Below are 115,343 nucleotides of genomic sequence, written 5' to 3' on the forward strand. Positions count from 1 at the left end.
TGTCCTCCTTGATTTGATGTTGCGGTTGGCAGACCGGCTATCATCTTATCATAAAGGTCAAGGGATTTTTACTCATAGCTATAAGCTTTCCTGAACCCCCAGTCGAACTGGGGGTTTTCTTAGACAAAAAGGAATCTTCCGCGGTTTTAGCCTACCGCATGAAGATTCCTTTTTTTCTTGCCGTCCTGACGGCTCCTGCATCTTTTACCCAAGGCCGTATCGTTCCTGAAGCACGCTGCGATGATGCAGCTCATGACCGGCAATAATACAAGCCAGCGCCCGCACGGACAGCACGCTGTTATTGGCCACGCCTTGCCGCGACCAGGCTTCCTCGGTCAAACCGCGAAGCAGCGTTAACGTCGCTTGGCGAACCGCCGTCAGATCTTCCAGAAGATCGGTCAAAGAACGCCGGTCGAAGAACGATTCGCGAACGAACGGTTCCTGGTCGTACCCAGCCAAAGTTCCCGTGTCTCCCCGGGCAATGCGGAGCAGGCGGTAAGCCATAATGCGCTCGTTATCGGAGATGTGGCCGATGACTTCCTTAATGCTCCATTTGTCCGATTCGTACCGATAGCCTGCCTGCTCCTCCGTGAGCGGCTGCAGCAGCGCCAATGTCGTCTGCAGTTGCTCCTTCAAAATATCGCTCAAGCCGCCCTCCGGCACCAAACGGATATAGGTGTCGTAATAAGGTGCGTACTCCCTGCTGTCAGGACGCTGCTTCATCTCTTATCCCCGCCTTTATCGTTATCGGTTGCACGCTGTGTTCTACTCCCAAGGAAACTTCGTCGTCAAATGGCCGGAAAATTGCAGGCTCTCTTCCCTGCGGTTTCTCCGCATTTCCGCGCGGCGAGTGGCCGTTTCGTTCAACCTGCGCTCCTCTTCGGTCTCGGGAACAACTCTCGGTACCGTAACAGGGCGCTTATTCTCGTCCAAGGCTACGAACGTCAGAAACGAAGTCGCCGCAATCGTTCTCTCCCCGCTCTTCAAGTCTTCGGTAATCACCTTCACGAACACTTCCATGGAGCTTTTGCCCGTCCATGTCACGAACGATTCCAAGCAGACGGAATCGGTGGGACGGATCGGCGACAGAAAGTCGACAGAGTCCGTGGACGCCGTGACGACGGATCTGCGGCAGTGCTTGGAGGCCGAGATGGAAGCGATATCATCGATATAAGCCATTAATTTGCCGCCGAATAACGTATTGTGATTGTTCACATCTGTCGGGAACACTCTCGACGTTTTATAAGTTCTCGATTCTTTCACGTACCGCTGTTCCATCGCAAAGTTCCCCCTATGTGCTAGTTCCCTACTTATTGCTTGGTTCGGCTCTTCGTTCGGCGATCGCATAAGCCATAGCCGCCGTGTCCGTATGAGTAATGCTGAGATGAATGACCGCAGCTCCCGCTTCCATGCCGAGCCGGAGCCAAGCTTCCTCCGACAGACGGCACAGCGGCTTGCCGGCATCGTCAGGCAGCACCTCTATGTCCTGCAGCGATACCAGCTTGCCAATGCCGCAGCCGAGCGCCTTGCTGACGGCCTCCTTGGCCGCGAACCGGCCGGCGACGAATTCGGCGAGGCGCCCTTTGCGGGCATCGGCCAAATCCCGTTCCGCCGGCGTCAGCACGCGTTCGATAAACCGTTGTCCGGAAGAGCCGTCCACTATGTTTTTTACCCGGCCAATGTCCAGGAGATCCGTTCCGATTCCGATGATCATGAGAAACGTCCTTTTCTTCAAAACGTAAATTTAAATGCCGGGGATCGGCGCGCGCTTGTGCTCCGTCTTCAAATACTGCTTCTCGAGCTTTTCCTTGGCGGCCGGATCGATTTCCTTGCCTTCCAGGTAAGCGCTGTTCGCTTCGTAAGTAATGCCGAGCTCGTTCTCGTCGGTCTGCCCTTCCCACAAGCCAGCGGTAGGAGCCTTATCGAGCACGCTTTGCGGAACGCCCAGCTTGGCGGCAAGCTGTCTTACTTGACGCTTGTTGAGCGAGCTCATCGGCGTAATATCGACGGCTCCGTCACCGTACTTCGTGTAGAAGCCGGTTATCGCCTCCGAGGCGTGGTCGGTGCCGACAACAAGCAGGTTCAGCTCGAACGCGAGCGCATACTGCATGACCATGCGCGTTCTGGCTTTCACATTGCCTTTGCCGCCGCGGCTCAAATGACGATGCTCGCCGATCGATTTCAATCCGTGCTCGGCCTCCAGCGCGATCTCGTTGACCGCTTCCTCGATGTTCGTTTCAATCCGGTATTTAAGCTGGAACGCTTCGGCTACGGCATAGCTGTCGGAAATATCGCTCTGCTCGCCGTAAGGCTGAAATACGCCTACCGTCTTGTACTCTTTGCCAGTTTCCTGAGTCAATTCATCCGTCGCACGGACGCATAGACCGGTGACGACCGCGCTGTCGATGCCTCCGCTGATCGCGATCAAAAGTCCTCTCGCTCCCGCGCCCAGTACGTATTGCTTCAGAAAATCGACCCGCTTGCGAATTTCTTCATCCACATGAATTTCCGGCTTCACGCCGAGCTTGGCGATAATATCCTGTTGCAGGCTCATCGTCTACATACACCTCTTCTACTCTCTTTTGACTATAGAAAACTCCCGATCGGCGCATAGATGCCGTCAGGAGCTTTAATGTACATAATATTACTTGCAGAACTCTTCGAAAGCGCCGACCAGGTCGCCTGCGATCATTTCCGCCGAGCGATCTTCGATCTGATGGCGTTGAATGAAATGGACGAGCTCGCCGTCTTTGAACAATGCGATGGAAGGCGAAGAAGGCGGATACGGCGCCAAGTACTCGCGGGCTTTGGCCGTCGCTTCCTTATCTTGGCCTGCGAAGACGGTGAACAGATGGTCCGGCTTTACTTCGTGCTGAAGCGCTTTGGCCACGCCCGGACGGCATTGTCCGGCGGCACAGCCGCACACGGAGTTAATAACGAGCAGCGCGGTGCCTTTAGCGCTTTCCAGCTTCTCGACGACCTCTTCCGGCGTACGCAGCTCCGTAATCCCGATGCGGGTCAAATCATCTCTCATCGGTTGAACCATATCTCTCATGTATGACTCAAATGACATGGACATGTACAATTCACTCCTTTTACCTACATAAGGATTTACAAACTTTCGTTTGTCTTATTATACATCGGCCGTCAAGGAAAGCAAAGCATCTGTTTACTCCCCGCGCCAAATAGGCCGTCTCACGCGTCAGAGCCATGAGACAGCCTAAGCATTGCCGATGCGGCTATTTACTGCCGGAAAAACCGTTCTCCGTGCCGCGCTCGTTCGCCGGTTCCTCGCCTTCATTATCGCTGTACGCCTGATAAGCGACGTTTTTGTCCGCGTGCATAAAGCCGCCGGTTTGAGGGACGATGCCCTTCTCGAAGTAATCCTTATTTTCGGGAGAATGAAAACCTACGTCTTTGAACGGATGCACCCATTCGTCTCCCGACATCACCGCCGGATCAACGTCTTCGGACCAATTTTCCAACGGAGACTGCTCCGATTCGTACTCATGATCGCCGATCACGACGCCATGGGAGTTCACGAACGGTTCTCGAGGCCCTCTCCCCTCCAAAAATTGAGGCAGAAAGTTAATTTCAAACGGATCGAGCTCGCTCTGCTCCTTGGCCTGCTTAGAAGTCTGACGCAGCGATTGACCGCCGCTTTCCTTACGCTCCATATGTCTCCCTCCTTCATGCGTTATCCGCTCCTGCGGCTTGAGCGCTCGAGGCTTCCGCCGCAGATAACCTTCTTCCGCCTGCCTATTCGTGTGATGCCGCAGCCCGTTCTATACGGAAGGACGGTTCGGGCCGTCCAGCTTTTTATCGTGCACAGCTTTTCCTGCGGATGTTTGTTTATTTTGAAGAGCCTGTTTTTCTTGTTCCTTGGAATTTTGCGTGTTAGCCATATTCGTTTGCCACTCCCTTCACCGTTATTATGCGTAGCCTAAGGAAAATCACTCAAAGCTTCAAAAATTGGCACGGCTTAATGTGTAAGAACCGCTCGGTTTGCATTAAGGAAGAAAAAGCGTACAATTATCGTATCTATTTATACCTTGAGGAGCTTCTACATTTATGTCATACGATGTCATTGTCATCGGAGGCGGTCCTTCCGGCCTTATGGCCTGTATAGCGGCGGCTTCCCATGGAGCCAAAGTGCTGCTCGTCGACAAAGGAGACAAGCTCGGGCGCAAGCTCGGCATTTCCGGGGGTGGACGCTGCAACGTTACCAATGCGAAAGAGCTGGACGAGCTGATCCGGCATATTCCCGGCAACGGGCGATTTCTGCACAGCGCCTTGGCGCAATTCAGCAATAAAGATATTGTCGCGTTCTTCGAAGGCTTGGGCATACGGCTGAAAGAAGAAGACCGGGGGCGGATGTTCCCCGTATCGGACAAAGCAAAGACGGTAGTCGACGCGCTGGTCGGCAAGGTGCGCGAACTCGGCGTCGACATCCGCGTCAACAGCCCTGTCCGCCGCGTGCTGTATCGTTCGGAGAGAGTCGCAGGCGTGGAACTGCAGGGCGGCAAGCGGATCGAAGCCGCGGGCGTCATTATCGCCGCCGGCGGCAAGTCGGTGCCGCATACCGGCTCTACAGGCGACGGCTACGCTTGGGCCGAGGAAGCGGGGCATACGATCACGGAGCTGTACCCGACGGAAGTGCCTATAACCTCCGGGGAGCCGTTCATCCGCAGCAAGGAGCTGCAAGGGCTGTCGCTGCGCGATATTACTCTGTCGGTATGGAATCCGAAGGGCAAGAAGCTGATCGAGCATGAGGGCGACATGATCTTCACCCATTTCGGCATATCCGGTCCCGCGGCGCTGCGCTGCAGCCAGTTTGTCGTGAAGGCTCTTAAGCAGTCCGGCGTATCCCGGATTCGGATGACGATCGACCTGTTCCCCGAACGGAGTGTCGATGAAGTGTATAACTACACGCTGTCCTTAGCCAAGGCCGATCCGAAGAAGCAAATCAAGAACGTGCTGAAGAGCGCAATTTCCGAACGGCTGCTCCCACTCGTACTGGACAAAGCCGGACTCTCCGGCGAGATTACGTACGATAATATTCCGAAGCAGCCGTGGATGGAGCTGGCCAAGCTGCTGAAGGCGTTCCCGGTAGATGTGAACGGCACGCTTTCGATAGAAGAAGCTTTTGTCACCGGCGGCGGCATCCACCTGAAACAAATCGACCCGAAGACAATGCAGTCGAAGCGGATGCCAGGCTTATTCTTCTGCGGCGAAATTCTCGACATTCACGGCTACACCGGCGGCTACAATATTACCGCAGCGTTTACGACCGGCTATACGGCCGGGAAAAGCGCGGCGGAAACCGTATAAAAGCGGTCGAAGAAGCACTGGCGACCCGCGCCTTGAGCCGCAAAACGATAATACTGCCGTCGGCATTGTTTAATAGAGAAAGGCCTTGATCCTCTACATCCGTAGAATATCAAGGCTTTCTTATGTTTATATTATCCCTGCTTCGGCATCCGATTCGCCGCTGCAAAATATTCCGGGCTCGTCCCGTCGGCGAAGCGAACCGCGGTCTTCGCCTGCGCGAAGTCGTTGCCTGCCACGAATAATTCCTCGGCGTCAACGTTCTCCAGCGAGAGGAACGCCTCCGTGCCGCGCTCGGCTTTGCAGCCTTCTACGGATATGCCGGACACGCTCTTCAGCGCGACGGCATTCTCCCCTTCCTTGGCGGCACGGCCGCGGAAGCCGCGCAGCGACAGCCGCTCGATATGCTCGCCGTACATAGCATTGGACCAGTTCGTATTCGGTTCTCCCTGCCATACGACCTCCACATCGTCCAGCGACACGTTTTTGGCATGACGGCAAAATACCGCCGGGACATGATGCGGGAACACGCCTCGAGCAGACGGCTGCGTATCGAACAGTCCGCCGGGATAGCCGCTTTTGACCCGCATGGCGAGCTTCAGGCCGCGGACGGAAATATTTTCGATCACGCTGTCCTCGGAGCCTTCCAAGTAAACCCCGCCTTCAGCCTCCACCGAAATATGATCGAAGCGGATGTTGCGGATGATGCCGGGAGCCTGCGCCGAATCTTTGCGCCGCTCCGCCGTAATGAAGATCGGCTCGCCTTTCCCCCACCAGCGCAGCTCTCTGCTCGTCTCCTCGGCATCGCTGAACAGCCGCGTCTCGATAATAATATTCGAGAACAAAATATTTTCAACCGTGGCGCCGTCCCGCACCCACAGGCCGAGACCGCGGTTGGAGTTGCGGATGACGCAGTTGGATACGACGATATTGCGGATGTCCGCGTGCGTTTCCGTTCCGATCTTCACCGCCGAGTCATGCGTCACCAGCGTGCAGTTCGTTACGGTAATATTTTCGCAGGAGCCGTAGCGCTCGGCGCCGGTTTTCGTCGTTTTGACCACGATGCAGTCATCGCCGGTTTCAATGTGGCAATCCGAAATATGGACGTCCTTGCAGCAATCCGGATCGATCCCGTCGTTGTTCGGCCCGCGCTGCTGCCCCAATATTTTGATTCCGTGAATGTTGACGCGGCTGCAACCCGTCATATGAAGCCCCCAAGACGAAGCCCGGTATAGCGTCACATCGCGGAACAGCACGTCCGTGCAGCCCTCGAAGTCGATCAGCTTCGGACGGAAGCCGCCGAGCGGCAGCAGCACATAGTCGCTTACGCCATCCTCCGGTTCGAGAAAATGTTCCCCTCTGCCGTCGATTGTTCCCGGCCCGGTAATCGACACCCGTTCGGCATGCCGGGCGCAAATCAGCGCATTCTTCCCTTGGCCTTCGCTGTAAAACAGCTGCTCACTTCCCGACGACTGCGGGGCTGCGAAGTCTTGTTCTTCCATGCTGCTGACGATCCGCGCAGCCGCCTCGAGATGCAGGTTCACATTCGATTGGATCAGCAGCGTGCCGGACAAGTATTGTCCCTGCGGCACGACGACGGTGCCTCCTCCTTGACGATGGCAATCGTCGATCGCCGCTTGAATGGCGGCCGTGTCTTTTACTCTCCCGTCTCCTACTGCTCCGTAATCGCGTACGTTCACTCTCATATCGATTCTATCTCCTTTATATGCGCTCATTATGTTCATCCCCGCAGTACATCGCAAAAATCGGCTCTATATGCTTGAAATACAGATGCCCGTCCTCCCATGCCTGGAAGTGCAGATCCATTCGCGAATCGTTCCAGTTTTCCGGCGTGCCGTTAGTCGCCAGTTTCCGCGGAAGCACCGGCTCTTCGACAACCTTCGGAAACTCCTGATAGCCGAACAGCAGGTTTTCGTGCATCGCAATAATCTCGTACTTATCCCCGAGAAAAGCCCGTTCCTCCTGCAGCTGATAATGATAATAGATGTAGCTGGCCATCATCTCGGGTTTCAGATGAGCTACGCGCCCCGCCCTGCGCTCGACGGGCTGCTTGCGAATCCAGTGCTCATAACTCGCCGGCTCGTTGAAATGAAACACGTCGATCATCGGAATCCACTGCCGCACGGCGGCCTGGCCTGGCCAATCTTCAAGCATAGGCGCAGCCGTTTCGAACAGCTCGTCCGGATGAATATCCCGATCTATGCATTCATAGTAGGCAAACACATGCTGCTGCCAGCGGAAGCCCGCAATCGTCATGATACCGCCCTCATCCACCCATCGGCGCGCAACCGGAGAGCCCGCCAGCTGCCGCAGCGCCGCTTCTTCCTGTCCTTCTCTCATTTGCGCGCGATAAATCATTCTTTTCACCGTTCATCGGCCCCATTCGTCTTCGTCGTTATTCGTCCCTGCTTTATTGATACTACGTTTGGTTCTTTCCTTCAAGAGGACTTTTATGCAGAAGCCGCTTCGGGAGGTTATCTTTTTTTGCTCTATTGTTCTTATTTTGCAAACAAAAGAAAGCCGCAAGCTTCTTCGCGAAGCCTGCAGCTTGGTCCTTCGAATCGCCGTACGGCGCAAGCCGTCCCGACCCGATATCTCTTTTAACGATTAACGGCATACGGCTCCACATGAACATGCACATTATCGATGTGATGTTTGGTATGCATACGTCTTTCGATTTCGTCGCTAATATGATGGCTCTGCTCAACGCTGAGCTCCGCGCTGACTTCCACGACGACATCCAACAGCACGCTGCTGCCGTGAATGCGGGCGCGAATATCTTTAATCCGCTTGACGCCCGGAGTGTCTCCCACCGTCTGCCGGAATACCATCAGCTTCTCCTCATCGAAACCGTCGGTGAGCGCATGAGTCGCTTCGGCAAAAATATCCCATGCCGTCTTGCAAATAACGATGCCTACGGCGAACGCGGCAACCGCGTCCAGAATCGGAAACCCGAGGCGCGATCCGATGATGCCGATTGCCGCGCCAATACTCACCAAGGCGTCCGAACGATTATCGTAGGCGGCGGCCATCAGCGATTGGTTATTAATTTTGCGAGCCAGCCGGCTGTTGTATAAGTACACGCCCCACATGCAGGCGGCGCAGATTAGAGCGACCCAAGCGGCCAGCATATCCGGCGCCTGCCCGTCGTCATGAAGCAAACCTTTCCCCGCTTGCACGAGCACCTGAAGACCCGCCGCGAACATAATGAAAGAAGCGACCATGGATGCGATCGTTTCCGCTCGCATATGACCGTACGGGTGGTCCTGATCGGGCGGCTTGCGCGAAATTCGGAGCCCTATCAATACGGCAAGCGATACGATAATATCGGTCGTATTGTTGATTCCGTCCGCCGTCAACGCCTCCGAAGAGGTGATATATCCCATGCCGATTTTGAAAACAGATAAAATCACGTAAGCGGCAATGCTGACCCATGCGCCTCTTTCGCCCTGTTTTAAATTATCGTACGTGTCCACCCTAGCTCTCCCCCAACTCCATGCTACCATACATGCTTGATTTTAAACCGAACCTCATCATAACAAACGAAACTTGTGTGGGTCTAGAGAAACAGTTTTTTCCCGGCAACGAAAAATAGGGGAGCTGCAACTTTGTTTTCCGGGGCAAATCTTTTTCACCGGGGGAATCAAAGCGCAGAAAAAAGAAACAGCGGCCCGCATGCTACGGAACACCGCTGCTTCCTGGTCTGCCTGGCTACGGGACGTCTTCACAGCCTGACGCCGGCATCAAAATAGTTATAATCGTCGTCGGAAGGATCGAACACCTCGGCTCCGTTGCCGGAGTCCGATTCGCCCGCTCCCAGACTTTGGGACATACCGATTTCATCCTTTGCGTCCAAATCTTCGTTCACCAGATGAGCGGGAATCGGGATATAATCCGTTTCATTATAGGCCGCCGCATAAGCGTCGCTCTCCGCTAAGGCCCCGTATGTATCCTTCAACAGCCCTCCATGCGCCTGCGCGATTTCGAGCGCCGAGGTCAAATCATTCCTCTCTACATGAATGTGCAGCGTCGGGTGCTGCATTTCGTTATGCCATCCTGTCCGGTAACCGAGCTCCTCCAGCGTTTCTCTGGCAAGGGCAGCGGACTGTTCGTTTTCGAATTCGAAAAAAATCGGTACGCCTGTCAAAATATATCATTCCTTTCGTCAAGAACCTTCTTATAACTAGATTGCCCTTGACGACGCCAGATTATTCCTTCCCCCCGCTGCCAAAGCAGACATACGCGGGTCAAGCGCCGCATAAATTGGTTACAAGTCAAGAACCGCCGCTATTTTTCAAGAAAGGGGTGAATCCCGTGTCTTATCATAACGATGAGCAAGACCCTTCCTTCTCTCCGGGAAAGGATGCGCTGACGGCGGAGCCGGCCGACATTCAACAAAATAAATGGATCGCCGCCGCCGCATATATTCTCTTCTTTCTGCCCTTGCTGGCCGCAAGACAATCCCGCTTCGCTATGTATCACGGCAATCAAGGGCTGGTGCTCCTGCTGCTGAACATCGTCTGCAACATCGTGCTTGGATGGATTCCGTTCATCGGCTTGTTTCTTGTGCCGCTGGCCAATCTCGCCACGCTGGTACTCGCCGTCATCGGCATCGTCCAGGCTACCGGCGGGCAGCTGAAGCCGCTGCCGATCATCGGTACGATTTCCATCCTGAAAGTGCCTTAGTATGCCGTATGCGGCACGTCGGCAAGCCGGAGCTAACTGAACCTGTCAGAAGCTCCGGCTCCGCACGCGCCCATCTGTCTTATGGCCGCGCAAAAGTTATTTCGCCCCCGCCGCAGCATTCCGGGCAGATTCCTCCTGCAGCGGCATCGTCAAGCAAGCCTGCAGTTTGCCTTCCTTGAATATGCAGCGATACTCGCTTGGCTCCGCTCCTGCCAGCATCGGAGGCAGAAAATGCCGGACATGCCCGGCGATTCCCTGATTGTCCGGCTGAACGACCCAATCGACCGCCTTCCAAGCAAGAATGCCTTCTTCCGACTCTGCCGGTGAAGCAAACGCATCCTTATATTCCTCCGGCAAGTCCGCTGTATACACATACATTCCCCCGGCAAACCGGCCATCGGTCTCCCAAGTCACGATCCCGCCGAACCGGGCTGACCGCAGCCCTATGCCCGTTTCCTCCCAAGCCTCTCGGATCACACTGTCGTAGGGAGTCTCTCCGGGTTCCAGCTTGCCCCCTACGCCATTCCACATCCCCTTGAGCGGAGCATGATGCCGATTGATCATCAGCACCCGGTCCTCTTTTCGAATAAAGCATAAATTATAGTTTAACATGACGCAATCTTCTCCCCCTGATCACCGTTTTTATAAATTCATGTACACTCATGATAACAAATTGCGGATTTTCAAAAAAACATTAAAAAAGCCCCGTTCCAGCGGAACGGAGCTTCGTTAGTTGCACAAATTCGTCAGTATAGGCCCGGTGGGGGTCGAACCCACAACCTACCGGTTAAGAGCCGGTTGCTCTGCCATTGAGCTACGGACCTGCGAACAAGCATCATTATAGCATAAGCTCATATCGAGATCAACTCATTGTTTGCTGCCCTCGCCATCCTCCTTTTTCTGCTGCAATACGCTGACATGCTGGCGAACAAGCTCAGAGGAATGAAAGCAGCGAAATTTTAACATATTATGTTTGTCAATCGGAATTTGTTTTGGTATGATGATTGACAAAGTACTTAATGATGTGTAATGATAGGGTTAGTGAAAATTACTTTACCGCTTAAAAGCCATAAAGCTTAAAAGCTGCAAAGTGCAATCGGACAACGTAACGCCCGCTGTACGCTTTCTTTGCCGGGCTGCACGCCGCACAATGGGAAAAGGAGCAACGATTATGACAAGAAATACAAATCACAAAATTTTGGATTGCACGATTCGTGACGGAGGTCTCGTCAACAACTGGGATTTTAGCGTTAAAATGGTACAAGACATGTATGCGGGCTTGAGCGAAGCCGGCGTGGAATATATGGAAATCGGTTATAAAAACTCAGCCAAGCTTTTGAAGGGTGCCGATGCGGGCCCGTGGCGTTTTTTGAACGAAGATTTTTTGAAGGAAGTCATTCATACCAAAACCGACACGAAGCTGTCCGCTCTCGTAGATATCGGCCGTGTGGACGAGAACGACATTTTGCCGCGCGAGCAAAGCCAGCTTGACCTGATCCGTGTAGCGACCTACATCAAGGATGTAGACAAAGCGCTGGAGCTTGTCCGCAAGTTCAATAGCTACGGCTACGAAACAAGCGTCAACATTATGGCGCTGTCCCATGTTATGGAAAACGAGCTGACCGAAGCTTTCGAGGAGATCAACAAATCTCCGGTCGACGTCGTCTACATCGTTGACTCCTACGGCAGCATGGATTACAGCGACATCGATTATTTGGCTGCGAAATTCCAGCGCTTGCTTCCTGAAAAGAAGCTTGGCTTGCATATGCATAACAATATGCAGTTGGCCTTCTCCAATACGATCATGGGCGCTAGCAAAGGTGTCGAATTTCTCGACGCATCCGTATTCGGCATGGGCCGCGCGGCCGGCAACTGCCCTACTGAGCTGCTCGTAAGCCATTTGAAAAACCCTAGATATGAAGTGCGTCCTGTTCTCGACCTGATCGAGAAGCATATGATTCCTATGCGCGAGAAAGTGGAATGGGGCTACATCGTTCCTTACATGATCGCAGGCGTGTTGAACGAGCATCCTCGTGCGGCTATGGCGCTTCGCGCAAGCAGCGATAAAGATAAATACGTTGAATTTTACGACAAGCTGACTTCCCCGGAAGCGATGCCTACCAATCATCATTCCGACTAATCCCGGAAGTACAAAAAAGACGGTTGCCCTTGCGGCGCATCCGTCTTTTTTTTGAATGTTACTTGATAACCCGGCGAGCCGTTTGATAGTGGTTGTTCCACCAGCCCGAATTCAGATTGGAAATCTTGACTCCGCCTTCGCCGTACGTATGCAAAATTTTGCCGTTGCCGATATAAATCGCCACGTGATGCACCGGGGAGTAGAAGAATACCAGATCTCCCGCTTTCAAGTTTTTACGCGCAACGAAGGTGCCGGCTTTCGACTGTTCTTTCGAAGTGCGCGGCAGCGAAATGCCGATCTTCTTGTACACATATTGAGTGAAAGAAGAGCAATCGAACGATTTCGTGCTGCCCGCCGTAGCGCCATATTTGTATGGAACTCCTAAATACTTTTTCCCGATCGAGATGACGCTTTGCGCTTTGGATGATGCCGTTGCCGATGCGGCCTCTACGGAATGCGTAGGCAGTACGGCCGCGGTAGTTGCGAACATGGTAAGGCTAAGGCCGATACACAGCAACGATTTGCTGAGATTTTTTTTCATGGATGTCATGACTTATTCCCCCTGGATCGTGTTATTAGGCGTATCACCTGTAACTACCATATCACATCAAAAAATGGGGTTATTTACTAGAAACCTCGCAAAACCTTGCCGCTCTTGGCCCGAAACGCTATTATGAGAAATCCATGAGAATTTTTTAAAGAAATCTTTCTTGACAAAGAAAGGGGTTTCGCTTTCATTGGCTTCCTGCTTTTCCACAGCTCTGCTCTTGACTTATCCGTTCATCATTGCCCGCTAATGCCTGATTTCCCCCCGCAAACGTAAGCTCTCAAACCGGAATCCTGTTTTTTCCTTGGCCAAATTGCCGTTTTCCCCGTTTGCTCCCAAATTTTGTGGATATGCTAAAACTAGCAAGATAAACAATTCCATGAAGCAGGAGGCATTCAAGATGAAACATCTCGCATGGTTAGCCGCTTTTATTCTGCTGGTCGTCGAAGGGGTTATGATCGGCCCTATTCAAACGTCGGCCCAATCCGCGGCAAACGGTTTGGCGGCTTCGGCTTGGCAGCAAACCCCGGAAGCGGACGAGCTGAGCGCATATGAAGAAGAGCAGGCGGAGCTGCAAAAGCAGGCCAAAATCTCCAAGGATCAAAGCATCGCGATCGCCAAGCAAAAGGTTGCGGGCACCGTGCAGGAAGTCGAGCTTGACACCGAGGACGGCACGGTTATTTACAACGTCGTGATCGAGGACAACAAGGATCAGGTCATGGAAGTCAAGGTCGATGCCGCAACCGGAAATATTATTACCGTGGAAGCGTCCGACGACGAGATCGAAGCGGCCGAGGATATGGAATAATCGCCAAGCGCCGCTGCCGCAGGCCTTTCCAGCCTTCTGTCGCATAGGACAGAGGGCTCTTCTTTCTGCAGCGGAACTCGGATGCACAATTAAGCCCTTCGCTCGTGCGGGGGCCAGCCGTGGTGGTGAATATGCGCATGAAGCTAGTCCGGTTTCGCTGGGCCCAGCTGCCGATTCTGTGGAGATTGACGCTCTGGTCGTCTCTTCTGCTGTGCTGCCTTTTTATCGCCTATACGGTGGTACAGTACATCGTGATCAACCAATGGATGATGAGCCAGGAAGAGAAAGCAATCCGCAAAAATATGGATGAAATCATCGGTTATTTTCAAGAAAAAAACGCCGCCGGCACGGAGCAGATTCAAGCCGGTTCCAGCTTTTTGCGCAAAATTATTCAAACGAACCAGCTCATTCGGGTATTGGACGGCGACGGAACGATTGTGGTCAGCTTGTCGAATAAATTGCCGGAGGATTGGGTCGTTCCCTTTCCCGTCAAGCAGCCGCAGCTCACGAGCATTTGGCATGTGGAGAATCATCTGCTCATTATGCGCCAGCCTCTATCGACCCAGGGCTTCTCCGGAAGCGTGGAAATCGCCAATAATCTGGAGCATTTCGATATGCTGAACAATATGATCCTGCTCGTAATGGTAGCCGGCGGTTTCGGAGCCGTACTGCTCAGCGGGATCGGCGGCATGCTGATTGCCAGGCAGCTGCTGAAGCCGGTGCAATCGGTGACGGAAACGATGCGCAGAATAAAGCAAAAGGGGATTCACGAGCGAGTCGCCTCGCCCAACAATCATGATGAAATATCGATGCTGGCCAAGCTGTTCAACGACATGATGGACCAGGTAGAGACCTCGTTTCAGAAGCAAAAGCAGTTCGTGGAGGATGCTTCTCATGAGCTTAGAACGCCGATTGCGATTATCGAAGGCCATCTGTCGCTCCTGGACCGTTGGGGCAAGAACGATCCCGCTCTGGTCGACGAATCGCTGACGGCGTCTCTTCAGGAGCTTCAGCGGTTAAAAGGGATCGTCAGAGAGCTGCTGGAGCTGACCCGAGCGGATTCGCAGCATCAGGCGGGTCAAACGGAGCAAGTGAAGCTCGCCAAAAAAGTATTGCACACGGTGAAAAATGTATCCGTTCTTCACCCGCAATTTACGTTTCATTCCGACCTGCATGCCCTCTCCGGGGCTGTTATCCGCATCGCTCCCCAGCATCTGGAGCAAATACTGCTCATCCTGCTGGATAATGCCGTAAAATATTCGCGGGACCGGCGCGAGATCCGGATCACCGGGGCTCTGCGGGACCGGATGGTCTGTCTCGACATCGCCGATTACGGCATCGGCATTCCCGAAGCCGATCTGCCTTATGTATTCGACCGCTTCTATCGGGTGGACAAAGCCCGAAGCCGGGAAAGAGGCGGGACCGGGCTGGGGCTGGCCATTTGCAAGAAGCTCGTGGAGCGCTATGGCGGCGAAATCGGCCTCACGAGCAAGGAAAACGCTGGCACTCGCGTCACCCTCCGTTTCCCGGCCGAGCCCTCGCCGTAAAACAAGCCTCATTCCTAAGCGATTGCGACGCGCGGCGCTTCCCCTCCTCCCTCTCATCTATGGTACTATTAGTTTAAGTTCTTACTATTCGGCATCGTATGTGGCCGACAGGAGGTGAATGACGGGATGCAGCCGAACCTTACCCGCAAAACGCCCAAGCAGCTGCTCAATCCGGCCAGCGGCTATTTGACCGGGTACAGTCACACATTGAATCCGTATGCAGGCTGTGCCTTCGCCTGCTCGTACTGCTATGTCCGCGAGATGCCCGTAGCCAAGTTCCGGCGGGAGCCGTGGGGCTCGTGGATCGACGTCAAGGAGGGCGCCGCTGCCATCCTGCTCAAGGAACTGGCGAAAGCGAAGCGCAAAGGGCCGGTGACAATCTTCATGTCGTCGAGCACCGACCCGTATCAGCCGGCCGAGCACCGCGAGCGGCTTACCCGCTCCCTGCTGGAGGCGATGACTGACGAGCCGCCGGATTTCGTGCTCGTACAGACGCGCAGCCCGCTGGTGACGCGGGATATCGACCTGCTGCAGCAGCTCGGCGGGCGCGTCCGCGTCAGTATGACCGTCGAGACCGACCTTGAGCCGGTCCGCCGGGCGTTCACTCCGGCCGCTCCGCCGATAGCGGCGCGCCTCTCGGCCTTGAAGCGGCTAGCCGCCGCAGGGATCGACGCGCAGGCGGCGGTCTCGCCGGTGCTGCCCTCCTCGGAGCGGTTCGCCGAACGGCTGGCCGAAGCCGTCGGCCGCGTATGCATCGACGACTTCTTCATGGGCGACGGCAGCGGCGGCAAGCGCACCGAGCGGCTCGGCATCCGCCGCATCTACGAGGAGCTGGAGCTAACCGATTGGTACGACCGGACGGCTTACCTGGAGGTGCTCTCCGCATTGTACGGCGTCTTCGGCGAAGAGCGCGTCTATGTGAGCCAGGCCGGATTTTTGCCCTGACGGTAAGATGGGACGGCGTGCGAATCGTTTGTCCCAGGCTGATAACGCAATAAACGCCTCTGCAAGGCTGCCGGCACGGCGCCGGCTTACAGGGGCGTTTTTCGTCTTCACTTTTTTCCATTGCAGCGCGGGCATTATCCTTTCACGGAACCGACCAACGCGCCTTTGGCGAAATATTTTTGCAGGAAAGGATACACGATGAGAATCGGGAGGGTCGACACCACGATAACGGCCATCTTGATCGTCTGCTCGGGCGGCTTGATGAAATCGCTGTTCGTATCCGCAGCCATACCGCTCGCCGCGATAACGATTTGCCGCAGCAATACCTGAACCGGCCATTTCGACGCATCGTTAATATACATAATGGCGCTGAAGTAGGAATTCCAATAGTTTACCGCGTAGAACAAGGAAATCGTCGCCAAGGAAGGCAGAGACAGCGGCAACACGATTTTGAACAAAATCCCGAAATCGCCGCAGCCGTCGATCTTCGCGGATTCCTCCAGCCCGTCCGGAAGCCCCTGGAAGAAGCTGCGCAGAATGATCAGGTTGAACGCGCTGATCGCGCTCGGCAAAATCATCGCGAAATAGCTGTCCACCAGGCCCATGCTTTTCACTACGAGGAAGGAAGGAATTAAACCGCCGCTGAACAGCATGGTGAATACGATCATCAGATTCACCGTCTTGCGTCCGTCGAGATCCCGTCTTGTCAGCCCGTAAGCCATCAGCGACGTCAAAAACATACTGATCAGCGTGCCGCCGACCGTCACCCCTATGGATACCGCCAACGCTTTAAACAACGTTCCCGTCGACAAAATGTATTCGTACGCATTCAAAGTAAATACCGTCGGAATCAGGACGAACGGCTTGCGCGCCATCTCTTCGGCCGTCGTGAACGATCCCATGACCACGTGAAGGAACGGCAGCAGCATCAGCAGCGCTACGATAGTCAGAAGCAAAATATTGAAAAAATCGAATATACGGCTGGCGATTGTTTTATCTTGAACCATGTTTGGATGCCTCCTTTGAAGTAAATGGCTTGGGCCTAGTAGATGCCTTCCTCGCCGAATTTCTTGGCCAGCCAGTTGGAGAACAACACCAGGATCAGGCCGATGACCGATTTGAACAAACCTACGGCTGTACTAAAGCTGAACTGCCCTTGTTTCAAACCTGCCGTGTAGACGAATGTATCGAGAATTTCCGCCACGTTTTTGTTCATGGAGTTAAGCAGCAAATAAATATGCTCGAAGCTGGTATCCAGCACGCTGCCCACCTTCAGGATCAGCAGAACGATGACGACGCTGCGGATGCTTGGCAGTGTAATATGCCAGATTTGCCGGAAACGCCCGGCTCCGTCCATCCGCGCCGCTTCGTACAAGCCCGGATCGATAGCAGCCATGGCCGCCAAGTAAACGATCGTTCCCCAGCCCGCTTCCCGCCAAATTACTTGCAGAACGTAAATCGGATTGAACCATTCCTCACTCATAAGGAAGTTGACCGGCTGTCCGCCGAAAAATGTAATCAGTTCGTTAATAAGCCCGCCGTCCATCGTCAAAAGCACGAAGGAGATGGATACGACGATAACCCAGGACAAAAAGTGAGGAACGTACACGATCGTCTGTACGACGCGTTTGAAATACGAGTTCGTCACCTCGTTGAGCATAAGCGACAGTACAATCGGCACCGGAAAATAAAACACGATATTGACGAGAAACACGACCAGCGTGTTTTTGAATATGTTCCAAAACTCCGAATCGGTAAACAGTCTTTGGAAATGCTCCAGCCCTACCCATTCGCTGCCCATGATCCCTTTGTACGGCTGGTAATCTTGAAACGAGATGATAAGCCCGAACATCGGAACGTATTTGAATATAAGGAAATACAGAAATCCCGGTAAAATCATCAAGTAAATATAACGGTTGCGGACAACCCGTTTCAAAAGACTGCTTTTGGGCTTGGGCACTATTACTGCGGAAGACTGTGCAGCCGTATTATTCATCACGTTCATTCCTTTCTATCGTTAAACAATCCTAAGATGCGAACCGATATCGGATAAGACAAGGCTGCCGATCTGCTCAGCAGCCTTTGCCCTTGAATCACCTCTTATGGAGACCGCTTATTTGCCGCCGTTGCTTTTATATTGCTCGTTAAATTCGTCGATGATTTTTTGTCCGCCGTCATTTTGCCATTTCTTCACGGCAGCTTGATATCCCGCTTCGTCAATCTTGCCCATAATGAATTGATACGTAGCGTCTTTAATTTGATCCTGCAGTCTTGCGCCCTTCTCGTTGTACGTTTTGGAGTCGAGGGAAACCGACGGATCGGTCACCATGAATTTCACTGCCGCATTGGATAAATTGTTCGCTTTCTCGGCAACCGGCAGCGTGTAGAAGGAAGGCGTTACGTTAGTCGTTTCGTATAGAGCCATGTTCAGGTACGGTCTGACTTCCTTCTCAACCAGCTTGCTGTCTGTCGAAGGCAGCACCTTGCCGTCTTTCTTCGTGTAATGCTCGCCTTCTACGCCGTATTTCAGCAGATCGGCGATTTCCGGAGAGTAGAACTTATCCATCACGTTCAAAATCGCTTTCAGGTCTTTCTCCGTCTTCACGGAAGATTTAGGGAACAGAACGACGGTGCCGTAGCCGGAAAGACCCCAAGTCACGTTTTTGCCGCTGCCGTCTTTAATATCGTTAAGCACATCGTATTTCGCTTCCGGCAAGTTCTTTTCCGTCTTTTCCTGCATCGTTTTGACATCGCCCATCGTACCGATGTAAACACCCGCTCTGCCTGTATACATCAGGTTTTGCTGGTCCGTTTTGCTCGTAACCGGGAAGTCCTGGTTGATCAAGCCTTCGTCGCGCAGCTTCTTGTAAAATTTAAGCGTATCCATATATCCGTTGGTCATGAAGTCCGGTATTAGCTTGCCGTCTTGAACGCCCCAGCCGTTCGGCGTGCCGAAATACATCGAAATCGTTTTGAAGGAGCCGTATATCAAGTCGTTGCGGTCTGCAAGCGGAATCGTTTTATTGCCGCCGGCCAAGTCAGCTTCTTTAAATTTCTTCAGCATGTTGTAAATATCGTCCACTGTCTGCGGAGCCGGGATGCCGAGCTTGTCCGCCCAGTCCTTGCGGTAGATCAGACCGGAACGGGCCGGCTGTCTTTCCTGATACAACGTATAAATTTTGCCGCCGACTTCCGTGTTTTTCAGTACATTTTGATCCAAGCCCTTCAGGTTCGGGTAGTCTTTCAAATAAGGCCCGATTTCCCAGAACTGCCCGTTCTTGATGGCATCCCGCATTAAGACGAAGGACGCCTGATTTTTCAAATAAACGACTTGAGGCAGCGAGCCCGTTGCGAAGGCGGCTTGGAACTTCTCATCGTAAGAGCCGTCCGGAACCCATTGAATCTCAAGCTCGGAGTTCGTTTTTTGCTCCAATATTTTCTCGATTTTATCCGACGGCACCTCTGTGGTCTGCAAATCGGCCATAATCGTAATTTTCACCGGCTGTTGACTGGTCTCGGCGGAATCTGCCGCAGCGCCGCCCGTATCCGTCGCTTTGCTGCCGCTGCTGCATCCGGCCATCACGGAACCGGCAAGAGCGAGTGTGCAAATAGCGCTGATCCATTTCAAATCTTTTGAAGATTTTCTCATTTTCTCTTCCTCCCAATTTCATAACTGTATTCATAAAAGGAACTTGCTCTGCTTCTAGTAGCTGTGTCTTTCATCTGTCGAGTACTAATGTACCCGCTCAGAAAGATTTCGTACATTATCCCTGACTCACATCTTAGAAACCCAGTAATGACGCGGGTTTGAGCATTTCCTATATGCAGAAATTAACCTGCTGAAGCGCCTGCACACCGCTTTTGTAACGGCGCTGAACGCCCTGATCGGGCTTATGGATAGCTCCGGCAATCGGACCAAAAGAACAAATCCCCCAAAAGCCATCCATGCCGCCGACGCGGCACCACAGACAATGGAAATGGGGTACCAAGAGTAATTTCCAGGGTAGTGACGTGATGCTCTGAAGCTTATTCCAATTACTTTCGGGGGAGCCCCCGGATATCCACAGGAAATGGCTGCGCATCATTTCCTAAACAACGAAAAAACCGCCAAGCGATTCTTAGCGGTTGTGCTATCGGATTATGCATTTATTACGGAGAAGCCGAGCGGCTTTTGCTGTACGCTTCTTCGTACTCTTTGACGATTTGGGAGCCGCCCTTATTTTTCCAGGACTCGATTTCGCTGCGGAAGCCCGCGGCATCGATTTTGCCCAAAATATAATTATAGGTCGCATTGGTCATAATCGAGGCCAATTCCGTACCGTGGGCATCAAAAGTCAGTGAGGACAACCCTACGGTCGGATCGTGAATCAGCATGCCCTCATTATCCGCAACAAGCCGGTTCACCTGCTGCAGGATCGGCTCCTGCCCTTGCTCGCTCTGCTTGAATAGATTGGGATTGCTTATATTTGCGATCATAAGAGACAGCAGCGGACGGACTTCCGCATTCATGCGCTGAAACATATCGGCAGGAACCGCCACTTCCCCGTTCTGAAGCACATAATGTTTGCCTTCCTGCCCGTACAGCATCAGATTGCTAACGTCTTTATTCATTGATTTATCAAAAAATGTCAATATCGCCTTCAACTCTTCTTGCGTTTTGATCGCCTTCTTGGAGAAAAGAAACAGCCCGCTGTAATCGGGAATCGACCATACTCCGTAGCCCTTCGGCCCCTGAATGCGGTTGACGAGCGTCAAATCGGCGGCGGCGTTCACCTGCTTCATTTCCTCCAGCATCCGAGGGGCGTCGGACAGACTGCCGACATAGACTCCCGCCTTGCCGCTGATCAGCATGTAACGCTGCAGCTGCTTGCTGGCTACGGGAAAATCTTTGTTCATAATATTCTCGTTGTACAGCTTTTTCATAAAATTCATCGTGTCCATATATTCCGGCGTCTCGAAGTCGGGAATAAACGCGCCGTTCGACAGCAGCCAATTGTTCGGCGTGCCGAAATAGGAGCTTAGCGTCTTGAATGCGCCGTAGACCAGATCATTGCGGTCAGTCAAGCCGATCGTATCCTGTTTGCCGTTACCGTCCGGATCGTTCAGAGTAAACGCTTTGATAACCTGATACAGCTCGTCGATCGTCTCCGGCGCCTTCATATTTAGCCGCTCAAGCCAATCTTTGCGGATCAGGATGCCCTGCCGGGAGGCCGGGCGTTCATTGTACAAACCGTAATATTTGCCGTCCAGCTTCGTTTCGTCCAGCGTATGTTTGCTTAGCGTTTTCAAATTCGGGTAATAGTCCAAGTAAGGGCCGATGTCCCAGAACATGCCGGAACGGATAGCGTTTTTTACCAAATTGTAGTCAATTTGCCTTACATAGGTAACCTGCTTTAATGTATTCGTTTCCAGCGCATTCATCATTTTATTCGTATAAATATCGTCGGGAATCCACTGTACGTTCAATACGGCCCCGGTTTTGGCGTTCAGTTCGTTCATAAGCTCGTCCGAAGGAGGTTGAGGCTGAAACAACGGCACCATCATACTGATCGGCGTCGGCGCTTCCTCCGGCTTCGCATCGTCCGTCCGGGCATCCCGTTTTCCATAAGAACAAGAGCTCAGGATCAGGATAGCCGCGGCGGTAAGCGCAATCAACCGGACCCGTCGCACGTCATAACTGCGTTTCATCTGCATTCCTCCTTCCTTCTGCTTTCCCCTTCATTCTAACATGACATTGTACACGAAAAAAGTCGAAAAAAACTGGCTTATCGTGACGAAAGTTTGTTATATTTGTCATGAATGCGATTGATCTAACAACTTTGAACTTGATACAATGAAGTGACGAGCTTCTGCAGACCAGCGCCTAAGGGAGGGGATACCGATGAGAAAATACAGCTTTTTGACCAAAATGACGCTTTTCGGCTGTATTTTGTGTACGCTTCCCGTGATCTTTATAGGCTTTTTCTCCTATATGAAATTTTCCAAGGAAATTCAGAAGCAGGTCAACTCGGAGCAGCTGCAAATATTGACTCAAATGAACTCCAACGTCGAGCAGACGCTGCAGACGGTGAATCACGCTCTGGATCAGCTGAACAATTCGACCGTCATGTCCGAGGTGCTGCGACGGCCTTTTACCGAACAAGATTTCATTTTATATAAAGATTTGCGCAAGGAAATCAGCAATACCCAGTCATTTTACACGAATCTGGAAGATGTCGTCATCGTCAATCTGAAGCAGAACTGGATGCTGAAAAATTCCGGCTTTTACCGCTTGGACGAATATCTTCATCATTCGCAAATTTCTAACCAGATGATGCTCCCGAACGCCACGTCGTGGGTTTTGAATCCAAGCTTGTGGTTTTACAGCGAGGAGAAAGCCAATGCCAGCACCTGCCCCTATACGATCAGTCTCGTTCAGAAGCTCCCTACCCAGGATTTGGACAAGTACGGGCTCGCCATCGCCAACATCTCTTCATGCAATATGCCCGGCATTCTCGATTATACGCCGCGGGAGTCGGAAACCGTGATGATTTTGGACGATCAGGACCGGGTCATCTACCATAATGATCCTTCCATGATCGGCAGATACGCTATCAATACGGGTTTTATTAAAAATCCGGCCATATTCGACAAGCCCTCCGACCAGTTCCAGACGGAAGTGGACGGAAAGAAATATACGGCCACTTATTTGCGTTCTTCCTACAACAATTGGATTTATATGTCGATCATTTCGATCGACAGCCTAACCAAGGAATCGGTTAAAATCCGCAATTCGACCATCCTTGTCAGCATCATTATTGTGCTGCTGTTCATGACTGTCGCCTGGATCTCATCCAGACGGATGTACACGCCGATCCGCCGGATGATCAAGCAAATTCCCGTCAAGGATGATAGCTTCGGCGGGGCCCGGCAGAACGAATTCGATCTGATCGGCAGCATCATGCAGGACTTGTCGTTATCCAAAAGCAGGCTGGAACAGGAGACCCACCGCCATTTCCAGCAAGCGCGCGACTTCTTCCTCATGAAGCTCTTCCAGGGAACGATGCGGCGCAAGGACTTGACGGAGAAAACGGAGCAGCTCGGCTTCAGCGACAAACTGGACGGCTGGAAGGTCATGTCGGTCATTACCGTGCAAATCGATACGCTCGAAGACACGTCTTACGAAAAGGACGATCTGGACCTGCTGCTCTTCGCCATCAGCAATATCGCCGAAGAAACGATTCCTGCCGGCTTCCGTCTGCCTCCGGTATCGATCGATCAGACGCTCGTCATTCTGGTCGGTCAAGAGGAGCGGCATTCGGAGGAATATACCCGCTGGATCTACTCGCTTACGGAATCTTTGCAGCAGATGATTCAGAACATTTTGAAGCTGAAGATCAGCATCGGCATCAGCCTGCCGTTCAACGACTTGAAGCATACGTCCATCGCTTACCGCGAAGGGCTGGAGGCGCTCAAGCATCGCATTCATCTGGGCGTCGGCGTCATTATCCATTACGCCAATATGAACGCGGGCAAGCATCAGCTCAATCTGGATTATCCGTGGCTGACGGAGAGCGAGATGTTCGACGCCATCCGGCTGGCCGACGAAGCGAAGGCGGTCGAGTCGTTCGAGCATTTGATGCAGACGATTTTCAAGCATGAAATGTCGCCGCAGGAATATCAGGTGCCTATGATGAGGCTGCTTAACAATCTGCTCATTATGATCCAGGAGGCCGGCATTCGCCTCAATCAGCTTAATCCGGGCGGCGAGTCGTACTATGAGGAGCTGAACAAGCTTCATCTTGGCAAAGAGATCGAGGAATGGTTCCTTTCCCGGCTGATCCTGCCTCTGCTGCAAATTTTCCGCGAGCGGCTCGACTCGCAGTATCAGAGCATTTCCGAGACGGTGCTCGACCGCATTCACAAGGAGTTCGACACCGAGCTGACCATCGAGCAATGCGCGGCGGATTTGCATTATAACGCCAATTATTTAAGCAGCGTGTTCCGCAAGGAAACCGGCCAAACGTTCAGCGATTATTTGACCTCCTTCCGCATGACGATGGCTAAAAAATGGCTGATCGAGACGGATATGCCGATCAAAGATATCGCTCAGCGGCTGCAGTATCAGCCGCAAAACTTCAACCGCTTTTTCCGCAAGCATGTCAGCATGACTCCGGGCCAGTACCGCGAGAGCTTCCGGAAAAATCAATCCTGACCGGCGGCGTGCGCGAAATTGGCGGGCCGAAGGTGCGGCAAACCAAAGCAGGCTTCCCGGGTGGGAGGCCGCTTTGGTTTTTTTCGTTGTACCGGACTCCTGCTAAGAGCCCGAGATCAAGCAGGCTTCGCTATGCGGGAATAGTCTGAAGAAGCCGATGGCGCTCGCGTTCGGGAGATGGCACTCGCAACGGCACAGCGGCCGTTATATCAACCCAATCGGCCATTTTCGATTTCTAACGGACGCAGATGCAGCTATTGGTCGCCATAGCCGCCTTAGAAAGCCATTCGGAGCTATTTAAGCGCGCTGATGACCGTTTACGTTTAAAAAACGTCTGTTTGCGACGAATTTAGCTCGCTGGCGTCCGTTAACCTTTGAAACGGTTCGATGCCCGGCTCAGGGGCTGCCCCGCTGCAGTTCCCTTCTAGGCCGTTCGAGCGCTTGCCCGTTCCTGAGAAATAGGCTTTGGCGAGCGGTGTTGCAGCCAAGCCATTGTCTAAACGGATACGTTGGACGCCGCGGCTTGTTGTTCACCACGCTTCTAGGGCTCGATCCGCAAAAAATAGACGGGATCGCCTGTTTTGCCGATTCGGTATTCGCTGGGCGTCGTTCCGACAAAGGAGCGGAATACTTTGATAAAGTAATTCGTATATTCGAATCCCGTTTCCCTGCCGACCGATTCCACCGTCATATCCGTATGCCTGAGCAGCCAAGCCGCCTGTTCAATGCGGATTTTGCGCAAATACTGGTTCGGCGTAAGGCCGGTTTTCTTCGAAAACTGGCGGCAGAAATGATATTTGCTCAGCCCCGCCGCTGCCGCCATATCCTCCACGGACAAATCGGCGGCAAACCGCGACTTCATCAGCTTGATCGCGGCGCGAACGGAATCCGGCATCTCTTCGGGCGTGCGCACGATATCCCTGCCTTCGGCCAGCCGGTGCAGCGACATGAGCAGCTCGTACAAGCGCGCGGAAATCGTATACTTGTCCAGCTCGGGGTCCCGGTACACCTCCGCATACAGGCGGCTCAACACCGCCAGCGGCTCCCGATGCTCCCGGAACGAGACAACCGGGCCGAGCTTCTTGATCAGCGTCGTGAAGTGGCTGAGCGCATCCGCCCCGTTCACGACGATATAGAGAAACTCCCACTCCTCGCCCCCCTCCGGAAAATAGTACTCCTGATCGCCCGGCACGACGGTCATAAAACCGGTATCCTTAGGCAACGCGTATAACCGCTCCCCGTCCCGCAGCATCCCCTTGCCGGCCAGCGTATACTGGAACACGATCAAACCTCCTCCGCGCTCCATGCCGTTCCAGCGGTATGACGCCGCGGCGACCCGGTCCCATCCGATATTGATCAGACGAATCGGCAGCTCTGCCGGGCTGATATATTTGAAGCCGAAGCTCGTACGTGCGCATGCCTCATGAGGGATGAGCAATATAGTATCATCCTTTCGAAAATATGTTATCATTGTAAGCCTTTTCCTTATCGCTTATTATGAAACTGTCCGATTCGGAAGTCAACGGTCGCGTGCTTACTGATTATATATTTTTCGAGCGAAAGGGGAATTGGTTCGATGTTGAACATTGCAATGATCGGTGCGGGGAGTATCGGCTTCACCCGCAGGCTGGTTATGGACATCCTGGCGGTGGAGGAATTCCGCGATGCGCAATTCCGTTTCATGGATATTAACGAGGAAAGTCTCGACATGGCAGCGAGCCTGTGCCGGCATATGATCGAGAAGAACGGGCTTCCGGCCGTCATCCATGCGACGACTGATCAGAGGGAAGCTGTCGCCGGTGCCGACTATGTGTTCTGCACCGCCAGAGTCGGCGGGCTGGAAGCGTTCCGCCACGATATCGAAATCCCGCTGAAGTACGGCGTCGATCAATGCGTCGGCGATACGCTCGGACCGGGAGGCGTGTTCTTCGCGCTCCGCACGATTCCGGTGCTGCTCGATCTGGCCCGCGACATGCGCGAGCTCGCTCCGGGCGCCCTGCTGCTCAACTATTCCAACCCGATGGCGATGAATACTTGGGCGGTCCGCCGGGCCGGCGGCGTCCCGGTGATCGGGTTGTGCCACGGCGTGCAGCACAGCCACTCGCTCATCGCCAAGGCGCTCGGCCTGCCGAAGGAAGAGGTCGATTATACGGCGGCCGGCATCAATCACCAAACTTGGTTTATCGAGGTGTCCCACCAGGGCAGCAGCAGACTCGGGGATATTCTCCCGGCGATGGAGAAGCATTCCCAAATCGCCGCTCAGGAGCCGTGCCGCATTGATGTGCTCCGCCGCTTCGGGTATTTCTCCACCGAGTCGAACGGGCATTTAAGCGAGTACTTGCCTTGGTACCGCAAACGCCCGGAAGAAGTCTCCCGCTGGATTTATCCGGATACATGGATCGGCGGTCAAACCGGCGGTTATTTGAACCATTGCCTGAGCCGGGGAGACGAGTATAAAGAAAACTATCCGAAGTGGCTTAGCGGCGAATTGGAATCGATACGTCTGGGCGACCGCTCCGAAGAACACGGCTCCTATATTCTCGAAGCGCTCGAAACCGGGCGCGTCTACCGTGGTCATTTCAATATCGAAAACCGCGGCCTCATTACGAACTTGCCGGACGGCAGTACGATCGAGATTCCTTGCTACGTAGACCGCAACGGCATTCAGCCGACCTATATCGGCGCGCTGCCGCTGGCCTGCGCCGCCACCTGCCGCGTCAGCATCGGCGTCCAAGAGATGGCCGTCGAGGCCGCGCTGACAGGCGACCGCGAGCTTGTGAAGCAGGCGGTGCTGCATGATCCGCTGACCGCCGCGGTGTGCACCCCGGACGAAGTATGGCGCATGTGCGACGACATGTTCGAGGCGCTGGCCCCGTGGCTGCCGCAGTTCAACGGCGAGCGGCGCACATGGAAGGACATCCCTCAGCCCGGCGGAGGAAAGCTGTCCTTTATCCGCTAACCGACGTTCTCAAGCTCCAGCCGCTTCACCCCAAATAGGGCCCGGCAGTAAGCGCGCGCCGCCGATTTCTCGGCAGCCCGCTTCTCGCCGGGCCCAACTGATTACATCCTATGGATTAGCGTGTCCTCCTCCGCCTGCTTAAGGCCTAAGACAGACGCTGCGGCGTAAAACCGCCTCTCAGCGCAGCCAATGCGTCAAGCCGATCATCGTCAGCAAACCGACGATGAATGCGAACGTAGCCGGCCGCTCGTGCCCGTCTCCATGGCTTTCGGGAATCAGCTCCTTGTACACGACAAAGAGCATTGCCCCGGCCGCAAAGGCCAGTCCATAGGGTACAATATTATGAATTCGCGAAGTAAAATGATAGCCCGCAAAGCAGGCGCCCAGTTCGATCAGCGAGGTCCCGGCGGAATAAACCATCGTTCGCAGCTTGCCTACCTGCTGGGAGATGAGAAACAATGCAATCAGGAATCCTTCCGGCACGTTCTGCAATCCGATCGCAAACGAAACGAGCGGTCCCAAATCTTGATGCTCGCTCGCAAAACTGACGCCGACCGATAAACCTTCCGGTAAATTATGCAGCCCCATAGCAATAAGAAAAAACAGCGATTTGCCGTTCACCGCTTCTCTCTTAAATGAATGCTTCGGTTCGGTATGGGGAATCCACTTCTCCATCAAAGTCAGCGCCAGCGTCCCTCCGAGGATTCCGACGGTCAGCACCAGCATATTGGATAGCTTCAAAGCGGACGGGATCAAGCTGTATGTCGAAGCAGCCACCATAATTCCGGCCGTATACGCCAGCAGGCTGTCTCTGCCGCGATGAGACACGTGCTGGAGCAGCAATGCCGGAATTGCGCCGAGCACCGTGCACAAGGAAGCTATCGTCCCGCTAAGCGCCATCTCATCCATACCAAACCTCCGCATCTTATTTTGACATCTCCGCCTTTATCATGATATGTACAAGCACGAAAAAAAGAACAAGGAACTCGTCCCTTGTTCTTCGCGATGATTCGTTGGTCGCGGCTTTCGCCCGCTTCGGGGCAGCACCGTCTCTTAGCGGAAATCCGGCGGAATCCGGCGGGCGACTCCCGTGCTGATAGCCGCTTCAATAACAGCATGGCGCACATTCGCTACGACATGCTCGTTGAAAATACTCGGAATGATATACAGCTCATTGACTTCCGCGTCGCTGACGACCGAGGCGATAGCGCGGGCGGCGGCAAGCTTCATCTCCTCGTTGATGCGGCGGGCGCGGCAATCGAGCGCTCCGCGGAAAATACCCGGGAAGCAGAGCACATTGTTGATCTGGTTCGGATAATCGCTTCGGCCGGTCGCCATAACCCGCACATACGGCTGCGCCACTTCAGGCTCGATCTCCGGATGCGGGTTGGCCATAGCGAATACGATAGGGTCTTTGGCCATCGATTGCAGGTGATGGACCTTCAGCAAACCTGCGCGCGATACGCCGATGAACACATCCGCTCCTTGGATGACGTCATCCAGACTGCCTGGCTCCGCCTCCACCTGCGGCTGCTCGGCAAGCCATTGCCACATCGGCTGCTCATACGACCCGCCGCGTACGATAGCGCCGTCGCGATCGACCGGCACGAGGTGGTTCAATCCTGCGGCGAGCAGCATCTTGCACACGGATACGCCCGCTGCGCCGATGCCGTTGACGACAACGCGGATCGATTCGATCGGCTTGCCGACCACTTTAAGGGAATTGAGCAGCCCGGCCATCACGACGACCGCAGTACCGTGCTGATCGTCGTGGAATACCGGAATGTCCAGCTCCTGCTCAAGCCGCGACTCGATCTCGAAGCAGCGGGGAGAGCTGATATCCTCCAGATTGATTCCCCCGAAAATCGGGCTCATCGCCTTCACCGTACGAATAATTTCTTCCGTATCCTTCGTATCGAGGCAGATCGGGAACGCATCGACGCCGGCCAGCTGCTTGAACAGCATCGCTTTTCCTTCCATGACGGGAGCCGCAGCTGCGGGGCCAATGTCGCCGAGGCCCAGTACGGCCGTGCCGTCCGTCACGACGGCAACCGTGTTGCGTTTGATCGTCAGCGAGTACGCTTTATTGGGATTCTCATGAATCGCCGTGCAGACGCGGGCTACTCCCGGCGTATACACGCGCGACAAGTCATCGCGGTTTTTGATCGGCATGTTCGGGCTCATCGATATTTTACCGCCCAGATGCGCTAGAAACGTCCTGTCCGATACGTTAATCAGCGTAATTCCGGATAATTCCTTAATGGCGCTAACAACCTGCGCTTCCGCCGAATCCTGTACGTCCACCGTAATATCCCGTACGGAAGATTCCTTGCCGATGCGGATTACGTCAATAGAGGTGACATCGCCTCCGGCATGGCTGATCGCAGCCGCCACATCGCCAAAAGTGACCTGACCGTGAGTCAATTCTACCCGAAGAATAATACTTGTATTAGCCATTGACTAAAGCCCTCCTCGAAAAGTTCATCATTATGAACAATATTCATAATGATGAACTATAATGTATATCACATCATATCACGCTTGCCCTTGAATGCGCAATATGATTTTGTTTCGCTTTCATAGCAGGGGCATTATGCCGTTCGGCATTTACCGGACTGCTTTTTTAAGCATATCCTCGTCCATCGCTCCTTGATGCTTTTTGCGAATGATTCCCTGTTCATCTAACACATAAGTGGCCGGATACGCGGATATTTGATAGGTTTTCCCTACTTGGCCTTCCACATCCAACACCAGCGGAAAAGTCAGCCCCCAGTGGCTCTTGAACGCCTCGACGGGAGCCTGGCTTACTTCGGTATGTCTGGCATCCACAGACAAGATGACGACGTCGCGGTCTTTGTACTCGCTATAAAACTTCTGCATAACGGGCATCTCGATCCGGCACGGCGGACACCAGGTCGCCCAAAAGTTGATCAGCACTTTTTTTCCCCGGAAATCGGACAGCTTTACGGCTTGACCTTCCAACGTAAAAAGCTCAAAGTCCGGCGCCCGCTGACCGATGCCGAGCCCTTCCGCCGCATCCTCCGCAGCCTGAACGCCGAACCCTCCCGACTTCTCCCAAGTATTCGCAGCGACTGTGCTGATCAGCGCATGGAGTATGACGAAAGAAACGAACAGCGTCGATACGCCCCTGCTCCCCGCCTGCGGCCGTACTTTCCGCCAAGCTGCCAGCAAAGCGATGCCGAGAACCGCTATGACGGCATTAGTGGAAGCATTTCCCTCTAAAAATATGACCGCCAAAATCCGATACAAAGTGTACCCCACCAAAATGGAGACAAGCCACGAATCTATATAAATGGTTCTGTTAGGGGATTTATGGTCCCGAAACCACACATAGCCTAACGTTATAAACGTTGCCAGCCAAATGCCTCGCATGCCGCCGCTGCTGTACAGCAGGTCCGCGGGATTATCCAGCAAGCTTATCGGCTGAAACAGCAGCGCGCTCAACTTCCATAAGAGGAGCCAAAGCAAAGCCGCGTCCCAGGCCCTGTCATAGCGGGCTTCTGGGGGCAGTAGACGGCGCAGCCGCGCTCGCATCGTTACATACCCTGCCACCGCCGCAGCGGCCGCAATCGCAATTTGGCTAGATAAGACCAACGGGCCAAGCGTCCACACGTTCAAATCCGGTACCTCCTGCTCCTAGTCCTTGATTCCAAACGGATTGTTGTCAGCGATATCGCGTTCTTATTTTTATTGTGTATCGGATGCTTGGTCATGTCAAACTCAAGTATTTTTGCACTCCAATAGAACAATCTTATAGGCCCCTATACGAGGCAAACCTTTGCCTGCCGCTTTGATGAAAAGCGCCGGCAATTTACATAAAAAGGTTTGGCAACTACATCTTAGAACAACTGGAGGTAATTCAAAACATGAAGAAACAACTTGCCGCTCTACTGCTAGCCACTACTCTCACAGCCGGAATTGGCCTGGTCGCCCCTCATGAAGCTCACGCCGCATCGGCGCAAATCGTCAGCGGAGTCAACTTTAGAGACGCGCCCAGCACTTCGTCCAAGGTGATCCGTATGCTTAAGAAGGGCGAATCCGTCAATATTGTTTCCAAGGTGAACAATTACTGGTACCAGGTTCGCGATGCCAATGGCAAAGTCGGCTACGTGTCGACAGACAGCAAATATATTAAATCATCCTCTTCCGGAAACAGCAGCTCCGGCAATAGCGGAAACAGCGGCAGCGGCTCTTCCAACAACAACACCAGCACCAATACCAGCGCTACGGTCACTAAAATTATTAACGCCGGTAAAAAATATCTCGGTACCCCGTACGAGTTCGGCTCCAGCCGTTCGAATACCAAGACGTTCGACTGCTCCGATTTCGTCCGCCAAGCGTTTAAAGACGGCGCAGGCATCACTCTGCCGAGCGATTCCCGTCAGCAAGCCGATTATGTGAAAAAGCTCGGTAACACGACGACGGATTGGCATAATCTGAAGCCGGGCGATCTGATGTTTTTCATGGATTACAAAGGGACAAGCAAGTCCGCTTATCCGACGAATAAATCCAATCAGCGCATTTCCCATGTAGCGATCTATTTGGGCAACGGACAAGTTCTTCATACGTATTCCAAAGAATCCGGCGGCGTTCGCATCGACAGCATCGAAGGCAAGCATTGGGAATACCGCTTTGTGTTCGGCGGAAGCGCACTGAAGTAACTTCGGCGCTTTTATGGCGGCGATGCCCCGCTAACCGTTAAACCGGCAGCCTGCGACCATCTGCGTCGCGCTGCCGGTTTTTTGGCTTGCCCGCTAACCCCGCAGCTGCTGCAAATCCATACTTATCTTATGCAGTGTGCCGCTGTTTTCCTTGGACGCTCCCTGCCAAAAGCACCGGACAACCGCTGATCCTTTCATACAAATCATCTCCCGTTCTTCAAAAGGCAAGTCATGAAGCTGTCACGGCAGCTCGGAATATCCTATACCCATGTATGGTATAATGAATACTAAGCATTAGGAAACAATACATTTTGTGGAGGTTTATAACTAATGAACCTGCGGCTAGTTCCATTATCGGGGATGGTAGCGCTATCGATCTTGCTGAGCGCTTGCGGCTCTTCTGCCGGCAAGTCTGCCGACGCCGTAGCATCGCATGCTCCCCACCAGCAGCACGCTGCAAACGGCGACTTGCAAGAAACGACCTCAAGTCTGGCGAAACTGCCGACCTTTCTTGACAAGCAGCGCCCGGAAATCAAACAAGCTTATCAGATTGCGGCAAGCACGCTGGATGTGCTGAAGTGGATTCCCTGCTACTGCGGATGCGGCGAAAGCGCCGGACACACGAGCAATCAGAACTGCTTCGTCAAAGAAGTAAAGCCGGACGGCAGCGTCGTCTGGGACGATCACGGCACGCGCTGCGGCGTCTGTCTCGAAATCGCGGTAACGGCCGCCAGAATGAAGCAGGATGGTCGCACGGTTAAGGAAATCCGCACCTTCATCGATCAAAAATATGAAAAGGGCTACGCCAAGCCTACGGCTACTCAGATGCCGGCTTAAACGCAAGAGGTCTTGAGCGGGCTGATACGCAGAGCTGCAGCGGGACAGGGCGCGCTTAAGAACAAGGCAGCGTTCCTCAACTGATGCTCGGCAGTATGACCGTCATGGTAGTCCCTTCCCCTTCTTTACTCTCCACCTGAATAGCTCCTTTATGGAGAGACACGATGTTGTGGACGATGGCCAGACCAAGGCCGCTGCCCCCGGTAGTCCCTGTGCGGGAGCGATCGGCTTTGTAAAATTGCTGAAATATTTTATTCCGCTCCCCTTCGGGGATACCGATTCCCGTATCGGCAAAGCTTACCTTCACCCGGCTGACTTCGGATTCGGAGCGAATCCGGATGCTGCCTCCTTCCGGCGTAAACTTGATGCTGTTGCCGAGCAAATTCATCCACACCTGATTAAGCAGGTCCGCATCGCCGGCAATCATCGTCTTCGGCAGAGTCAGCTCCAGCCGTATATGCTTGGCGCTCCACAGCGGCTCGCAAACGACCGCTACGTGGCGAAGCTGCTCGTCCAGCCGGAATGTCGTTCTCCGAAACGGATGATGCTTCGATTCCAGCGAAGCGAGCTTCAGCAGATTATCGCTCAGGCGCGACAATCGCTCGCTTTCCGATTGAATGATATCCAAATAATTGATCCTCTCCGCCTCCGGGATCGTGCTGCTGCGCAGCGCCTTCGCAAATCCGATGATCGACGTCAGCGGCGATTGAATTTCGTGAGATACATTGGATACGAAATCCTGCCGCATTTGCTCCAATTGCCCCAGCTCGAGCGCCATTTCATTGAAGCTCTGGGTCAGCACTCCGATTTCGTCGTTGCGCGTATAATCCAGCCGGACATTGAAATTGCCCTTCGCCAGCTTGCGCGTCGCTCTGGTCAGCATATTGAGCGGCTTGACCAAATAGCGGGCCGCCACGGCCATCACCGCCCCGCCGACAACCAGTACGATCAGCAAATTCAACTGGATCGTTCTGCGGATACCGACGCTGAAGACCGAATAGTCGGGCTGTACGAACAGGGCGAAGCTTGTTCCGCCAAGCTGTATCGGAAACCCCATCAGCCAGGCCGGAAGGCCGTCGTTATGCGGTTCGATGAATTGCTGGTAACGCTCGCCGCCAATAACCCGCAATATATCGCCGGACACCACCTTCGGCGAATCGGCCGAGCCCGCTACCCGTCCGCCTGCCGCATCGTATAACCCGATGTAAGACGATTTCATCTCCGCAAGCTGCGGCAGAATCGTGCTCCACTTCCCGGGATCGCTTTCCTTCAGCAGCGCCGCGATATGCTCGCCGGATTGCTCCGTATCCGTCTTCATCCATTCCTGCAGCTGTTGATCGAACAAGTGATTGGATACGATCAGCGAGACGACCAGGCCGACGATGACCGCCGCGACGAATACGGCCACGAGGCGAATATACAGCGACTTGATCATTCCAATACCTCCAGCCGGTATCCTAACCCTCGTACCGTGCTGATTCGGAACCTTGCCGTCTCCTCCCTGAAGCGTTCTCTCAGCCTTTTCACATGGACGTCAACCGTTCTTTCGTCGCCTTCATAATCGATGCCCCATATTTGCTGGATGAGCTGGTCTCTCGTGAAGATTTGCCCCGGATAGCTGGCCAGCTTGAACAACAGCTCAAATTCCTTGAGCGGCAGCGTACTCTCTTCTTCATCGGCTATCCGCACTCGATGCGACGATTGGTCCAGCATGCAGCTGCCGACCTGCACAAGATGCGAAGTAGCGATTTTGTAACGTTTAAGCAAAGCGCGTACCCTTGCGACAAGCTCCAGCGGATCGAACGGCTTGACCAAATAATCGTCGGTACCGAGCTCGAAGCCTTTAATTTTTTGCCCCGTCTCTCCTTGAGCCGTTACCATCAGCACCGGAATATCGTAATGTTCTTTAATTTGCCGGCATAAATCCCATCCGTCCATCTCCGGCATCATAATATCGAGAATGACCAGATCAACCTTGCCTGCCTCAAGCTGCTGCAATGCCTCGCGGCCATGATAGGCCTCCAGCGTAATAAACCCTTCCCGCTGCAAAAATAACGTGATCAAGCGTACGATATGCCTATCGTCGTCCACTACCAACACATTGGCCATACGGCATAATCCCCCTGAATTGGCTGTTCTGTTCCTTAGTATAACCATGACACTAAGAAACCATTGTTGCCGCAAAAAGACTCAAAGAGCTGCCGATTTTATAAAAGCTTCGTTAAAAAGTGTAGTGAAAAACAAACGGCCTGCGGTCGATAGAAGTTTCCACTCGCGGTTGTAGCCGGATTTTTTAATTTTTCACCTCCGGAAAGGAGAAAATCCGGGAGCAAAGGCGAACGCTTCGCTTCTACAGATTCAGGGCTGTCAAAGCTAAGAACAAAACCCCCAAAAGCCATCCATGCCGCCGACGCGGCACCACAGACAATGGAAATGGGGTACCAAGAGTAATTTCCAGGGTAGTGACGTGACAACAAAAAAAACAGACTCCGTAACGGAATCTGTTTCTGAAGGATATAGCTCACTCTATAGTCCCAATATGGCGTCAATCATCGGCTTCGTATCCCCGCCCGGGTACATGACGTACAGCAGAACGTAGACGACGACGCCGGTCGGAGCGGTAAGCAGCCAAATAACGGCCGTCCAGCGGCCGATTTTCTTATGCTTCGCAAACCGTTTGTTGAACGCATGCAGTAAGGTAATAACGCCGAATACGGCCGCAACCGTAGCTAAGGTAATATGAAAAAATAAAAATAGATGATACGGCAGCTTCAAAGATTCCGGTCCGCCGAAGGTTGTATTTCCTACGAAGATGGTCCGTGAGACGTAGATGATGAAAAAGGCGAGGGCAAAGCCGGCTCCCCACAGCATCAATTTCTGGTGAGTGTCCCGATTCCCCTTCACAATCTGCGCCCATCCGAAGGCTACAAAAATAGCACTGATCACGATGAAGCTGGTGCTAATCGTAGGCAATATATGCATTGTTGCTTCCACCTCATTATCGATAGTCAGGCCCGGTTAGCATTGACCGGAGAATGGACGAACGACTCATTCTGCAAATCTTCTTCCTCTTCCTGCCGACGCTCTCTCCGATACCAGCGGAAGAACGTATATGCAAGCGCAATGCCGTAGACGATTTCTTGAATGATTTTCATAATGACGCCGCCTAGCTGCTGATCGTTCAGAACGGACATAAATAAATACTGCTCGGAGACGTTTTTAAAATTCGCATACATCGGCTCGCTCGCAAAGATGATCAAAGCGCAGGCCGGCGTCAATAAAATGCCGTTGACAAAAATATACGCCATCTTCCACAATTCCGACATCTTGTTATATTCGGGCAGCGGGCAAAACACAGGGAACCACATTTGGAACGCCGCCAGAAGGAATACCGTATTGTACACGTCATGGAGCACCGAATTGGCCATAAGCGCGTCCATAATCATCGGGATATGGTAAAAGGAGAACACCATGTTAAACACGAATAACGACCCGAGCGGCGCGGTTAACAATTGCATAGCACGCTGTGCTCCCCTGCTTTTGAGCAGCGGCCGCAGCATCCATCCCGGAAGGCCGAGCAAAATAAATGGAGGCATAATCAGATACAATATCGATTGCTGCAGCATATGCGCGCTGAAGCTGTAATGATGCCCGTAAAAGCTTAGAGGGCTCCCCTCCGCCAAATAATATAACAACAGCCCGATATAGAAAAATACTTGATGTTTGACCGCCACCGGCTCCGACTCTGCGAACCGATGACGCCACCGATTGACAGCCATTCCATATAACCAGCCGATGATAATCACGACAAGCAGCACACCAGGCCCCCACAGCGTCGCAAAGCCGGAGATCGCGCCTGCGCCTTCATGACCGCTATGACTCAAAAGACTCGCATTCATGTCCAACTCTCTCCTTTCCGGATTCCTAGGCATAACAAGAAAAAAAGAGGGGCTTTCATCTTCTAAAAGCCACCCCTTACGCTAATTACCACCAAGTCCAGAAAACGCCCGCAGCTACGGCCGTCAAAGCAACGATAGCTCCAAAAATCAAACCCACGATCGGGAAGAGATGGCCTCTATCCTTCATGTGCATCCAATACGCCAACTGGAATAAAACTTGAACGACGCCAAGGCCGCTTAAAAACCAGAGCAGAAACGCCCGGTCCAGACCGCCGTACAGCACGGCTGCAAAAGCGATCATGGTTAACAGTATCGATACGATATAGGACAAGTAATGATTCTTAGGGCCTTCCAACTTATGCCGGTTTCCGGCAGATGAAGTATGCTGTTGGCTGCTCATTTACGGTCCCACCTTCCCCATCAAATACACTACGGTGAAGATAAATACCCATACTACGTCGATAAAGTGCCAGTACAAGCCGGCAACATAAAACTTAGGCGCCGTAACAACGGTAAGTCCCTTTTTCAAGGAAGACAAGATGAGAAGCGTAATCCACAATACGCCGAACGCTACGTGGGCTCCATGGAAGCCGACCAGCGTGTAGAACGATGTGGCGAAGGCGCTCTTGGAGAACACATGGCCTTCATGCACATATTCGGTAAACTCATATACTTCAAGGCCTAAGAAGCAGAGGCCCAACAATACGGTAATACCCATCCACAACAAAAGCTTGCTTAATTGATTGCGGTGTAAAGCCATCGTTGCAAATACGCTGGTAAGGGAGCTCGTCAACAAGATGAATGTCGATAAAGCTACCGTACCTAATTGGAAAATCTCTTGTCCCGTAGGACCGTCAGGAACCTGGTTTCGCAGAGCGATGAACGAAGCGAACAACGTACCGAACAATACGCATTCTCCGCCAAGGAAGAGCCAGAATCCCATTACTTTATTTTTTCCTTCCAGTGTTGCCGTTTCCGCGTGAGGTGGCAGGGCACCGCCTACTCCATGATGCGCACTCATGCCTTAACCCCCTTATCGTTGAGCTCTTCCGGTTCAATATGATACCCGTGATCGTCGTAAACCGATCTTAACAACATACAGAGCAGCATAATGGCGATACCGATAACGGATACCACGTAAGTATGGTACATAAAGCCGAAACCGGCAATAAAGAATCCGATCGAGAAAATCAACGGCAAAATCGACGGAGACGGCATATGAATCGAACCGATAGGCTCTGCCGGAGTCATCTCTTTGTTGCCGGCCATCTTCTCTTTCCACAATGGGTCCAATCCGCGCACAAGCGGAGTTTGCTTGAAGTTATACTCTGGCGGAGGCGAAGGAATCGCCCACTCCAATGTACGGCCGTCCCATGGGTCCGCAGGAGCGTTCTTCGGCAGACGAGCCGTCGAAATCGTATTGATCAAGAACACAATCGTACCGATACCCATCAAGAAGGCGCCGATCGTACTGATAAAGTTACCTTCTTCCAAACCAACGCCGGGCTGATATGTAAATACGCGGCGAGGCATCCCCATGAGCCCTAAGAAGTGCTGAGGGAAGAAAGTCATATGGAAACCGATAAAGAAGGTCCAGAAATGAATTTTACCAAGCGTTTCGTTCAGCATACGGCCGAACATTTTTGGCCACCAGTAGTAAGCACCGGCGAACAAACCAAGAACCAAACCGCCGACGATAACGTAGTGGAAGTGAGCTACGACGAAGTATGTATCGTGATACTGGAAGTCAGCGGCAGGAACCGCAAGCATAACCCCTGTCGTACCGCCCATAACGAACGTCGGAATAAACGCAGTGGCAAAGATGTTCGCTGTCGTGAAACGGATTTGTCCGCCCCACAGCGTGAACAGCCAGTTAAAGATCTTAACCCCGGTAGGAACGGCGATAGCCATCGTTGCGATGGAGAAGATCGCGTTACCGACAGGTCCGATACCGGTTGTAAACATGTGGTGAACCCAAACCATGAAGCCCAGGAACCCGATCAGCGCTGTAGCGAATACCATCGAGCTGTAACCGAACAAACGCTTTTTGGAGAACGTACTGACGATTTCGGAAATGATACCGAATGCCGGGAGAATCAGGATATATACTTCGGGGTGACCGAAGATCCAGAACAAATGCTCCCAGAGTACTGCATTACCGCCTTTGGCAACATCGAAGAACGCGCCGCCGAACAAGCGGTCGAACATCAGTTCAACCAAACCTACGGTAATCGCAGGGAAAGCGAACAAGATCAAAGCGGAAGTGATGAATGCTGTCCAAGTAAAGAGCGGCATTCTCATATAAGTCATACCGGGAGCGCGCATGTTGATAATCGTTACAAGGAAGTTAATCCCCCCGATTAACGTACCCAAACCGGCAATCTGTAAGCCGAGCACATAGAAGTCAACGCCATGGTAGCTGATGGTAGGATCGACAATGCTTGCAAGCGGCGAATAAGCCGTCCAGCCTGCCGCAGGCGCTCCGCCCAAGAACCAGCTGGTATTGAGCATGACTCCACCGAAGAAGAAAAGCCAGAAGCCCAGCGCATTCACAAATGGGAATGCTACGTCGCGAGCTCCGATTTGAAGCGGTACAACCGCATTCATAAAAGCAAAGATAATCGGCATCGCCGCAAAGAAGATCATCGTCGTACCGTGCATCGTCGTAAGTGCGTTGAACGTGTCGCCGATAAAAATCTTTTGGTCAGGATACAACAGCTGAATCCGAATCAGAATCGCTTCCACACCGCCCATGAGGAAGAACAATCCTCCAGCAATCAAGTACAAAATACCGATCTTTTTATGGTCAACGGTTGTAAGCCAATCCATTAATCCGGTGTAATGTTTTGCCTTGTGAGAATGAGCCAACGTATTTACCTCCTTTTTTCCAAGATGTTCATCATTTCAATGAATCTAAGTATTTGACCAAATCGTTGATTTGGTTGTCCTGCAATGGGATTTGAGGCATTTTGTTGCCCGGTTTCACCGATTGAGGATCTTTAATCCATTTCTTAATGCTCTCGTCGTCGTGAGGCAGAATACCTGCAACCATTTCACGAGAAGCGAATCCGTTCAAGTTAGGTCCAAAGCCAAGGCCTTGTGCATTGACCGCGTGACAGGACAAGCAATTGTCTTTAAATATTTGCTCCCCGTTCTTAGCGTCGGCTGGGATTGTTGCCGGGGTTTTCATTTTCTCTACCCATTTGTTGAAATCGGCTTCCGTTTTGGAAACGACCTTAAAGTCCATCAAGGCATGGGACGCACCACAGAGTTCCGCACATTTACCCATAAAGGTATCGGCGTCGTCCGCTTCAAGATAGAATACGTTGGTCATCCCTACGTTCGTGTCCTGTTTGCCGCCCAAGGAAGGAATCCAGAAGGCGTGAAGCACGTCCGCGGATGTAATTTCAAACGCAATTTTTTTGCCTGCAGGAATAACCAGATCTTGCGCGGTAGCAATACCAAGCTCCGGATATTCAAACTGCCACCAGAATTGATGCGCTGTCACTTTGACATGAACCGCATCCTTGTCGTTGATATGGTTTTCCGACAACTTGACCGTATAGCTCACCGTAGGCACAGCCAGAATGAGCAGCAGAAGAATCGGAACGACCGTCCAAATAATTTCCAGTGTGTGGCTGCCTTCCACTTGCTTCGGAATGATGTCTTTATCGCCCTTTTTCTTCCGAAAGCGAATGAGAACGTAAACATAGATAGCGAATACAACCACGACAACCAAGATCATGATGCCAAGGCTCAGCTTCATTAGAAACAGCTGGTCTCTGGCGACAGGACCCCTAGGCTTCAAGGCTGAAATCGTATCGTGTCCACACCCTGTCAGAAGCATCATCATCAACCCGAAAAGAGGGATGAAGCGCCACAGATTTTGCCATCGATTCATCTTATCAATCCCACCTCTAAAGCTAATATTTTTCAAACAAAAGGTCATATATTGTCAATGAACCTAATCACCATATTAACTATAAATTCGTACCACTTTTTTGTCAATGAATCTGAAGAAGTTCACAAATTGTTCTCAAACGGGCATTTTCATAGTATTTTCATTCGGTTTTCTCCTTTGCCTCTCTTGTTTTATTTCCAAAATCCAGGGCTTTTATGCACGAAATGTCGAATAATCGCAGCGCATAATAATCCCGATTTGTTGGATTCTAATATTGAAGAGCTTATCCCTTATTTAGAATCAGTTTTCTCAAAAGCACCCGAAAGTTATGCCTGCCGAACTGTTTTTTCTTCACCGAGGGCCGGCCGGGATTAACGACATTGTGAGGAGGTAATAAGCTATGCACGGTTTACGGCTTTCTTGGGCAGCGTTGTGCGCAGGCATCTTTGTAACGCTCGCCGGATGCTACCCGACGTACGATTACAACAGCGCCAACAATTACGGCAGCAGGCGGGATGCACCCAATCAAGATACGACAAGAGCCTATCAGACGCAGCAGCAGTACGCGATCGTATCGCATAAGCATTCGAATCTGGAGATGAACCAATTTCTATCCGATCAAGTCGCCGCTATGGACGGGGTAAACAGCGCCATCGTCATGCTCGCCGACAATACCGCTTATGTGGCCATTACGATCGACAAGACGGCGACGGGAACGCGCAGCGGAATCGGGCCGCAGGAGACGAATAACGCCGGCACGGTCCGCGGTCTCTATAATACGTACACCCCGTTCAACGACTATGCCCACCCGGACAAGCTCGCCACCGGAACCAACTCGTACGAAACGGTGTGGGACCATAATTATTTATCCCATCTGTTTAAGCAGAAAATTGCCGAAAAAATTCGTTCCTTGCAGCCTACTGTGGTCGACGTTTATATTTCGGCCAACCGTACCTATATTAATGAATTAAACCGGATAGCCCAGGAGGCTTGGCACGGGCGCGATCTGAAGCCTTATTTGCCTCATTTCGACGCTCTGTCGGAGCAAATCTTCGGCACCCAGCCGACCCAGCCTACAAGCACGGAACGGTAAGTCTTTATCCCCCCGAGTATCGCTTCATATTATATATGAAGAAACTCGGTTTTTTTTATGCCGCGATCCGGTTTCTTTTTGCCTTCGCTTCCTGTAGAATGCATGTATACGCCGGACAGCCGAACAAGCTGTTATTATCGGAAGATGAATGAACCGGAAGATAAGGAGACAATCTATAATGAAATCAAATTTTGCCACATTAGGCATTAGCGAACAAATAGCGGAAGCCTTGAAAAACCAAGGGTATACGGAGCCCACCCCCGTTCAGCAGGAAGCGATTCCCGTCGTGCTCGCCGGGGACGATGTCATTGCCCAGGCGCAAACCGGCACAGGGAAAACGTTAGCTTTCGTTCTGCCGATTCTCGAGCGCATCGATCCGCGCAAAAACTACACGCAAGCGCTCATCGTCACGCCTACCCGCGAGCTTGCGATCCAGATCGCCGGAGAAGTTCAGAAATGGGCGCCGATCAAGGGCGTCCGCGTTCTCGCCGCCTACGGCGGGCAAGATGTCGAGCGCCAATTAAAAAAACTCGAAGGCACCGTACATATGATCATTGCGACGCCTGGCCGCTTGCTCGACCATCTGCGGAGAGAGACGGTTCAACTGCAGCGCTTGTCTACCCTGGTGTTGGATGAAGCCGATCAGATGCTGCATATGGGCTTTTTGAACGAAGTGGAAGAAATTATTGTGCAAACGTCGCCCAAACGGCAGACGCTGCTGTTCTCCGCCACCATGCCCGGGCCTATACGCAATCTGGCTAAAAGCTATATGAGAACGCCTCAGGAAATTAAGGTCAAATCCAAGCAGATTACGTTGACGGAAATCGAGCAAATCGCCGTCAAAACGACCGACCGCGGCAAGCAGGACGCCTTATGCCGGCTTATCGACGAATATCGTCCCTATTTGGCGATGATCTTCTGCCGTACTAAGCTTCGCGCCGGCAAACTGAACGAAGCGCTGCAGGATCTCGGGTATGCATCGGACGAGCTGCACGGCGATTTGACGCAGGCGAAACGCGAGCAGGTCATGAAGCGGTTCAGAGAAGCGAAGATCCAATTGCTCGTGGCAACGGATATCGCCGCAAGAGGGCTCGATGTCGAGGGCATTACGCATGTGTTCAATTACGACATCCCCCATGACGTGGAGAGCTACATTCACCGCATCGGCCGGACCGGCCGGGCAGGACAGCGCGGGATGGCGGTGACGATGGTCGCGCAGCGGGATCAAGGCGCGCTGGAAGCGATCGAACGCGGCATTCATATGGAGCTGCCGCGGCGCACAGTGAAGGCGGACGGCGAGCTTAGCGAAGCGCGGACGAGCGGGCGCGGTGGACGCAGCGGCGAACGCGGCGACTACGCCGACAAGGAGCTTGTGCGGACGCCGGGAGGACGGCGCGGAGCCGGGCAGCAAGCGCGCGGGCGCGCAGGCGCTGCCGCCGACTCCGGCGGACGCGGATGGCAAGACCGCTCGGCAGCTCGCTCCAGCGAGCGCGGCGGGATGCAGCAAGCTCGCGGGCGGGCAGGCGCTGCCGCCGACTCCGGCGGACGCGGATGGCAAGACCGCTCGGCGGCTCGCTCCAGCGAGCGCGGCGGGATGCAGCAAGCTCGCGGGCGCGCGGGCGCTGCCGCCGACTCCGGCGGACGCGGATGGCAAGACCGCTCGGCGGCTCGCTCCGGCGAGCGCGGCGGGATGCAGCAAGCTCGCGGACGGGCGGGCGCTGCCGCTGACTCCGGCGGACGCGGATGGCAAGACCGCTCGACAGCTCGCTCCAGCGAGCGCGGCGGGATGCAGCAAGCTCGCGGGCGCGCGGGCGCTGCCGCCGACTCCGGCGGGCGCGGATGGCAAGACCGCTCGGCAGCTCGCTCCAGCGAGCGCGGCGGGATGCAGCAAGCTCGCGGGCGGGCAGGGCAGCCGGACGCTAAGCGCGGCAAACGCGGCGACGCGGGAAGCCGCGGACGGCGCGGGCGATAAACCCGCGGCACAGCGGGCTTCGCCGCCTCAAGGGGCGGCTGCAGCGGGGGGCTCCTCTCCGATTTCCCCCTGGCTTCGATACGTAAGCCTTTACCTGAGCGCGGAAAACAGGTAAAATAAGGTATACGCAATCGGCAAGGAACTTCTAAAACCAAGGAGGGGTTTCCATGTACGAACTAAGGGATAAAGACTTCATCTTCATTTTTACCGGACCAAACGGTGCCGGACGTAAAACCGTCGCCCAAATGTCCGGTGAAACACTCGGAATGAAACAAGTGATATCGTACACGACGCGAGCACCCCGGTCTGCGGAATTCAACGGCCAAGATTACCATTTTGTCTCCAGAGACGTATTTACGGAAGCCGAGCGTAATAACGAATTTATTGAAGTTATCGAAATCGACGGCAACCGCTACGGGGTAAAGGAACGAGACGTAGCTCAAATGATTGAGAAGCACGGAGCTATTTATTTGGTTCTGAACCGTTTCGGCGCCGAAGCGCTCAAAAAGCTGTACGGCAATAAAGCCGTGCGAATATTCATCTATGCGGACCTGAAGACAATTGTTAAACGCGAAGAAGACCGTGGAGACACTCCGGAATTAATTCAGCGTTACACTTCCCATTACGATGAAGAAATGGCTTACAAGGATCAATGCGAGCACATCTTCGAAAACCTGGATCTGGCACACACCGTCTTCGACTTGACCAAAACGTTGGACGACAACTATTTGCACCGCAATTTGGTGGATAAAGACTAAGGGCGGTGCATTTCAGCTAATGAGTGCGTCCTATATTATAACAAACCCCTGTATGAACAAGCCCGGCTGCGTCCTAGCCGGGCTTGTTTGTTCAGAATGCGAAAGGCGCCCGATAAACTGCAGCTCCCCGGACGGATCGCGGCCGGCGGGCTCCCTTCTCCGATCGTCAGCCTCTGTCGCATCATCGTTCGAAATAAGGTAAACTGAACATAGTACGATAAAAAAGTAACTTCGGAGGGAATCCTTATGAAGCTTATTTCTATAGAACCTACGCCCAGTCCTAACTCCATGAAACTCAATGTGGATGAATCGCTGCCGAGAGGCATCCGCCAAACGTTCAAAGCGGATCAGGCTGCCCAAGCTCCCGAACCGCTGAAAAGTCTTCTTGCGATCCAGGGAGTGCGCAGCTTGTTCCGAACGGCCGACTTTATCGCGCTGGACCGCGTTCCCGGGGCGGATTGGGCAGCCGTGCTTGCCGCCGCCCGCGAGCTGATGCAAGCAGAAGCCGGAGCCGGAGAGGCCCGGGATACGGGCCCTGCCGCAAGCTACGGAGAAGCTCAAGTGTTAGTCCAAATGTACCGCGGCATTCCAATGCAAGTACGGGTACGCTCGGGAGACCGAGAGGTGCGCTCGGCGCTGCCGCCTCTGTTCGGCAAAGCGGTACAGAAAGCCGCCGGATCGTCCATGATCCGGGAGCGCAAGCTGGAGGAGTTCGGTGTCCGTTACGGAGAACTGGAAGAAATCGCCGAAGAAATTGTAAGCGAGCTGGAGGCGTCCTATCCCGAAGAGCGGCTCCATGAGCTGATCCGGCTCGCGCAGGAGCAGGGAACTCCGGAGACCGGGGAAGCGCCGCCGCAAAGCGTCAGACCGAGCCCGTTATCGCTGGCGGAAGTAGAGGAACAGTTCCAATCCGACGATTGGAAGCTGCGTTACGCGGCGCTCGAACGGTTCGAGCCTTCGATCGAGGCGTTGCCTCTATTGGCCAAAGCGATCACCGATGAAAATACCTCGATCCGCCGTCTGGCCGTCGTCTATCTCGGCGACCTGCGACGCGCCGAAGCGCTGCCTTATTTATTCCAGGCGCTCAAGGATTCTACCGCCGCCGTGCGTCGCACTGCCGGGGATACGCTGTCCGATCTCGGCGATCCGGCCGCTGTCGGCCCAATGATTGAAGCGATTCGCGATAAAAACAAGCTCGTTCGCTGGCGCGCCGCCCGCTTCCTGTACGAAGCCGGCGACGAAACCGCCGTCGAAGCGCTTCGCGAAGCTTCGAACGACCCCGAGTTCGAGGTACAGCTGCAAGCGAAGATCGCGCTGGAGCGCATCGAACGCGGCGAAGAAGCCGCCGGATCGGTCTGGCAGCAAATGACCGAAAGCCGCAAGGACGGCAAAGCGTAAGCCTGCTCCGGCAAAGCCGCTTGCCTGCAAGAAAAGCGGCGCGGAACCAATCCCCCAAAAGTGACGTGATGCTCTGAAGCTTATTCCGTCCGCATCCGGCCTAAGCTGGATCGGCGTCTAACCATTCCTCTGGGATCGTTCTATGGGTAGACATTACTTTCGGGAGAGCCCCCGGATCTCCTCAGAATATGGCTGCGCATCATTTCCTAAACAACAAAAAATCCCCTGGCGCGGCTAAGCCAATGTCCGCCAGGGGATTTGCTATGCAATCGTTAGCCTCTCGCCGGTGGCCGAGGCTATACGAGCGTTTCGCCGAGCTGCAGAACCCGCAGCGCCTGTTCGGGCAGCTGCCGCCTCCGCCAATCGGCGAGCAGCCGGTCGAGCGCTTCGCGCGGCGTATCGTCGGCCAGGCGGAACGCGCCGTAGTGCATCGGGATGAACACATCCCCCTGCACGTCCAGAAACGCTTGTACCGCCTCCTCCGGGGTAACATGCTGCGCGGACATAAACCACTCCGGCTCGTACGCGCCGATCGGCATCAAAGCATACCGGATCGCGAACCGTTCGCCGATCCGCCGGAAGCCGGGGAAATAGCCGCTATCCCCGGCAAAATACACCGCCCCGCGCGCCTCGCCAAGCTGCGCGGGCTGGAAGACCCAACCGCCCCAGTGGGAGCGGTTGGTGTCCAAGAGCGTCCGGCGCGTCCAATGCTGCGCCGGGACAAAATGCAGCTCGAGCCCGCCGAGCTGCGCATGCTCCCACCAGCTGAGCTCGGCGACGCTGGTGAAGCCTTTGGCCCGCAGCTTGGGCCCGAGCCCTGCGGGCACGTACAGCTGCGCGGACTTCCATGCGCGCAGCGTGCGCATGTCCATATGGTCGTAATGGCTGTGGGAGAGCAGCACCGCATCGATCGGCGGCAGCTCATCCATGCTCAGCCCGGGCGGGGACAAGCGCCGGGCAAAGCCCATCCGTTCGGCCCAGACCGGATCGGTCAGCAGGTTCACACCGCCCATCTGAATCAGGAAGGAAGAATGGCCGATCCATGTAATCGATGTCTGCTCCCGGTTGCTCCGCAAAAAATCCACGGCTTTCCGTTCGCAGGTCGGCACTGTGAAGGATAGATCCTTAATCTTCGTCCGGCGCTCCTTCTGCCATTGCCGAAGTTCTTTAAAGCTTTTTAGCGTGTTGACCCCATCCATATTCTCAAATCGTTTGCCCGCCAACACCATGCCCTCCTCCCGCCTCAGAAGACGTTTTTCTATATTTTAACTATACCTTCTTCATCGACATCGTGCAAAACAGGTCCGGGAGGCTGCTGTTCGCAGGCCTTATACCCCGCTCCCCGCAATATGCCGGAATAGGTTGAGCGTCATATGCATAAACCCTTCGTCATTCGGATGCAAATAAGCATCTCCGAACATAGCAGGCATCTGCGGGATGAGCCTCTGTCCGTCAATAACGCGAATATCGGGATAGTCGGCGCATATTTCGCGGATCGTATCGGCCAAAGCTTCGATCGTCCCGATGCTCCTCGGTTGATCTTGGTCCGCACGCCACAGCGGCGTCACGACGAAGATCGGGATTCCCTCATACAACCGGGCCGCCTTGGCGAAAAAAGCGGCGCATTGCTGCCTGAATTCCTCCATCGCACCATATCGCCCCCAGTCGTTCGTCCCGTAGGCGACCGTGATCAGATCGGGCCGGTACGGCAGTTCCTCATCGAGGCTGCCCGCATCGAATATATATCCGCCGACTCCTTGATTGAGCACATTCATGCCGAGCGCCCGCGAAAGCTGCACCGGATACGTCGATGAAGGCTTCTGCGCATCCATTCCTTGCGTAATCGAATCGCCAAGACAGAGCAAATTCCGCTTATACGGAACGGCCGGCTCGGCAGACGCTCCGTCGGACAGTGTTAAAGACAGGACCGTCAGTACGACGCTGTGCGGGAAATAAATCGTCCATCTTCGTTTCTGTCCAGTTTTCTCCGCAGCATCGAGTGTATAGGTCAGCCTTCCCAGGTCTTCGCCTACGGTTGGAGAACCGATGCTGCCCTTCATCACCCCGTCTAGCCAAATATCGAAATAAAGCCAGTTGCGCACCGAGCCTTCCACCAGATAAGCCAGCTCCACCGACTCGGTATCCGACATAAAATCCAAACACACGCCGGCAGGGCAGCCGCTGCGGATGCGGTAGTTGTCCTGCTTCGCATACAGCTGCATTTGGCGTTCGGTAAAACGCAGCGGCTTTACGCCTGCCGCCGTCCGCTCGATGCGCAGCGCATTGGCAAACAAGCTGCCGTCAATAACGGAATTTTCTTCTTCTCTCATCATGAAAAGCTCCTCCGGATAAGATGAATTGCACACGTTAAACTTATCATAGGAACCGAAGCTCTGTATACAGTTGTTCATGCCGGATTTATCCGGATGTATATGCTACAATATAGGCTGCGAAATGAAACAGGGAAAGGGATGTCTAGCGAATGACTCGTGTTGTTATTTTTTCTGGGGGAAGCCTCGGCCCTTGGGCGCTGCGGCTAATTCAGCCCGGCGATCTGCTCGTCGGGGCCGACAAAGGAGCATTGTTCTTATTGCGTCACGGCCGGCGGCCGGATGTAGCGCTCGGCGATTTCGATTCGGTCAACGCGGAGGAGAAAGCGTATATTGCGGAAAACAGCGGCCGGTTTATCAGCTGCGATCCGGTGATGAAGGATTTGACCGATACGGAAATGGCCTTCAACTGGGCTCTGGAGAAGCAGCCGGACGAAATTGTGCTGTGCGGAGCGCTCGGCACTCGTTGGGACCACGCTTTAGCCAACGTGCATTTGCTGCGCAAAGGACTCGAAGCCGGTCTTCGCTGCCGGATCATCGATGCTTATAACGAGATCGCCGTCATGGACCAGCATCTTCCGTTGACGCTTCAGCGCAGCCGCTTTTCCCATGTCTCGCTGCTCCCGCTCAGCCTCGACGTGGAAGGCATCGAACTGCAAGGCTTCCAATACCCTCTGCATAACGCCAAACTGACGATCGGACAATCCCTCGGAATCAGCAACTGTCTTGCGGAGCCGGAAGGAACGATTGCGATTACGGCGGGCATGCTGCTGGTTATTCAAAGCAGCGATCAGGCGGCGGAGTAACGCTTGCCGTCGACAGGCGGCGGCTCCGCAACCTTCTCATCCGTTCCCACTAGCCGCCGCCGTTACTAACGTCTTGCTCTCCGGTTCGCTCATCCTCCTGTCCACCAGAGAGTGACGGCATGTATCACAGGCACCGCCAAGGCAGCAATCAGCAAAGACGGCAGCAGGTTAGCGACATTGATTTTGCGCAGCTCAAGCAAATTGATGCCGATTCCCATAATTAACACCCCGCCGACCGCCGTAATTTGGGTAATGATCTCATTTAACATACCTTCGCGGATCAGCGAAGCGATACCGGAGGCAGCCAGCGCGATAGCTCCTTGATAGATAAAAACCGCCAGCGCCGAGAATAAGACGCCGACGCCCATGGTAGAGGCAAAAATAATCGCCGTAAATCCGTCCAGCATCGCTTTGGTATACAATATATCGTGCTGACCGCGCAGCCCGCCGTCCAATGCGCCCAGTATCGCCATCGCTCCTACGCAATAGATCAGCGTCGTATTGACGAACCCGAACGCAATTCCCTGCTTGCCGCCTTTTCCCGGCACGGAGCTGTCTTCGGCGGAATTGTCTTTGGTCCGGCCTCTGCGCTTTAATTCGGATAAAGCTCCTACTCCCCGTTCCAGCCATTGTCCCAAGCGTTCCAGCCCGCGCTCCACCTGAAGCAGCTCGCCGGCGATTCCTCCCAGCATCAAGCTCGCCACGATCAGCAAAAAGTTGCTCGATTTCAGCGTCATCGACAAACCTAGCGCGACCAGCGCCATACCGATGCCCTGCATCACCGTGCTGCGAATGCCTTGACTCATTTTGTGCAGCACAAGTCCCAGCAGCCCTCCTATGACGATAGCTGCCGCATTGACGATTGTTCCCCATAAAGCCATATCCCAACGAACCTCTCATTTCCCTATGCAGTTTCTAGTTGCTTGGATGTGTGTTTCTTCTATTAATTAGGCATCTATGATCATATCATATAAAAGTGTGGTGAAAAAGTCCGCTGCGATGCCCATTTGGTCTTCCAATCGCTGATGAAAACGGATTTTGGTTTTTTTCCTTTTATCTATGGAGAAAATCCGCTTTCAAAGGCAACCGCTTACGCTTTTCCAGATTCAAACGGCCCCTCCGCTCTTTTTTCGCCATGCTTATAAAACCAGAAAGAAAAACAGGACCCGTCCATACAGCGGACAGATCCTGTTACCGTACTCGAACTGCTCAATACATCCGCTTATTTACGGAGTATATCCATAGGAGCCCGGCGCAAAGGTAGACGGATCATACCATTTGTACCCCGCGGCTGGAGCGGACCACGGCTCGGGCTGCGGCTCTACGCTTTGCTGCGGAATTTCGTTCTCCGGCCCGGTTGTAACGATAGGCGTCACCGGATCAAGCTGAAGCTGCTGCACTTGCCCCAAGTTTTTATAGGACTCGGACTTAGCCAGCCAATTGATAATGTTGACCAAAAGCACCCCGTCGTCGCCTTCTTTGAAGCCGTCGTAGGTTGTCTTGGCCTTGCCTGTATCCTCGCGCATATATTTCGGCATAGCGTCTTCCACCGGAGACGAGTCGCCGATGAAAGCGGCCTTGCCTAGGCCCGCCTTCGAAATCGCTACGAACGGCCCCTCGGCGGCTCCTCCTCCGGCATATACCCCTTTATCGACCGCATTGGCCCATTTGACCGTCGTTTGCGGCATGAATACGATCCCCTTGGCTTTCAAAGGATCGGTGATCAGAAGAGTTCCTCCGGCATGCATTTCCACTTGACTCACGCCGCTTGTAATACCGAACGATTGTACCGGGCTTACAATATCCGTGTTAGTCGCTTCAATATCGCCGAGCGCATTATAGCGGAATTTAACCCCGAAATTTTGACTGAGCCACTCGGAGCTTACGACACCCTGCATCGCAGTAGACATCCGCTCGTCCGCATTCATTCCTTTGGCCGGATCGTTCCAGGCGCCGCGGCGGTATCCGTTCATAACCTCCGAGGCATCCCAGCGGTTCACGTTCCGGTCTGCGTTATAATGGTCGGCGATGAAGAAGATACTCCCGCCCTTCTGCACATATTCCGTCATCGCAGCCTGTTCGGATACTTTATAAGGAATATTGGCTTCGCCGATGACGAGTACGGCATAGTCTTTCAAATCTTCATAGGTGATCGGAGTCGTTTTCCGCAGTTCCTGCACGTAGTAACCTTCCTTGGCTATCGCGTCGGCAAAATCCGAGAAGCCTCCGTCGATAACCCAGTCCGCCGCGCCGGCCGTCTGTCCGTGAGTATTGTCGAACAGCACCTTTTTTCCGTTGGGCGTGCCTGTCGGCTGGATATACGGAGCGGGATCGTTAGCCCCTTCCGCCCATACGGAAGGCAATGCGGCTATATTCAGCGCCACGACTCCCGCCATCACGGCAGGGAGCGTACGGCGCATAAGTTGACGCCAAGTTTTCAAAAAGAGTTCCTCCTATTCAATTATGGATTCGTTGAAATAGTCACATCATCGATAATGGCCTCAGACTTGCTGCTATCCCCTGCGGCAAGAACCGAGAAAATAATGACATAATCTCCGCTGGATTTGGCAATGAAATCATAATCATAGAGAGCCCACGCCGATGACAACTCTTTATAGTCCCCATATGTATCATAGGCTAGGGAAGACCCTACCAGCGCGTTGCTATTTCTTAATTTAGCCGATCCTTTGGCCCAATACTTTATATAATAATGCTGATCTTTGACCAATGATACGGTCTGAGTTGTAAAACGCACATGGTTTTTGCTATCCTCGTTAATTAACTGAACTGCATAAGAGCCCGTATGCGCATCCGTCGTTTGCGATACTTTATTCGGTTTGATATTCGTACCGCTGCCCATCCACGCATCCGGCATTCCGTCCGTCCCCCATACCTCGAAGCCTCCGTTCGCGATGGTTACCGGACCGGCAGTCTCGCTCACCGTCACATTTGCGCTTGGGGATGCCGTGACGCCCGCGATCTGTGCGGTCAGCTTATGCGGGCCGGCTTGGTCCAACGTCAGCGACACCGAAGCGGAACCGTTGGCGAACGTAACCGGACCGGAATACACCTTGCCGTATACGCTGCTGGTTACGCTGATCTCAATGCTTCCGTTCAGAGCTTTGCCGTCCTGGCCCTTAGCGTTCAAAATATCCAGCGCGAAGGATTGACCGGAAGCCGGTTTGTTCGTAGACACCGAAAGCGATGCTCCGGACAGGTCCGTGCCGAGCTGCTCGGTCACAAGCATATAGACAGGATCGGTGCCGGTTGCGGAAATCTCCAGCAAAGCGCCTGCGGCCTGCGGAGCGATCTCCACGGAGAAATCTCCTGTTGATGCGTCCGCCGCCGCACTGCCGAGGGTTGCGCCCGCTGCGCTTACGGTTACGGTCGCTCCCGCTTTGGCGGTTCCCGTTACGGTGGTATCTCGAACAGTAACCGGGTTGACCGTAGGCTGTTCTTTCATCGCTTCAACGGTAATGGTGAACGGCTTAAGCGCCGACTGATCGCCGCGCGAGATGATAGCTTTTAGCGTCACCTGCGTATCGGCAGCCAAAGCCGCTCGGGTTACCGCGCCTGTGGCGACATTCACGATAGAAGACTGCGAAGCGTCCGCCAGCTGCCAAGCTACTTTCGTGCCGTCCACTCCGCGATCGGTAAGAACGACACCCGCTTCAACGCCGTCGTAGAACACGTACAGCACGGCCGCTTCATTCGCTACCGCTTGAGCGTCGGATACCGCTTGAGCTTTGATTGTAATCTCGAATGATCTGGTTGCCAAATTTCCGTTCAAGTTCAGATTGGCCGTCAACGTCACCTGCCGATCCGGCTGCCCGAAGGCAGGCTGATTCACCTGACCTGCCGCAGACACGATACCGGCATCGCTCGTAGTCCATGTGATGACGGAACCGTTGCTGCCTGCCGCCGGCAAATCGAGATCGGCGTACACGGCCGATATGTCGCCCAAGTCCAATGCGTTCTTATCAAGCTGAACCTTATCTGCATCGGATACTTTCCCCTGCTTCGCCACATCGTCGGCGCTGCGGGGATAGATCTCGACCGTAGTATTGAACATGACGGAAATTCCCGTTACATCGACGATATCGCCGTTGGCGATGGCTCCGCCGTAATTGACCGCATATTTTTGGCCGTAAACTTTGATAACATTTCCATCCAGATCCGTTGCGTCAAAATTACTGCCGGACAAATTCGAAACGATCAAATGCTTCACCGCTACCAATTGTCCTCCTTTGGACGGAACATCCGCTGCAGGAATCACCTGCGCCGCAGGTACATCGGTCTGACCGGTGACAGTAAATACCGCGCCCGTCAGCTCGATTTCGCCGTTATACGTCGTTTTCACGCCGGAAGATATCGATACCTGATCTCCTGGATTCACCGCCGTTTTGGTCGCAGGCGAGTAGACGAGAATACCGCCCGTTGCATCCTGCATATAGAACGTATTCACCTTATCGCTTTTGGTTGTGACTACACCCGAGGTCGCAACGGTCGCGCTGTCCGCCTGCCCTCTAACTTCGGCGAGAGTCAAACCGGACGCCGACTGAGCTTTGACGGTGACGTCAAACGTACGGCTGGCAGAAACCGCATTGCTTGTGACCGTAGCGGTCAAAACCGCCTTGGCGTCCGGTTGCCCGATCGCAGGACGCGTCACTGCGCCTGCTGCCGTAACCACTGATGCATCGCTGGTTGCCCAAGTAATGGCAGAACCGTTAACTCCGGTCTCTGGCAAGGTCAGATTCGCCGTAACGGCGGACAGATCGCCCAGGTTCAGCGCTTCCTTGTCGGCTTGCGCTTTTTGTTCATCGGTCATGCCGGTTTGCCCGGGCAAGCCTTTGATCGTAAAGGTAAAGCTGATTTCCCGGACCGCTTGGCCTACGGTGATTTTGACTGCAAGCGTCACAGTCGTGTCTTCGGTACCGCGCGTCACTTTGACATGAACGCCGTCGACGATGCTCAAGGCATCCGAGCCGCTCATCCACTGCAGCGCCGCTTCCGTTCCGGACAGGGCGGGAAGATCGAAGTCGCCGGTCAGCTCCGCAGACGATAGCTTGTTTTGGAGCTCGCCAGCCGCTTGCGCCGCGCCGTTCAAATCGGAGAGCAGCTTGACCAGCGTTTCTTGGGCCGAGGCATCGGTTGTGGTGATCGATACTCCGCTGTCATCAGACACGAGAACTTGACTGAAGTCGCCGTTCAGGATCACGTCGCCCGACAGGTTCAACACCCCCACGCCGCTTCCCGTCCCCAATTGCAAAGTGGTGCCGGCCGCCGGCCGGTTCACGGTGACGCTGCCGATCGTGCCGGTGCTAAACAAATCCAATATAGCCGGAGTGAGAATATTCAAGGCTCCGATAGAGGAACCGCCTTCGGTTACCACATGGACCGGATTGGCCTGTTCCGCCGTATCGATACGGAGAACATGGGGGACGATAACGTTCATCAGATGAATCGAATTCGCCGCGCCGGATTTAATCTCGATATTCTCAGCCGTTATATTTCTCAGGGTGATTTCACCCTCAGGACCCGGGTCTAACGTCAGCGTGCCGTTAATCACAGTCTCTCCGTCTGCCGGTCCGTATGTACCGCTGGAAGTAAGGGTATAATCGGAATTATAAGTTCCTGCAACCGCGAACGGATCGGAAGGCTTGGAAGAGCCGATCGAGCCTCTTGAGGTTCTGGTGGTTACTCCTGTCGCTTGCAGCCCGGTTGCTTTGCCTTTGTAGGTCAGGCGATATACTTGCCCGCTCGTTTGGGCGCTTGTCGTCAGTTGAACGACGTTCGGCATGCTTGTTTTGACCGCAGCCCCCGAAACGGTAAGACCGTTATCGAATTGAAAATCCGCAGCAGCCGCGGCTTCCACCTTATCTTGGAATACGACTTCCATGCTCGTATTCGTCGTAGCAATCAGATCCTTAACGGCAGAGACTGTATCCTCTGCGGCGTTCTGTCCGTCCGTCGAACCGGTCGAACCCGTTGAGCCTCCGCCGGCGGCAGATTTCAGCAGCTCATCCGCTTTGTTCAAATACTTTGTTTTATTGAATTTAAACTCGTAGCCTAAGCGAGCCAGTGCTTGGCGCTCAGCCGTATCCTTCGGCTGAAACTTCACACCGCCTTTGCCATCCTCCAAGCCTCCGATGAAGCCGATGTTAAAAGCAAACGCTACATCGCCCTTAGCCCAGTCCGACACCGAGCCGAAGTCGCTGAGCTTCGCCTCCTTACCATTTTTAGCCGCTTGCGGCTCCAAGCCGAACGACCGGATGAAGAAGGCCGCAAGCTCTTCACGGGTAACCGTTTGGTCGGGCGAGAACTTATCTGCGGCAGTGCCTTCGGTTACTCCGGATTCGACCAGAGCCCCTACGAAGCCGCGGTACCATGCGTCATCCGGCACGTCCTTGAAGACGGCGGCAGCGGATACCTTCTCCTGAAGTCCCATCGACATGACCAAAATTTTGGCCATCTGAGCACGGGTCACCGCGTCATGCGGCTTGAACAATCCCCCGTCAAAGCCGGACAAAATACCGGCGTCGGACAAAGCCTGAATCTCTTTGACCGCATAAGAATCTCCAAGATCCTTGTATCCGCTCGCCGCGGCATTCGAGTCCTGGGCCATCGCAGCCGTTCCCCAGCCGAAAAACGACGAACATAGCATACATGCCGTAATGCTCCGGGCCGTCCATTTTTTCATTTTGTTTTTAATCAAAAATAATCTCCTCTCTGATGTGGGATACGAGCATTATACAGCATTTTTTCCGACCATCGTATAAATAAAATGTAAATTTGAAAATTAATGCTGGAAAGGGACCCGGCCTTGTCATTTGTAAACAATATCCATTTATTTTTGCACAAGGAGAGCAAGTGGGGAACGGGAACGGAGTCGCCTCTTGATCTGCGAAAAGAACAACGCCTGCCCCGAAGCATAGCGCTTCGGCGACAGGCGTTGTTCTCATCATTCTTTCTCATTATATGACGCGGAAGCTCAATGCGGCGAACCGCCGGAGAGACCGACTCGCTCGATCATACTCCGGCTTTCCGGATTGAGACCCGTGAGGGTCACTTTTTTCCCGAGTCCGGCGTATTTCTGAGTCGCTTTGGAAATGGCGGTCACCGCGGAGATGTCCCAAACATGGGAAGCGCTCAGATCGATGACGACATGATCGGGGTCCGACGAGTAATCGAACAATTCGACAAAATGCATCATCGTCCCGAAAAACAGCTGCCCCGAAACTTCGTACACTTTATGCCCCTCGTCGTTCAGACGCGTTTCGCAGCGCAGCCGGGCCATCTTCCAGCCGAAGTTCAACGCGCTCAGCACGACGCCGGCGACAACGCCGATCGCCAGATCGGAAGTCGCTACGACGATCGCGACCGTCAGCACCATGACGATGGCGTCGCCGCGCGGAATTTTGCCGATCGTCCGCACGGAATTCCAGTCGAAGGTACCGATCGATACCATGAACATAACGCCGACCAGGGCGGCCATCGGAATTTGCTTCACGACGTCTCCGAGCACGATAATCAGGAACAGCAGGAACACCCCGGCCACCAGCGTAGACAAGCGGGTGCGACCGCCCGATTTGACGTTGATCACCGTCTGTCCGATCATGGCGCAGCCGGCCATCCCGCCGAAAAATCCGGTAATGATGTTCGCAATGCCTTGGCCGCGGATTTCCCGGTTTTTATTGCTCTTCGTTTCGGTCATTTCATCGACGATCGTCGAAGTCAGCAGCGTCTCCGTCATGCCTACGACCGCCAAAGCAAGCGAATAAGGCAGCAAGGCGAACAAGGTGCCCCAAGACAAGCTGATCTCGGGAATATGGAAAAACGGAAGCGCCTGGCGAATTTCGCCCATGTCGCCGACCGTGCGCACATCGGCTCCCGTCGCTACCGAGACGATCGTCATAATAATGATCGCCGCAAGCGCCGACGGGAACGCCTTCGTCAAACGCGGCAGCAAATAAATAATCGCCAGCGTTCCCGCCACCATAGCGTACATGACCCAGGTCGCCCCTGCGAAGTTGGGCAGCTGCGCCATAAAAATAATAATCGCCAAGGCGTTCACAAAGCCGGTAATGACCGACTGCGGGACGAACGTTATAAATCTGCCGACCTTCAAAGCTCCGAGAATCCACTGCAGTATCCCCGTCAGTACCGTTACCGCAAACAAATAATCCAAGCCGTACTTGGCGATGATCGGCCCCATCAGCGAAGCCATCGCTCCCGTCGCCGCCGAGATCATGCCGGGACGACCCCCAAAAAACGAGATGCTCACGGCGATCGTAAACGATGCGTACAGGCCGACCATCGGGTCCACGCCCGCCATAATCGAGAAGGCGATCGCCTCGGGAATGAGCGCGAAGGCCACCGTCAAACCGGATAAAAAGTCGTTGCGGACATTGCCAAAGAAACCTTGTTTCAGCCATTCAAAAAACAAGAAAAATCCTCTCCTATTCCGTTGTTTATCTAGTTGGCGCTCCACTCTCAGGATTGCCGGGGCCGATATTCACTGCCCTAGATTATAAACGGTAAGAGAAGATCTTTCACGCCATTAGACAAGCAGGAGAGGCGGAAATCGGGCGTTTCTCTTAGCAAACTTTCCATTTTCGCCTCATTCCGCATTATTTCTTGCACAGGCGACTCAGTATTGCGCTTTATGCATTCCGTCTGCCTCAACGCCCTGCAGCCCCGTAGACTATTTCCGCCCGTAATCGGCCTTAATTTCCCCCCATGCCTTCGTATCCCACTTGACGATCTTGTTCGTGTACGTATTGCCGCGCAGCCACTCCAAGGCCCGATCTACGAGCGTCCATATTTCTTCCGTCGACGCGTCCCGCGGCAAATTCGTCGCCACTTCCTTCTTGCGCACCCAGCTCATCGCCGTTACCGAATCGCTGTAGATGGTCATTGAGCTGCCCCTCTGCTTCAAATAGGCCAAGGCATGAACGATTGCCAGAAATTCGCCGAGATTGTTCGTTCCCTTCGCAATCGGCGGATGCTGAAACACAACTTCCCCGGTCTTCGTATAGACGCCCTTGTATTCGACAATTCCGGGGTTGCCCCGGCTGCCGACATCGACGGACAGGCTGTCGAGATCCGCCTCCCCGGCGGCCTTCCCGCCGCCTGCGGAGGACTTGCGCCCCGAGCCGGAGGAAGCGGCCGAACCGCTCTTCACGCCCGCCATCGCGAACGAGGCTTTCCAGCCGCGGGCCAAGGCGGCCTTGGCCTCCGCTTCGCTCTCATAAGCTTTAAAGCGCGCCTGCGGGTAGCCGTTTGTCTGCGTCTGGCATTCCGCCCACGTTTTATAGATCCCGGGCACTTTTCCTTCCCACACGACGTAATACTTTTGTTTGGCCACTACGCTACGCACCTTCTATTCGTTAAGATTTTTGAAAAATTCGATGAAATAGGCCCCGTATTTGAAAAATTTCGCTTCCCCGACGCCTTTGATCTTCAGCATCGCCGCCGGGTTCGTCGGCTTGACGCCGCACATCTCCCTGAGGGTGCTGTCCGGAAAGACGATGTACGGCGGAATCCCTTCGCGCCGGGCAATCTCCAGCCGCAGGCCGCGCAGCTGGTCGAACAGCTCGGATTCGACGTCGCGGACGGCCGGTTCGGTACGAATGCGCATTTTCTGCACGACCCGCTCTTCCCCGGACAGCACCGACTGGGCTTTCGGCGCAAGCCGCAGCACCGGGTATTTCCCCTCGGTGATGATCAAGTATCCTTCGGCTACGAGCAGCTGGATGAGATCGACGATCTCCTTTTCCGTCCGGTCCTTGAGCAGCCCGTAGGTGCTCAGCTCATGGAATCCCAGCTCGATCACCTTTTTGCTGCGCGAGCCTTTGAGCACCGCGGCAACGGTCGTCGCCCCGAAACGCTCTCTCATCCGGCGCACGCAGGAGAAAATTTTTTGCGACTCGACGGTAATATCCGTCAGCTGCCGTTCGGTGCTGCAGCTGCTGCAGCGGCCGCAATCTTCGCAGTCGTCGCCGAAATAGCGGACGATATAGCGCTGCAGGCATTGCGACGTATGGCAATAATCCGCCATCTGCTGCACCCTGCGGTATTCCTGTGCTTGCCGCGCCGGATCGGCGATCGACTGCTCGATCAGAAACTTCTGGATATGAATGTCCTGCGGGCTGAACAGCAGCATGCACTCGCTGGGCTCTCCGTCGCGGCCCGCCCGGCCCGCTTCCTGATAATAAGCTTCCATGTTTTTCGGCATATTATAATGAATGACATAGCGGACGTTCGATTTATCGATCCCCATGCCGAAGGCGTTGCTCGCTACGATCACCCGCACCTCGTCGTACAGAAACTGCTCCTGCGCCTCGGCACGCTCTTTATCGCTTAAGCCCGCATGATACTTGCCCACAGGCACTTTATTTTTGCGCAGCAGCTCATACAGGTTGTCCACTTCCTTGCGCGTGGCCGCGTATACGATGCCGACTTCCTCCGAATGCTCGCGGATATAATCGAGCATGACATCGCGCTTATTCTCCCCTTTGATAACGGAGAAGGCGAGGTTCTCGCGCGCGAAGCCGGTCACATGCATATCCGGCTCCTGCAGCTGCAGATGCTTGACGATATCTTCGCGCACCTGATCCGTCGCCGTCGCCGTGAAGGCGGCTACGATCGGCCGCTGCGGCAGGCGCTCCACGAGCCGGCTGATCGCCAGATAGCTGGGGCGGAAGTCATGACCCCACTGCGATACGCAGTGGGCCTCGTCCACCGCTACCATCGGCACCTCGACCTCGCTCATCAAATCGATGAACCGCTCCGATTCGAGCCGCTCGGGCGCCACGTAGAGCAGCTTGTACTCGCCGCGGGCCGCCTTGTTGATTCTGAGCTCCACCTGTGCATAAGTCAATGAGCTGTTAATATAGGCGGCGGGAATGCCGATGCTGTCCAGCCCGTCCACCTGATCCTTCATGAGAGAAATCAGCGGCGAAATGACGATCGTCGTCCCCTGCATCAGCATGGCCGGCACCTGATAGCAGATCGATTTGCCGCCGCCTGTCGGCATAATGCCGAGCGTATCCTTTTTATCGAGAACACTTCGAATCACTTTCTTCTGTCCGTCCCGAAACGTCGCGTAGCCGTAATATGATTTGAGCACTCTTTCGGCTCGCTCCATCATGCCTGCCAAACGATGTCTCCCCCTTCCTATGTGAACACTTGCTCCATCTGCTTTCTCACCAGATTTTTCTCCGGCCGCCGTTACGCCGGGCTTTTAAAGCTTGGCTCGTCTGGAGACGAACGGTTCCCCGTCCCACAGCACCTCCGTAGCCGCCCGCCGCGACTGCATCTCCGGTTCTTCCAGCAGCAGGAAGAAATTTTTGGTCGGCAGCTCGCCGAGCCCGTGCTTGGCGGACAATCGATCCAGATAAGGGCGCATATCCTCATGCACGCCCGACAGATTGCCTCCTTGCTGCGAGAAAGCGTACAAGGCGCTTGCTACCGGCACCCGCTTCACCTTCCCATGCGCGGATGCGCGCAGGAAGAAATCCCAATCCCAATAATGGTACATCTGCTCGTCGAACCATCCGATCCGGTCGTGGAGATCCTTACGGTACAAACAGCCCGAAGAGACGAAGGTCGAGAACCGCCGCATGGCCGCTTCGTCGTGCTCATAGGCGAATACGAACCGCCTTGTCGCCCTGCGAGTCCGTCCGACCCATTCATAATCGAATATTTCCACATCCGAATATACCAAATCCGCATCGGCCGCTTCCTTGAGCATCCGCTCCACATGAGTCGGCAGCAGCAGATCGTCGTCATCACATAGCATAACATACTCGCCGCGCGCATGCTCCAGACCGCAGTTTCTCGCTCGCACATGCCTGACGTTGCTTTCCAAATCGACGACGGTCATATCCAGCTCCGGATACAGCCTGCGTATTTCGTCAACCGGCTCACCCGCATCATTGACGATGATGATTTGCAAATGACGATACGTTTGTCTCCACAGAGACTCAACCAGCTCACTCACGCTATCCGGACGATTGTACGTCGGAACGATAACCGATACCAAAGGCTGTTTCATAGGCCGTGTCCCCCCGCATGTTCACCAAGTTCCTCATGTCCTGTTCTCAAAAGCCGCTATTGTCAAGATACCAAAAAAAAGCCCGAAGGGAAACAACTGCAAGCAACCTTTTATCTGTCCGAACGTACTAAACTTATAGGGATGTGCGATTTTGGACGCTTTTGGCAAGAGGAATTCCGGCTCTTTTGTTGAACAAGTATTAGATGAGCGTGCGTATGCCTGCCGGTACGGAGGCCGCGCGGCATGGTTTCTTGGCCTGCCGAAGACGCTCGTTACAGCAGGGCCGGCGCCTATTTTCCTAACAATTCGCCGCAAAGCGATCCCGCCGCCCGAAACCATATAGAAGCTTTTACCTCACACCCTAGAGTCAGGAGGAATGTTCCGCATGCCGTGGTTAAGAAAAATTCGCTTGCCGCAGCTCGCCTTATTCGTTTCCATGCTTCTCCCGTTCGATCTTCCGGTGCATGCCAGCGCTCAGGATGCCGTGCAAATATATCTGTTTCAGGAAAAAGTGCAGTGGGAGCAACAGCCGTATATCGAGCAGGGCAATACGATGGTGCCTATGCGCAGTCTCTTCGAGAAGCTGGGCTTTACCGTAGAATGGGACCCGGGCACTCAGACCGCGACGGCGGTCAAAGGAGATTTGACGCTTTCTTTAACCGTCAGCAAAGCAACGGCAGCGGTCAACCAGACCCAATATAATCTGGAGGTTGCGCCGCAGATCAAGGACGGAAGCACCTTCATTCCCCTTCGCTTTGTCAGCGAAGCATCCGGATCAGTCGTAAGCTGGGACGAAGCGGCCCGAACCGTGCATATCGATACGCCGGCCGACGACCCGCAGCAAAAGATTCATAATCTGATCGATAATATTACCCAGAGCAGCAGCTTCACGCAGATGGTTCTGGCTATTACGGATGGCGACGGCATCAAGAAAAATGAAGTGAATATAACCGATGTCGCGCTCGGCAGCGACGGTCTTACAGCCAAAGCCAAGTTCCAGGTCGGCTTTACCGTCTCCAAAGCGGTGAAGAAAGGCAACGGGGTGACGATTTCCCCATCGGAAACCGCCTTGTACGAATTTACCTGCGACGTCTACAAGGACAAGGCCGGCCAATGGCTGCTCAGCTCGCCTCCCGCTTCCATGAAATATGAGCTGGTTGAGAAAAAACCGTTTATGGACGCATCCTAACAGTCAATCGCTATGCACAAAAGTTACTCCGCCGGACAGACTCCTAACCGAATACAAACCGGCAGCAAGCCCCTTGCGGTTAAGCAGGGGGCTTGTTTTATTTGCAGAAAACTTTTCCTTTGGCTGCGCCTCTTGTTTTACAACAAAACCGTTACAACATCGGTAATAACAGCCTATAAGCAGGAGATAATATAGTTAAAGGGGCGCTCCTTTCGGAGCCGCCCCTCTTAGTTCGATCTTATTTTACAGCGGCAGCAGCCGCACTTGATCGCGCTGCTTTAATTGCGCCACCATATCGTACCAAGCCTGCGGCTTGTTCGGCAGCACGGCGTAATACCGCTCCAGGAAAGCGCTGATCAGCGAGGCGGGAATCGCCCCCAGGCTGTCCGCATCGTCTCCGAACGGCATGAAGCCGAGGTCCAGCTCCTGCACCGCGGCGCCGTCGTTATGCCACGACGGATGGACGTAGCCGAGATCGAGCTTGCGGTAGCCGATATGGGCCAGCACCTCGCGGCGGACGAACGGGTCCATCGGCTTGACGCCGCCGAAGCTGTGATCCTGCGCCAAGTAGGGGTTGTAAATCTCGGCGAACATACCAAGCAGCTTACCGCCGGCGGCGCCTACCAGCGACAGAAGGTCGCTTGTCCGCTGCTTGACCAGGAACGGCCCGATGCCGAGCCCTTCGCGTCCGATAATCGTAAAATCGGTCATAGCGACCTGCATATCTTCGTAGTAGCGGTACTCGGTGGCGCCTACTACCTGCCCTTCATGAACGGCTACGAACACGCGAATGCCCGGGTCCTGCAGCGGCTCGGCCCACAGCTCGTACTCCAGCACTTCCTCCGGCGGGAAGACGGTTTGCATCAGCTCATGCATTTGTTTAAAATACGGATCGGCAATATTCGTAATGCGATGGTAATCCATGTTCTCCCACTCTCCTATCCTTAACATAAAGCTAGTATAGCAAGGGTTCGGCTCCAATCCAAATCGGAACCTGCCGCATGTAAAAAAGGCCTTCCGTACCCATGCATCCGGCGGAAGGCCCTTCTAATATTCCTATTCCTTGTCCATCAACAACGGCACCACTTGACCGCGATTCACGTCGATCAAGCCGAAGTCGGTAATCTTCAGCGCAGGGCTGACCGGCAAAGAATGGGTGCTGATCGACATGATCGGATTGTAATGATGATATCCGAGCGCTTCCATCGCCTCGCGCAGCCGCTGCACTTCGGCGGCGGTCCGCTCCAGCGGTTCCTCCGTCAGGATGCCGCCTACCGGAAGCCGCAGGCTCGCCAGCACCCGGCCGTCTTCCACGACGCAGAAGCCGCCCTGGCCGGCGATCACCTCATTGGCCGCCAGCATCATATCGGCGGCGCTATGGCCGACAACCAGCAGATTGTGGTTGTCGTGGGAATACGTCGTGGCGATCGCGCCGCGTCGGATCGTATCGCCGCCGATCAGGCCGTACGCGCGGCTGCCGGTTTTGCCGTAGCGCTCGAACGTCGCTATCAGGCCGTACGGGCTCTCCTGCCAGCGGACTTCCCCGCCGCGAACTTCCACCTCGCCGTGCACTTCCTCGGTGAAGGTCGAGCCGTTCTTCACCGTCATCACGCGGCCGAGATATTGCCCGTCCTGCTTCTCCGTACGGATCGCAAAATCCTGCTCGGTCAATAACGGAAGCTGGACGCTATGGTAGAAATAGGAAGGAAATGCGTAGCGGCGCTCCGCACATTTGTAATCCTCCCGCGCATCATACACTTTGCTTCCCCGCTTGTACACTTGTCCGATGGTCAATTTTTCCAGGTCGTTAAGCAGCGAGAAGTCGGCAATCTTGCCGGGGGCAATCGCGCCGCGGTCCAGCAGCTTCATCCGCCGCGCAGGCGTGAACGTCGCCGCATAGATCGCTTTCTCCGGCGTCATCCCCATGCCGATCGCCTTGCGCACAATATGGTTCAAATGCCCGCGGCGCTGGAGGGAATCCGGCATCACATCGTCGGTGACGAAGCAAAAATGCTCGGACACCTCATGCTCGATCAAGTAGCCCATCACTTCGTCCGTCATCGATTTCTCCTGGATTTCGATGAACATGCCTGCGGCAATCCGCTCCTTCATCCCTTCGATCGATTGATGCGTGTGATCCGAATCAATGCCGGCGTATATGATTCGCTGCAGGTCCAGATCGAGCAGCTTCGGCACATGGCCCTCGATAATCAGGCTCGGGTAGTTGGCGCGAATATGCTGCAGAATCCGGTTCGTCTTGCAGTCCGGATCGTTGATCACATCGACGTAGTTCATAATCTCGCCGAGACAAGCGATCGTCTCCGACTGCAGCAGCGCGTCCATATGCTCAATCTCGATCGATCCCCCCGACGTCTCCATCGAAGTCGCAGGCACCGAGCTCGGGATCGCATAGAACATATCGGCGACGCAATGCTCGCTGGCCCGGATCATCTCGGTCACGCCGGGCAGCCCGAAGACGTTGGCCATTTCATGAGGCTCCGGAACGATCGTCGTAACGCCGTTGCGGATCAGCCCGTAGGAGAACGTTTCCGGCGTCACCATCGTGCTCTCGATGTGCAGATGGATGTCGACGAGGCCCGGAATCATCCAGCGCCCCTCCGCGTCGACCACCTTGTCCGCCTCGAAGCCGTCCTCTCCCCTCGGACCGATATACAGAAATCTTCCGTCCAGCACAGCAGCGTTGCCCTGCGTGAACGTTTTGAAATAACTGTTATAAATCATTGCATTCTTGATGAATAAATCGACTCGCATGCCCGTACCTCCCACGTACCGCACTACTCCACCAAAACCAATTTTTCACCGGGGAACTGCAATCTGACCTCCCGGCCGTTCAAATAAGGCAATTCCATCTCTTTATTGACCGTAAAATCGCCGAGCGCCGTTTCTACGACATATTGGTAGCTTCTGCCGAGGAAGGTGCTTACCTTCACGCGGCCCGGCAAACTGTTGCCGCCGGCCGGCAGCTCCTCCGGCGTCCCCATCACTACGTCGTCGGGACGGATGGCGCCTTTCTTGCTTCCGTTCGCATTCGCCGGATTTTTGACCACGCGAAATACGATGTCCCCGGTCTTCAGCTCGATGTCATCGCCCGCCTCGCGGCGATCATCGAAATGGATGAAGTTGTTAAAGCCGATAAAGCGGGCCACGAACTCCGTCTTCGGATATTTAAAAATCGTGGACGGACTGTCGAGCTGCTCGATAATCCCTTTATTCATAATCGCCACTTGATCGGAGATGGAGAAGCATTCCTCCTGATCATGGGATACGTACACCGTCGTAATGCCGAGCTCCTGCTGGATACGGCGGATTTCCACCCGCATGTTCACCCGCAAATTCGCATCCAGATTGCTCAGCGGCTCGTCGAAGAGCAGCAGATCCGGCTCGATCACGAGCGCCCTGGCGATGGCGACGCGCTGCTTTTGCCCGCCGGACAACGCTTTGGGAAACCGCTTCTCGAAGCCGGCCAAGCTGACGACATCCAAAATGTGATGCACCCGCTTGCTGATCTCGGCTTCGTTGACTTTTCTCAGGCGCAATCCGAACGCCACGTTGTCATACACGGACAAATGAGGGAACAGCGCATAGCTCTGAAATACAAAGCCGAAATTGCGCTTGTTGACCGGCACCCGCGTATAATCTTTGCCGTTCAGCATAAACTTGCCGTCCCGCGCCTCCAGAAACCCGGCGATCAGCCGCAGCGTCGTCGTCTTGCCGCAGCCGCTCGGTCCGAGCAGCGAGATGAGCTTGCCCTTTTCAATGTTCAGGTTAAAGTCTTTCAGTATATAGTTTTGCTCGTAAGCAACCGATACGTTTTCCAGGGATAGCAATGCCATGGACGAATCCTCCGTTATCGTTTTGTAAAGTAGGACAATCCCATAATTTTTTCAATAATGAACATCAGCACCGCGGTAAAAATCATCAGCAGCACCGAGATCGCGGCGATCGTCGCGTCGAAATGATTCTCCACATACGTCAGCATCTGGATCGGCAGCGTGCTGATCCCGGGTCCGGTCATAAAGACGGAAATGTCCACGTTGTTGAACGACTCCAGGAAGGCGATAAGCACCGCCGCGATAATCCCGGACTTGATGTTCGGCAGCACGACCTTGAAGAACGTCTGCAGATGGCCCGCTCCCAAGCTCAGCGCCGCTTCCTCGATGGAGAAGTCGAAATTCGACAAGCTGGAGGCGATAACGCGGATGATGAACGGCAGCATAATGACCGTATGGCCGAACAGCAGCGACAAATAGATCGGCAGATGATACGTAATGATCAAATATTTGAGCATCGTAAAGCCGAGCACGATCCCCGGGATCAGCACCGGCGAAATGAATACGGCGTTCAGCGCGTCCTTGCCTTTGAATTGAAACCGGCTCAGCGCATACGCGGCGGGCACCCCGAGAATCAAGGCGAACACATTGCCCAGCAGCGAGACGACGATGGACGTCTGGAACGTTTCCATAAACATTTTGACTTTAAAAATATTGGCGTACCATTTCAGCGAAAAGCCTTGCGGCGGAAATTTGAGAACCGTCCCCGGATCGAACGAGGCGGCGGCGATAATGATGAGAGGCCCCAGCAAAAAGATATAGACCAGAAGCGTAAACAGGCTTAAGCCTCGATTTTTTTCCTGCATACGGTTCTACTCCTTCGGGTTGAATTTGTTGGCCAGTTTGTTCATAATACCGATAATAATGAAGGTAATGGCAATCATAATCGTCGCTATGACCGACGCCAAATACCAGTCGTTGAGCGTAATCGCATTTTGATACAGGAAGGTCGAAATAACCCTCTGCTTGCCACCTAGCAGCGCGGGCGTCGTATAGGCGGTCAAGCTGCCGACGAACACGAGAATGCTGCCGATGATCAGCCCCGGAATACTGAGCGGCACGATCACCTTGCGGAAGGCGGTAAACCGCGGCGCCCCGAGGCTTTCCGCCGCTTTGATCAAATCGGGATCGATATTTTCCATCACGCCGACCAGCGTAATGATGATGAGCGGCAGAAACAGATGAATCAGACCGATCATCATCGCCGCAGGCGTGTACAAAATATCGAGCGGCTCCTTAATGAGCCCGATCGCCACCAGCGTATTGTTGAGCAGACCCTTCTTCCCGAGAATGATCATCCAGCTGAACGAGCGCACGACCGAGCTCGTCAGCAGCGGGAAGATGGCCAGCGCCAGCAGCACGCCCTTCTTCTTCATGCTTTGCTTGGAAATATAGTAGGCTACGGGAAATCCGAGCACGATACAGAGCAGTGTCGTTACGATGCTGACTTCCAGCGTCGTCCCCAATATTTTCAGAAAGTACGGATCTTTGAAAAAGTGAAGATATCCTTCGAACGTAAAGCGGCCTTCCTGAAAAAAGGTGGAGCCTATCGTCAGCACGATCGGGATCAGCATAAATACGCACAAAAACAGAAATCCCGGCAGCAATAATAGATAGTAATAGGTTTTCTTCATCCAGCTATAGCTCCTGTTCTCGTATGGCTAAGTTTGCAGCGTGCGTACGAACAGATCGAGAAACGCATCCGTATCGACATCTGTGCAAACGCGAATATTCGGCTGCTTCGACAAACGGTTCTGGAAATCGCAGACGGTTTGGCCGTCGCACAGCTCGCTGCGTGTTTCCACATCGACATAGTAATGCTTCGTCGTCACGATATCGCTCCGAATCGCTACGCCGACGGCCAGCAGATCGTGAAGCACACAGGCATAGACGCCGTTGCGCTCGTAATACCGCTGCATATAATCGGCCGTGCTCTCTCTGACGTAGCGCCCGATCGGCGTGTCTCCGAGCGTATCCATCCGCTCCTTCGTCAGCAGCGCCTTGCGGGTCACATCAAGGCCGACCAGCGTCAGCGACGGGAATCCGGCGTGGAACACGATCTTGGCCGCTTCGGGATCGACGTAGATGTTGTACTCGGCTGTCGGCGTCACATTGCCGTAGCTGCCGACGACGCCTCCCATCACGATGACTTCCTTGACGAGCTGCGTCAGCTCCGGCGCTGTGCGCAGCGCCAAGGCCAAGTTCGTCAGCGGCGCGGTCATAATCAGCGTCACTTCGCCCGGATAGCGCTTCGCCTGCTCGATGATCACATCGGCGGCGAACCCGTCCGAAGCCGCCTTATGCAGCGGCATATCGGCCAGCGCTCCGCCGATGCCGTCCTTGCCGTGCACGCGATGCTCGAAGTACGACTCCCGCATCAGCGGGCGGTCCGCCCCTTGATAGACGGGGATCGCCTCCTCCGCCTCAAGCAGCTGCAGCAGCTTGCAGGTGTTATCCGTCGCCTGCCGCATCGATACGTTGCCGTTCACGGTCGTTATGGCGAGCACCTCGAACGCGCCGCTGCGTACGGCGAGCAAAATGCCCAGCGCATCATCCACCCCCGTATCCACATCTAGGATGACTTTCTTCCCCATCATGGCAAGCCTCCTGCCCGATATGCTTTTCTTGAGAAAAAGGAGGGTACATGCCATTGGTCATGTCATATACCCTTCGTGTTCAGCCGAAATACGGCCGGATTATTGAGTTACTTCTTTATTGAAACGGTCGATCCATTTTTTCAAATTGGCATTGACGAATTTCATGTCCAGCTTGCGCAGCTTGGCCACGACGTCGGCGCCGTAAGTAATGCCCTGCGCTTCTTCGGCCGTCAGCTGCAGCGTCTTGTTGACCGGAGAATCGATATGAGCCTTGGCGGATTTCTCCTGGGCTTCCTTGCTCAAATGCCAGTTGATGAAGTCTTCGGCCAACTGCTTGTTCTTGCTGCCCTTAACGACGTTGATCGTGTTCATGATCGCATAGCCGCCCTCGGACGGCGTAATGAATTTCACGGTCGGCACGGCCGCTTTCAAGTCTTTCACATACATTTCCATGATCGGGCCGCCGGCAATTTCGCCTTGAGCCAGCATGTTCACATACTCGGAGGTTTGGCCGTAATATTTCACGACCGATTTGTTCAGATCCTTCAGCTTCGCGAACGCCTGGTCTTCATTGAACGAGCTGCTTCCCGCAACGACCGATGCGGCATCCACCATCATCGGGCCGCTGGTCGAAGTAATGTTCGGCATCGTCAGCTTCTTGGCGAACTCCGGACTCCACAAATCCGCCCAAGACTTGATTTCCTTACCGCCAAGCGCTTTCGGGTCATAGGCGATGCCGAGCTGGCCGACCGTATAGGCAGGGCCGTAGTCTTCGCCGAGCGGCGCCTTCGCCACATCATAAATATCGTTCAGGTTCGGGATACGGCTGCGGTCGATCTTCTCGAACAAGCCCGCTTCGATCCCCTGCTGTGCATAATAGTCGGATAAATAAATCAGGTCGACATTGGAGCTGCCCTGCTTCACTTTGTTCAGACGCTCGGCGTTGTTGCCGATTTCCAGCACGATTTTAACATTATGCTCTTTCTCGAACGGTTCATAAATTTCTTTGCGGAAAAAGTCCTCCGAGAAGCCCCAAGTGGAGATAACGAGCTGTGTCGGCTCGCCTTTGCCCGCCGCTTTGTTCGTGTCCGCCGCCGCTCCTCCTTGCTCCTTCGGCGCGCCGCAGCCGGTAAGAGCCAGTCCCAATACGGAAAGCGAAAGAATACCTTGAACCCATCTGTTTTTCATCGTCTTTGTCCTCCAATATCTTTTCTTTGTCGTTGCCCAGAACCGGGCGGGCGAAACGCCGGACGGGTCCGTCTCCTGTCAAGTCATTGCCTGGCCTGCATGCCGGCCGCTTCGCAAGCGGATTACTGCCTGAAACGGCTTCGATGCAGGTCTTTAGGTTTTTTCTCTAGTATTTTACAACCCCGGCAATCTATGCATTCTCCGGTTCCGCCGTCGCACTCCCGCCCGATTCCCCCTTTTCCTTCTTGCTTATAAACCTATAAAAAAAAGAAAGCGCCCTTGGTAGAATAAAAAGCTTCTAACAAGAGCGCTTTCCATTGTAAACAATGTCCAGCGGCATCCGTTTCGTCGTTGGTTCGGTTCCCTCTTAAGATAAATCAAAAGAGAAACAGCCGATGTTATTCGGTTGTGCTTTCGCGCAAAATGACATTAGTAATGGCCCACTGCGTCGGCGGATCGTAGTCTCGCAGGACGGCTTCAATCGCAAGCCCCATCTCTTGTTCGAGTTTCTCCCGGATTCGCTTCTTATAGATCGACGACATGTAAAAATCAACCTCGTACTTCAGCGTAGGCGCTTCGCCCTCCAAAGCGGTAGACCGCGGCGAGCGGCGGTGCCTGGCCTGGTACGTGATGATATTATGATCGATCGAAGCCTTCAGCAGCGTGGTACCGAATCCGAACAATTCCTTGGATACCTCGTTGTAGATGTGACACAGCTGCTTTTTGATTTCGTTAGAATCAGTTAGGGGCATATGTTCACCTTCTAGAACCGTCGTCGGATTCATATAATTTCATCATACTGAAAAACGGGCTATTTTTCAAGGGATCGTTCGGATTTCTTTCTGCAAAAAGTCATTGAAACCTAATTTTTAACAAAAATCAGGGAATTTTCCGAATGAAAACAAGTCATTCTCATGAAGACATCCTATGATTTGCGCCAATTACCGGTTCATAATATCCCGATACAGCTTGTCTCTCTCCCCCTGCTGCCCTTCGTAAATGTTCAAATAATCAAACAGCGCAAACGAAAAATCGACAAAGGCCCGTCCTTGGGCCGTTATAATATGTCCGCTCCGAACGACGCGCCGGTTCACATAGCTGCGCCTCGGAAAAGGGTCCTGTACGCCCAGAGCTTGAATCCGCTCCGGCGAGCAGGAGGTCGTAAAGTCCGTGCCGTCCAGCACGCCCGCCCGGCCCAAATATTGCGGTCCGTTGCAAATGGCGGCCAGCAGCGTCCGCTCCTCGTCCAGCTTGCGGATCAGAGCGGTCAGCTCCTCCCTCTGCTCCCGGATCGGGCCGCCGGGGATGATCAGCGCTTCGATATCGTCAAGCCGCAGCGCATCCTGCACGGTCCGATCGGGCATATAGAACAGCCCCGACTCGCTGACGACAGGCTGAAGCTCGTATCCGGCCGTCATAACCGTTCTGCGGCCTACGTTCTTAATCTTATGCAGCGCCAGCGTAATTTCGAAATCGGCGAATTCCTCGGAAATAAAGCATACTATCGTTCCCATGACGACACCCCCGTCTATTGTCTCCAACCCGGCCGGACGATACCGGCAAAGCGGCGGTTCCATCCAACCTTCATCCCAAGAAAGCTGTTGTCGATGGTGACAACAGCTTTGTTAATTATTGCTTTCGTACGGCTTCAAAAGTAATGATTTGGCCTGCATTCGACGGCTGACTCTTGTAAATATAATCGGCAGAGCATGTAATATCCGAGAAACCGATGCTCTCTAAAACAAGCCTGAATTCCTCAATTCCATACCAGCGCAATGCAAATCGTTGCAGCTCGGTTTGAATCAGTTTTCCCTGGCGCCATTTCTCATATTTTATATAAGATACAGTACATTGCTGGAGCCAATCCATTTCAATCGATTTGCTTTCCAGCGTAATCCCCTCCCCATTAGGCAGAGGATACGCGGAAGTAGCGATCTTTCCGGTTTTCCAGTCATGAGGCAATAGCAGATCGACAATAAGCCGCCCGCCCGGGGCCAGATGCCGATAAAAGCATTGCAATGCGCCCAGAGACTCCTCCCGCTTTTCAATCAAGCCAAAGGAACCCGTAGGAATAATAATCGCCTCATACTGGAAGGGCAATGAAAAATCCTGCAATTGACCTTCATATAAACGAGGACTTAGTCCTCTTTCTTCGCAACGTTTACGACAAGACTCCAGCATTTCAGGAGAATAATCAATTCCATCGACGATATATCCGGCCTCAAGAAGCGGAATCAAAAACCGTCCTGAGCCGACCGCCGCTTCCAGAATACGTCCCTGACAAGTTTGCAGTCTTTCTTGGTAATATTCAATATCGCCGTTTAAAGAAAACCCTACAGGCTTCGTCAAATCGTAGAGCTCGGTACAAAGCGCACTGTAATAACTAAACATAGATCATTTTCCTCCGTTTTTTATTGCACGGAAGGCTTTAATAAAAGAACTTTCTAAAGTTATCTCTTCCGTACCTCGAATTGAATAGATGAGTGTAAGGATCTGACTGTCATGGGAAATCACTCGCTTTCCATACAATTTAATCACATTATACAGTAATTTCTCATACTTGATAAACGGCCCAGCTCGAATATTTTTTTCATTTGATAAAAAAACGAAGGGATCGATTCATGCGGATCGTCTTGTATAGCAACCAAAAAATTTAGAGGAGATGAAGCAAGTGAATACAAAAGCTTGGGTTCGTATCGCAGTATCTTTATTAGCGCTGTTATTAATCGCTTATGTCGTTATGCAGTACGGCTTGTCCGACCCGAAGAAAGCGGGACTGATCGTCCAAAAGCTTCGCGAGCCAAATTTTCATTACTTCCCCTGGATCGTGTTGCTTTACGGACATATTGTAACGGCCTGTCTCGCCGTCATTCTCGGCCCGCTCCAGCTGTTTATCCGAGTGCAGGGAACCTGGGTCCGCTACCACCGCATGCTGGGGTATCTGTATGTGGCGGCGATCACGTTCAGCGGTTTGATCAGCATCTACTTGTCGCTGTTTGCGACGGGGGGCTGGAAAGCGGGTCTCGGCTTTTTCACTCTGGACGTCCTGTGGGTAACGACGACCTGGATCGGCGTGAAGCGCGCCGTAAACCGGCAGATAACGGCTCACAAGCAGTGGATGATCCGCAGCTATGCGCTCACGCTCGCCGCGGTCAGCTTCCGCGTATGGCTTATGGTCTTTTCCATGCTGACCGGATGGTTCGTCCAATCTTACCAGCTTTCCGCATGGGCTTGCTGGATCGGCAATTTGATCGTCGCCGAGCTGATTATCCTCTATGCCTGGAAGAAGACCCGGACAGCCGTCAGAGCCGGCCGTACGTACTAGGTTCCCTGGCGGCGGTCGCGCCTACGGAGCCGGCTTCGGCTTGCGCGTGAACGGATCGACCGTAAGCCCTTGCTCCGATGCCGCGATCAGCGCGTTTAGCCGCTTCATCCGGGTTTCTTCCTTCTTGGCGCTGACGATCCAATGGATCGATGTTTTCCGGTACGACGCGGACCGGCTTTGGAAAAACTCCCATGCTTTGGCGTTAGCACGGAATATCGCTTCATAGTCGCCTCCAAGCTCGGCAGGGATTTTCTGCTCATGAGAGTAGATTCCGGTCTTGTCCTCTCTGCGCTTTTCGAACGCGTGCAAGCCCGCCGGGCGCATCCGCCCGAGCTCGGTCAGCTCGGCGACCCGCTTTACATTCACTGTGCTCCATATGCTGCTCGGCTTGCGCGGGGTGAAACGGATCATATAGCTTTCGCTATCGATTCCTTTGCGCACCCCGTCGATCCAGCCGTAGCACAACGCTTCGTCCACCGATTCGGGCCAGGTCATGCTGGGCCGGCCTGTGCCTTTCTTATAGTAGCCGACCAGCAAGGCGTCGGCCTGCTCATGATGCTCTTCCAGCCAGGCGCGGAATTGCGCAGGGTCGGCAAAAAACAACGGCTCCATCACAGTCGCCCTCCTTGATTCTCCGGTCCGGCCGCTTTTGCGCCGATTTTCCGGTTCCTTGTTATACGCCATTTTCTGTAGGAAACCCGGGCCGGGCTGAACATGACCTGGACCGGTCGGTGTGGACCTTGGGCTGAACGGGACCGCCCCGCCCGGGCTGCAGCCAGCGCCCGATAATAATCGTGCGCCGCTTCCCTCATACGTATTCCATCATCCGAACGTCATGGCGCTTCCATTGAAGACCGGCCCCCGAATTCGCTACGATAGATACCGTGAAGCACGCCGTGTAACCTGACGGCCCCTAAAGCAAACCGGGAGGAATATGCAATGCACCCCTTTACCAAACGGCTCAAGCGGAAGCGGATATGGATCGCGCTCGCTCTGCTCGCCTTCATCTATTTTAATAACTGCTCTTGGCTGAGCGATCCGCCGCAAGGCAGCCCGTTTCTTCTCGCCCACCGCGGCATGTCCCAGACGTTCCCCATGGAGGGGATTATGAACGACACCTGTACCGCGGAGCGCATCTACGAACCCGAGCATCCTTATTTGGAAAATACGATCGCCTCCATGGACGCCGCCTTCAAGGAAGGAGCCGCTGTTGTCGAATTCGACGTGCAGCCGACGCTCGACGGCCGATTTGTCGTATTTCACGATTGGACGCTCGATTGCCGGACGAACGGCTCCGGCGTGACGAGAGAGCATACGGTATCGGAGATGCAGGCGCTCGATATCGGCTATGGATATACCGCGGACGGAGGGAAGACGCACCCGTTTCGGGGCAAAGGGATCGGCATGATGCCGACGCTCGACGAAGTGCTGAGCACGTTCCCGGATCACGAATTCCTTATTCATATGAAAAGCGACGATCCCGCCGAAGGACTGCTGCTCGCTCAATATTTGCGAAAGCTTCCGTCTTCCAGACTGCAGCAGCTTACCGTATACGGCGGCGACAATCCGGTCGCGTCGGCTAAAGCGTCCATTCCCGAGCTGCGCGTCATGTCCAAATCGACGATGATCCGCTTTGTTCTGACCTATGCCGCCATCGGCTGGACCGGTTACGTTCCCGACTCGCTCCGGCACAGCCAGGTCCATATTCCGGAGAAGATAGCACCGTGGCTGTGGGGCTGGCCCAACCGCTTTATGACACGGATGACCGACGCCGATGTCCGCGTCATTATGGTCGGCGGCGACGGCACCGAATTTTCCAGCGGCTTCGATACGCCCGAAGATGTTCGGCAACGAATTCCGGCAGCCTATACCGGGGGCATATGGACCAACCGGATCGATCGGATCGCTCCTTTATTCCCGAAGGAAGCACCCTGAAACCAACGCGGAAGGATGCGTCCCGCCCCTGCTGCTACCGGCTGCACCCGTCCTTGCATACAGAAATGAGATCGTTATATTTCGGTGATTTCCCCGCGGGCCAATCTGTGCTTTAATGGAGGAAGAACACATCATTAAAGACCGGATAGGAGCAAGCTTCTGTGGGAACTGCAAACCGATGGATTTATGTTGTATTGGCCTTTGTCGTCGCATCGTGGGGACTGAATATCGTCATGGTGAAATATTTGACCGAAACCGCGCCTCCGTTCCTCGTAGCCGCCGTTAGAATGCCGCTCGCCGGACTGGCGCTGCTGCCGTTCGTGCTGCGCAAATACGGCTGGTACCGACCGAGCCGCAAGCAGTGGGGGCTGCTCTGCCTGATCGGACTGACGTCGATCTTCTTTCACCAGCTGTTTCTCGCTTCGGGCGTCGTGACGACGACGGCGACGAACGCTTCGCTCATTCTCGGCCTGAATCCGCTGACGACCGCTTTGCTCGCCGCCGTATTCGTAGGCGAGAAGATGAACGCGCGGCTCGCGCTAGGTATCGCGGCAGGCTTCTCCGGCGTCGTCATCGTCGTGCTGAGCGGCTCGGCGGATGCGTCCGTCGAAGTATCCGGATGGGGCGACTTGATCATGGTGCTGTCCATGCTCGGCTACGTGGCAGGCGGCCTGCTGATCAAGACGATTGCCTCTACGGGAATGCCGACCTTGGTTACGACGGCCTACTCCACGCTGATCGGCGGCATTCTGCTCAATATCGGCGCTTTCGCGCAGCTCGGCCCCGGCGCTTACGGCTTGGTTCATTTCGACGGCACGGGCTGGCTCGTCATGCTCGCCTCCGCCTGGATCGCTTCCTCGCTTGGCACGCTCGGCTGGAATCACGGCATCAAGCTGCTCGGGGCGAATAAAACGGCAATGTTCATCAACGGCATGCCGTTTGCCAGCATGGTCGGCGCCGTGCTTTTTCTGGGCGAGCATATCCGCTGGATTCACGTCCTCGCCTTCGTGCTGACGACGCTGGGCATCGTGATCGGCACCTACCAGCCGCGCGGCTTCGCGCCCCGGAAGCCGCCCGCTGCGGCAGGCTCCGGAAAGTTGAACGGATAGCGCCGCCCCGCTTCGGGATACTCCCCGGCATTTCGGGGCTCCCCGCAAAGTACCTGAATCAGCTTCGAAGCCAAGACCCCACTTTGCGGGGTTATTTTACAATAAATTGGAAGTTTATTTTCAGCTAATCTTAAGCTTAGGGTAATAATAATTTCATATCGCCCTCCTATACTTGGTTCTTGTACACAAGATCAAGGAGGGGATCGTCCATGGGGTAGCGAAGCCGGCCTCGGCCAAAGATCAGTTGAACATCATTTATATCGTTCGAGCATTAGCCATACTTGGCGTCATCTTCGTTCACGTCACATCGATTCCGGTCGGGGAAATTGTCGACAAAAGCTCTTCGATGTTTTTCTATTTTAACTTTTTGAACGTATTCAATAAATTCGGTACGCCGACCTTTATTTTTCTTAGCGCGCTTGTACTGTTTTACAGTTATTTCGATCGTCCGCTGAACGGAAAATTAATCGCGCGGTTTTATCAGCGCCGATTTTTATATATTTTAACGCCTTATCTGATTTTTTCGGCTTTTTATTATGTGATCCAAATTTATTACTCGTTCGGAGAAACATGGGGGCAGTTCGCTCAGCATGCGTCGTTCGCCGATTTTTTCACGATGGTGCTATACGGCAAAACCTTCTATCATCTGTACTTTGTCTTCATCAGCGCGCAGCTGTACGTATTATTCCCGCTGCTGCTGTGGTTTTTGCAGCGCTATCCGCGGGTGACGAAGCATCTGATCTGGATCGGACTGGCACTGCAATGGGCCTTTGTCCTCTACAATCATTTCAGCCTGCATTACGCGGATAAAGGCCAGCTTGCCATCAGCTATATTTCGTATTATTTGATGGGCGCTTTCTGCGGCATCTATTATCCGGCCGTCAAGGATTGGATGATCGTGACTTGGAGTAAGCTGTTTTCGGCTAAAGCGCTGCTCTGGATTCCGCTTTGGGCGTTATGGATCTTCTCCAGCTTCGGCGACGTTAACTTGTGGTATCAGACCCGCGTCAACGACTTCAGTGCGAGTGCGCTGCTGTACGAATGCTACTGGTTTTTCCATACGTTCACATCGCCGTTGATCCTGCTGCAAATCTCCTATTTGTTGTATCGCAATCTGAACGCCAAAGTCGTCAATACGATCATTCATCTCGGAGTCGCTTCATTCGGTGTGTACATTATCCATGCGGCCGTGCTGTTCTATTATTTCCGGCTTCCGGTCAGTTACACGCTGGCTACGTATTACCTGTACATCGCATCGGGATATGCCGTCACCCTGCTCATCTCTTGGACTATTGTCGGCCTGGCGCAAAAATACGTCAAAAGCTCTTGGATGCTTTTCGGCTCCAAGCCGAAAGTGCTGCCTTACGTGCAATCGCGTCCGGTCGCAGCCAGGCATACGACCGCTTAATGCCGCAAGAAGCTGCGCGAAAGCGATCCTGTCCGCAGTTGCTTGCGACGCGTTCCTTATTGCAAGCATTCTCCTATAAAAATGCCGAAGGACCCTCTAGCTCGCAAACTGCGGAGATGGGGTCCTTTTGACGTTGACTGGCGCCCGGCTGCGTCCGTTTGACCTCCCAATTCGTCGGATGAGTCTATTTAAGCTCTACCCATTTCTTCCCCTGCTCAACCGGAACATAACGAAGCAGACGTTCGACGAGAAGGGCGGGATCGGACTCGACGACGAGCAGCCCGAGATTTTCCTCGCGCATGAAGCCTTCCTTCACCGTATGCTCCAGCATCGCGATAAGCGGATTGTAGAACCCGCGTACGTTCAGCAGCCCGATGGGCTTCTTGTGAATCCCGATTTGCGACCAGCACGCCGCTTCGAACAGCTCTTCATAGGTTCCGAGTCCGCCTGGCATGCTGATAAATGCATCGGACAGATCGGCCATCAGCTGCTTTCTCTCATGCATCGTCTTCACTTCATGGAATTCGGACAAACCGGTATGGGCGATTTCGCCGCGGAACAGCCCCGTCGGCATAACCCCGATCACCTGTCTCCCCATCGACAGCACCTTATCCGCGACGCGTCCCATCAAGCCTACGCTCGCCCCTCCGTACACCAAGTCGATGCCATGGACGGCAAGCGCTTCTCCGAGGCGAAGCGCCGCGTCCTCATAATCGGAATGATTGCCCGGATTGGAGCCGGAAAAGACGCAAATGCGCCGGATATCGTTCATCATGGACTGAAACCTCCTGCGTTAGACCAAATATTCCCTTAGTATACGGGAAAACGGCCGTTCCGGCTAGACCGGGACCGAAGCGAAGCAAACCGGGCGAGGCGGCTCCGGTAATCGCTTCGAAGCCCACCTACGCCAGCCGAGTAACGCCGACAACGGCTGGTTACACTAATCCGGTGCGCAGCCAAAACGCTTGCCATCCCATTTTCCAAGGAGATCATGCTGATATGAACGTTCTTGTCATAGCGGTTCACCCCCATATGGAGCAATCCCGCATCAATAAACGATGGCTTGAAGAACTGAAGCAGCACCGCGCGGTGACGATCACGATTTGTACGCCGCTTATCCCGATGAACGCATTGATGTCGGCCAAGAACAGGCACGGCTGGAAGCTTGCGACCGCATCGTGCTCCAATTCCCGTTTTTTTGGTACAGTTCTCCCCCTTTGCTAAAAAAATGGTTGGACGACGTGCTGACCTACGGCTGGGCTTACGGCTCTTCCGGGGATAAGCTGCACGGCAAACAGTTCGCTCTGGCTGTATCCACCGGAAGTCCTGAGGAAGCCTATCAGGCGGGAGGCCGCAACCAATTCTCGATGAGCGAGCTGCTCAAACCGTTTCAGGCGACAAGTAACCTGATAGGAACGGTCTTCATTCCCTCGTTCGTTCTGCACGGTATTCATGCGTTATCCGAGGAAGAGCTAAGTTTGAACGCCAAACGCTATGCGGATTATGTCCTCCAGCCGATGTAGAGAACCCCTGGCTGCGTGCGGCCAGGTTCAGCCAAAACTGATTTTTCCAGCTTTATTCCTCTTGCCATATGAAAGCCGCTTTGTTACGATGTAATAAGAACATATGTTCTTATTACATTCGAAGGCAGTGAATGCTATGGATCGTCCCCGACGGATACAATACGAACCGCTGCAAGCCAAAACCATTCTCAATTCGGTCAAAGCGCCCTCCATGCCCTTTGATTGGTCGATCAACCCTTATCGCGGCTGCCAGCACGGCTGCAGCTTCTGCTATGCCCGCTCTACGCATTCCTTTCTCGGCGTGGAAGCGGACGATACGTTTCAGCGGCATATCTTCATCAAAGAAGGCGCTGCGGACATTTTGCGCGAGCAGCTGCGCAAACGGCTGCGCGGCAAGCATCCCTCGGAGCTCGGCCAAGTAGCCATCGGCACGGCGACCGATCCGTACCAACAGATCGAAGCCAAGTCCAAGGTGACGCGAGGATGTTTGGAGGTGCTGGCCGAATACCAGGTGCCGGTAACCATTACGACGCGTTCTCCGCTTATTTTACGGGACATGGACTTGCTCCTGCAGCTTCCGCTCGCCTCCGTAAACATCAGCCTCAGCACGCTGGACCCGCTTGTGTGGCGGCAGTTCGAGCCATCCACTCCGGCACCCGCCCAGCGGCTGAGAACCGTGCGCAAGCTGGCCGAAGCCGGCATTCCCGTCGGCATTTTTGCCGCTCCGATACTCCCTTATTTGACCGATAGCGAGACGGATCTCCGCTCTCTTCTTGCAGCCTCTGCAGAGGCCGGCGCCGGGTTCGTCATGCCGTCTTACTTGCGTCTCAGCACGCCGGAGGTGAAGGTTTGGTTCTTTCAGACGCTGCGGCAGCATTATCCGCAGCTTGCGGCGCCGTATGCCCGGCTGTATCAGGCTTCGTCATCGCTTCCCCCCGAATATAAGACGCCGAAGATGCAGATGATTAACCGGCTGCTTGAACTGTATCCGCAATTAAGACATACCGTACGGTCTCCTTACAACCCGCAAGCTGTCCCCGTTCATGAACGGACGGCCGCAAAGGACGATGGCCGGGAGCAGGAGCCCGTTCAATTAACCTTATTCTGAAAAAGACAAAAGAGCTGACCCGAGAAGCGTTCTGCTCTAGGATCAGCTCTTCCGGCTGTCTGCGCTTGCCGTAACGATAAGGAAGACGACCGCAGCCTTCCGCCCTTAAAGGAGCGGCTGCATCCCTTGCTCGATCCAGTCCTCGCGGGTAGGTCCGTAAATATCCGGCGTACGAAGTCCGGCCTGTCTCATCAGCACAGTCATCTGTCCGCGGTGATGCACCTCATGCTGGATCAGCACATGCAGCGTCAGCCCGTTAGCCCATGCTTCGCCGCCGTACATCTCGCTGGTCCGAAGCAGGTCGGCGTCGGTCCACTGGGATTGGACCGCCTCAAGCAGTTTCTTGCTCATACTGCCGTACGTTTCGGCGATCGCTTGAGCCGAGTCCGGAGCCGGAGTATGCTCATCTCCGGGAAGCGGCGGAAGCTGGAGTCCCGTGCGGGCGAGCATCTCATACCCCGATGTCGCCACATGCCATGCCAGCTGGCCCAGAGTGCGCAGCTCGGGACCGACGGATTGACGCAGCGACGCATCGGTCAACGCGTTCATTACGCGTTGGGTGGCCGCGGTCTCATTGCTCCAGCCGGCCGCAAAGGATTGAACGGATGTAAACATAACTTAACAACCTCCTCGATTCATTAGCGGTTACATTTCATACATCCAATATACAGCAGCAATACTGACAGCATTATGTCAAGGTTTTCTCGCGGGCGTGTACATTTCCACGATTTTTTGCGCAATCTCCCGAATGGATTGGGCCACGCTATCCGGCTCGATAATTTTCACATCCGTTCCGCTGCTCAGCAGCATGTTGTACAGCCACGGCTCGTCCGGCTGCTCCGTCGTTACCAGCAGCGTGCCGTCCGGCTGCGTAACGATGTCCGCATCCCTGTAATAATCCTGCACTCTCGGCTTCATACGCGGTTGAAACTGCAGCACCAGACGGATCTTGGCGGTATCCGGAGACCGGTTCCACCCGTAACCCAGCTGCTCCAGCGTCTTCGGACGGCGGACGAACGTTTCGCTTAGCACATGCAGTTCTTCGATTCGCGATAGCCTGAACACCCGATAATCCTCTCTTAAAAGGCAATAGCCGTATAAGTACCACACGTATCCTTTCAACACGACGCTCATCGGCTCGCAACGCCGCTCGGAAGATTCCCCCTGCGAATCCGTATAAGAAAACCGGATCAATTTCGTACTCCGCGCGGCCTCGCGAAGGATACCGAGCTTCTCCTTGTCGGCCTTGCCCCCGTGCCAAGGATTCATATCGATAATCATTTGCTGGCTCATCTGAGCCAAGGCGCCTTGTTCCGTACGCGACAGCAGTGCGCCCACCTTATCCAGCAAGCCCCCGATCTCCTGCTCATCGAGCGACGAACGGACGCCCTTCAGTCCGATGACAATCGATTGCAGCTCCTCCAAGGATAAAAACTGCCTGTCCAGCCGGTATTGATCCATAATTTCGTAACCTCCGGACGCTCCGGCATAAGATACGATCGGGATGCCCGCCTGGTTTAGCGTCTCCAAATCCCGATAAACCGTTCTAAGCGATACCTCGAAGCGTTCAGCTAGCTCTTGGGCTCCTACCCGTTTGCGGTTAAGCAGCAGCATCGTAATAGCCAGCAGTCGGTCGAGCTTCAACTTTCATCCCTCCAGCAACTATTTGGTTAGCTACCTACTTCGATTCCGTCCCCTTTATTTCCTGTTTTACCCATGTAAATGGATGAGTCCTGGAAGAACAAATCCCCCAAAAGCGACGTGATGCTCTGAAGCTTATTGCGTCCGCATCCAGCCTAAGCTGGATCGGCGTCTAACCCTTCCTCTGGGATCGTTCTATGGGTAGACTTTCCTTTCGGGGGAGCCCCCCGATATCCACAGGATATGGCTGCGCATCATTTCCTAAACAATAAGAAAAAGACAACCTCATGAAAGGCTGCCTTTTCCATATTCGTTGCGGCGGAAACCGTTTATACCGGGTTCAGCTCCATTTGATCTTCTTCATCGCGATTGAACGATTCGCGGTCGAACTCGCCTTCCGAGTTCGCTACCAGCAAAGTGCATACTGTTGTGCCCGTAGCGTTAACGGCCGTACGGCCCATATCCACTACCGCGTCGATTGCAAGCACAAGACCCAAACCTTCCACAGGCAAGCCCAGCGCGGTCAATACCACTGTCGTGGAAATTGCTGCAGGTCCGGGAACGCCGGCAACGCCGATAGAAGAAATCATGCTGACCAGAACGATCAGAATATATTCGGAAATGCCCAGCGGCACATTATAGACACGCGCTACGAAAATGGCGACCACTGCCGGCCACACGCCGCCGCAGCCGTTCATGTTCATCGTCGCGCCAAGCGGAGCCACAAAGCTTGCGATCTTAGGAGATACGCGCAACCGCTTCGTGATGACTTCCAGATTTACCGGCAGCGTAACGTAACTGCTGCGGGTCGTAAAGGCTACGGCGATCGTCGGATACGCCTTGCGGAAAAACTTGAACGGATTGACCTTGGCTACAAAAGTAACCAGACCGCCGAAAGTAAGAATGAAGTGCAGCAGCAGCGCCGTATACGTAGCGAGAATCACTTTGATCAGCGGGGCCAATGTCTCAAGACCGTACTTGGCGGCCATCGCGCCGATCAGGGCATAGACGCCGAACGGAGTCAGACGAATGATATATTTGGTCACTTGATGCATAATTTGCGCAAACGATTCAATGAAATGTTTGACAGGCTGAACGGCTTCCGGCTTTTTCGAGCCGACATGCACCATAGCGATAGCGACGAAAATGGAAAAGATCAGTACCGGTACGACTTTGCCGCCGGCCATATCGCTGATCGGATTACTCGGAACCAAATCGAGAATAACTTGCGAGAACGTCGGAATGTCCCGCGGCTTGAACGTTTTGGGAATTTCCTGTGCGATGCCGGAGCCCGGATCGAAGGCCAGAGCGACCAGCAACCCGATCAAGGCGGCGATCCCCGTCGTGATCAAGAATAAAGAAATCGTCTTGATGCCGATTTTACGCAGATGACCCAGATTGGAAATCGAGGTAATACTGTTGATAACCAGCACGACGACCAGCGGTATAACGAGCATTTTCACCAGGTTAACATAAATGGAACCGATTGTGCTGACGCTTGTGGCGTCGAATTTAAACTTGTTGAAGAAAATACCGGCGATCAGCCCGAGCCCAAGCGCAATAAGCACGCGGCTGCCGAAGCCGACCCGTTTTCTACCCAAGAAGTAAAGCACCCCAATAATAACCAAAGAAATAACCAAGCTTACCCAGTTAGATTGGAATGCATGAATCAAGTTGTTGTTCAAGCTACTCATCCCCTCTATACCCCACCATTTTAGTAGGGATTATGCACTACGAGAATCATACTTCCAACCATTGAAGCTGTCAAGAATATTTTTTCGCTAAACTATTTACCAAAAAAGGGAATCTGGGTCTCCACTATCATCTTACCGGCCCGGAGGAAAAATAAGAACCGCCGCCGGCAAGTTTCCCAGTAGACCGTTTTAGGAAGCTTCCTGTGCCGGCAAGGCTTCGATTTCTCGTCAAGCAAGGCGTATAATAAGCACTAAGTTAGTGTAATCGCTAATCCTTGGAGGAGGGGATCATCATGAAATCATTCGACGTGCTGCTGGAGCAGTATGCCGAGCTGGCGCTTAGAGTAGGATTGAACGTTCGCGAGGGACAGACTCTGGTCGTATCGGCGCCGATTGCCGCAGTGGACTTTGTGCGCCAAATCGCCCGCAAAGCTTATGAGGCCGGGGTGTGGCAAGTTATCGTCGATTGGGACGACGAGGAGCTGCGCCGGATCAAGCTGCTGCATGCCGGCGACGAAGCGCTGCGGCAGTTTCCGCGCTGGAAAGCGGACGGCTATGCCGAAATGGCCCGCGATGACGCTGCCTTCCTGACGGTATATGCCCCGAATCCGGAGCTGCTGGAAGGCATCGATTCCGGTAAAATCGCCTTGGCGGCGCGCACGCAAATGAACGCGATGAAAGAACATCGCGCCAATCTGCAAAGCGGTAAAGTCAGTTGGTCCATCGTCTCCGTGCCGACGCCGTCATGGGCGACTAAGGTATTTCCGGAGCTGACGGCGGACGAGGCGGTTCAAAAGCTGTGGGGGTACATTTTCCGCGCGACCCGTCTGGACCAGGACAATCCGGTGAAGGCATGGGAAGATCATATCCGCCGGCTGCAGGAGCGCGTGAAGCTGCTGAACGGCAAGCGGTACCGCAAGCTGCATTATGAAGCGCCTGGCACACAGCTGACCGTAGAACTTCCCGAGGAGCATCTATGGGTGGCCGGCGGCATTTATAACGAGCGCGGCACGTTCTTCGTGCCGAATTTGCCGACGGAAGAAGTATTCACGCTGCCGCACAAACACGGAATCAACGGCAAAGTGACGAGCACCATGCCGCTCAATTACAACGGCAATTTGATCGACCGGTTTACTTTGACCTTTGAACGGGGACGTATCGTCGATTTCTCGGCGGAGCAGGGATACGAAGCGCTCAAGCAATTGATCGAGACGGACGAGGGGTCGCATTTTTTGGGAGAAGTCGCTCTGGTTCCGCACGGTTCGCCGATATCGGCAATGAATGTTATCTTTTATAACACAGGCTTTGACGAGAACGCCTCCGCCCATCTGGCTATCGGCAGCGCCTATCCTTTGTGCGTCGTAAACGGCACGAAGATGAGCAAGGAGCAGCTGGCCGCGGCCGGCGCCAACAGCAGCATGACGCATGTCGACTTTATGATCGGCTCCGCCGAGCTGAACATCGACGGGGAGACGGCCGGCGGCGCCAGGGAGCCGCTGTTCCGCAGCGGCAAATGGGCTTAGCCGGGCATCCGCCGTATCCGTGCGGGGACGGTGCCGCGGGTCGCCTTGCAGCGAGACTGCCTCCCGCGCCGCGGTTAACGATTCGCGGCCAAAGAGAAGCTCACTCCGTCAGCGTGCCGACGGAAGCGGCTGATGGGGATTTGCGCTCCATCAGCCTTTTTATTTTGATTTCGGTAGTGGACTCCGGCGCAGGCGTGTAGATGCCGCAGCGCAAATCCGCGCTGCCCTGCACTTGCAGGCTCGTTAAGTGAAACAGCATTTTGCCTGCCTTCGCGTGGCGGAATTCGAGCAGCACCTCGGGGGCGGAGCTCACTCTGCTCTGCTCCCAAAGCTGATGAAAATCGGGATGAAGGGCTGTCATTTCCTCCAGAAACCGCTCGTACCATTCATCTTCTACATATTGTCCGTAGTAAGCGCGGAACATCGACAGAAAGCCGCTGACGAAATGTTCCCAATTGACCGCGAGGCTGCGGAACTCCTTGCGGGTGAATAGCAGCCGGATCATGTTTCGTTCTTCCTCGGGGACTTGCTCAAAATCGAGGAATACATGGGAAGCGGCCTGATTCCATCCGACAATCTGACATCTCCTATCAGAAATAATCGTGGGGCAATTGCGCAGTTCCTGCAAAATCGTCTGTAAAGACGGGCTAATCTTGGGCTTCTCTTCCTTCAGCAGATTGCCGCCGCTCCCCGTTTCCAGCGCCAGGGAAAACAAATATTTTCTCTCGTCGACCGTAAGCCGCAAAGCCCCCGCCACGCAGTCGAGGACGGAAGCCGATACTTGAATATCACGGCCCTGCTCCAGCCACGTATACCAAGTCGGACTGACGCCCGCCAGCTGGGCTACCTCTTCCCGCCGCAGCCCCGGCGTCCTCCGTCGGCTGCCGGCCGGAAATCCGGCCGATTCCGGGGACACTTTGGCCCGCTGCGCCTTCAAGAAAGCTGACAAGGCTTGCAGTCTTGCTTGTCGGTTCATCTTCTTCCCCTCCTATCTATCATCCTGTCTTAGCCGAGCTTTATTATCGTAGTAGTCATTATACTATAATAAACTACAACTTGTAATAGGATAAACGCTATGACATGATAAGCTCATCCAATACGCACCGAAGGGAAGGATGGACGATGGAACGTGTAGTTATTACAGGGATGGGCGTCATTTCACCGCTCGGCAGCGAGGTTGACGTCTTTTGGAGCCGGCTCAAAGAGGGGAAATCCGGCATTACGGAGATCGATACGTTCGACTGTTCCAAGCAGAAAACCCGAATCGCCGGCTTGGTGCGCGATTTTGACGCCGAAGCGCGCTTCGGACGCAAGGAAGCCCGCCGGATGGACCGCTTCTGCCAATTTGCGGCGGCGGCGGCGGAACAAGCGGTTGCCGATTCCGGGCTGCGGCTGGAGCAGATCGACCGCGAACGCGCGGCGGTCTATGTCGGCTCCGGTATCGGCGGTATCCAAACCTTGCTTGAACAGGATCGCCTGCTGCGGGAGCGGGGGCCCGACAGGATCAGCCCGACGCTGGTGCCGATGATGATCGCCAACATGGCCGCGGCGATGATCAGCATCAGGCTCGGCATTTTGGGCCCGACGCTCGCTCCCGTTACCGCCTGCTCCATCGGCAATACTGCCATCGGGGAAGCGATGAGGCTTATTCGCAGCGGCGCGGCCGACGTCGCGCTGGCCGGGGGAGCGGAAGCCGCCATAACGGACATTTCGCTGGCGAGCTTCGCCAATGCGACGGCGGTATCGACCCGCAACGACGAGCCTTCGCGGGCCAGCAGGCCGTTCGACGCAGGGCGCGACGGCTTCGTTATGGCCGAGGGGGCCGGCATCCTCGTTATGGAGTCGCTTTCCCATGCGCTACGCAGAAATGCCCGCATTTATGCCGAGGTGACCGGCTACGGAGCCAGCTCCGACGCCTATCATATCGTCGCGACCCCGCCGGAAGGAACGGGCGCCTACCGAGCGATGAAGGCGGCGCTGAAGGAAGCCGGCCTGCAGCCGGAACAAGTGGATGTGATCAGCGCCCATGCCACAAGCACCGAAGTGGGCGACCGCTCGGAGACGCTGGCCATCAAGCGCTTGTTCGGAGAGCATGCCTACCTAGTTCCCGTAACCGCAAATAAATCGATGCTTGGTCATATGCTCGGAGCCGCCGGAGGCGCAGAAGCCATCGCTTTGGTCAAAAGCTTACAGGAAGGAATCATCCCGCCGACGATCAATTTGGAACAACCAGATCCGGATTGCGACCTTGACTATGTGCCGAATGCGGCGCGTCCAGCTGAGCTGAAGATAGGCATGTCGAATTCGTTCGGCTTCGGCGGCCATAATGCGGTTATTGTTTTGCAGAAATACATGGAATAGCTGTCCCTCCCGCTTCTCCGGATAGAAGACGCCTCCGAATCCCGGTTTACCCAACTGGGGCGGAGGCGTCTTCGGTTATATGGATCACTGTATATTTCTCACCTGGAAGAAACGGCCGGCGGACGCTTGTCAGGAACTTATTTCAATCATAAAGCTATTACAGGGTGGGCAAATTGAAACTATGTGACGGAGAGGATCGCTTTGAAGTACCGATCCGGCATAAAAAAAGAACAGCAAAGGACGATCAGACCTTATGGCTACTTTACTTCATATTATCGCGCATCCGAACAACGAAACCCAATCCTTCAGCATGGCCGTGGGCAAGGCATTTGTCGAGGCCTACCGCGAAGCCCATCCGGGTGACGAAGTGGTTCGCCTGGACTTGTACAAAGCCCACATTCCCCATATCGATGCCGACGTGTTCAGCGGCTGGGGGAAGCTTCGCTCCGGCAGCGCAATGGATCAGCTATCGGCCGAGGAGAAATCGAAGGTAACGCGATTGAACGAGCTTACCGACCAATTCGTCGCCGCCGATAAATACGTCTTTGTAACGCCGATGTGGAACTTTTCCTATCCGCCGATCATGAAAGCTTATATCGATTCGATCTGTACGGCGGGCAAAACGTTCAAATATACCCCAGAAGGTCCTGTCGGCCTATTGCCGAATAAAAAAGCTCTGCATATCCAAGCCCGGGGCGGACTTTATTCCGAAGGTCCGATGGCGGAGCTGGAAGCAGGACACCGGCATTTGACCGCTATTATGAAATTTTTCGGACTTCCGGGGCTGGAAGGCTTGTTCATCGAAGGACATAACCAATTCCCGGACCGGGCCGAATCGATCAAACAAGAAGCAATTCAAAAAGCCGTCGCACTTGCAAAAACATTTTAAACGCGTATAGCGCGGATTCCTCTTAAATGGAGAATCCGCGCTTTTTACAGACATTGCCCCAGAGACACTGCGCCTCGGCTTTCGGCAATCGGCTCCGTTAATCCGCCCTTCCGGTTTCAATCGATTCCGGGAGTATAATCGACAACTTTATCTTCGCTGATGTGCAGCTGATCCTCCAGCTGTTTCTCACGGGCCGCATTGGCTTGGCCGCGGGCCGCACGGTCCGCCGCCTCCTGCTCAGCTTGACTCGAAACGGCAGCTTGAGCATCAACGGATCGGTTCTTAGTCAAGGTTCGGCACTCCTTTCCAAACGACATACGTTCTATCGATAATATGAGCTTGCTAACGTTGAAATATGCCGGTTTAAACAAATACGAAAACAAATCAAACGGATACGGAATCCTCTACTAGGTTTAGAAGCTTTCGCGAATGACTTGATGCTCCAGAGGAAGACGGTCTGTAGGCCGGCCTGGAGCCGCTGCCTTGCCGATAGGGACGATCATAACCGGAACGTAACGCTCCGGAATGCTCAATTCCTTCACGAGGGCATTGCTGTCATACCCGCCCATTGGAACGGTGTCGTACCCTTTTGCTTTGGCTGCCAGCATCAACTGCATAGCCGCCAGGGATGCATTGCGGATCGCTTCGTCTCTGGCTAAGCCTGGGTTGCTTGCATAAGCGCCGTTAACCTGCCCGATCATCATCTCGCGAATTTCAGACGCCGCTTTTTCATACACGGTGGCTGCGATCTGATTTGCTTCCAAATCACCGAGCACGATCACAACGACCGAAGCGTCCACCGTTTGTTGTTGATTGTAAGTAATCGGCAGCAATCTTTCTTTATTCGCCTGCTCGCTAACGACAAGAAAACGCCAATGCTGCAAGTTCCATGAGGACGGCGCGCTCGATGCCAACGTCAATATTTCATTCAGTTCCTCCTCAGGAATCGTTACTCCCGGCTGGTACTTTCGCACGGAGTGCCGGGAACGTATCGTTTCTTCGGCCGATACGACTTTTTGTTCGACTGAGCTCATGGTTTTACACTCCTATCTAATGCCTCATCTGCTACGCCTTTAGAATCGCCCCGGAAACGCCGGGTTATGTAGCCCTCACGGCGCAAAATCATGGATACCGCAGGCGCTTCGCATATTACGCGCGATTACGCGCGATATTGAATAACGAGCCCGTGCAGCTTCTCGGAAATCCCGGACAATGTTGTCGCCGAAGAAGTGATTTCCTGAATGGAAGCAAGCTGCTCCTCGGTCGTAGCGGCCACCGTCTGCGCCAGGCTGGCCGTCTGCTCGGCGATGTATCCCATATTGCTCACCGTTGCTGCGACTTCCTCGGAGCTGGCGGACATCTGCTCCGCAGCCGCTGCCGCCTCTTGGATTCGCCTTGATACCTCCGCCGCGGACAGGACGATCAGCCCGAACGTGTTCTCGGCTTGGCCGACCGCGTCCAATCCGCCCTGCAGCTCAGCCAGCCCTTCGTCCATCGACCGGGCGGCCTGAACCGTGCTCAAACGCACCCCTTCGATCACGCGATTAATTTCCTGAATCGATTCGGCGGTTTGCGCCGACAGCTTGCGTATTTCATCCGCCACCACCGCGAAGCCGCGGCCGTGTTCGCCCGCGCGCGCCGCCTCAATCGCCGCATTGAGCGACAGCAGGCTCGTCTGTGTCGCAATCTCGCCTATAAACTCGGATATACGGTTAATGTTATGGGAATGTTCCTCCATCCCCCGGATCGTTTCGCCGGCCTTGCCGACCGCAGAGCTGATTGAATGAATTTTGGCCGAAGCCTGCTGGATCGCTTCGGCTCCCTGTTCCGCTTTCTCCGAAGCCGTCTGGGACAGCTCCGACACTTCCGATGTCGTCTCCGCTATCCGCTGGATGCCCGCCGACATCTCGTCCATCGCCCGGCTGCATTCCGCGGCGCTCTGCGCCTGATTCTCGGAACCGCCCGCCACCTCCTGAATGGAGTGGGTCACGCTTTCGGAAGCGGCGGCATTCTGCTCCGAGCTGGCCGACAACTGCTCGGCCGAAGCGGCCACAAGCTGGGAAGCTTGCTGAATTTGCATTACCGAGTCTCGGAGCGAGCCGGACAATGTATTGACAGCGGCAATCAGCGTGCCGATCTCATCCTTGGACGTATGGCGGATCGGCCCGCCCGTCAAATCTCCGTGCGAAATGCGGTTCAACGCTTCCGACGCCAAAGAAACGGGCCTGGAGATCAGTCTGACAAGCAGGAAGCCGATCGCGATAACAACGGCGAACGCCCCGACGAGCAGCAGCCAAAACTCGGTCAAGCTTGCCTGATACAGATCATCGCTGTCCTGCTCCGCCTGCTGAGCCCCTTTATGATTGTAATCGATCATCGCGGCGATGCTGCCCTCTACGTCCGCAAACGCTTTGGATAATTCATCGGAAGCGGCGCTCGACCCTTTTCCGGACGCTTTCTGCCGGTTGTTCGCTTCAATGAAGGCGTTCCAGTGCTGCTTGAGCCGCTGTAAATTTTCCGCATCCTGCTCGTCGGCCACGCTAGACTCGTACCGGATCAACTGCTGCCCGATGTCGGTGAACGTATCATCCATTTGTTTGTTGATCGCTTCTTTCTTGGCCGGGTCCGGCTCCATCTGAAGCTGGTAATATAATGTGAGCACATGCTCCTTGGCATAGCTGACATGGTTGGCTACCTCGGTGCCGATAAGCCAGTTATGCGCGATCTCCCTCGTATTGTTCTGAAGCCCTTTCATATTTTCCAAATCCATAAAGCCCATAATCCCCATCATCAGCAAAATGATGAAATACGTTAATACAAGCTTTTTCCCGACCGTCATGACCATGGCAAAGACCCTCCAGTATTGTCTTGATGTTTTCCGCTACTATCATAGGGGGTAATTGTATGGAATTTTACATAGAACTTTATTTACTTTGTATGAATTTCGCTAATAATTGTCTAACATTTGCTATAATCGATAACGATAAGGCAGAACGCTGAGATAGACATTATACAAGCAAGGAGGGGGTTCCCATAGCAATGTGGAACCGTCGTAAAGAAAAGCCTGCCGCGGAGCCCGGACAGGAACCTTCGGAACGCGCTCACATTCCGCTTCCCGCCGAAACGTTCGAGGATACGGAGGTCTCGCTGTCCATCCACCGGCAGATGCAGCATTGGGCGGACGAGGCGTATCAGGATTTCGTGAAAAAGGGCGGCTTGGAGCATTTGCCGGGAATCGGCAAACCGCTTGTCGTTCCCGAAGGCGACGTATTTGCGTCCATCATGAAAAACGCCAAGGTGAAGCATCCCTGGATCATGCTGCGCCAGGAAATTCAGCAGCTGATGGAACAAACCATCGAGCTTATGGAGGAACAAGTGCCGCCGGAGCTAATCGAGGAACAGTTGCGCATCATCAACGACTACATAAAGGAGCTTAACCTTCAGGCTCCCGGCTTGTCCTTGCACCGCAAGAGAGTGACCGTAAACAATATTCGGGAGGAGTACCGTAAAACCTATGTAGAGCCCTCCCGAAAATGAAGAGCACAGGCCGCTTTACAGCAAGCCGGGCGTCATGCTACTGTAAAGTTCACATAGATGGTTCAAGGAGGAACGACGAATGAGGATATTGAAATGGGACGGCCATACTCACACCCGCTATTGCTATCACGGAAGCGGCGCGCCGGAAGAGCAATATATCGACCGCGCCGTCCAGCTCGGCTTCGAGCGCTATACGTTAAGCGAGCATCCGCCGCTGCCCCAAGGATGGGTCGCCGACAGCGACTTGTTCCGGGAACTGGCTATGCCGGAGAGCGAGCTTCCGGCGTACATCGAATACGCTCGGCAGATGAAACGGCTGTATGAAGGCAAAATTGAGATTACCGTCGGCCTGGAGCTCGATCATTTGCCCGGGCAGCATTCCTATACAGAACGGTTAGTCGACGAGTGGCAGAACACGCTGGAGGACGTCGTCTATTCCGTGCATTATTTGCCCGGTATCGGCGGCATACGCTGCATCGACTTCACCTCGGACGATTTTCAAACCGGCCTTTTGGCTTATTACGGATCGATGGAGACGGTCATCGAGGAATATTACAATCAGGTCGAGGAAGCCATCGAGTGGGCCGCCAGACTGCCGATGCGCAAGCGCCTCGGCCATATCAACCTGATCGAGAAATTCCGGCAGGCGCTGCCCGAATTCGACGACAGCTTGATGGAGCGGCGGCTTCGGGGGATCATTCCCAAGCTGTCCCGCAGCGGCGTCGGCATCGACGTGAATACGGCGGGCACGCGCGTCGCGACCTGCGGCAAGCCTTACGTTCCCGAATGGTTTCTTAGCGAATGTCTCAAGCAGGGCATCCCTTGCGTTTACGGCTCGGATGCGCACAAGCCTGAGCATGTAGGAACAGGCTGGGACTGGTTTGAAGCCCAGCTCTCGGCCTCCCGGTAAACGCTCAGAAGTAGATGCCGGTGCGCCCTCCTATTGCGGCGACCACTTGCCCCGGCCCCGCCAAGGCCGACGTCGGCCTGGAAGCCGGAGGCTCGCCGGTTGTCGTCAGCTTATATAAATAGGCGAAATCAGGGTGGGTCACTTCGTCCATCAAATAAGCCGACACAGTGCTTCCTTCGATCCGAAGCCTGTTGAGCTTAGCGATAATCCGTTCCCCGGTCGTGATGCCGATCCCGTGGCCATAGTACAGATCAGGTGCCAGTCTCACCACGTTCTCTCCCTGCCATTCGATCCACTCCGGATTGACGTCGGGATTTTTGAAATACTGGACATCGCCTCCGAACGCCTCAGCGCCGTTGAACTGCGTCACCAGCCTTAAGTCGCGGTCGTAGTTCCATGAATAGAGGTACAGATTCGCAAACAGTTTATCGAATAAAGCGTCTCCGATTACATCGAGAACTCCCTTATACAGCACAATAATAATGGCGGTGGCGCATTCGAAGGCATATTTTTTCCCGTTCAGGTAAATATCGCGCACGGCTTCGCTCGACCGGACGTCCGGATTCAATAAAAATCCCCCGTTGTCCTTGCGCGTCCAATACGCTTCGTTGCAGCGGGATTTTTTGAAGGAGGCGAAAGAAACGTCGCTTCGCTCCAAATCCTCCGCGGCCGTAATAATGGATGCGCGCAGCCGCAGCTCGAAGAAGAACGCATCCCAAGACGGATACGTAAACTTAGTAGGGCTGGCATCCATTTCTCTATAAATCGCCCGCTCCAAATCGGTCAGCGCCATTGCGCCCTGCGGGGGGCCTCCCCCGGAAATGACGATCATGACAATCCACCTGCCTTTCATGCGCGATTCATCCGTAACGAACATGCGCAGACCTTTTCCCTTTTAAGGGATCATAACCATTCTATGTTCGGCAGCGCGCCGGCATCCCAATATTTTGGTCGAAACGAAGAAAAAATGCGCCTTGCGCCCGATTTGCCGTACCGGCATTTGTTGATTCGCCCGATTCCATATATAATGAAAAAAAATTCGTTCGTTACTATCCTTATCGCGGGAGGCGCCGCCATGCAATCGGAGAACAATCAAACGGAACGATTCGAGAAAGCCCTATGGACCAGCGTCCGCAAGCTGGGTCCGGAATTGACGGCTCATTTGAGCGTTCCTTTGACCAAACAACAATTTTTCATGCTGTACTTTATCTCGAATAAGGGCGTCTGCAAAGTGAGCGAGCTCGCCGAGCAAATGGAAGTGAAGCCGAGCGCGATCACCGTCATGATCGACCGCCTGATCAAGCACGGCGTAGCCGAACGCCGTCATGACGATAAGGACCGCCGCGTCGTCTGGATTGAGCTGACGGATAAGGGCCGGGAAGTGCTGGAAGAAATCAAGATCGTCCGCAAGCAAACGATAGGACGGTATTTGGCCGATATCGAGCCGCAGCGTCTGGAGCTGTTTCTGGACGTATTCGAACAAATCAGCGAAACTATCGCCAAGCTCCATGCCGGAAATACCGGAGAATAAAGCGGGTCATTTCCTATAAATTCGTTTTCAACATGAAATTTATGTGATACAATGAATTTGTTGGTATATTTTGCGCATTTCATTCACATATTAGAAAGGGTTATCACTAAAGCCATAGGGGTACTCTTTCTAATGTGTGAATTTTTTTATTCATGCAAATTTAAGGAACAATTATTGGAGGGTTTTAAGAAGATGGAAACAGGAACAGTGAAATGGTTTAATGCGGAAAAAGGGTTTGGCTTCATCGAAGTAGAAGGCGGCAAAGACGTATTCGTACACTTTAGCGCCATTACAGGAGAAGGGTACAAATCCCTTGACGAAGGACAGCGCGTGCAGTTCAACGTTGTTCAAGGAAACCGCGGACCACAAGCTGAGAACGTAGTAAAGCTTTAAAATTTCACCGGCTGAGGAGGGAACTGCTCGGATGAGAGCAGTTCTTTTTCCAGTGATTGCAGCGCCGAGGGCTTGTACTTTCGCTACGGCTTTCACGGCGCCCCAATACCGGAGAATCTCCTCTGCGGAAGGCGAAGCCGGCTGCTCTTAGGTTCAAGGCCATCTGTCATTCACATGTAGGTATTTTTTGCAGCGCACTAACCAAAGGAGGGGTTACCTTGTATTTCTCAAAGAAAACCATGGAACCGATTCAAGAAGAACAGACACCGGTGTGGATGTGCAGTAATGAAGGATGCTCTTGCTGGATGAGAGAAAATTTCGCTTTGGAAGAAACGCCTGCTTGTCCTCTTTGTCAATCCGAGATGGTGAAGAACACCAAGATGCTGCCCGCCTTGGTCAACTATCATAAGTCCTATTAAGGAACATACATAGCGACGTTGTTCGGGTGAATCGTCCCGTTCGGCTCCGCACGGCGAAAACAAGCCAGGGTCACATGGCTGATGCATACCATAACCCGAACAATGACAAAGCACTAACCGCGCTGCGGTTAGTGCTTTGCCGTTTATTTATGAGCTTTTCCCGCCCGTGCCGGAACCGGAGCCTTCGGCGGCAGGAATCGCGAATTCTTCGTTATAATTCGGCAGCGCTTGTTTGGTCAAATACTCCTGATCGATATATTTGGCCAAGTACTGCTTGCCGAACAACTGGTCATACTGCAGGTCGCGGTATTGATTTACCGTTGCCTGTATATCTTCGGGAACGCTCTGATGCAGCCCGCCGTCCGCATCGACGACAAGGTTGCGAAGCAAGCCCGGCGCCTCTTGCAGCAGCTTATCGTTCAGCGCAAGCGAAGCCGGCTTCTCCATGCCCAGCTTGTTCAGCACATACGTGCCGAGGAACGAGTCGCTCAGCGTAGGCTTCTGCTCTTGCGGCAGATCGACGTTCGACCACATGACAAACGGCACGCTGTGCATTTTCTTCGTTTCCTCCAGCGACCAGCTGCCGGTGCCGATCAAGCCGCCCTGCTTGTAAACGTCGTAGTCCAAGCCGAGCATCGGGAGATGGTCGCCGTAAAATACGATGACCGTAGGCTCATCGGACTGCTGGAAATGATCGATTAGCATCTTCAGGCTTTGATCCGCATCATGCGCGCCCTGCGTGTAAGTCTCCAGAATGCTGCGGGCATCGTCGGTCAGATTGCCATTAGCTTTAATCTCAGTTTCCCCATAGCGATTATCGTCATAAGGTCCGTGGTTTTGCATCGTGACGGCGTAAATAAACATCGGTCTGTCCGTCTCATCCACCTGCTTAATAATGTTCCGCGACACTTCGTCGTCCGAAATAAACAGACCTTTATATTCCGGGTTTTCGAATTGGTCCTTGCTCATAAAGCTTTCGAAGCCGAGCTCTTTATACACGCTTTCGCGGTTCCAGAACCATCCCTCGTACGAGTGAATCCCCATGCTTTTATAACCCTGCGTTTCGAAATAACTGGCCAAGCTCGGAACCGGCTTGCTAATATACTGCTGGTACGGCACGGACCCGTCCGGCAAAAAGCTCATGGATTGCCCGGTCAGCACCTCATATTCCACATTGCTGGTACCCCCGCCGAACTGCGGAGACAATAAATATCCGGAGGTCGATTCCTTCTGCAGCTTATGAATCGTCGGCACCGGGTCTTCGCTGTATTGGACGTTCGGAAGCAGTGTCGGGTCCCAAAAAGCTTCGTTCATAATAAAAATGACATTCGGCTGCTTGCCTTGGAACGGATCGCCCTGCTTGCTGACCGATGCGGTCTGCACCATGTTATCACTGGCCAAATCCTGCGCAAGCGAAGCCATAGCCGGCTCGCTGTAGCCTTCCGGTTTAGAAATAATCGAGTTTTTAACGTTCATCGTGAACGCCAGCGCCATGCCGTTGTTGCTGTAGTTTTGCTTTTGATCCCAGACGATCTCGCTGACGCCCGCGCGGTCAAACAGATGAGCCGCCCAAGTCGTCCTGACCCCCAGCGAATAAAGCGCGACCAGTGCGAGAATCCCCAAAACGGCGCGGCCTCCGATGTGCATTTTGAGCCGCGGCCAGACGAAATGCAGCGCGACCAGCACGACGACCAGCAAGCCGAGGGCGGCCAGCCGCTTAATTGCCGCAGGTCCCGTCACAAGCGGAATGATGTTCATGCCTTCTTTTTTCAGGAAAATATCCCATGGAAAAAACGGTTCGCCGATCAATTTGGTCTTAAAATAACAGACTAGAGCCATAATAGACAGTAATAAAGACGCCAAGGTGACTCCCGTCATCATTGAACCGAATAAACTATAGAAAAATACAAGAACGCATAAATCGATGATTGCATTAACCGCAAACAGCTTCTGATTTTGCATCATCCAGGCCCAAGTTTCCGGGAACGAGCCTCGTTGAATGAATTCGACCCCAAACACCAGCAATAGCGGAACTACCGCGAGCATAATAACGATTAGGCCGTATTTTAAAGCCCGGTTTCGTTCGATCGGAGCCGTTCGGCGCTTATGCCGAGCTTTTCGTTGCAGCTTCATCTTCTCACACTCCTTTGTTAATAATATCCTTCTCGGTTCGTTTCGATCCACATGGATGCATTCATTATATACACAAAAACTTAATATTAGCTGAAAATGAGGCCGAATGGGGAAAATTGGTGCAAAAAAAATGTGTAAAAGGTATGAACTCTATCATTTCCGTCCATTCTATTTAGTAGAACTCATAGATTTCGTTATGAATGGAAGGGAAGGATTGTACGATGAAACGAAAATGGATCGCTTATGCGCTATGTTTCCTTATCGCCGCCGGCTGTGCGGCAGGAGCTTGGGCCGCCCGCGTCAATGCCGGCCGTTCGGCGGCTTCAAGCCTCGAATTGCTGCTTCCTTTATCCCAGCAAATAATGTCCTCCGACAAGAGCATTGTTATTAAACATGCCGATACCTACCAAAACTACTCGGATGAAAAACAATTTTTGGACACGGGGCGAATGCTCGGAAGACTGTTCGAACTTCCCGAGGACGGAAAGCTTAGCCGCGAGGAAGATCATATCCTTTATCGCACGGCAACGACCGATTCGCACGGCGCCGATTTGACGATGCTCTGGGTCGGATTCTTCGATCATACGTCCGAGCTGATTCTTACCGGAGGCAGCGGGCCGGATACTTCTCCCGCCGATATGATAGAACTTCAGCGGAAGCTTACGGACAAGCTGCAGTCTATCGGCATTAAGCCGCAATGGAATGTAATGATCCAAGGAGTGCTTGCGGGTGATGACGAGGCCTCTTCTCCCTCCCCGACCGATTGGCTCGTGGCCAAGCTTCAAGCGAAGCAAGTGGAACAGTACGAGGACAACGGCAGCACAAGCATCACGTATTATTCCCCTTTCATCAGTGAGCATATTTCTAACGGCAAGCAAGCGATGAACTTGCAGGTTGCCGTTCACCGCAATTCCATTACCCAAGAGAAGCGCGTCACTATAGGAACACCTGCCATTACAATAGAATATTAATACGCCGTCTTTAACGAACAATTGTTCTTTTTCTTCTTTTATTGTAAACTGACCGAAGAGTTCTTTATGATAAAAGGTGATAACATGACTAACCCTACATCTTATAGCGTCCCTTATGGCGCTTCGATAAAACGGATTCCGCAGGCCGCTATTGCGCCCGCGAAAACAAGCAAGGACCTGGTGTCCGATCATGAATCGGACGCCTTTTATTTTCGTTCGCTGGAGAATTCCGGCATCGCCTTGAACGCCCGGCAGATCGAAGCGGTGCGCCACGATCAAGGCCCGCTACTGACGCTGGCCGGCGCCGGTTCCGGCAAAACGTCGGTGCTTGTCGCCCGCGCAGGCTATCTGATGAACGTTCTCGGCGTCCATCCTTCGCATATTTTGCTCGTTACCTTCTCCAGCAAAGCCGCCGCGGAAATGAAGCAGCGTATCGCCGCTCTTCCCGGCATAACAAGCGGAATGGCCCGCGAAGTGCAGGCGCGGACGTTTCATTCCTTCTTCCTGCTGCTGCTCCGAAGGCAAGGATATACGCAGGACATTTTCAGCGAAACCCGCTATCAGCACATCGTTCTGAAACGAATTCTGCGCGAGCGCGGACTCCAGGACGATTACGAGCCGGAGACGCTGCTATCCGTCCTCTCTTCGTGCAAAATGAACATGACCGATCTAAACGGGCTGCCCGAGCGTTCCATGGACGAGAGGAACATCAAACGCATTTTGCGGCAATACGAGCAGTGGAAAGCGGATCAGCGCAAAATGGATTTCGACGATATTCTCGTCTTCGCCCACAAGCTGCTGCTCAGCGAGCCTTCGCTGCTGGCTTCTTTGCAGCAACGGTTCCGTTACGTCATGAACGACGAGTTTCAGGACACGAACAAGCTGCAGTACGAGCTTGTCCGCATGATCGCCGAGCCGCAGAACAATCTGATGGTCGTAGGAGACGACGATCAGACCATCTATACGTTTCAGGGCGCCAGCCACGAATTCATCCTGCAGTTTCACCGGCAATACCCGAAGGCCCGAACGGTCACGCTGGATATCAACTACCGTTCCACTTCCAGCATCGTCGGGCTAGGCAATGAAATCATACGGCATAATATGCGCCGTAAGCAAAAGACGCTGCAGGCGACCAAGGAAAGCCCCGCAGTGCCCCGGTATTACAGGCCCGGCGATACGGACGACGAAGCCGCAACGGTCCTTGCCGAAATCCGCAGCGAGGTGGAGCAAGGCCGGCGTTCCTACAGCGACTACGCGGTACTGTACCGCACGGCAAGCAGCAGCCGGGCCATGCTGGAGGAACTGGTCATTCAGAACATACCGTTCGTGCATGACGGCAATACCGATCTGTTCTACGAGCAGTGGATCGTCAAGCCGATCATCGACCATCTGCGGCTTGCCATGGACCGTCGCAGCTTTGCAGCGATTGAAGGGATTTTGCAGACTTTATACGTGAGCCGGGAGAAAGGGATGGAATTTATTTACGCTCAGGAGAAGCTGCGGCCGAAGAAAGGGCCGCTCGTGCATCTCCTATCCTTGCCGGACTTGAAGGAATTTCAGAAGGAGAAGGTAAAGGAGCGCATCGAGCTTGTCAGCATGATCCGCGATATGAAGCCGGCCGACGCGATTCGCCATATGCGCCGCAGCTTCTACGACGTCTTCATGGAAACGGCGGACGGGCGCAGCTTCACGCAGCATAAGGAAATGCTGAAGGAAACGCTCGACGAGCTGGAATCGTCGGCCAAGCGCTTCGACTCGATCGAAGCGTTCCTCGGCCATATCGGACATATGCTTCAGATGCACCAGGCCATGGAGCAGCTGCGCAGCGATCCGAACGCCGATACGGTGAGTTTGATGACCATTCACAAAGCGAAGGGCCTGGAATTTCCCGTCGTCTTCGTCATCGGCTTTTCCGAAGGCATACTGCCTCACAGCTCTGCGCTCGACGCCGGAGAAGACTCCTCCGCCAAAGGGGATAAGCGCCCGAAGACCGTCGTTCAAGCGGACAACGGCCAGAAGGACGCCTACGCCGCGCTTGAGGAAGAGCGGCGGCTCGCTTATGTAGCCGTTACACGGGCGAAGGAGGAGCTGATCGTCTGTTCGCCGGCTTACTATCGCGGCAAGAAAGCGAACGTCTCGCGCTTTCTTACCGCCGTGTTCAGCGCGCCCAAGCCTGCTGCCGCGGCGAACACGGCCGCCCCGCGGGTACAGGCGGGCCCCGGCCCGGCCGCTGCGGCTGCCAAGCCCGGCGGCGCGGGCTACCGCTCGGCGCCCGGCAGCGGCACCGGCGGCATCGGGGGAAGCGCCACGGCGAGCGGCGCGCCCAAGAAGCTGCACACCGTGCCGGCGTGGCTCTGCACGAGCGGCAGCTGCCCCGCATGGGCGCGGATCAGCAGCGCCCAAGAGAGCAAGCGGGCGAGCAAGGCGTGCCCGCTGTGTCAGGCCCCGATGCGCCGCGGCAGCAAGGAAGTGCCGGTGTAACCGGGGGGCGGTCCGTCCCCCTCGCACCGGCCGCAGCCGCCGCTCTGCCGCGCTAATGAAGGCAGGCGGCGCAGCAGGCCTGCACTTACGCATTACCGGGAATTCTTGCGGCAATTCACGATCCGTTCTATAATCCTAACCATTCAGATTTCATAAGAAATGGAAACCGATATGGATAAGGATGAGGGATCAAACTATGCTGCAAATTCGTCGTTACCTGCTTATCGCGGCAGGCACCTTCGCCGTCGCCCTGGCCCTCAACTGGTTTGCCGGCCCGAACCACATCGCAGCGGGCGGAATGTCCGGGACCGCCCTTCTGATCGGCTCGCTGCTGCATATCGAGCCGTCGGTGCCGCTGTGGATCGGCAGCCTGCTCATTCTCGCGGTCAGCGTCTATTTTCTGGGGCTGCGCTCGCTTGCCGTCTCCGCAGCCGGCTCCGTCCTGCTGCCGCTGTTTGTCTACGCGACGCGCCACTGGCCGCCGCTGACGGACAACCCGCTGCTGGCCGCCATCTACGGCGGCCTTATGACCGGGGCAGGGCTCGGGCTCGTCTTCCGCGCCCACGGCAACACCGGGGGCTTCACGCTGATCGCCCAGCTGCTCCACCGCTGGCTCGGCGTCAAGCACAGCCAAGCCATCATGGCGATGGATTCGGCCGTCGTATTGTCTGCCGGCCTCCTGTTCTCGCCGGAGCAAGCGCTGTACGCGCTGATCGGCGTATTCGCGACGAGAAAATCGATGGACCTTGTACTCAAGCTGCAGCGGGCTTCCAAGGTCGCTTATATTATTTCCTCCGCCCGCTGCGAAGAGGCACTCAGCCGAGCGGTGCTTCACGACCTGGACCGCGGCCTGACGAAAATAGCCGGGACCGGAGGCTATACCGACGACCTCCGCGTCATCCTGATGATCGTCCTGGCCGCTAGCGAGGCCCGCAGGCTGAAGCTGCTCGTCCAATCGCTCGATCCGCAAGCGTTTATGATTGTCTGCGACGCGGACGATGTCGCCGGGGAAGGCTTCCCGGAGCATCCCGTCGTACGCAGGAGCAGGAAGCGGCGGCAGCTTACGGTGTAGCCCGCCCGGACTGAATGAGCCCTGCGATGCGGGACGCTCCCGGGGGCAAGCCGCGGCTCGCCAAAAAGCCCCCCGTCTTCACCCGGGAAGGGGAAAACGGGGGGGCTAACGCAAAGCTCATCTGCATTTCGTTCAAAATCAATCGAAATAGCGGATGCTCATCGCTTCGCGAACCTCCAGCATCGTCTCTTTGGCGATAGCTCGGGCCTTGTCGGTGCCGGAGACAAGCAGTTCGTCGATCCGTTTCGGCCGGCCCTCATACTGCCTCCGGCGCTCCCTGATCGGCTCTAGCAGCTCGTTCATCGCGCCGGTTGCCAGCTTCTTGCAGTCCGCGCAGCCGATCCGCCCGCGGCTGCACTGCTCGTAAATGTCCTGCTTGCTCTCCGGGCGAAACGCGCAATGATACCCGTATATCGGACAGATGTCCGGATGGCCGGGGTCGTGCTTATGAATGCGGCTCGGGTCCGTCTTCGCTTTCTTGATTTTCTCCTCGACCTCGCCGGGAGACGAATCGAGATAGATCGCATTGCCCATGCTTTTGCTCATCTTGCTGTTGCCGTCCAGCCCCTCCAGCCGCTCTCCGACCAAAGCCCGCGGCTCGACCAGCACCGGCGCATACAGGTCGTTAAACCTGCGCACGATTTTCCGCGTCTGCTCGATATGCGGAATTTGGTCCTCGCCTACGGGAATGAGCGTAGCCTTGCAGAAGGCGATATCCGCTGATTGGCTGACCGGATACCCCAGAAAGCCGTAATACATTTCCTTGTATCCCCGCTCCTTCGCCTCCGTCTTGATCGTCGGATTGTGGCGAAGCGAATTGACCGTCACGAACATAGAGAAGTACACGGTCAATTCCGCGATCTCGGGAATCATCGATTGGACAAACAGCGTAGATTGATCCGGGTCGATCCCGACGGCCAAATAATCGAGCGCGACCTTTCTCAAGTTATCTTTAATCAGCTGCGGCTGCTCGAAATGCGTCGTGAGCGCCTGCACATCGGCCAGCATAATGAAGCTTTCATACCGCTGCTGCAGCTCTACCCGATTTTTCAAGCTTCCGACGTAATGACCAAGGTGAAGTTTTCCGGTAATGCGATCTCCGGTTAAGACACGTTCCTTCATGGAACATCCTCCTCTGATTTGATTTTAGCAAACGATCCGTCCTGCGCCACCACCAGCCATCATCCATGGTCATCACCTCTTTTCATATATAAAAATCGAAAGCGCGCCGAATCCGCCCCGGGTGCCGGACTGCCGCCGTCAGCCACGGGCTGCGCGCCCGCCTCAATCGTATGGAACAAGAACAAATCCTCCAAAAGTGACGTGATGCTCTGAAGCTTATTCCGTCCGCATCCAGCCTAAGCCGGATCGGCGTCTAACCATTCCTCTGGGATCGTTCTATGGGTAGACTTTCCTTTCGGGGAAGAACCCCGATATCCACAGGATATGGCTGCGCATCATTTCCTAAACAATAAAAAAACTCCGCCCTTGGTTAAAGGACGAAGTTGGATTCGCGGTACCACCTTTGATTAGCCTTCCTCCCGGAAGACTCGCTCTGCAGGTACGGATGCTCAAGGTCTCCCAGCGAGCCTTGTGATCGATACCCTGTCTTTTGTAACGGTAAGACATCCGCCTCTCCTACCCAGCTCCGGCAATCATGCCCGAAGCTTTCGGATCGGCACTCCGAAGCCCATTCAACGCGCAGCTGACACGGATTCGCACCACCCATCCGCTCTCTGAAGCCATCCGATACGCCTACTCTTCTTCATCAACGTGCACTATTTATTTTTATCAGTATATCATATGTTCCGCTTTTGTAAACCCGGCCATTCGCCGCTGCCTCATTCCTGACCGGCCAAGCCTATTGCAAAATATCCTCGATAGCCGCCAGCTCTTCCGCGCTGAATTCGAGGTTGCCGAGCCCCGCTACCGCATCCTCGATCTGGCTCACCTTGCTCGCGCCGATTAGCGCCGAAGTGACGCGGCCGCCGCGCAGCACCCAAGCTACCGCCATCTGCGACAGCTTCTGTCCGCGCTGCCGGGCCAGCTCGTCCAAGCGGCGCACTTTGCCGAGCACTTCCTCTGTCAGCTCCTCCGGCTTCAGAAATACACTCGAACCGGCTGCCCGCGAATCCTGCGGAATCCCGCCGAGGTAACGGTTCGTCAAGATGCCTTTATGCAGCGGCGAATAAGCGATGCTGCCGACGCCCGCTTCATCCAACACATCGAGCAGCCCGTCCTCTACCCAGCGGTCCATCATCGAATATCTCGGCTGATGGATCACGACCGGCGTACCCAAGCGGCGCAAAATGTCCAGAGCTTCCTTCGCCCGGTCGGCCTTGTAGTTGGACAAGCCGACATACAGCGCCTTGCCTTGGCGCACGATCAGGTCGAGCGCTCCCATCGTTTCTTCCAGCGGCGTGTTCGGATCGGGACGGTGATGATAAAAAATATCCACATAGTCCAAATCCATCCGCTTCAAGCTTTGATCCAGACTCGCCACCAAATATTTCTTCGACCCGAAATCGCCGTAAGGCCCCGGCCACATCAAATATCCGGCTTTGGTGGAGATGATCATCTCGTCCCGATACCCTGCGAAATCGGCATTCAGAATGCGTCCGAAATTCTCCTCGGCGCTGCCCGGAGGCGGCCCGTAATTGTTGGCCAGGTCAAAATGCGTAATGCCCAGATCAAATGCGCGGCGCACCATCGCGCGGCCGTTCTCATAAAGATCGTTCCCGCCGAAATTATGCCACAGCCCGAGCGACACGGCCGGCAGCTTCAAGCCGGTGCGTCCGCACCGGTTATAGACCATGGAATCGTAGCGTTCCTTGCTTGGAATATAGCTCATCGTTATTCCTCCCCGGAGTTTATAACTTAAATTTTTTCCCTCAATACTTCATAATTTCGGTCGTCCGCCTTCATTCTAGCGCTTTCCTTGGACAAACCATATGTCAGCATGTATGCTATATATGGCATCATGTCTCTCATTGCCTTAATACGTCCATTGACCGGAGGCCTATATGACCTTATTGGATTACCGTTATACATCGGACGCGTCGGCGCCTTCCATTGAACTCAAACTGTATTATTGCGGCTATGAGCGCTGCGCTCCCGGCCATTCCTGGGGGCCTGCGCTGAAAGATCATTATAAAATTTTGTATATTCACGGCGGCAAAGGCATTTATCGTACCGGAGACCGGATCTACGAGCTCGGCGAAGGACAAGGCTTTCTGCTATGTCCCGACGTCATCGCTTCCTACCGGGCGGATGACGAAGACCCGTGGACTTATTCCTGGGTCGCCTTCAACGGCCTTAGCGCCGAGCTATATTTGCGCCGCGCCCAGTTGTCTCCCGCCAATCCCGTATTCCGCTGCACCGACGCCCGGTCTATGGATCAATGCTTCTTGCAGGTGTACGAAGCGAGCAAATCCAAAGGCAGCAGCGATACGCGGCTGCTTAGCGCGTTATATGGATTTTTGTCGATGCTGATTGAAGAAGCGCAATCTCACTGCCCTTCGGCCAAGCCGGACAACCTGCGGGATCTCTATGTCCAGAAAGCGGTCGAGTTTATTCAAATGAACTATTCGCAGCCGGTCGCCATCGCCGACATGGCCGACTGGATCGGCCTCGAACGCAAATATTTGTCCAAGCTGTTCAAATCCGGCACCGGCATGTCGCCGCAAGATTTCCTGATTCATTTCCGGGTAAGCAAAGCATGCGAGCTAATGAAAAACCCCGCGCTCTCCATAGGGGAAATCGCAGGCTCCGTCGGCTACAAAGATCAGCTGCTCTTCTCGAAAATGTTCCGTAAGGTGAAAGGCATGCCGCCGAGCGTGTACCGGAGGACCAGCACCACCTGATCCCTGCGCTTCCGCTGTCCGACCCGGTACCGCAGCTTACCGGCAGCTCCCTGCTGCGAACGACAAATAGGAGAGGACAAACGAGTCCTCTCCTTGTTATTGTATCGTCAGCCGTCAGGCCAGCTCTGAGACGGTTCATTCCGCCGCTTTCCCCGCGGCAAGCCCGCGGCTCCTTCGCAGCCCTAGCCTAAGCTCTGGCACGGGCCAGCAAGTACAGGAAGTAAGGCGCCCCGATCACCGCCACGACAATGCCCGCGGGAATTTCCTCGGGCTGCATAATGGACCGCCCGATCGTGTCCGCCACGATCAGCAGCAGCCCGCCCGTCAGCGCCGACGCCGGCAGCAGATGCTGATGCTTCGGCCCGATCAGCCGTCGCGCCAAATGCGGCCCGATCAAGCCGACGAAGCCGATGCCGCCTCCGACGGCGACGCAGGAGCCGGCAAGCCCTACGGCCGCGGCGATCAGACCGAGCCGCTCCTTCTCCACCGGCGCTCCGAGCCCTGTAGCGGTCTGCTCGCCCAGGTTTAGCACATTCAACACGCGCGCCTTATAGAAAGCATAAGGAAGCAGAACGATCAGCCACGGCAGCAGCGCAAGCACGAATTTCCAGTTCGAGCCCCACACGCTGCCCGCCAGCCATACCGCGACGAATTGATAGTTTTGCGGGTCCAGTCGGAGCGTCAGCACGATCATCGCCGCGCTGATTCCGGCCGCAACGGCGATACCCGTCAGAACCAGCCTCGTCGGCGACAGCCCTTCATGCCGTTTGTAAGCGAGCACGTAAATGATCGTGGCGGTTAGGCCAGCGCCGATCAGCGCTAGAAACGGCAGCACAAATACCGGTGCGGCCGTTGTCGTCGGATAAAAGGAAATGAACAAAATGACCATCAGCCCGGCGCCCGCATTAATGCCGAGCATACCCGGATCGGCTAGCGCATTGCGCGAAATTCCTTGCAAAATGCAGCCCGATACCGCAAGCCCGGCGCCGACCAGCATCGTAATGACGATGCGGGGCAATCTGAATTCGAATAGGATAAGATGCTGCTTGGCGGTACCCGCTCCGAAAAACGTCCGGAACACATCAAGCGGTCCGAGCCGTATGTACCCTGTATTCATGCTGATCAGAAGCATCAGCAGCAGCAAAACTGCGAGAGCGGCCAATACGAGAACGGCGCGAGCGACTCTTTTGCGTTCTCCCGCCGAAGATGAGACGAAAGCCATTACAGCTCCCTCCTTTCCTTACGTACCAGGTAGAGGAAGAACGGTACCCCGATCAGCGCGATGAGCGCCCCGATCGGCGTCTCGTAAGGAGGGTGGATCATTCTCGCGCAAATATCGGCGATCACCATCAGCAAGCCGCCCATCACGGCGGAGCAAGGAATAATCCAGCGGTAATCGACGCCGACCAGCGCGCGCACGATATGCGGGATCACCAGACCAATGAACCCTACGGCCCCGACGGCGGATACGGCCGCGCCCGCCAACACGAGCACCAGCACCATCGCCATGAGCTTCACGCGCCCCGTACGTTGGCCCAAGCCTTGCGCCAGCTCTTCGCCAAGGCTCAGCACCGTGATCGAACGGGACAGCATCAGCGAGCCGACCAGCGCCGCGGCGACCCAAGGGAACATAATTTTCAGCTGCAGCCACTTCGTGCCAGCCACGCCGCCCGCATACCAGAACGCCAGATCCTGACCGATGCGGAAATAGAGGGCGATCCCTTCGCTTAAAGCGACCAGCAGCGCGCCGACTGCAGCTCCGGACAACGCGAGGCGCACCGGCGTCATCCCGTTTTTGGTGAGCGAGCCGATGCCGTACACCATTCCGGCTCCGATCGCCGCCCCGATAAAGGAGTACATGATCAAATATAAGAACGGAAGACCCGGCAGCAAGGCAAAGCACACTGCAAGCGCAAAGCCGGCTCCGGCGTTAATGCCGAGCAGCCCGGAATCGGCGAGCGGATTTCTCGTAATCCCCTGCATAATCGCCCCCGCTACGGCAAAACAGGCGCCGACCATCGCCCCCGCCAATGCTCTGGGCAACCGCAGCTCCTGAATAATCTGATGCTGCGTCAAATCCGGATTGAAATGAAATACCGCCTGCCAGACCGTCAGAAACCGGATATCGGCCGCTCCCAGAGAGATCGACGCGATCAGTCCCACAATTAAAGCGGCCATCCCGCCGACAAGCACCAAAGTCGCCGCCAACGGCCGCGTCCGCAAAGGCGTTTTGGAGGGGTTCTCTAAGCGCACCGCTTCTTCAGTATGCAACATATGCGAAAACCATCCTTTGTCCCAAAAATATATCCATGATAATGAGAATCAGTATCAACATCAAGTCACTATATTAGCATAATAGCCTGAGAATGGATAGTAACGGCCTTATATTTTTTTCAAAAAGGAACTATTTTCTCGCCCTTTACCGGGGGCATCCATACCCGCTTTCACGAAGTATTTCTATCTCATGCTGCTATTTTTATCATAAACAAATCGTATAAAGACGGAGGATCAGGACAGAATGGACAATGAATAAAGCGAAGGGGTGTTAGATCAATGGAAGCTAATATGAGTATCGTCGATGTCGCAAAGCAAATTCAACAGCTGAAGCATAGCGGGGAGACTATGAGCAAGAAAAAAATCAAGCAGTCTCATCCGGAGCTTCTGCAAAATGCGCTGTATTACTTCCCAAGCTGGGAGCATGCGATCCAAAGCTCCGAATCCCTTTAATGATGAACGTGACGGAATAGTTGTAAAGACGGGGGCCTGAAGCAGGCCCCTCTTTCATCGTGAGCCGGCAGGCCGTCATAACCACTTACAAAGGAACAAATCGCCCAAAAGCCATCCATGCCGCTACGCGGCACCACAGACAATGGAAATGGGGTACCAAGAGTAATTTCCAGGGTAGTGACGTGATGCTCTGAAGCTTATTCCGTCCACATCCAGCCTAAGCTGGATCGGCGTCTAACCCTTCCTCTGGGATCGTTCTATGGGTAGAGACATTACTTTTGGGGGAGCACCCGGATATCCACAGGAAATGGCTGCGCATCATTTCCTAAACAACAAAAAAAGACCCGGCGGAAAACCCGCTCAGGTCCTTGACACGAAGTATGGGCGTTGTTGCGAAAAAGAACTTGGGCTGCAAAGACATTATGTTCATTAGCCGAAACCGGCGGTTATTTCTTGGCGTTGGCCTTCGGGCCCTCCACCTGCCTCGCCGTCTCCTCCCGGAAATCCCTCCGAGCCGTTCCTCCCAACCGCATGTTTCCCGCTTCTTCGCAGGCTTACTGTAAATGCAGCTTGATCAATCCGATCAGCTCCTCGTATTCCTGCTCGCTCAGCTGCTTGTTCGGCGCGGGATTCATCTCGAACATTTTGCCCCACGTGTACTCGTTCTCGTATTTCGGAACGATGTGGAAATGCACGTGCGGCATCGTATCGCCGAAAGCGCCGTAATTGATTTTGCCCGGAGCAAATGCCCGTTCAATCGCTTGCGCCACCTGAGCGACGTCCCGCATATACGCGTCCTGCTTCTCCTGCGACAAATGGAAAAACTCCGTCTGATGCTCGTTCAGCGCCACGATGCAGCGGCCCCGGTACGTCTGTTCCTTGAACAAGTACAACGTGGACACGCGCAGCTTGCCGATTTCGATCATAATGTTATCCAGCCGCTCGTCCTGAGCGCAATAAATACAGCTTTGAGTCATGGCTGCTCCCCTGCCTTCGGGTGAATTTGACCTGCTTCGGTTTAATACTACGCCCCCGCCCTTTGTTTGTCCATGTTCTTTTTTGCGCGGTTTCCACCGGTTAGACCCGCCCCCGCGCTGAGCAGCTCCGGCGCATGGCTGTACGAGGATACGCGTACCAGCATGGTAATAAGCTCGCGGATCGTGCCGCTGCCGATTTCGCCGCTTAAATATTCGCTCAAGCTGCGGCTGCGGATCGCATGGGTATCGACCTTGCGCAGCCCGCGGTAAAACCGCAGCAGCTCCATCTTCTCTGCCCAGCTCAAGGCCGAGCCGAGAAATAAATGGGCCATCGGCACGGTCCGCTCGCTCTCTTTGTCCCCTCCGAACACGAGCTGCCCGCTAAGCCTGGGCTTCCCTCCCGAAGGGGCGACGCCAAGCTCACGCAGTACGGACATCCCCTTGCCGTGCTGATACAGCGCATGCGGCCCGAGGTTGAACACGCCGCCGTCGCGCACGCTCGATATCGCCCGCCCGCCGGGTGCGGTTCCTTTTTCCAGAAGCAGCACTCGAAGCCCCTTGCGGGCCAAATAGACCGAAGCGGCCAATCCGGCCAGCCCTCCCCCGATAACGATCGTATCCCAAACTTCGGAATCGCCGCTTCTATTCATAGCGTTTACCGGCATTGTCATCGTCGTTCGCCACCTTATCGTCAGTTATCGTCTTCTAATCCCTACGACGATTTACCCTGCAGCATTGTGACCCCGAGACAATATCCGATCCGCTAAAAAAATGTCTTCCCGCTCTCCTCCCGTCCGATACAGTTCCATTCGATACCGTTCCCCGGATGCGGCTTCCGCCAACCGCCCTTCGCGCGGCATTGCCTTTCTACAGCAAACGGATCGTAACGGTTTTATCGAATGGCGTAACCCAGTTCATATGCACGTACCGGCAGCCCGCAGGATGGCTGTCTTCGCGAACCTCCGTCACGAAGTGCTCGCAGCACCCCGGCGCAAGCTCAAGCGCATGCCCGCCCGACGCGTACCGGGCCGTGCCATGCTTCAGCATATACCGCCCTTCGCCGACAGGCTCCAGCCCCTCGCCCGCAAGCTCGCCTTCCGGCCCGAGAATAAAGGTCAGCTGGGTCAGCACGTCCTCCCGCTCGTCGGAGACAACCCGCAGCGTCCATTCCGATGCGCCGGGCGTCAGCTCGGCCGTCAGCCGATGCGTCTGCACATGCGTTGACGGACGGTGCTGATGCGGCAGCAAATACCACGGACTCATTCGCTCCCGCCCCTCGGGCAGCAGCGACCTCGGTATCGGTCCGGTGTAGCCCTTCTCCATCGTAACGCTCAGCGTATAACCGTGCTCGCGGGCCTCCAGCTCCTCGAATTTCACAACGCCGGGGGAGAACGACGTCGACAGCTTCACCCCGAGCAGCCGGACCCCGCCGTGACGCAGCGAGAAGAACGAAGGCGTTCTTGCCATAACCGTCGCGCTGGTCTCCCGGTCGCGAATCCGGACGAGCGGAGCCCCGAACGCCGGGTGCATGCTGCTGTGCCGGATTTGCATATGATGGCCTACGGAATGGGCTGCCTCCAGATGCTCCCGGACCGGGTGCGAGCCGTTGATTACCTGCACATACCGGTCCGGCAGCGGGGCCCGCTCCAGACCGTCTATATTCGTCTCCTCCGGGTAGAGCAGGAGCTGCATAAGCGCATTGTTGTTCACGCCCTCCGGCCCGCGGATGCGGGAGCCCGCGCTGTCGGCCATCGCGGCAAACAGCGGGTCCCGGTCATGGGCCGCCATAAACCGGTAAGAGAGGAAGTACGTCGCCAGATCATAAGAGTGGCCGAAATCTTGACGGCCGGAATAATCGGTAACGATCTCGCCGGACGGATGCACCAAATATACCATCATGCGCAGGTTGCGGCGCACGGCCTCAAGCAGCTCGGGCCGATTCAGCACCCGGCCCGTATGGTAGAGCGCAATGTCGCTGACGGCGTTGTAGATGCCGTTGCTGCGCTCGGTCCACTCGCCGTCCTCCGTGATGTCGAGCCCTTCGGCGAGCCATTCTTCGGCTCTCGCCGCAAGCTCCGGCAGCTTGAAGATTTCGTACAGCAGCGACAATGCCGCCGTAAGCACCCAGCGATGGTTCGGCGTGTGGCAGCCGCCGGTCAGCATGGCGGGAATCGTGCGCTCAAGAAAAAGCCTGAGCTTGCCTGCAGCCGGCTCGCTATCCGCCCAGCCGTGCCCGAGCAGCAGCCGGTACATCTGGGTCACTCCTCCGACGACGAAGCCCGTGTCCGGCGGCGAATTGAAATTGGTCGAGCCGAGCGACACCGTCCCGTCGGCATGCTGGCGGTTCAGCATGAAATCGGCCGCCAGCTCGAAGGCTGCAAGCAGCTCCGGGTCGTGATAATACCGCGAGTCCGAATTGACCAGCGCGCACGCCCAGCAGGCCATGAAGCTCGGCGTGCCGCCGTGGTTCGGCCTCGGAATGCCCGAGGCGTCCATAATCCCGCCCGCATATTTGCTCGAAGCGTCCTTCACCTGCTTGCTCAGCGTAGACTGCGTGACTTCGTCGTATAACTGAACCAGTCTTTTATAAGTCGGTTCCATAGGCTCATCTCCTCGTTTCGCTTACGCTTCGTACTTCAAAAGCGAGCGCTCGGTCCAATGGCGGATCACCTGTCGTTTCCAGCTTGGATTTTACCGGTAATCAGCCGGTGGCTCCGATCGATGTCGTCCGGCCGGCAGGCGGCCTTCAGCTCATAGACCTTCACCCTGGCCTGCTCGATAGCGCCCAGAAACCGGTCGAAGCCGCGCGGGTCGCCGCTGTGCACATACGGGCACCAATGATCGGACAGCTCCGGCGTTTCATGGATATGCACGCCGTAAATATAAGGCTTCACCCGCTCCAGCTCGGCGTCGTTATCGTACAATCCCATCCGTTCCATCATCGTCGCATGGCCGATATCGTACCACAGATAGACCGGGGCGCCCTGCAGATGGTCGCAGATCGCCTTCGCCTCCGCCAGCGTCGGCATCTGGTAGCAGCGCGAGCGCGTCTCGATGCCGATCGCGACATTCCAGCCCCGCCTTGCGGCATGCTCGCTCGCCTGCTCCAGACTGTCCTGAATCCGCTTCGTGTAGCTCGGGCCGAGCCGCTCCCTCCGCTCCAGCATTTTCGCCCATAGCGCGCGATAGGCGGCGGAATCCTTGCCCTCCTCGCGGTACAGCTTCTTCAGCTCCGCGTCGATATTGTACTCGAAGGGCACCTCGCCCGGATGCACGACGACGGCCCGGGCCCCGCAGCGGTCGGCGTATTCCATCGAGCGGATCAATAGCTCTACGGACCGCCGCCGCTTCGCCTCGTCATCGAAGCCGAGCATCACCGAATCGGTATCGTAGTCCTTGTCGCCGATGAACGGAAACACATTATGCACGCTGGAGACGGCGATCTCCCCTTGCTCGATCATCGGTTGTATCGTACGCAGATGCTCCTCCGTCACATTGTAATTCAATTCGACATAACGGAAGCCGAGACTGCGAATTTCCTCCATCATGTCTTTGCCGACCGCATGTCGTTTCACATTCCAGCAGGTCGAGAACGAATACTCCCCTTTATCCGGCATTCTTGCTCCTCCTTTAACTATACGCCCGCCCTATCCTTTGACCGAACCCAGCATAATCCCCGATACGAAATACCGCTGCAGCCACGGATAGACGATCAGAATAGGCAGCGTAGCGACGACGATGCTGGCCGCCTTCAAGCTTTCCGGCAAAATTTGTACGATCTGCGCGCCTTCCATCTGCATCTGATCGGTCATCATGCTGTTCATAATCATCTGATACAGCTTCAGCTGAAGCGGATACAGATTCGGATCGGTAATGTAAAACAGCGAGTCCATAAAGCCGTTCCAGCGGTTGACCGCATAGAACAGGCTGAGCGTAGCGATCGCCGGCATCGACAGCGGCAAAATGATGCGGATCAATGTGCCGAAATGCGAGCTGCCGTCCAGCTCCGCCGATTCCTCCAGACTCTTCGGAATGCCGTTAAAAAACGTAATCAGAATGATCAGATAGAACGGATTGACCAGCAGCGGCAAAATTAGCGACCAGATCGTGTTAACCAGATGCAATTGTTTAACCAATATATATTCGGGAATGATTCCCCCGCTGAAAAACATCGTAAAAACGATCAAATACATAAACACCTTGCGCCCTTTAAGCTCCGTCTTGGTCAGCGGATAAGCGGCGCATATCGTCATGACCATACACAGCGCGGTGAACAGCACGGTCAGGCCGACGGACAAGCCCAATGAACGGATCATCGCCGAGTCGGCAAGCACCCGGTTGTAAGCCTCCCAGCTCAACTCAATCGGAAAAATCGTCACGTCCCCCGACATAATCGGCTTGTTGGAGCTGAGCGAGATCGACACGATATGGAGAAACGGAGCCAGGCACAGAACCAGCGCGACCAGCAGCAGTATCGTATTGACTCCGTCGAACCAACGATTGCCTGTTTTGACGTTCATAAGCGTACTCCTTTCATAGGGAGAGTAAGGCTACAAAATCCCTTCGTCGGTCGTTTTCTTGGAGATATAGTTGGATGTCAGAATAAACACCAGCCCGACGACAGCCTGGAAGAAGCCGACAGCCGTAGCGACGGAATATTCCCCGGTCTGCATCCCCATTTTGTAGACGAACGTGCTAAGCACCTGCGAAAACTCCGCCACCGTCACATTGCCGATCACGAAAGGGCGGTCGAAGCCGATTTGCACCATTTCTCCCAGCTTTAAAATCAGCAGCACGATAATCGTCGAACGGATGCCGGGAAGCGTAATGTTCCATATTTTTGCAAAACGCCCCGCGCCGTCGACATCCGCCGCTTCGTACAGCTCTTTGTTGATCGCGGTCAGAGCGGCCAAATAGATGATCGTGCCCCAGCCCGCGCTCTGCCATATGCCTGTGCCTAAATAGGTGATAAGCCAATAATATTTATCCGATAGGAACGGAATCGGGCCGATTCCGATATTTCCGAGAAGATGGTTGACCACGCCGGAGTTCGTGGAAAACGCCTGGTACACGATACCCCCGATAATGACCCACGATATGAAATGCGGCAAATATAAAATCGTCTGACTGAGCTTCTTGAACCAGACGGCGCTCAGCTCGTTCAGCATTAACGCCAGCAAAATCGGCGCGGGAAACGAGAAGATCAGGTCGAGAATATTGAGCATGAACGTATTGCGCAGCGCTACGTAGAACGCATCCATTTTGAAAATTTGGCGAAACGTATCGAAGCCGATCCATGGGCTCTTATTAATCCCTTGAAACAAGTTAAAATCCTTGAAAGCAATCGTCACCCCATACATCGGGCCGTACTTGAACACAAGGAAATATGCGATAGGCAATAACAGCATGGCGTACAGCTGCCAATATCGATTCAGGTACACTCCTGCGCCTCTCATTCCTATAAGCCTCCTCCTATCTCGTCTCTGTGCGCAGCCTGCGGCCGATAGAGGGCTCCGCTCGCTGCGGGAAGCTCCCTATCGACTCTCCGGCCGCCTGTCCGCCGCGCTCATAGGACGCGGAGAACGTTATTTTTTCATATTTTTGTAAGCTTCCGTCCGCTCCTTCTTGATCTCGTCCCCGCCGCTCGACATGTAATCCTTCATCATCGCATCGTACACTTTATCAAATTCGTCGGGTTTAGCCATCATGCACTTGACGAGCATTTCCTCGTATTTATCCAGCAGCACCTTGCCGTACTTCACCTCGGCCTGGATCGGACGATCGAAGCGAAGCGGCGCAATGCCGTCGGCGAGCCCGTTCTGGTACGAGATTGCCGCATCCGCGCGGAATGCCTCCGGCACGGCCAGCGCCATCGCTTTCAAGTTTTTCGCATTGTCGCCAAGATCCAGCCCGTTCGATACGAGCCTCATGTCGCCGGAGTTATACAGCAAATTTTTGGTCGCCTCGTCGTCCTTCACAATCGGAATGCCATCCTGGAGCGTGTAGTTTTTGCCTTCTTCGCCGTTGGTCAGACGGTTCAGCACATCCTTCTGAGCCATCCAGTTCAAATATTTCATCG

At 54.5% G+C, this 115,343-nt stretch carries 102 protein-coding genes, 1 tRNA gene, 2 pseudogenes and 1 other annotated feature (1 of these 106 running past the window's edge); of the genes and pseudogenes, 35 read left to right on the forward strand and 70 right to left on the reverse strand.

The window, feature by feature from the left end:
- Positions 1-204: 204 nt before the first annotated feature.
- From N0M98_RS02575 to N0M98_RS02600, 6 genes are all read right to left on the reverse strand, one after another.
- Positions 205-723, reverse strand: coding sequence for a DinB family protein (locus N0M98_RS02575; RefSeq protein ID WP_249866019.1), 519 nt, complete (start codon positions 721-723; stop codon positions 205-207).
- A gap of 42 nt (positions 724-765) precedes the next feature.
- Positions 766-1,278 carry an acyl-CoA thioesterase gene (locus N0M98_RS02580; protein ID WP_249866020.1) on the reverse strand — a complete coding sequence of 171 codons (513 nt, stop codon included), beginning with the start codon at positions 1,276-1,278 and terminating at the stop codon, positions 766-768.
- 28 nt (positions 1,279-1,306) lie between these two features.
- Positions 1,307-1,714: a holo-ACP synthase gene (gene acpS / locus N0M98_RS02585; protein ID WP_249866021.1), complete on the reverse strand. Its 408-nt coding sequence runs from the start codon at positions 1,712-1,714 to the stop codon at positions 1,307-1,309.
- Positions 1,715-1,744: 30 nt separating this feature from the next.
- Positions 1,745-2,554 carry an NAD(+) synthase gene (gene nadE, locus N0M98_RS02590; RefSeq protein WP_249866022.1) on the reverse strand — a complete coding sequence of 270 codons (810 nt, stop codon included), beginning with the start codon at positions 2,552-2,554 and terminating at the stop codon, positions 1,745-1,747.
- Between the two features lie 90 nt (positions 2,555-2,644).
- Entirely contained in the window at positions 2,645-3,079 is a 435-nt protein-coding gene (locus N0M98_RS02595; protein ID WP_249866023.1) for a BrxA/BrxB family bacilliredoxin, read from the reverse strand.
- Between the two features lie 160 nt (positions 3,080-3,239).
- Positions 3,240-3,677: a DUF3905 domain-containing protein gene (locus N0M98_RS02600; RefSeq protein ID WP_249866024.1), complete on the reverse strand. Its 438-nt coding sequence runs from the start codon at positions 3,675-3,677 to the stop codon at positions 3,240-3,242.
- Between the two features lie 394 nt (positions 3,678-4,071).
- Here N0M98_RS02600 and N0M98_RS02605 point away from each other — a divergent pair, with 394 nt between their 5' ends.
- The gene (locus N0M98_RS02605; protein ID WP_249866025.1) at positions 4,072-5,331 is read left to right on the forward strand and encodes a BaiN/RdsA family NAD(P)/FAD-dependent oxidoreductase; all 1,260 of its coding nucleotides are present in this window, start codon (positions 4,072-4,074) and stop codon (positions 5,329-5,331) included.
- Between the two features lie 131 nt (positions 5,332-5,462).
- Here N0M98_RS02605 and N0M98_RS02610 read toward each other — a convergent pair whose 3' ends face one another.
- The 4 genes from N0M98_RS02610 to N0M98_RS02625 form a co-directional block, all read right to left on the reverse strand.
- Positions 5,463-7,034 (reverse strand): glycoside hydrolase family 28 protein, encoded by a 1,572-nt coding sequence (locus N0M98_RS02610; RefSeq protein WP_249866026.1) that lies wholly within the window; start codon positions 7,032-7,034, stop codon positions 5,463-5,465.
- Between the two features lie 16 nt (positions 7,035-7,050).
- A complete protein-coding gene (locus N0M98_RS02615) occupies positions 7,051-7,707 on the reverse strand; it encodes a hypothetical protein (protein ID WP_259616994.1) in 657 nt (218 codons plus the stop codon).
- A gap of 242 nt (positions 7,708-7,949) precedes the next feature.
- On the reverse strand, positions 7,950-8,825 hold the full coding sequence (locus N0M98_RS02620; protein ID WP_259616875.1) for a cation diffusion facilitator family transporter: 876 nt from the start codon (positions 8,823-8,825) through the stop codon (positions 7,950-7,952).
- Positions 8,826-9,073: 248 nt separating this feature from the next.
- Positions 9,074-9,496, reverse strand: a complete 423-nt coding sequence (locus tag N0M98_RS02625; RefSeq protein WP_249866028.1) for a hypothetical protein — start codon at positions 9,494-9,496, stop codon at positions 9,074-9,076.
- A 167-nt stretch (positions 9,497-9,663) separates the two neighbouring features.
- Between N0M98_RS02625 and N0M98_RS02630 the strand changes: the two genes are divergently transcribed.
- Entirely contained in the window at positions 9,664-10,035 is a 372-nt protein-coding gene (locus N0M98_RS02630) for a DUF4870 domain-containing protein (RefSeq protein WP_375295437.1), read from the forward strand.
- A gap of 96 nt (positions 10,036-10,131) precedes the next feature.
- On the opposite strand, the gene N0M98_RS02635 is transcribed toward N0M98_RS02630, so the two are convergent.
- Both N0M98_RS02635 and N0M98_RS02640 read right to left on the reverse strand, forming a co-directional pair.
- The gene (locus N0M98_RS02635; protein ID WP_249866029.1) at positions 10,132-10,647 is read right to left on the reverse strand and encodes an NUDIX hydrolase; all 516 of its coding nucleotides are present in this window, start codon (positions 10,645-10,647) and stop codon (positions 10,132-10,134) included.
- A 140-nt stretch (positions 10,648-10,787) separates the two neighbouring features.
- A tRNA-Lys gene (locus N0M98_RS02640) sits at positions 10,788-10,859 on the reverse strand.
- A gap of 347 nt (positions 10,860-11,206) precedes the next feature.
- On the opposite strand from N0M98_RS02640, the gene N0M98_RS02645 reads away from it, so the two are divergent.
- A complete protein-coding gene (locus tag N0M98_RS02645) occupies positions 11,207-12,175 on the forward strand; it encodes an aldolase catalytic domain-containing protein (protein WP_249866030.1) in 969 nt (322 codons plus the stop codon).
- A 58-nt stretch (positions 12,176-12,233) separates the two neighbouring features.
- On the opposite strand, the gene N0M98_RS02650 is transcribed toward N0M98_RS02645, so the two are convergent.
- Positions 12,234-12,665 carry a C40 family peptidase gene (locus tag N0M98_RS02650; RefSeq protein WP_249866325.1) on the reverse strand — a complete coding sequence of 144 codons (432 nt, stop codon included), beginning with the start codon at positions 12,663-12,665 and terminating at the stop codon, positions 12,234-12,236.
- A gap of 457 nt (positions 12,666-13,122) precedes the next feature.
- Here N0M98_RS02650 and N0M98_RS02655 point away from each other — a divergent pair, with 457 nt between their 5' ends.
- The 3 genes from N0M98_RS02655 (at position 13,123) to N0M98_RS02665 (ending at position 16,022) form a co-directional block, all read left to right on the forward strand.
- Positions 13,123-13,530: a PepSY domain-containing protein gene (locus N0M98_RS02655; RefSeq protein WP_249866031.1), complete on the forward strand. Its 408-nt coding sequence runs from the start codon at positions 13,123-13,125 to the stop codon at positions 13,528-13,530.
- Positions 13,531-13,661: 131 nt separating this feature from the next.
- Positions 13,662-15,077: a HAMP domain-containing sensor histidine kinase gene (locus N0M98_RS02660; protein ID WP_310942999.1), complete on the forward strand. Its 1,416-nt coding sequence runs from the start codon at positions 13,662-13,664 to the stop codon at positions 15,075-15,077.
- A 126-nt stretch (positions 15,078-15,203) separates the two neighbouring features.
- Positions 15,204-16,022, forward strand: a complete 819-nt coding sequence (locus tag N0M98_RS02665) for an SPL family radical SAM protein (protein WP_259616876.1) — start codon at positions 15,204-15,206, stop codon at positions 16,020-16,022.
- A gap of 134 nt (positions 16,023-16,156) precedes the next feature.
- Here the strand turns inward: N0M98_RS02665 and N0M98_RS02670 are convergent, their stop codons facing one another.
- From N0M98_RS02670 to N0M98_RS02685, 4 genes are all read right to left on the reverse strand, one after another.
- Positions 16,157-17,029: a carbohydrate ABC transporter permease gene (locus N0M98_RS02670; protein ID WP_249866033.1), complete on the reverse strand. Its 873-nt coding sequence runs from the start codon at positions 17,027-17,029 to the stop codon at positions 16,157-16,159.
- A gap of 35 nt (positions 17,030-17,064) precedes the next feature.
- Positions 17,065-18,018, reverse strand: coding sequence for an ABC transporter permease (locus tag N0M98_RS02675; RefSeq protein ID WP_249866034.1), 954 nt, complete (start codon positions 18,016-18,018; stop codon positions 17,065-17,067).
- Between the two features lie 117 nt (positions 18,019-18,135).
- Positions 18,136-19,671: an extracellular solute-binding protein gene (locus N0M98_RS02680; protein ID WP_259616877.1), complete on the reverse strand. Its 1,536-nt coding sequence runs from the start codon at positions 19,669-19,671 to the stop codon at positions 18,136-18,138.
- A gap of 500 nt (positions 19,672-20,171) precedes the next feature.
- Positions 20,172-21,710: an extracellular solute-binding protein gene (locus N0M98_RS02685; protein WP_259616878.1), complete on the reverse strand. Its 1,539-nt coding sequence runs from the start codon at positions 21,708-21,710 to the stop codon at positions 20,172-20,174.
- Between the two features lie 193 nt (positions 21,711-21,903).
- Here N0M98_RS02685 and N0M98_RS02690 point away from each other — a divergent pair, with 193 nt between their 5' ends.
- Positions 21,904-24,216, forward strand: a complete 2,313-nt coding sequence (locus N0M98_RS02690) for a helix-turn-helix domain-containing protein (protein ID WP_259616879.1) — start codon at positions 21,904-21,906, stop codon at positions 24,214-24,216.
- A 541-nt stretch (positions 24,217-24,757) separates the two neighbouring features.
- On the opposite strand, the gene N0M98_RS02695 is transcribed toward N0M98_RS02690, so the two are convergent.
- The gene (locus N0M98_RS02695; RefSeq protein ID WP_249866038.1) at positions 24,758-25,654 is read right to left on the reverse strand and encodes an AraC family transcriptional regulator; all 897 of its coding nucleotides are present in this window, start codon (positions 25,652-25,654) and stop codon (positions 24,758-24,760) included.
- A 138-nt stretch (positions 25,655-25,792) separates the two neighbouring features.
- On the opposite strand from N0M98_RS02695, the gene N0M98_RS02700 reads away from it, so the two are divergent.
- Positions 25,793-27,175, forward strand: a complete 1,383-nt coding sequence (locus N0M98_RS02700) for an alpha-glucosidase/alpha-galactosidase (RefSeq protein WP_249866039.1) — start codon at positions 25,793-25,795, stop codon at positions 27,173-27,175.
- Between the two features lie 177 nt (positions 27,176-27,352).
- Here the strand turns inward: N0M98_RS02700 and N0M98_RS02705 are convergent, their stop codons facing one another.
- The 3 genes from N0M98_RS02705 to N0M98_RS02715 form a co-directional block, all read right to left on the reverse strand.
- Positions 27,353-28,084 (reverse strand): ZIP family metal transporter, encoded by a 732-nt coding sequence (locus N0M98_RS02705; RefSeq protein ID WP_249866040.1) that lies wholly within the window; start codon positions 28,082-28,084, stop codon positions 27,353-27,355.
- A gap of 144 nt (positions 28,085-28,228) precedes the next feature.
- Complete coding sequence (locus tag N0M98_RS02710; RefSeq protein WP_249866041.1) at positions 28,229-29,632, reverse strand: NAD-dependent malic enzyme; 1,404 nt, start codon at positions 29,630-29,632, stop codon at positions 28,229-28,231.
- Between the two features lie 150 nt (positions 29,633-29,782).
- A complete protein-coding gene (locus N0M98_RS02715) occupies positions 29,783-30,808 on the reverse strand; it encodes a redoxin domain-containing protein (protein WP_259616995.1) in 1,026 nt (341 codons plus the stop codon).
- Positions 30,809-31,062: 254 nt separating this feature from the next.
- Here N0M98_RS02715 and N0M98_RS02720 point away from each other — a divergent pair, with 254 nt between their 5' ends.
- Together N0M98_RS02720 and N0M98_RS02725 are read left to right on the forward strand one after the other, a co-directional pair.
- On the forward strand, positions 31,063-31,857 hold the full coding sequence (locus N0M98_RS02720; RefSeq protein WP_259616880.1) for a C40 family peptidase: 795 nt from the start codon (positions 31,063-31,065) through the stop codon (positions 31,855-31,857).
- 330 nt (positions 31,858-32,187) lie between these two features.
- Positions 32,188-32,694, forward strand: a complete 507-nt coding sequence (locus N0M98_RS02725; protein WP_259616881.1) for a PCYCGC motif-containing (lipo)protein — start codon at positions 32,188-32,190, stop codon at positions 32,692-32,694.
- A gap of 76 nt (positions 32,695-32,770) precedes the next feature.
- Here the strand turns inward: N0M98_RS02725 and N0M98_RS02730 are convergent, their stop codons facing one another.
- The 8 genes from N0M98_RS02730 to coxB form a co-directional block, all read right to left on the reverse strand.
- Positions 32,771-34,129: a sensor histidine kinase gene (locus N0M98_RS02730; RefSeq protein ID WP_259616882.1), complete on the reverse strand. Its 1,359-nt coding sequence runs from the start codon at positions 34,127-34,129 to the stop codon at positions 32,771-32,773.
- Positions 34,126-34,803 carry a response regulator transcription factor gene (locus N0M98_RS02735; RefSeq protein ID WP_259616883.1) on the reverse strand — a complete coding sequence of 226 codons (678 nt, stop codon included), beginning with the start codon at positions 34,801-34,803 and terminating at the stop codon, positions 34,126-34,128. Before N0M98_RS02735 ends, N0M98_RS02730 begins: the two co-directional genes overlap by 4 nt.
- Before the next feature lie 417 nt (positions 34,804-35,220).
- Complete coding sequence (locus tag N0M98_RS02740; protein ID WP_249866046.1) at positions 35,221-35,676, reverse strand: DUF420 domain-containing protein; 456 nt, start codon at positions 35,674-35,676, stop codon at positions 35,221-35,223.
- A 26-nt stretch (positions 35,677-35,702) separates the two neighbouring features.
- Positions 35,703-36,593, reverse strand: a complete 891-nt coding sequence (locus tag N0M98_RS02745; RefSeq protein ID WP_249866047.1) for a cytochrome c oxidase assembly protein — start codon at positions 36,591-36,593, stop codon at positions 35,703-35,705.
- Positions 36,594-36,678: 85 nt separating this feature from the next.
- Positions 36,679-36,993, reverse strand: coding sequence for a cytochrome C oxidase subunit IV family protein (locus N0M98_RS02750; protein ID WP_249866048.1), 315 nt, complete (start codon positions 36,991-36,993; stop codon positions 36,679-36,681).
- A complete protein-coding gene (locus tag N0M98_RS02755) occupies positions 36,994-37,614 on the reverse strand; it encodes a cytochrome (ubi)quinol oxidase subunit III (protein WP_249866049.1) in 621 nt (206 codons plus the stop codon). It lies immediately after the preceding gene.
- Positions 37,611-39,422 carry a cytochrome c oxidase subunit I gene (gene ctaD / locus N0M98_RS02760; protein WP_249866328.1) on the reverse strand — a complete coding sequence of 604 codons (1,812 nt, stop codon included), beginning with the start codon at positions 39,420-39,422 and terminating at the stop codon, positions 37,611-37,613. Before ctaD ends, N0M98_RS02755 begins: the two co-directional genes overlap by 4 nt.
- A 70-nt stretch (positions 39,423-39,492) precedes the next feature.
- Positions 39,493-40,494: a cytochrome c oxidase subunit II gene (coxB, locus tag N0M98_RS02765; protein WP_249866050.1), complete on the reverse strand. Its 1,002-nt coding sequence runs from the start codon at positions 40,492-40,494 to the stop codon at positions 39,493-39,495.
- Positions 40,495-40,894: 400 nt separating this feature from the next.
- On the opposite strand from coxB, the gene N0M98_RS02770 reads away from it, so the two are divergent.
- The 4 genes from N0M98_RS02770 to N0M98_RS02785 all read left to right on the forward strand — a co-directional run bounded on the left by N0M98_RS02770 (position 40,895) and on the right by N0M98_RS02785 (position 45,715).
- Positions 40,895-41,587, forward strand: coding sequence for a YhcN/YlaJ family sporulation lipoprotein (locus N0M98_RS02770; protein ID WP_259616884.1), 693 nt, complete (start codon positions 40,895-40,897; stop codon positions 41,585-41,587).
- 178 nt (positions 41,588-41,765) lie between these two features.
- A complete protein-coding gene (locus N0M98_RS02775; RefSeq protein ID WP_259616885.1) occupies positions 41,766-43,559 on the forward strand; it encodes a DEAD/DEAH box helicase in 1,794 nt (597 codons plus the stop codon).
- Positions 43,560-43,726: 167 nt separating this feature from the next.
- Positions 43,727-44,317 carry a guanylate kinase gene (locus tag N0M98_RS02780; RefSeq protein WP_249866053.1) on the forward strand — a complete coding sequence of 197 codons (591 nt, stop codon included), beginning with the start codon at positions 43,727-43,729 and terminating at the stop codon, positions 44,315-44,317.
- Between the two features lie 246 nt (positions 44,318-44,563).
- Entirely contained in the window at positions 44,564-45,715 is a 1,152-nt protein-coding gene (locus N0M98_RS02785; RefSeq protein WP_259616886.1) for a virulence factor, read from the forward strand.
- A gap of 296 nt (positions 45,716-46,011) precedes the next feature.
- On the opposite strand, the gene N0M98_RS02790 is transcribed toward N0M98_RS02785, so the two are convergent.
- A complete protein-coding gene (locus N0M98_RS02790) occupies positions 46,012-46,944 on the reverse strand; it encodes an MBL fold metallo-hydrolase (protein WP_259616887.1) in 933 nt (310 codons plus the stop codon).
- Positions 46,945-47,043: 99 nt separating this feature from the next.
- On the reverse strand, positions 47,044-48,048 hold the full coding sequence (locus tag N0M98_RS02795) for an SGNH/GDSL hydrolase family protein (protein ID WP_259616888.1): 1,005 nt from the start codon (positions 48,046-48,048) through the stop codon (positions 47,044-47,046).
- Positions 48,049-48,197: 149 nt separating this feature from the next.
- Between N0M98_RS02795 and N0M98_RS02800 the strand changes: the two genes are divergently transcribed.
- The gene (locus N0M98_RS02800) at positions 48,198-48,851 is read left to right on the forward strand and encodes a thiamine diphosphokinase (protein WP_249866057.1); all 654 of its coding nucleotides are present in this window, start codon (positions 48,198-48,200) and stop codon (positions 48,849-48,851) included.
- Between the two features lie 89 nt (positions 48,852-48,940).
- On the opposite strand, the gene N0M98_RS02805 is transcribed toward N0M98_RS02800, so the two are convergent.
- The 7 genes and pseudogenes from N0M98_RS02805 to N0M98_RS02835 all read right to left on the reverse strand — a co-directional run bounded on the left by N0M98_RS02805 (position 48,941) and on the right by N0M98_RS02835 (position 60,909).
- The gene (locus N0M98_RS02805; RefSeq protein ID WP_259616889.1) at positions 48,941-49,732 is read right to left on the reverse strand and encodes a DUF554 domain-containing protein; all 792 of its coding nucleotides are present in this window, start codon (positions 49,730-49,732) and stop codon (positions 48,941-48,943) included.
- Between the two features lie 357 nt (positions 49,733-50,089).
- A pseudogene (locus tag N0M98_RS02810) lies at positions 50,090-51,247 on the reverse strand (DNA-binding protein); the annotation flags it as partial.
- Between the two features lie 65 nt (positions 51,248-51,312).
- Positions 51,313-55,566: an immunoglobulin-like domain-containing protein gene (locus N0M98_RS02815; protein WP_259616890.1), complete on the reverse strand. Its 4,254-nt coding sequence runs from the start codon at positions 55,564-55,566 to the stop codon at positions 51,313-51,315.
- Positions 55,567-55,842: 276 nt separating this feature from the next.
- The gene (locus N0M98_RS02820) at positions 55,843-57,297 is read right to left on the reverse strand and encodes a SulP family inorganic anion transporter (protein ID WP_259616891.1); all 1,455 of its coding nucleotides are present in this window, start codon (positions 57,295-57,297) and stop codon (positions 55,843-55,845) included.
- A 258-nt stretch (positions 57,298-57,555) separates the two neighbouring features.
- Positions 57,556-58,218, reverse strand: coding sequence for a ribonuclease H (gene rnhA / locus N0M98_RS02825; RefSeq protein WP_259616892.1), 663 nt, complete (start codon positions 58,216-58,218; stop codon positions 57,556-57,558).
- Between the two features lie 15 nt (positions 58,219-58,233).
- Positions 58,234-60,003, reverse strand: a complete 1,770-nt coding sequence (gene recQ, locus N0M98_RS02830) for a DNA helicase RecQ (protein WP_259616996.1) — start codon at positions 60,001-60,003, stop codon at positions 58,234-58,236.
- A 93-nt stretch (positions 60,004-60,096) separates the two neighbouring features.
- A complete protein-coding gene (locus N0M98_RS02835) occupies positions 60,097-60,909 on the reverse strand; it encodes a glycosyltransferase family 2 protein (protein WP_259616893.1) in 813 nt (270 codons plus the stop codon).
- A gap of 385 nt (positions 60,910-61,294) precedes the next feature.
- On the opposite strand from N0M98_RS02835, the gene N0M98_RS02840 reads away from it, so the two are divergent.
- On the forward strand, positions 61,295-62,098 hold the full coding sequence (locus N0M98_RS02840) for a copper amine oxidase N-terminal domain-containing protein (RefSeq protein WP_259616894.1): 804 nt from the start codon (positions 61,295-61,297) through the stop codon (positions 62,096-62,098).
- A 243-nt stretch (positions 62,099-62,341) separates the two neighbouring features.
- Here N0M98_RS02840 and N0M98_RS02845 read toward each other — a convergent pair whose 3' ends face one another.
- The 10 genes from N0M98_RS02845 to N0M98_RS02890 form a co-directional block, all read right to left on the reverse strand.
- Positions 62,342-63,022, reverse strand: coding sequence for a GNAT family N-acetyltransferase (locus N0M98_RS02845; RefSeq protein ID WP_259616895.1), 681 nt, complete (start codon positions 63,020-63,022; stop codon positions 62,342-62,344).
- A 132-nt stretch (positions 63,023-63,154) separates the two neighbouring features.
- Positions 63,155-64,870 carry an adenine deaminase gene (locus tag N0M98_RS02850; RefSeq protein ID WP_259616896.1) on the reverse strand — a complete coding sequence of 572 codons (1,716 nt, stop codon included), beginning with the start codon at positions 64,868-64,870 and terminating at the stop codon, positions 63,155-63,157.
- A 23-nt stretch (positions 64,871-64,893) separates the two neighbouring features.
- Positions 64,894-65,952, reverse strand: coding sequence for an ABC transporter ATP-binding protein (locus tag N0M98_RS02855; RefSeq protein ID WP_259616897.1), 1,059 nt, complete (start codon positions 65,950-65,952; stop codon positions 64,894-64,896).
- Positions 65,953-65,966: 14 nt separating this feature from the next.
- Positions 65,967-66,755 carry an ABC transporter permease gene (locus N0M98_RS02860; RefSeq protein ID WP_259616898.1) on the reverse strand — a complete coding sequence of 263 codons (789 nt, stop codon included), beginning with the start codon at positions 66,753-66,755 and terminating at the stop codon, positions 65,967-65,969.
- A 6-nt stretch (positions 66,756-66,761) separates the two neighbouring features.
- Entirely contained in the window at positions 66,762-67,583 is an 822-nt protein-coding gene (locus N0M98_RS02865; RefSeq protein WP_259616899.1) for an ABC transporter permease, read from the reverse strand.
- 27 nt (positions 67,584-67,610) lie between these two features.
- Positions 67,611-68,543, reverse strand: a complete 933-nt coding sequence (locus N0M98_RS02870; protein WP_259616997.1) for a nucleoside hydrolase — start codon at positions 68,541-68,543, stop codon at positions 67,611-67,613.
- A gap of 102 nt (positions 68,544-68,645) precedes the next feature.
- Positions 68,646-69,734, reverse strand: a complete 1,089-nt coding sequence (locus N0M98_RS02875; RefSeq protein ID WP_259616900.1) for an ABC transporter substrate-binding protein — start codon at positions 69,732-69,734, stop codon at positions 68,646-68,648.
- 398 nt (positions 69,735-70,132) lie between these two features.
- Positions 70,133-70,486, reverse strand: coding sequence for a DUF2294 domain-containing protein (locus N0M98_RS02880; RefSeq protein ID WP_249866070.1), 354 nt, complete (start codon positions 70,484-70,486; stop codon positions 70,133-70,135).
- Positions 70,487-70,675: 189 nt separating this feature from the next.
- Complete coding sequence (locus tag N0M98_RS02885) at positions 70,676-71,248, reverse strand: DJ-1/PfpI family protein (RefSeq protein ID WP_249866071.1); 573 nt, start codon at positions 71,246-71,248, stop codon at positions 70,676-70,678.
- Positions 71,249-71,363: 115 nt separating this feature from the next.
- On the reverse strand, positions 71,364-72,125 hold the full coding sequence (locus N0M98_RS02890; protein WP_259616901.1) for a class I SAM-dependent methyltransferase: 762 nt from the start codon (positions 72,123-72,125) through the stop codon (positions 71,364-71,366).
- 280 nt (positions 72,126-72,405) lie between these two features.
- Between N0M98_RS02890 and N0M98_RS02895 the strand changes: the two genes are divergently transcribed.
- A complete protein-coding gene (locus tag N0M98_RS02895) occupies positions 72,406-73,059 on the forward strand; it encodes a DUF2306 domain-containing protein (RefSeq protein ID WP_249866073.1) in 654 nt (217 codons plus the stop codon).
- 21 nt (positions 73,060-73,080) lie between these two features.
- Here N0M98_RS02895 and N0M98_RS02900 read toward each other — a convergent pair whose 3' ends face one another.
- Entirely contained in the window at positions 73,081-73,671 is a 591-nt protein-coding gene (locus N0M98_RS02900; protein ID WP_249866074.1) for a YdeI/OmpD-associated family protein, read from the reverse strand.
- A 327-nt stretch (positions 73,672-73,998) separates the two neighbouring features.
- Between N0M98_RS02900 and N0M98_RS02905 the strand changes: the two genes are divergently transcribed.
- The 3 genes from N0M98_RS02905 to N0M98_RS02915 all read left to right on the forward strand — a co-directional run bounded on the left by N0M98_RS02905 (position 73,999) and on the right by N0M98_RS02915 (position 77,511).
- Positions 73,999-74,994: a glycerophosphodiester phosphodiesterase family protein gene (locus tag N0M98_RS02905; RefSeq protein ID WP_259616902.1), complete on the forward strand. Its 996-nt coding sequence runs from the start codon at positions 73,999-74,001 to the stop codon at positions 74,992-74,994.
- 161 nt (positions 74,995-75,155) lie between these two features.
- Positions 75,156-76,103 carry a DMT family transporter gene (locus N0M98_RS02910; RefSeq protein WP_249866076.1) on the forward strand — a complete coding sequence of 316 codons (948 nt, stop codon included), beginning with the start codon at positions 75,156-75,158 and terminating at the stop codon, positions 76,101-76,103.
- A gap of 172 nt (positions 76,104-76,275) precedes the next feature.
- Positions 76,276-77,511, forward strand: coding sequence for an acyltransferase (locus tag N0M98_RS02915; RefSeq protein ID WP_259616903.1), 1,236 nt, complete (start codon positions 76,276-76,278; stop codon positions 77,509-77,511).
- 184 nt (positions 77,512-77,695) lie between these two features.
- Here N0M98_RS02915 and N0M98_RS02920 read toward each other — a convergent pair whose 3' ends face one another.
- Positions 77,696-78,274, reverse strand: a complete 579-nt coding sequence (locus N0M98_RS02920) for an LOG family protein (protein WP_259616998.1) — start codon at positions 78,272-78,274, stop codon at positions 77,696-77,698.
- A 236-nt stretch (positions 78,275-78,510) separates the two neighbouring features.
- On the opposite strand from N0M98_RS02920, the pseudogene N0M98_RS02925 reads away from it, so the two are divergent.
- Together N0M98_RS02925 and N0M98_RS02930 are read left to right on the forward strand one after the other, a co-directional pair.
- A pseudogene (locus tag N0M98_RS02925) lies at positions 78,511-79,034 on the forward strand (NAD(P)H-dependent oxidoreductase).
- Positions 79,035-79,170: 136 nt separating this feature from the next.
- The gene (locus N0M98_RS02930) at positions 79,171-80,142 is read left to right on the forward strand and encodes an SPL family radical SAM protein (protein WP_259616904.1); all 972 of its coding nucleotides are present in this window, start codon (positions 79,171-79,173) and stop codon (positions 80,140-80,142) included.
- Between the two features lie 105 nt (positions 80,143-80,247).
- Here the strand turns inward: N0M98_RS02930 and N0M98_RS02935 are convergent, their stop codons facing one another.
- From N0M98_RS02935 to N0M98_RS02945, 3 genes are all read right to left on the reverse strand, one after another.
- Positions 80,248-80,757, reverse strand: coding sequence for a DinB family protein (locus tag N0M98_RS02935; protein ID WP_259616905.1), 510 nt, complete (start codon positions 80,755-80,757; stop codon positions 80,248-80,250).
- 78 nt (positions 80,758-80,835) lie between these two features.
- The gene (locus N0M98_RS02940; RefSeq protein WP_259616906.1) at positions 80,836-81,786 is read right to left on the reverse strand and encodes a helix-turn-helix transcriptional regulator; all 951 of its coding nucleotides are present in this window, start codon (positions 81,784-81,786) and stop codon (positions 80,836-80,838) included.
- Positions 81,787-82,112: 326 nt separating this feature from the next.
- Entirely contained in the window at positions 82,113-83,468 is a 1,356-nt protein-coding gene (locus N0M98_RS02945) for a dicarboxylate/amino acid:cation symporter (RefSeq protein ID WP_249866082.1), read from the reverse strand.
- A 302-nt stretch (positions 83,469-83,770) separates the two neighbouring features.
- On the opposite strand from N0M98_RS02945, the gene N0M98_RS02950 reads away from it, so the two are divergent.
- Complete coding sequence (locus N0M98_RS02950) at positions 83,771-85,000, forward strand: aminopeptidase (protein WP_249866083.1); 1,230 nt, start codon at positions 83,771-83,773, stop codon at positions 84,998-85,000.
- Positions 85,001-85,100: 100 nt separating this feature from the next.
- Here the strand turns inward: N0M98_RS02950 and N0M98_RS02955 are convergent, their stop codons facing one another.
- The gene (locus tag N0M98_RS02955) at positions 85,101-85,976 is read right to left on the reverse strand and encodes a helix-turn-helix transcriptional regulator (RefSeq protein WP_249866084.1); all 876 of its coding nucleotides are present in this window, start codon (positions 85,974-85,976) and stop codon (positions 85,101-85,103) included.
- A gap of 146 nt (positions 85,977-86,122) precedes the next feature.
- On the opposite strand from N0M98_RS02955, the gene fabF reads away from it, so the two are divergent.
- Entirely contained in the window at positions 86,123-87,361 is a 1,239-nt protein-coding gene (gene fabF / locus N0M98_RS02960) for a beta-ketoacyl-ACP synthase II (protein WP_259616907.1), read from the forward strand.
- A 253-nt stretch (positions 87,362-87,614) separates the two neighbouring features.
- Positions 87,615-88,250 carry an FMN-dependent NADH-azoreductase gene (locus tag N0M98_RS02965; RefSeq protein ID WP_249866086.1) on the forward strand — a complete coding sequence of 212 codons (636 nt, stop codon included), beginning with the start codon at positions 87,615-87,617 and terminating at the stop codon, positions 88,248-88,250.
- Between the two features lie 116 nt (positions 88,251-88,366).
- Here the strand turns inward: N0M98_RS02965 and N0M98_RS02970 are convergent, their stop codons facing one another.
- The 3 genes from N0M98_RS02970 to N0M98_RS02980 all read right to left on the reverse strand — a co-directional run bounded on the left by N0M98_RS02970 (position 88,367) and on the right by N0M98_RS02980 (position 91,095).
- Positions 88,367-88,540 carry a hypothetical protein gene (locus N0M98_RS02970; RefSeq protein WP_259616908.1) on the reverse strand — a complete coding sequence of 58 codons (174 nt, stop codon included), beginning with the start codon at positions 88,538-88,540 and terminating at the stop codon, positions 88,367-88,369.
- A gap of 123 nt (positions 88,541-88,663) precedes the next feature.
- Complete coding sequence (locus N0M98_RS02975; RefSeq protein ID WP_259616909.1) at positions 88,664-89,284, reverse strand: nitroreductase family protein; 621 nt, start codon at positions 89,282-89,284, stop codon at positions 88,664-88,666.
- Between the two features lie 125 nt (positions 89,285-89,409).
- Positions 89,410-91,095 carry a methyl-accepting chemotaxis protein gene (locus N0M98_RS02980; RefSeq protein WP_259616910.1) on the reverse strand — a complete coding sequence of 562 codons (1,686 nt, stop codon included), beginning with the start codon at positions 91,093-91,095 and terminating at the stop codon, positions 89,410-89,412.
- 194 nt (positions 91,096-91,289) lie between these two features.
- On the opposite strand from N0M98_RS02980, the gene N0M98_RS02985 reads away from it, so the two are divergent.
- Together N0M98_RS02985 and hisJ are read left to right on the forward strand one after the other, a co-directional pair.
- Entirely contained in the window at positions 91,290-91,787 is a 498-nt protein-coding gene (locus N0M98_RS02985; RefSeq protein WP_259616911.1) for a DnaJ family domain-containing protein, read from the forward strand.
- A 79-nt stretch (positions 91,788-91,866) separates the two neighbouring features.
- A complete protein-coding gene (gene hisJ / locus N0M98_RS02990) occupies positions 91,867-92,697 on the forward strand; it encodes a histidinol-phosphatase HisJ (RefSeq protein ID WP_259616912.1) in 831 nt (276 codons plus the stop codon).
- 4 nt (positions 92,698-92,701) lie between these two features.
- Here hisJ and N0M98_RS02995 read toward each other — a convergent pair whose 3' ends face one another.
- Complete coding sequence (locus N0M98_RS02995) at positions 92,702-93,550, reverse strand: protein-glutamine gamma-glutamyltransferase (protein ID WP_259616913.1); 849 nt, start codon at positions 93,548-93,550, stop codon at positions 92,702-92,704.
- Between the two features lie 222 nt (positions 93,551-93,772).
- Here N0M98_RS02995 and N0M98_RS03000 point away from each other — a divergent pair, with 222 nt between their 5' ends.
- The 3 genes from N0M98_RS03000 (at position 93,773) to N0M98_RS03010 (ending at position 95,040) form a co-directional block, all read left to right on the forward strand.
- A complete protein-coding gene (locus tag N0M98_RS03000; RefSeq protein WP_249866093.1) occupies positions 93,773-94,228 on the forward strand; it encodes a MarR family winged helix-turn-helix transcriptional regulator in 456 nt (151 codons plus the stop codon).
- Between the two features lie 192 nt (positions 94,229-94,420).
- The gene (locus N0M98_RS03005; protein ID WP_249866094.1) at positions 94,421-94,621 is read left to right on the forward strand and encodes a cold-shock protein; all 201 of its coding nucleotides are present in this window, start codon (positions 94,421-94,423) and stop codon (positions 94,619-94,621) included.
- A gap of 218 nt (positions 94,622-94,839) precedes the next feature.
- A complete protein-coding gene (locus tag N0M98_RS03010) occupies positions 94,840-95,040 on the forward strand; it encodes a cold-shock protein (protein WP_249866095.1) in 201 nt (66 codons plus the stop codon).
- A gap of 147 nt (positions 95,041-95,187) precedes the next feature.
- On the opposite strand, the gene N0M98_RS03015 is transcribed toward N0M98_RS03010, so the two are convergent.
- Complete coding sequence (locus N0M98_RS03015; protein ID WP_259616914.1) at positions 95,188-97,173, reverse strand: LTA synthase family protein; 1,986 nt, start codon at positions 97,171-97,173, stop codon at positions 95,188-95,190.
- Positions 97,174-97,394: 221 nt separating this feature from the next.
- Between N0M98_RS03015 and N0M98_RS03020 the strand changes: the two genes are divergently transcribed.
- From N0M98_RS03020 to N0M98_RS03030, 3 genes are all read left to right on the forward strand, one after another.
- Positions 97,395-98,144 (forward strand): YwmB family TATA-box binding protein, encoded by a 750-nt coding sequence (locus N0M98_RS03020; protein ID WP_259616915.1) that lies wholly within the window; start codon positions 97,395-97,397, stop codon positions 98,142-98,144.
- Positions 98,145-98,228: 84 nt separating this feature from the next.
- Complete coding sequence (locus N0M98_RS03025; protein ID WP_259616916.1) at positions 98,229-100,625, forward strand: UvrD-helicase domain-containing protein; 2,397 nt, start codon at positions 98,229-98,231, stop codon at positions 100,623-100,625.
- Positions 100,626-100,821: 196 nt separating this feature from the next.
- On the forward strand, positions 100,822-101,697 hold the full coding sequence (locus N0M98_RS03030) for a YitT family protein (protein WP_259616917.1): 876 nt from the start codon (positions 100,822-100,824) through the stop codon (positions 101,695-101,697).
- Positions 101,698-101,835: 138 nt separating this feature from the next.
- Here N0M98_RS03030 and trpS read toward each other — a convergent pair whose 3' ends face one another.
- Positions 101,836-102,819, reverse strand: coding sequence for a tryptophan--tRNA ligase (gene trpS, locus N0M98_RS03035; RefSeq protein ID WP_259616918.1), 984 nt, complete (start codon positions 102,817-102,819; stop codon positions 101,836-101,838).
- Positions 102,820-103,189: 370 nt separating this feature from the next.
- Positions 103,190-103,478, reverse strand: a binding site (T-box leader).
- A gap of 80 nt (positions 103,479-103,558) precedes the next feature.
- Entirely contained in the window at positions 103,559-104,548 is a 990-nt protein-coding gene (gene mgrA / locus N0M98_RS03040; protein WP_249866101.1) for an L-glyceraldehyde 3-phosphate reductase, read from the reverse strand.
- 172 nt (positions 104,549-104,720) lie between these two features.
- Here mgrA and N0M98_RS03045 point away from each other — a divergent pair, with 172 nt between their 5' ends.
- Complete coding sequence (locus tag N0M98_RS03045) at positions 104,721-105,560, forward strand: AraC family transcriptional regulator (RefSeq protein WP_249866102.1); 840 nt, start codon at positions 104,721-104,723, stop codon at positions 105,558-105,560.
- Positions 105,561-105,747: 187 nt separating this feature from the next.
- Here the strand turns inward: N0M98_RS03045 and N0M98_RS03050 are convergent, their stop codons facing one another.
- Complete coding sequence (locus tag N0M98_RS03050; RefSeq protein WP_249866103.1) at positions 105,748-106,782, reverse strand: FecCD family ABC transporter permease; 1,035 nt, start codon at positions 106,780-106,782, stop codon at positions 105,748-105,750.
- Complete coding sequence (locus tag N0M98_RS03055) at positions 106,782-107,834, reverse strand: FecCD family ABC transporter permease (RefSeq protein WP_259616919.1); 1,053 nt, start codon at positions 107,832-107,834, stop codon at positions 106,782-106,784. Before N0M98_RS03055 ends, N0M98_RS03050 begins: the two co-directional genes overlap by 1 nt.
- A 279-nt stretch (positions 107,835-108,113) precedes the next feature.
- Here N0M98_RS03055 and N0M98_RS03060 point away from each other — a divergent pair, with 279 nt between their 5' ends.
- Complete coding sequence (locus N0M98_RS03060) at positions 108,114-108,287, forward strand: hypothetical protein (protein ID WP_249866105.1); 174 nt, start codon at positions 108,114-108,116, stop codon at positions 108,285-108,287.
- Positions 108,288-108,841: 554 nt separating this feature from the next.
- Here N0M98_RS03060 and N0M98_RS03065 read toward each other — a convergent pair.
- From N0M98_RS03065 to N0M98_RS03095, 7 genes are all read right to left on the reverse strand, one after another.
- Complete coding sequence (locus N0M98_RS03065) at positions 108,842-109,264, reverse strand: HIT family protein (protein WP_249866106.1); 423 nt, start codon at positions 109,262-109,264, stop codon at positions 108,842-108,844.
- A 47-nt stretch (positions 109,265-109,311) separates the two neighbouring features.
- Entirely contained in the window at positions 109,312-109,935 is a 624-nt protein-coding gene (locus N0M98_RS03070) for an FAD-dependent oxidoreductase (protein WP_259616920.1), read from the reverse strand.
- Positions 109,936-110,131: 196 nt separating this feature from the next.
- Entirely contained in the window at positions 110,132-111,865 is a 1,734-nt protein-coding gene (locus N0M98_RS03075) for a hypothetical protein (protein WP_259616921.1), read from the reverse strand.
- A gap of 65 nt (positions 111,866-111,930) precedes the next feature.
- Positions 111,931-112,881 carry a sugar phosphate isomerase/epimerase family protein gene (locus N0M98_RS03080; protein WP_259616922.1) on the reverse strand — a complete coding sequence of 317 codons (951 nt, stop codon included), beginning with the start codon at positions 112,879-112,881 and terminating at the stop codon, positions 111,931-111,933.
- A 30-nt stretch (positions 112,882-112,911) separates the two neighbouring features.
- Positions 112,912-113,784 carry a carbohydrate ABC transporter permease gene (locus N0M98_RS03085; protein WP_249866110.1) on the reverse strand — a complete coding sequence of 291 codons (873 nt, stop codon included), beginning with the start codon at positions 113,782-113,784 and terminating at the stop codon, positions 112,912-112,914.
- A 30-nt stretch (positions 113,785-113,814) separates the two neighbouring features.
- Positions 113,815-114,720: an ABC transporter permease gene (locus N0M98_RS03090; protein ID WP_249866111.1), complete on the reverse strand. Its 906-nt coding sequence runs from the start codon at positions 114,718-114,720 to the stop codon at positions 113,815-113,817.
- A 129-nt stretch (positions 114,721-114,849) separates the two neighbouring features.
- On the reverse strand, positions 114,850-115,343 hold the 3' end of the coding sequence (locus N0M98_RS03095; protein WP_249866112.1) for an extracellular solute-binding protein. It continues 1,099 nt past the right edge of the window; the window shows 494 of its 1,593 coding nt (coding positions 1,100-1,593); its start codon lies beyond the right edge, outside the window; its stop codon occupies positions 114,850-114,852.

The organism is Paenibacillus doosanensis, assembly GCF_025060755.1.
Classification (GTDB): domain Bacteria; phylum Bacillota; class Bacilli; order Paenibacillales; family NBRC-103111; genus Paenibacillus_S; species Paenibacillus_S doosanensis.

Excerpts from the sequence above, each read along its gene's own strand:
- N0M98_RS02575 (WP_249866019.1), bottom strand. The coding sequence starts at position 723 with ATGAAGCAGCGTCCTGACAGCAGGGAGTACGCACCTTATTACGACACC.
- N0M98_RS02580 (WP_249866020.1), bottom strand. The coding sequence starts at position 1,278 with ATGGAACAGCGGTACGTGAAAGAATCGAGAACTTATAAAACGTCGAGA.
- acpS (WP_249866021.1), bottom strand. The coding sequence starts at position 1,714 with ATGATCATCGGAATCGGAACGGATCTCCTGGACATTGGCCGGGTAAAA.
- nadE (WP_249866022.1), bottom strand. The coding sequence starts at position 2,554 with ATGAGCCTGCAACAGGATATTATCGCCAAGCTCGGCGTGAAGCCGGAA.
- N0M98_RS02595 (WP_249866023.1), bottom strand. The coding sequence starts at position 3,079 with ATGTCCATGTCATTTGAGTCATACATGAGAGATATGGTTCAACCGATG.
- N0M98_RS02600 (WP_249866024.1), bottom strand. The coding sequence starts at position 3,677 with ATGGAGCGTAAGGAAAGCGGCGGTCAATCGCTGCGTCAGACTTCTAAG.
- N0M98_RS02605 (WP_249866025.1), top strand. The coding sequence starts at position 4,072 with ATGTCATACGATGTCATTGTCATCGGAGGCGGTCCTTCCGGCCTTATG.
- N0M98_RS02610 (WP_249866026.1), bottom strand. The coding sequence starts at position 7,034 with ATGAGAGTGAACGTACGCGATTACGGAGCAGTAGGAGACGGGAGAGTA.
- N0M98_RS02615 (WP_259616994.1), bottom strand. The coding sequence starts at position 7,707 with ATGATTTATCGCGCGCAAATGAGAGAAGGACAGGAAGAAGCGGCGCTG.
- N0M98_RS02635 (WP_249866029.1), bottom strand. The coding sequence starts at position 10,647 with ATGTTAAACTATAATTTATGCTTTATTCGAAAAGAGGACCGGGTGCTG.
- N0M98_RS02645 (WP_249866030.1), top strand. The coding sequence starts at position 11,207 with ATGACAAGAAATACAAATCACAAAATTTTGGATTGCACGATTCGTGAC.
- N0M98_RS02650 (WP_249866325.1), bottom strand. The coding sequence starts at position 12,665 with ATGTTCGCAACTACCGCGGCCGTACTGCCTACGCATTCCGTAGAGGCC.
- N0M98_RS02655 (WP_249866031.1), top strand. The coding sequence starts at position 13,123 with ATGAAACATCTCGCATGGTTAGCCGCTTTTATTCTGCTGGTCGTCGAA.
- N0M98_RS02660 (WP_310942999.1), top strand. The coding sequence starts at position 13,662 with ATGCGCATGAAGCTAGTCCGGTTTCGCTGGGCCCAGCTGCCGATTCTG.
- N0M98_RS02665 (WP_259616876.1), top strand. The coding sequence starts at position 15,204 with ATGCAGCCGAACCTTACCCGCAAAACGCCCAAGCAGCTGCTCAATCCG.
- N0M98_RS02670 (WP_249866033.1), bottom strand. The coding sequence starts at position 17,029 with ATGGTTCAAGATAAAACAATCGCCAGCCGTATATTCGATTTTTTCAAT.
- N0M98_RS02675 (WP_249866034.1), bottom strand. The coding sequence starts at position 18,018 with ATGAATAATACGGCTGCACAGTCTTCCGCAGTAATAGTGCCCAAGCCC.
- N0M98_RS02680 (WP_259616877.1), bottom strand. The coding sequence starts at position 19,671 with ATGAGAAAATCTTCAAAAGATTTGAAATGGATCAGCGCTATTTGCACA.
- N0M98_RS02685 (WP_259616878.1), bottom strand. The coding sequence starts at position 21,710 with ATGAAACGCAGTTATGACGTGCGACGGGTCCGGTTGATTGCGCTTACC.
- N0M98_RS02690 (WP_259616879.1), top strand. The coding sequence starts at position 21,904 with ATGAGAAAATACAGCTTTTTGACCAAAATGACGCTTTTCGGCTGTATT.
- N0M98_RS02700 (WP_249866039.1), top strand. The coding sequence starts at position 25,793 with ATGTTGAACATTGCAATGATCGGTGCGGGGAGTATCGGCTTCACCCGC.
- N0M98_RS02705 (WP_249866040.1), bottom strand. The coding sequence starts at position 28,084 with ATGGATGAGATGGCGCTTAGCGGGACGATAGCTTCCTTGTGCACGGTG.
- N0M98_RS02710 (WP_249866041.1), bottom strand. The coding sequence starts at position 29,632 with ATGGCTAATACAAGTATTATTCTTCGGGTAGAATTGACTCACGGTCAG.
- N0M98_RS02720 (WP_259616880.1), top strand. The coding sequence starts at position 31,063 with ATGAAGAAACAACTTGCCGCTCTACTGCTAGCCACTACTCTCACAGCC.
- N0M98_RS02725 (WP_259616881.1), top strand. The coding sequence starts at position 32,188 with ATGAACCTGCGGCTAGTTCCATTATCGGGGATGGTAGCGCTATCGATC.
- N0M98_RS02730 (WP_259616882.1), bottom strand. The coding sequence starts at position 34,129 with ATGATCAAGTCGCTGTATATTCGCCTCGTGGCCGTATTCGTCGCGGCG.
- N0M98_RS02735 (WP_259616883.1), bottom strand. The coding sequence starts at position 34,803 with ATGGCCAATGTGTTGGTAGTGGACGACGATAGGCATATCGTACGCTTG.
- N0M98_RS02740 (WP_249866046.1), bottom strand. The coding sequence starts at position 35,676 with ATGCATATATTGCCTACGATTAGCACCAGCTTCATCGTGATCAGTGCT.
- N0M98_RS02745 (WP_249866047.1), bottom strand. The coding sequence starts at position 36,593 with ATGAATGCGAGTCTTTTGAGTCATAGCGGTCATGAAGGCGCAGGCGCG.
- N0M98_RS02750 (WP_249866048.1), bottom strand. The coding sequence starts at position 36,993 with ATGAGCAGCCAACAGCATACTTCATCTGCCGGAAACCGGCATAAGTTG.
- N0M98_RS02755 (WP_249866049.1), bottom strand. The coding sequence starts at position 37,614 with ATGAGTGCGCATCATGGAGTAGGCGGTGCCCTGCCACCTCACGCGGAA.
- ctaD (WP_249866328.1), bottom strand. The coding sequence starts at position 39,422 with ATGGATTGGCTTACAACCGTTGACCATAAAAAGATCGGTATTTTGTAC.
- coxB (WP_249866050.1), bottom strand. The coding sequence starts at position 40,494 with ATGAATCGATGGCAAAATCTGTGGCGCTTCATCCCTCTTTTCGGGTTG.
- N0M98_RS02770 (WP_259616884.1), top strand. The coding sequence starts at position 40,895 with ATGCACGGTTTACGGCTTTCTTGGGCAGCGTTGTGCGCAGGCATCTTT.
- N0M98_RS02775 (WP_259616885.1), top strand. The coding sequence starts at position 41,766 with ATGAAATCAAATTTTGCCACATTAGGCATTAGCGAACAAATAGCGGAA.
- N0M98_RS02780 (WP_249866053.1), top strand. The coding sequence starts at position 43,727 with ATGTACGAACTAAGGGATAAAGACTTCATCTTCATTTTTACCGGACCA.
- N0M98_RS02785 (WP_259616886.1), top strand. The coding sequence starts at position 44,564 with ATGAAGCTTATTTCTATAGAACCTACGCCCAGTCCTAACTCCATGAAA.
- N0M98_RS02790 (WP_259616887.1), bottom strand. The coding sequence starts at position 46,944 with ATGGTGTTGGCGGGCAAACGATTTGAGAATATGGATGGGGTCAACACG.
- N0M98_RS02795 (WP_259616888.1), bottom strand. The coding sequence starts at position 48,048 with ATGATGAGAGAAGAAGAAAATTCCGTTATTGACGGCAGCTTGTTTGCC.
- N0M98_RS02800 (WP_249866057.1), top strand. The coding sequence starts at position 48,198 with ATGACTCGTGTTGTTATTTTTTCTGGGGGAAGCCTCGGCCCTTGGGCG.
- N0M98_RS02805 (WP_259616889.1), bottom strand. The coding sequence starts at position 49,732 with ATGGCTTTATGGGGAACAATCGTCAATGCGGCAGCTATCGTCATAGGA.
- recQ (WP_259616996.1), bottom strand. The coding sequence starts at position 60,003 with ATGATGGAGCGAGCCGAAAGAGTGCTCAAATCATATTACGGCTACGCG.
- N0M98_RS02835 (WP_259616893.1), bottom strand. The coding sequence starts at position 60,909 with ATGAAACAGCCTTTGGTATCGGTTATCGTTCCGACGTACAATCGTCCG.
- N0M98_RS02840 (WP_259616894.1), top strand. The coding sequence starts at position 61,295 with ATGCCGTGGTTAAGAAAAATTCGCTTGCCGCAGCTCGCCTTATTCGTT.
- N0M98_RS02845 (WP_259616895.1), bottom strand. The coding sequence starts at position 63,022 with ATGGATTACCATCGCATTACGAATATTGCCGATCCGTATTTTAAACAA.
- N0M98_RS02850 (WP_259616896.1), bottom strand. The coding sequence starts at position 64,870 with ATGCGAGTCGATTTATTCATCAAGAATGCAATGATTTATAACAGTTAT.
- N0M98_RS02855 (WP_259616897.1), bottom strand. The coding sequence starts at position 65,952 with ATGGCATTGCTATCCCTGGAAAACGTATCGGTTGCTTACGAGCAAAAC.
- N0M98_RS02860 (WP_259616898.1), bottom strand. The coding sequence starts at position 66,755 with ATGCAGGAAAAAAATCGAGGCTTAAGCCTGTTTACGCTTCTGGTCTAT.
- N0M98_RS02865 (WP_259616899.1), bottom strand. The coding sequence starts at position 67,583 with ATGAAGAAAACCTATTACTATCTATTATTGCTGCCGGGATTTCTGTTT.
- N0M98_RS02870 (WP_259616997.1), bottom strand. The coding sequence starts at position 68,543 with ATGGGGAAGAAAGTCATCCTAGATGTGGATACGGGGGTGGATGATGCG.
- N0M98_RS02875 (WP_259616900.1), bottom strand. The coding sequence starts at position 69,734 with ATGAAAAACAGATGGGTTCAAGGTATTCTTTCGCTTTCCGTATTGGGA.
- N0M98_RS02880 (WP_249866070.1), bottom strand. The coding sequence starts at position 70,486 with ATGCCCCTAACTGATTCTAACGAAATCAAAAAGCAGCTGTGTCACATC.
- N0M98_RS02885 (WP_249866071.1), bottom strand. The coding sequence starts at position 71,248 with ATGGGAACGATAGTATGCTTTATTTCCGAGGAATTCGCCGATTTCGAA.
- N0M98_RS02890 (WP_259616901.1), bottom strand. The coding sequence starts at position 72,125 with ATGTTTAGTTATTACAGTGCGCTTTGTACCGAGCTCTACGATTTGACG.
- N0M98_RS02900 (WP_249866074.1), bottom strand. The coding sequence starts at position 73,671 with ATGGAGCCGTTGTTTTTTGCCGACCCTGCGCAATTCCGCGCCTGGCTG.
- N0M98_RS02905 (WP_259616902.1), top strand. The coding sequence starts at position 73,999 with ATGCACCCCTTTACCAAACGGCTCAAGCGGAAGCGGATATGGATCGCG.
- N0M98_RS02930 (WP_259616904.1), top strand. The coding sequence starts at position 79,171 with ATGGATCGTCCCCGACGGATACAATACGAACCGCTGCAAGCCAAAACC.
- N0M98_RS02935 (WP_259616905.1), bottom strand. The coding sequence starts at position 80,757 with ATGTTTACATCCGTTCAATCCTTTGCGGCCGGCTGGAGCAATGAGACC.
- N0M98_RS02950 (WP_249866083.1), top strand. The coding sequence starts at position 83,771 with ATGAAATCATTCGACGTGCTGCTGGAGCAGTATGCCGAGCTGGCGCTT.
- N0M98_RS02955 (WP_249866084.1), bottom strand. The coding sequence starts at position 85,976 with ATGAACCGACAAGCAAGACTGCAAGCCTTGTCAGCTTTCTTGAAGGCG.
- fabF (WP_259616907.1), top strand. The coding sequence starts at position 86,123 with ATGGAACGTGTAGTTATTACAGGGATGGGCGTCATTTCACCGCTCGGC.
- N0M98_RS02965 (WP_249866086.1), top strand. The coding sequence starts at position 87,615 with ATGGCTACTTTACTTCATATTATCGCGCATCCGAACAACGAAACCCAA.
- N0M98_RS02975 (WP_259616909.1), bottom strand. The coding sequence starts at position 89,284 with ATGAGCTCAGTCGAACAAAAAGTCGTATCGGCCGAAGAAACGATACGT.
- N0M98_RS02980 (WP_259616910.1), bottom strand. The coding sequence starts at position 91,095 with ATGGTCATGACGGTCGGGAAAAAGCTTGTATTAACGTATTTCATCATT.
- N0M98_RS02985 (WP_259616911.1), top strand. The coding sequence starts at position 91,290 with ATGTGGAACCGTCGTAAAGAAAAGCCTGCCGCGGAGCCCGGACAGGAA.
- hisJ (WP_259616912.1), top strand. The coding sequence starts at position 91,867 with ATGAGGATATTGAAATGGGACGGCCATACTCACACCCGCTATTGCTAT.
- N0M98_RS02995 (WP_259616913.1), bottom strand. The coding sequence starts at position 93,550 with ATGAAAGGCAGGTGGATTGTCATGATCGTCATTTCCGGGGGAGGCCCC.
- N0M98_RS03000 (WP_249866093.1), top strand. The coding sequence starts at position 93,773 with ATGCAATCGGAGAACAATCAAACGGAACGATTCGAGAAAGCCCTATGG.
- N0M98_RS03005 (WP_249866094.1), top strand. The coding sequence starts at position 94,421 with ATGGAAACAGGAACAGTGAAATGGTTTAATGCGGAAAAAGGGTTTGGC.
- N0M98_RS03015 (WP_259616914.1), bottom strand. The coding sequence starts at position 97,173 with ATGAAGCTGCAACGAAAAGCTCGGCATAAGCGCCGAACGGCTCCGATC.
- N0M98_RS03020 (WP_259616915.1), top strand. The coding sequence starts at position 97,395 with ATGAAACGAAAATGGATCGCTTATGCGCTATGTTTCCTTATCGCCGCC.
- N0M98_RS03025 (WP_259616916.1), top strand. The coding sequence starts at position 98,229 with ATGACTAACCCTACATCTTATAGCGTCCCTTATGGCGCTTCGATAAAA.
- N0M98_RS03030 (WP_259616917.1), top strand. The coding sequence starts at position 100,822 with ATGCTGCAAATTCGTCGTTACCTGCTTATCGCGGCAGGCACCTTCGCC.
- trpS (WP_259616918.1), bottom strand. The coding sequence starts at position 102,819 with ATGAAGGAACGTGTCTTAACCGGAGATCGCATTACCGGAAAACTTCAC.
- mgrA (WP_249866101.1), bottom strand. The coding sequence starts at position 104,548 with ATGAGCTATATTCCAAGCAAGGAACGCTACGATTCCATGGTCTATAAC.
- N0M98_RS03045 (WP_249866102.1), top strand. The coding sequence starts at position 104,721 with ATGACCTTATTGGATTACCGTTATACATCGGACGCGTCGGCGCCTTCC.
- N0M98_RS03050 (WP_249866103.1), bottom strand. The coding sequence starts at position 106,782 with ATGGCTTTCGTCTCATCTTCGGCGGGAGAACGCAAAAGAGTCGCTCGC.
- N0M98_RS03055 (WP_259616919.1), bottom strand. The coding sequence starts at position 107,834 with ATGTTGCATACTGAAGAAGCGGTGCGCTTAGAGAACCCCTCCAAAACG.
- N0M98_RS03060 (WP_249866105.1), top strand. The coding sequence starts at position 108,114 with ATGGAAGCTAATATGAGTATCGTCGATGTCGCAAAGCAAATTCAACAG.
- N0M98_RS03065 (WP_249866106.1), bottom strand. The coding sequence starts at position 109,264 with ATGACTCAAAGCTGTATTTATTGCGCTCAGGACGAGCGGCTGGATAAC.
- N0M98_RS03070 (WP_259616920.1), bottom strand. The coding sequence starts at position 109,935 with ATGACAATGCCGGTAAACGCTATGAATAGAAGCGGCGATTCCGAAGTT.
- N0M98_RS03075 (WP_259616921.1), bottom strand. The coding sequence starts at position 111,865 with ATGGAACCGACTTATAAAAGACTGGTTCAGTTATACGACGAAGTCACG.
- N0M98_RS03080 (WP_259616922.1), bottom strand. The coding sequence starts at position 112,881 with ATGCCGGATAAAGGGGAGTATTCGTTCTCGACCTGCTGGAATGTGAAA.
- N0M98_RS03085 (WP_249866110.1), bottom strand. The coding sequence starts at position 113,784 with ATGAACGTCAAAACAGGCAATCGTTGGTTCGACGGAGTCAATACGATA.
- N0M98_RS03090 (WP_249866111.1), bottom strand. The coding sequence starts at position 114,720 with ATGAGAGGCGCAGGAGTGTACCTGAATCGATATTGGCAGCTGTACGCC.